This is a genomic window from Pseudoteredinibacter isoporae (genome assembly GCF_011602085.1).
Lineage (GTDB): Bacteria > Pseudomonadota > Gammaproteobacteria > Pseudomonadales > Cellvibrionaceae > Pseudoteredinibacter > Pseudoteredinibacter isoporae.
In genome coordinates this window covers 1-115,343 of sequence record NZ_JAAONY010000002.1, presented here as the reverse complement: position 1 = coordinate 115,343, position 115,343 = coordinate 1, and the positions used below count along the sequence as shown (strand labels likewise).

Sequence of the window (115,343 nt, the reverse complement as noted above, 5' to 3'; positions counted from 1 at the left end):
GGCAATCGCCAGCTGCCGGGATTTTATTGTTGAAGAATACGGTAAACGTTATCTTCCGGAAAAAGCCAGTATTTACAGCAGCAAAGAAGGGGCTCAGGAAGCCCACGAAGCTATTCGTCCCTCTGATGTGAATGTGCAGCCAACCCAGCTGAAAGGTATGGAACGCGATGCCGAGCGTTTGTATACCTTGATTTGGCGCCAGTTTGTGGCTTGCCAGATGCCACCCGCGGAATTTACCAGCACATCAATTGCGCTGGCGGCGAGTGATTTCGAGTTGCGTACTCGCGGTCGTGTGATTCGCTTTGATGGCTTTATGAAGGTTCAGCCGCCACAGTCCAAAAAAGAAGAAGATGTGGTGCTGCCAGAGCTGAAAGTTGGCGATCAGTTGGGATTACAGAAACTGGACCCGAAACAGCATTTTACCAAGCCGCCGGCTCGTTACACCGAAGCCAGCCTGGTAAAAGAATTGGAAAAGCGCGGTATTGGCCGCCCGTCAACTTACGCTTCGATTATTTCCACCATTCAGGATCGTGGTTACGTTCACACAGAGTCCCGCCGTTTCTTCGCTGAGAAGATGGGCGATATCGTGACCGAACGATTGAGCGAAAGCTTTGTGGATCTGATGGATTACAGCTTTACCGCGAATATGGAGGAATCCCTGGACAAGGTCGCCGAAGGCGAATTGCAATGGGATACCTTGCTGAATAACTTCTATGAAGATTTTAGCCAGAAGCTGGCCCAGGCCCAGGCTCAAGACGGCGGCATGCGCGCCAATCAGCCGACTGAAACTGATATTGAGTGTAGTCAGTGTGGGCGCCATATGCAGATTCGCACCGCCAGTACCGGGGTGTTCCTGGGTTGTTCCGGTTATGCCTTGCCGCCAAAGGAGCGCTGCAAGCACACAATGAATCTGGTGTCCGGTGACGAAGTTCTGAACCTTGACGAAGACGATGAAGCCGAATCCAAACAGCTGCGCAACAAGCACCGCTGCAAAATATGTGACACGGCCATGGACAGTTACCTGCTCGATGAGCAACGTAAACTACATATCTGCGGTAATAACCCGGATTGCAGTGGCTTCGAAGTAGAGAAGGGCAGCTTCAAGCTTAAGGGCTATGATGGCCCAACCCTTGAGTGTGATAAATGCGGCAGCGAAATGCAGTTGAAAACAGGACGTTTTGGTAAGTACTTCGGTTGTACCTCTGAAACCTGTAAAAACACTCGCAAGCTCTTGCGTAACGGCGAGGCCGCGCCACCGAAAATGGATCCAGTACCAATGCCTGAGTTGGCCTGTGAAAAGGTTGAGGATCACTACGTTTTGCGCGATGGTGCTTCAGGCATGTTCCTGGCGGCCAGCCAGTTCCCTAAAAATCGTGAGACTCGAGCACCACTCGTTGAAGAGCTGTTGCCACACAAGGGTGAGATCGACCCGAAATACAAATTCCTGTTCAGTGCACCTGTCGCGGACCCGGACGGTAATAAGGCGGTTATTCGCTATAGCCGAAAGACCAAAGAACAGTATGTTCAATCCGAGATCGACGGCAAGGCGACGGGCTGGAAGGCCTTCTATGAAGGTGGCAAATGGGTTGAGAGCCAAACCAAATCCCGCGCGAAAAGTAAAAAGTAATGGAGCACATGCGCCCCTTTATTGCGCAGCTGCAATTGGCGAAATCCCAGTATAAGGCGCTTTGCGCTGCAGATACGGCTGTCGCCAAACTGAGCTTTGTGCGAGGGGGCTTTTATATCCTTCAGGCCCTGCACAATAGCTGGTTGCGGAAAGAGTTGTCAGAGGGGCTGGCAGGATCAGGGCGTGATGTGGCTTCCATAGCCGCGTCTTTAGATGTGCTATCTGATACTGATAATGCCTTGCCGCAAAGCCTGCATCTGTTGCAAAACAGTGACTGGTACGCTGATTTTCGGACTTTGCTTACTGCTCTCGCTGATCCAACTGTGATGGACGGGCCAGGGGCTTCCGGATCTGCGACAGACGCTGCCAATGTCATTGCCTCAGCAAAGACAGTCTCTCTGGATGCTGATAGCCTTAGGCTTTGTCTGCTTGGGTTTGAGCGCTATTTCGATGCCTTGTTGAATCTCAACGAAGAATACTAATCTCATCCGCTCCTGAGCCTCTGGGTTCGTGCAGGACTATTCGAAACCATCCTTGAAAGCTGTTAGAATCGCGCTCATATACAAGTTCCGGAGTATTAATGGACACTGTCTTATTTGAAATCGTTGAATTAGCTAACGGCGATGTGGCCCTGCAAAGGGCAGATGACAAAGGGGAGCCTTTGTTAACCATTCATTTTTCAGAAGAATCCAACTTCTACCTGCAAGATGCGAAGATCGAGGTTGCCCGTGCCATGGTGCAGGCCGGTCTGGAAGCGGCGAGTGAAATTGCTGAGGCGAATCGTGCGGAAGAAGGTATTGAAGATATCGATGAGGCCGATCAAGGCCCGGTTCAAATTCACTAAGTGGTAGACAAAACGTAGTAGGCTTTCAAACTACTACGTTTTGTGTGTTTCAGCGCATTCTCAGCATCAAGCCCTGGCAATTTCCTATTTCAGAAGCCTGTTTCAACTGTTGGTATTCGTGGCGTCCCAGAACGCCTGGGCTGCTGATTACCATGTGACTGTTGCCGGCTGCGAGAGCTTCCCAGGTTGCCCACAGGGTATCACTCTTGTCGCGCAGGCGAATGATGCGAAGGCGACTAACATCTATGCCGTAACGAAGCAGGGTTTCCTTGCTGATATCCTCGGCGCCTACCCAGGTTAACCAGCGATCACTGTGTTGCTGGCTGAAGTGAGCAACCATAGGCAGCAGCCACTGAAGATAGTTATCCTGTTCATGAGTAACCACAAGTTCGGTTAAACCGTGCTGTACATCTTGCTCTTGCTGGCTTGTCGCGTAGTTGGCTTGATTCATTGCTTGGTTCATTGTCTGGTCCCTCTTGGCTATATCGGCTGCTATGGCGTGTTACGGGGCTAGGGTTTAGCGGCGTATAACGCCTACGCTAAGGCCTTCAATACTGAAATCCTGTTCTCGTAGATCCACTTCAATGGTCGAGAACTCTTCATTTTCGGGGTGTAGGTAAATCAGGGGCTGATTGTTGATTTTCTCGTAGCGTTTAACGGTAACTTCGTCATCGATACGGGCAACAATAATCTGGCCATTGTGAACGCGTTCTGTCTTGTGAACAGCAATTAAGTCGCCGTCTAGAATTCCAACATCGCGCATACTCTCGCCGTGAACTTTCAGCAAAAAGTCGGCACTGGGGTGGAAGAAAGAGCTGGGGATATCGCAGTAATCTTCAATGTTCTCAGCCGCCAGAATAGGGTTACCAGCTGCAACGCGGCCTACCAGAGGAATACCTTGCTGCTCAATGGGTAAGCGAATGCCGCGGGATGCGCCAGCGATCATTTCAATCACACCTTTGCGGGCCAAAGCTTTCAGATGCTCTTCAGCGGCGTTGGCAGATCGAAAGCCAAGTTCTTTTGCAATTTCTGCACGAGTAGGTGGGTAACCGGTATCATCAATATAGGACTTGATGAGATCCAATACTTGTTCCTGGCGTGCTGTAAGTTTGATCATGGCCCAAGCCTCTGGTCTGTTTATTTATACAGTACATGTGATTTTATACAGTGTTTTTTAAAAAGCAAGCATTAAAAATAATTGGCTGCTCATAAAGTGCGCGAATTATCCGGGTTGCTAGACGGCGAGGCTTGTCAATTCGACTGGGCAGCGATTTGGAGACACAAAAAAGGCCGGAGAGTATCCGGCCTTTTGGGTGAGATTGCTTGCCAGCGTTTAGATGGACAGCTTCTGCATCAGAACACCCATAGAATTGTAGATGCGGTACTCGGCCAGCTTCTGGTTGTAGCTTGCGCGAATCAGGTTGCGCTTGGCATCCACAACCTCGTTTTCAGTGTTCAGCAAGTCCAGCAGGGTGCGTCGACCAATGTTGAATTGGTTGATGTAAGCCTCTTTGGTAGCCTGAGCGGCGTCAACGTGGGCTTGCAGATATTGCAGCTGGGAAGAGATGGACTCAAATGCTGTCCAGGACAGACGCAGACCTTCTACAACCTGACGGCTGGTGTTGTTGCGAACATCCTTGGATTCTTCAAGCAAGTACTGGGTTTGCTTGCGGCGAGCTTTATCGGCACCACCGCGATACAGGTTGTAACGCATGCGCAGTGCAATGATTTGGCGCTCATCTTCACCGACTACACCACCTGTGTCTTCATTCCAGCTGGCATCCGCTTCCAAACGCAGGTCTGGCCAGAAAGGGGATTTAGCGGCTTCGGCCTGGGCTACGGTAGCGTCGATATCGGCATTAGCGGTTTTCAGGGTTGGGTGGCTTTGCAGTGCAAGTTCAATAGCGGCTTCCAGATTGGCAGGAAGATTGATGCTGTTGTTTGGCATGGCCAAGGCATCAACTTGAGGCATAACGCCTGTCACGCGGTAATAATTGGTCACAGAATCCATCAGATTTGCCTGGGCTACCACCACATTGCTTTCGGCGAGAGCCAAACGAGCGGCGATCTGATCGAGGTCGGCACGACTGCCCACACCAGATTGATTGCGCAGCGTCATCTGATCGTAGATGCTTTTGTGTTCCTGAAGAGAGGCCTCTGCAAGTTTGAGGAGATCGGCCTGGGTGAGAATGGATAAGTACACCTCAGCAGTACGCAAGGCGATGTTCTCTTCCGTGGTGCTCAGTTCGTGACGAGCACTTTCGGTACGAGCTTCCTGGCGGCGAACTTCTGAACGCGTTGCGAAACCATCAAAAACCAACTGGCGAGCGGAGATCGAGGTCTCTTTACGATCGAGATCGACTTCGCGTTGGCCAGTAGTAGGTGATTTGGTTTCTTCGCGTCCGAATCCGGCGGCGACATCAACCGTAGGCAGATATCCGGCGCGAGCGCCTTTGATTTCTTGTTCCCTGGCAAGTACTTCGTGCTTGGCAGCACTGACTTCCGGATGAGAGTTAATAGAGGTTCGAATGGCTTCCTGTAGTGTCTGGGCCTGAATTGTTGAACTCAGTGACACAACCCCCAAGCCAATCATCCCAACAAGATGCTTAACTTTCATGATCCGTAACCTTCTTCCTTTGGTATTGTTTGAGTTGAGAGTATTCTAACACCATATCTGTGATTTATGTCACAATTGAAGCGAAAAACGGTCATTTAGTACGAAAACTGGAATGGGCGGTAGCAAAGCGTCAAAAATCCCACGGATTGAGTGTTAGGCCGCTTCAAAATAGGGATTACGGTTTCTGTATTACTTTTTTATATAGTGGCTATAATGAGAATGTCCGATTTATCAAAGGATTAGAGAACAATGAACCACTTGCCAGCCGAGCCCAAGCCTCTCAGCGAAATGCCTCTGGATCAGCAGCATTTCAAAATGCTTTGCCTGGCGGTGGAAAAGGCGCATGCCTTGCATACGGGCAAGTCGGGGCGTTTACTCATGAATTTCGAACTGCGTGAGGGCAGTGACAGTGGCCACCTGCCGAGGGTAAGGCCTCTAGGCAGCCTGACGTTTATTGTCGATGAAGCTTACCTCAAAGCAAGCGACTTCTACCTCTATTACGATCCGGATAAATCCCAGGATTTACCCCTGCTCGCTGAGCTCGACAAAGATAACAATCGCTTTGTGGCAGCGACCAAAACCCTGTTGGAACACCAGAGTAGCCTGCACGGCAGTATTGCTGTGCCAGTGGCAAGATTGTCTGCATTGAGAGGACTGCACTATGTGAAGGACAGCGTTTGCCTGCAAATGTATGAGATCGATTTTGATCGCTTGTTTGATGCCGATGCGGAGCTGGCAGGGCGCTTGCGCCAGTCTTTGTTGGAAAAGTATCGTCGATTTTACGATTTTGATGCGATTGCCGAGCGATCTTCGCAGTATGAAGAAGTCGCCCGACGCTTTCTTGAAGAGGGCTGATTAACCCCGACGCGGGTCGACCAGAACCGTCAGGGCCTGCCCGGGCTGGAGATAGGCTTTGGGATTCAGGCCATTGCTCCGCACAATGGATTTGATGCTGGTACCAAACTTCCGTGCAATTCTTGCAATGGAATCACCTTTTTTCACCTTATATGAAATACGTTGCTTGCCCTGGGCGTAGCGTGCCTGCTTGGGGTAAATCAGCAGTTTTTGTCCCAGCTTGAGGGTGCCGTTAACACTGAGCTTGTTCCAGCGGGCAATGTCTTCGTAGTTCACGCCAAAACGACGACTGATGCTCCACAGGCTGTCGCCACTTCTGACTTTGTAACGCTGGGCCTGGGCTCGACCCTGGCTGCGGGCAACCCGTTCGTTCAGGCTGAAAGTGTAGTACTGACCAGGCTTGCTGGCGGTTGGAATAAACAATGCCTGGCCAAGGCGAATAGTATTACTCGAGAGCTGATTGATGCGCTTCAGTTCTTTAAGTCCCAAGTTGTGTTGGCGCGCTATCTTGCCCAGGGTGTCACCGGGCTGAACCTGATAGCGTTTCCAGCCCACTCGCTCGGATTGGTCCAGATTCTCCAATCCGCTTGCAAACAAATCCGCCTGGGATATCGGGATCAGGATATGTTGGGGGCCGTCAGGAGTTGTGGCCCAGCGGTTGTAGGCTGGGTTGAGTAAGTAGAATTCGTCCATTGGCAGCTCAGCCAGTTCTGCGGCTTGTGCGAGATCCAATTGATAATCCAGGTCAAATCGACGATAGAAAGGCTCGTCGGGAATACTGACCAGCTCGATACCGGCTTTATCCGGATCGGCGACGAGTTTGGATAGGCCCAGCAGGCGGGGAACATAGATTTGGGTTTCTTTGGGCAAGCGCAGAGACCAGAAATCGACCGGTTTGCCTTTGCGTTTGTTGCGCTTGATCGCTTTATTTACCGTGCCGCCGCCGGCATTGTAGGCGGCCAGTGCCAGTAGCCAATCGCCATTAAAGCGTTTTTGAAGCTTTTCAAGATAATCCAGAGCGGCCTGAGTGGAGGCTTCGATATCTCGTCGACCGTCATACCACCAGTTTTTGTGCAGTCCAAAGTCCTTGGCGGTTGGCGGTGTAAACTGCCACAGGCCGGATGCCCGACCGTGGGAATACGCAAAGGGGTCATAAGCGCTTTCAACGATGGGCAGCAGAGCCAACTCCATTGGCATGTCCCGGCGCTTCAATTCATTAACGATGTAATAAAGGTAAGGGCGGGCGCGCTTACTGATGCGGTTCATGTAGTTGGGGTGGCGTCCGTACCAGTTTTTCTGTGTCTCAACGCGCTTGTGATCGATATGGCTGAGGCGGTAGCCATCGCGAATGTGTTGCCAGAGATCGGCTTCGATAACTTCTTCGGCCGTTTCTGAGGGCGTTTCCGGAGTGTTGTCTACCAGCTCCAGTTGAGTCTCGGTTTTTTCGGAATCGACAGCTTCGGCGACCGTTTCAGCTTGTTCGGGTAGCGTCTCATTGTGGGCGGTGGAGCTTGGTTTTTGGACAAGCTGTCCGCAGCCAGCCAGCAATAAGAGCAAGCCGGAGAGTGAAAGCGATCTAAGCATAGGGCAGTACAACTAATGGTCAGTATTAATAGTTTTTTATTATCGAAATAGGCGCCGATTCTAGAGCGCCCATGCCCTTGGGTCAATTCGCCCAAGGTAGAAAGCAACAGCCCTGGCTTAGAAGCCTGATTTGCTAAAAATTATCCTTCCACTTACGCAATATTGCGAAGGTTTCCGCCGGATTTGAGACAATATTTTTCGCCCGTTGACTGGCGGCTTTCTGTATATCGGCCTCGCGGCAACGCATAAAGGGGTTGGTTGCTCGCTCAGTAGACAAGACAGATGGCACCGTCGCCTCGGATTTTTCACGCAGAGCTTTGGTTTCTTCCATGCGTTGGACTAAATCCTGGTTGCCAGGTTCCACGGCCAGAGCGAAATTGAGATTGCCTAAAGTGTATTCGTGGGCGCAGTAAACCAATGTTTCGCCAGGGAGTGACCCAAGTCGCTCCAGTGAGCTTTGCATCTGCTCAGGATTCCCTTCAAACATTCGCCCACAGCCACCCGCGAACAGGGTATCGCCACAGAACAGTACAGAGGGACTGAGATCATTGGAATAGAATGCAATATGGTCGAGGGTATGCCCTGGAACTTCCAGCACTTTGAAGTTTAAGCCGGGCAGAATTTCTACGTCATCGTCCTGTTGGCAATGATGCTGACTTAGGGGCTGGCTGACAGGGCCATATACGGTGCAGCCTGGAAAGGTCTCACAGAGTTCAGCAATACCGCCGGTATGATCATAATGGTGATGGGTGTTGATAATTGCGGTCAGTTCAAGTTCGCGTTCTTTTAAACGCTGGAGAACGACCTTGGCGTCACCCGGGTCGACAACTGCTGCAATCTGGCCATTATCGATCAGCCAAATATAGTTGTCATCGAAAGCGGCAATAGGGCTGATTTCGTAGGCCATGGTGCTGGGAACTCCTCTGGTCTCAGGCCTTGACGGCGAACCCTTATGCGCAGGCTCTCCATCAAGTTTGTGCTATTTTCTGTTATAGTAATTCGACGCTTTGGGGCGCCGTTAATTCCGTGGGTCTGGCTACCGACCCTCAACTTAAGCAAAGGGCTTTATTGTGAGTCTTGTACAACAATGTCGTCAATGGTTACATCAGCGTGCCAATGTGCCGCTTTCGCCAAATGCCCTTGCGGAAGATATGGCTACCTGGGCAGGCACTCCATTGGGGCAGGCGATTATTGAGGAGGAAAGGGCGAGCATTGATGAGCTTTTGCGTTATCGTTTTGGTTATCATCTTTGTTCTTTCAGCCATCTTCGCCAAAATGATTTCACCGGTGAGAGTCGAATTAACCACAAAATTCAAATGATCCAGTTGGATGCTCTGGATAATGTGGTTTCAGAAGATATGAAAGTCGATGGTTTTTCGCCATTGCCTTTTGATGGTAGTCGTCTGCCTCTGGCGACCGATTCCGTCGATGTTTTGCTGCTGCATCATTGTCTGGAATTTTCTTCAAATCCCCATGAGTTATTGCGTGAAGCTCAGCGAGTCCTAATCGATCATGGTCATTTGGTGATCACCAGTTTTAATCCATTGAGCGTATACGGCTTGATCTCCAACCTTGCTCGTTTCACTCAATCGAGTCAGCTCTGGCGCCGTCGCTTTTTGACAGCGCGTGCAAGTCGGGATTGGCTTCAGTTATTAGGTTTGGAGCCTTTACAATTGATCCCTCATTTTTATCGCTTGCCACTGTCGAATAAAACACTTCTGAATCGCAGTCGTTGGATGGAGAGCGCGGGCAAGAAGTTGGGCGCATTGAACTGGGGGGCTTCTTACACACTGCTTGCTCGTAATGATGTTTTTGCGATGAACGCGATTAAACCTCGCTGGCAAAAGCCGAAGAGTGCTGAGCAATTTGCGAGTAGCGCTATTGGTCGCCAGGCCAAAAGAAGTGGTCCGAAATTGGTCGTCACGAACCCAAAACCAACATCGCCGGCACATAAATAGCTCGCGATACTGTTGGTGCATACTTTGATAATTTTAAATTCTTAAGAGTTGTATCCTTGAATCAAGCATTAAAAACAGTAGAAATTTTTACCGATGGCGCCTGTAAAGGCAATCCTGGCCCTGGAGGTTGGGGGGCTTTACTGCGCTACGGCGACACCGAAAAAAGCATTTGCGGTGGGGAGCGAGAAACCACCAACAACCGCATGGAGTTGATGGCAGCTATCGAAGCCCTTAAAGCGCTTAAGCAATCTTGCCAGGTTGTACTGACTACGGATTCCCAATATGTACGACAGGGAATTACCCAGTGGATGTTTAACTGGAAGAAAAATGGTTGGAAAACCGCCGCCAAGCAACCGGTTAAAAATGCGGATCTTTGGAAGCAATTGGATGACGAAACCAAACGCCATAATTTGGAGTGGCGCTGGGTCAAAGGGCACAGCGGTCATCGTGAGAATGAAATTGCTGATGCATTGGCCAATCAGGGTATTCCCAAGTAAATCCCTTTCATCCCCTCCGGGTTTTCCTGGTAACCGGGGAGTGTGCCCGTCGCTATAGGTTTAAACTTGGTGATGAATTATCACCACCTGGGCCTTTGTCAGTACGGAGGCCCGATGGCTTTAAAAGCCGTTGTGCGGGCGCGTGTACTTGCTTTGAGTCTGTAGTAAAATGCGGCCTTGCATAAACATTCAACGTTTGACTTAATTTCGATACAGATCAAGCCGTCAGGAGCTTACCCGCGTGCGCCAAATCGTTTTAGATACTGAAACCACAGGTATTGACCCCAAATCAGGGCACCGCATTATTGAGATCGGTTGTGTTGAACTGATGAACCGGAAGTTGACCGGCCGTCACTATCACGAGTACATCAACCCCCAGCGTATCGTTGAAGACGAAGCGATTGAAGTTCACGGTATCACCAATGAATTTCTGGCTGATAAGCCGGTGTTCTCACATGTTGCGGACAGCTTTCTTGAATTTATTCGCGGTGCCGAGCTTGTCATTCACAACGCCCCCTTTGATGTTGGCTTTATTGATCATGAGTTTGCTTTGTTAGGGCAGGGGCATGGTCGCGTCGATGATCATTGCTCGGTTATTGATACGCTGGTGATGGCACGCGATAAGCACCCGGGACAGCGCAACTCTCTGGATGCTTTGTGTAAGCGTTACGGTGTGGACAACTCTGGCCGTGTGCTTCATGGCGCATTACTTGATTCCGAGATTCTTGCCGACGTTTATTTGATGATGACAGGTGGACAAACCATGTTGTCATTGGGTGCTGAAACGGAAGAAAATGCAGCGGGTCAAAGCTCGGCAATTCGTCGCCTGAATGCCTCTCGTCCGGCTCTTCGCGTGGTAAGCGCCAATGCTGATGAGCTGCAATTGCATGAACAAAAGTTGGACAGCCTTGGGGAAGACTGTCTCTGGCGCCGCTAGGCGGACGCTGCTTAACATTTCTCGCTGCTGCTTTTCGTCAGTATTTGTTCAATGGCAGCGAGTTTTTGCTCATTTCGAATTTCCATTCGCTTGATTTCCCGCAGCACAGCCTGACGTCCGCTTTCATTCAATAGCCACAGTTTCAGCGGCGCCATTACGATCATGCAGGCCAGGCTCAAGGTTGCCCAGAACACCATATCTTTAAGGTCGCCGGCCATAAAAAATTGATAGGCGCAGAAACACAATACTGCGCCGATCAGTGTGGCGAAAAACAGACTGTAGACAATCCAAAAGCTCATACTGCTGTGGTAGCTGTCGATAATGCGGCCAAACAGCCCCCGATCGGCGCGTAACAAATCATCAAGTTGTTCACTTTCTTTGTTCAATTGTTCACGCAATTTTTTGTCGATATCCATGTGTTGGTCCTCGTGACTATGATTCGGGTTTTACAGTGTGCTCAAGGCACTGCGCAAATGTTCTCGTCCACGGCTTAGTTGAGATTTAACAGTGCCGTCGGCAATGCCCAGTGTCAGGGCAATTTCCTTCACGCTGAATTCCTCCTGATAAAACAGGTAGACACATTGTCGCTCCTGCAAGGGCAAGGCATTCACCGCTTTCCAAAGGTTCAGCCCCTCTTCAAGTGGGTGATTGCGGTCTTCGGCAATGTGCTGTTCCTGCTCAAGTTCCAGGTGAGACTTACGCTGGTCTTCGGCCAGCCCTTTGCGTGCCAGGTCGGTAATGCGATTCCGCACGGCTCGGAAAATCCAGGCGCGAAAAGCTGCGGGGTCTTGTAACTGCTTGAGTTTGCGGCAACAGCTTTCCCAGCTGTCCTGGCAGGCATCAAATGCGAGTTCTTTATTGCTGCATTGCAGCAGGGCATAGCGTTCCAGAGCCTTTGCGAAGTGCTGATAAAGCCTGGCGATGGCTTGCTGGTCTCCAGCTTGGGCCTCAAGTACCCAGAGCTCGATCTGGGCAGGACTGCTGGTTAATTGAGGCGCTACACTATTGTTCAAAGCTTAAATCCTGATTGGCTCACTGATTCGCTGATTTGTCTTTAATAGACGGGGTAGCCCTATAACCGGTTGGCATAGGTCGCAAAAGTTCTCCATACATTTGGTGAATACCAAATATTGGTAGTATCGATTTCAATTATGTAAGTCCTCGCAATAGACTAAGCTCATAGTCGAGATGAGGGTAATTCCAGCGATACAGCCGGCCCCTTGTCAGCCCGCTTGGGCACTATAGCAATCCCAACTCTGATATTGAGGAACGATCATGTCCGCTTACGAAAATGATACCCAGGCCGCCGCCGCCACCATCGACAAAATGGGCGACTCCTGGAGTGCTATCAACCCAGAATCTGTTGCTCGCATGCGCGCACAGAACAAATTTAAAACTGGCTTGGACATCGCTAAATATACCGCTGGTATCATGCGTCGCGACATGGCTGAGTTTGATAAAGACAAAACCAAGTACACCCAGTCTTTGGGTTGCTGGCATGGTTTTGTGGGTCAGCAGAAGCTGATCTCCATCAAGAAGCACTTCGGAACTACCGAGCGTCGCTACTTGTACCTGTCGGGTTGGATGGTTGCTGCTTTACGTTCTGACTTCGGTCCTCTGCCTGACCAATCTATGCACGAGAAAACTGCAGTTGCGAGTCTGGTAGAAGAGTTGTACACCTTCTTGCGTCAGGCTGATGCACGTGAACTGGGTGGCCTGTTCCGTGAGCTGGATAAGGCTCGCGAAGCTGGCGATACCGCTAAAGCGGCTGAGATCCAGAATCAAATTGATAATCACGAAACTCACGTTGTGCCAATTGTTGCAGACATCGATGCCGGTTTCGGTAATGCTGAAGCCACATACTTGATGGCCAAACAAATGATTGAAGCGGGCGCATGCTGCTTGCAGATTGAAAACCAGGTTGCTGATGAAAAGCAATGTGGTCACCAGGACGGCAAAGTAACCGTACCTCACGCCGACTTCCATGCGAAGCTGCGTGCTCTGCGTTACGCCTTCATGGAGCTGGGTGTAGATGACGGCCTGATCGTTGCCCGTACTGACTCTGAAGGTGCTGGCCTGACCAAAGAAATCGCTGTGGTTAAAGAGCCTGGTGATCAGGGTGATGTATACAACTCTTACCTGGATGTTGAAGAAGTCGATGTTTCTGAGATGGCTGAAGGCGATGTTGTTATCAACCGTGATGGCAAATTGGTCCGTCCTAAGCGTCTTCCTTCAGGTCTGTATCAGTTCCGTCAGGGCACTGGTCATGAGCGTTGCGTATTTGACTGTATCGAAGCAATCAATGCGGGTGCTGACCTGTTGTGGATCGAAACTGCGGTTCCAACCGTTCACGAAATTAAAGGTATGATGGACGAAGTTCGCAAGGTTCACCCTGATGCGAAACTGGTTTACAACAACTCTCCATCATTCAACTGGACTCTGAACTTCCGTCAGCAAACCTACGATGCTTGGGCTGCTGAAGGTAAAGATGTATCCGCATATGATCGTGATAACCTGATGTCTGCTGAGTACGACGATTCCGAGTTGTCTGCAGCGGCCGATGCGCGTGTTAAGACCTTCCAGGCGGACACGTCTCGCGAAGCGAACGTATTCCATCATCTGATCACTCTGCCGACTTACCACACCACTGCGCTGTCTGTTGATAATCTGGCGAAAGAGTACTTCGGTGAGCAAGGTATGCTGGGTTATGTTGCTGGCGTACAGCGTAAAGAGATCCGTCAGGGTATCGCTTGTGTTAAGCACCAGAACATGGCTGGTTCCGATCTGGGCGACGATCACAAAGAGTACTACGCTGGTGAGAACGCTCTGAAAGCTGGTGGTGCTAAAAACACCTCTAACCAGTTCGGCTAATTGAACGGGTCTGGCATCGCTCCTTCAGTGGGGGCGGGCCAGAGCTTGATAAAAAGCGGCCCCTTTAAACAGGCGCCGCTTTTTTTATAGCTGTAGAAAGAGCCTTGATAAAAGAAAGCGTCTTGTTGCTGGCGAAACTAGGGTAGAATTCCTAACTGTTTAAACGATAAATGATTGAGTGACTGTGATCATGAATGATACTCCAGCCTATTTAAAAGATGCCAAAGAGACCCTGACGGAAGCGGGCTTTGCCTGCGGGGACGTTTGGTATCACGGAACCTCTTCAGCCTTACTTGGTTCTATTCAGGCCTACGGACTGAATCGTTCGGGTGATAAAGCGATGAAGCAGGCAGCCAAACAAACCATGGCAACCATTGGAAACAGCTATACAGAGTCCATCGAGCCGGTGTTTCTTACCCAGAGTAAAGAACTGGCCTATTATTGGGCAAAGCAGACAGTAAGAGATCGCAGTGTACGCGTAGAGGGCAATGAAGAAGCCGTAGTGCTGGCATTGAGTCTGCCGGACGAGCTTAAAGCCCAGGTTAAACCGGATGTGGGTGCTGCAAGTTTGCTTTTGATTCCTGAAGGTGAAGCCTATATGGCATTCGTTGCAGGCTTGTACCAAGAGCGCGATTTGCTGGCACCAGAGATTGATCTGCGAAAGGCTGATCGCTTGGAATATCTGAATAAATTGGGAATGGCCTACCTGGATCGAGATATAGCCTTTGACTACGTCACTGTGCTCTCCGAGTAATTTCTCTTAACTCAAAATACAATTTTATAATGAGCTGACTACCGTTTGGCAGCTCATTCAAAGCATTTTCCTGATAATGGCGTATACTGGCCCTCGTGCATTGAACAAGAACTCTGCACGCACTATGGAATAAGCCTTGCAAGGAATGCTTTGGGTAAAAATGCCATATTATAATAATTTATTGTCCCTCTCTTTCTGGGTCTTTGCTTCATCGTTATCATTCGTATTTGTGGGTCGGGAGTCTGTTCGTGGCCTTCTATGATGAGTCTCCCCATCGACGCTCGGTGATTCGCGCCTTAAGTCTGTTTACCGCCTGGGGCGGTGTCATTTTTACGGTTGTTAATTCCATTCGGGGCTTGTACCTGATTGCAGGCATCGAACTTGTCGCTGCGATGGCGGCGGGCTTTACCTATTATCAGCTGGCCCACACTAAAAAACTCAAGGCCTGGTGCGTCGGTTTTATCTTGTGTTTCTACAGCATCATGATGTTCATATTATTCATGCCGAACACAAGCCCGACGGTTTTCGTCTGGATTTTTCTGTTGCCATTGATTTCCTACCTGACCTTGGGCAGTTATCTTGGTTTGAGGTTTACTGCCGCGTATGTGGCTTGCACGATTGTGGTCTTCCTTTTGCGATTTGAACTGGAGATGGTCGTGTTGACCTTGAGCAGTACTTTAAATGTGGTGCTGTGTTGTGCCTTGATCTGGGTGTTTTCTCACATTTACGAAGTGAATCGTGAACGCTCCCAGGCACAATTGATGAAAATGGCAGCAGAGGACTCGCTAACGTCCTTGTACAACCGCCTGAGGCTCGCGGAGATTTTTGAGCGGGAAGTTCGCGTGGCACAGCGTAATGAAATTGCACTGAGTCTTTTGCTGATCGATGTTGATCATTTTAAGCAGGTTAACGATCGTTATGGTCATGATGTGGGTGATCGAATTCTAATCGCGGTAGCGGATTTGATCCGCGAACACAGTCGCCAGACCGACTACGGTTTTCGAGTCGGCGGGGAAGAGTTCTGTCTTATCCTATCGGGAGCCGGCTTATCTGCCGCCAGCGGAGTGGCTGAATCCCTTAGAGAGGCCATTGAAAATACTGAATTCACCGAGGGTGAAGAGCATTTGTCGGTCACTGTGAGTATCGGTGTTGCTGAATTTCTGCTTGATGCCAATGACCTCGACGGTCTTTACCGCTGTGCGGACCAGCGCCTTTACCAGGCTAAAACAGAAGGGCGGAACCGTGTCGTTGGTTCGTTTCCCGAGGCTGAGTTGAGCTGTCGTTCAGCGTGAGTTGGGCTTTCCTGTGGTATCTATATACCTAATGTGGATGGACTTTGTCATATCTTTGGTGAATAATGGCGGCCGCTGAAATAAAGTGTCGCTTATGAATATCTCTCGAATTGATCTCAATCTCCTTGTCTATTTGGATGTGCTTCTGCGGGAGCGCAATGTCACCAAAGCTGCCAGTCAGTTAGGCATCAGTCAGCCGGCCATGAGCAATGGCCTGAAGCGTTTACGCGAGCTGTTCAATGATCCACTGCTGGTTCGCACCAGCGAGGGCATGACCCCCACAGAACGTGCAACAGAGTTGGAACCCCAGGTCAGGGCGGTATTGGCGGATATTGAAAAAGCCGTACAACCCCGTGAAGACTTCGACGCGAATGGCAGTGAGCGAGTGTTTCGTATCATGGCCAGCGACTACGCGGAGTCGACCCTGTTTCCCAAGTTGCTGAAGCGTCTGCGCAATGATGCGCCAGGCGTGACCCTGGACATTATGACACCCAGTGATGTGAGTTTTCTGGATGTGGAGCAGGGTAAAGTGGATATGGTGATCAACCGTTTTGACTCCATGCCACAGTCGTTCCACCAGTTGACCGTATGGCGCGACAGTTTTTCATGCCTGATGAGTAAGAAAAACCCAGCCAGGCACGATTTTGATCTGGAGAAATATTTGCAGTCCAAGCACGTTTGGGTGAGCAAAACCGGCATGGGTGTCGGGGTCGGTGTAAACCCGAGCGATGTACAACGGTTGGGTTGGGTTGACGAGGCTCTGGCCAAAGCGGGGCACAAACGGGAAATCACCGTATTTACCCGCCATTATCAGGCTGCCATGTTGTTGGCCGAACAAAAAGATTTGGTGGTAACGATTCCGAGCAGGGCGGCGCGCTTACAGAGTAAAAACAGTCGAGTGGTCATCAAAGAGCCGCCTTTTGAAATTCCGCCACTGGAATTAAAGATGGCCTGGAGCCCCTTGCTGCAGAACAACCCGGCTCATCAATGGTTGCGTCGCCTGATTGCGGAAGTGGCGAAAACCGTCGACTGAGCATTAACAATTTTAAGGAACGCAATGAAAAAGGTATTGGGGGCGCTGACGCTGGCGACCGTAACATTCGGCTCAGCTCAGGTGCAGGCCGAAGATCGTTGGACGGCAAATCTCTATTTTGAGAACGATTTGTTTACCGGCACAGACCTCAACTATACCAATGGCGTTCGCCTTTCGTTTATTTCACCTGATGTCGATAGCTTTCTCACCAAAAGAGAAGATGCTTACCCCTGGGTAAACAGGCTGAACAAACTGCTGAAAGCCATTCACCCGAGCCCGCCGAAAAAAGGCAGCCAGCAGGTGCAGCGCAATATGATTCTTAGCACGGGGCAGTTGATGTTTACGCCGACTGATCGGGAGCGTGAAACGGTTGATCCAAACGATCGTCCCTACGCCGGCTGGCTGTATGGCGGGATCGGCTATCAGGCCCGAGTGGATGACCGTCTGCATTCAGTGGAACTGAACATTGGTGTTGTCGGCCCTTGGGCCAAAGCGAAGGAAGCGCAGGATTTTATTCACGCTGAACGTAACATTGCCTTGTTCCAAGGCTGGGATAACCAGCTCGAAAATGAACTCGGTTTACAGCTGGTGTTTGAGCGTAAACGACGTTTTCAAATTACCGATGAAGCCCTTTGGGGAGTGATTGATATGGACTTTATCAATCACTGGGGTGGCAGTATTGGTAATGTGAGTTCCTATTTTAATGCGGGTGGTGAATTCCGGATTGGCTACCGATTGCCAAACGATTTTGGTGTTTCAACGTTGCGCCCGGGTGGTGATAACAGTGCGCCGGGTCTGGGCAATCCTCTGGATCGTGATTGGCATGTCTATGGTTTTATGGCTACGGATGTTCGTCTGGTGGCCAACAATATTTTTCTGGACGGAAATACTTTCAGAGAGAGCCATTCCGTGGACAAGGAATACGTTGTTGGAGATGCGGCGTTGGGTGTGGCGGTCATCTACGAGCGTTGGAAACTATCCTATTCGCATGTCTTCCGCAGCAAAGAGTTTAAACAGCAGCAGGAAGGTCAATCTTACGGCTCGGTATCATTGAGTTACAGTTTTTAAATTGCGGCAGCTTTAAAAGCAGAGTTTAAGTCAGAAGCTGACTTCCCCAGTACATGGCGCTCGCAGCCAGCAGGGTGTAGGCGCCGATCAGAATGGGCTTCGTCGGGCGGCTCAGGCGATAAGTATTTGCGGTTGCCGGGTGAATGGCACTGAGCAAGTTACCTTTACCATTGCAGTTCACCCGGCGATGTTGCTGATAGCAAAGTAATTGTTCCAGATCGGCTGCGGCACAGGGTTCACACAGGTCCAGATCGACACTGCGTTCTTTCAATGCCATCTTTTCCTTTTCGCTGAAGCAGGCGGTGAATTCTTCAATACAGCCGTACAATTTTAATCGGCCCAGTTGTGGACTTTCACTGAACGACTTCCACCAGGTTTTTGCCCAGCTTTTATGGACACTGTAGGCGTGCCGGGAAAATTCATTCTCATTAACTTGGGGAAGTCTTAACAACAAGCGTTGTCCAAGGCACAAGGCTTCGGCAGTTTTGGTATCACAAGGCATCAATTGGTAATCAAAACGCACATCCACCAAAGCCAAACCCTCCAGGCTGAGGTAAATATTATTGAACAAGTCTTTATTAATGGCCTCGATGATATGTGAGCCTTGGTAGCTGTGAAAATGCCAGTGCAAGCTGTCACTGGGCTGGCTGCAATGCTCCTGCAGTGCGTAAAGACTCGCGGAGCGAGCGTGACGCTCAGGGCAATCGAGCTCTGCAGCCAATGAGATGCTGTGTTCTGCAGCAATAATCACATGACAGGGGAGGTTCGCGAATTCCTTGGGCAAGAGGGCTTGAAGGGGCTGGCTTTGGTTTTTATTGATACTGGATTGAGCCATGTTCAGGCAGCCGCTGGAAACGATGTTATCGTGTTCCATAACCAGCCATTCAACGGAAGACTTAATGTAGATGTATAAATTGCCCATGCCTCATGTCCTATAGCGGTGGAGCCTTTTCAGGGTTAAGCCTTGTTGTTGTAAAAAATACCATTGTTCAAGCCGACTGTGACTACGACGGATCTGTGTGTTCAGCCAATAGTACTCGGATTTCACCCGCAATTGTAATTTAAGCTGCGCGGGAATGGCCATGGCTTTCAGACTCTCCTGCTGCCAAAAGCTGTGATTGCTGTCAAAGCCCTTTGCCTGGGCGATGTCGATCAGTTCTTCAATACCACTGTCCTGCAACTGATTGAGCAGTAAGGCCTTGAGCAGTGGGACATGGGTCTTGTCAAAGCCATTAATGTTCCAGCGTGAATATCGGCTGGGCAGGTAGCAAATAAATGGCGCGAATTTCTGCCAATCCTTGTCTGACCACTGTACACGCAAGGATTCTTCCAGTGCCTGTTTGGCCTCAATTGGGTTGATGTCATTTATAGACCCAGGCAATGTTTCATTGGCTTTGAGAATGTTTTCGAGGTCGCCTAAAGGGCCTGGGCTGTTCAGGTTTTCCAACAGAGATAAAAGTTGTTGGAGTGTTGTGCTGTATTGAAGCTGCTCAACGTTCATGCCTATCAAGCTGCTCAGGTTAAAGCAAGCCGGCTGTTGCATAAGCTGAACCCTCAGGTGGCTTTCCTCGAAGGGCAGGGTAAGAGGTTGTTGCCACGCTTGTTTCGATGAGCTGATGTTACTGTTTCGAATTTGCACAGAATACTGGGATAGAGCAAAAGCCTCGAGGGCGATTTGCTCGTTCGAGATCGCTTGTTGTTGTTTCTGCATAGTTAAGCGATGTTGCAACTGGTAGGTTTTTTCGCCGGCATTGACCGCAAGCAGGCTGACAATGGCAACCAAAAACAGAACCAGGATTAATGCGACACCGGATTGCTGAACTTTATCGGGCTTGCGGGCTAGATAGAAGCTCATGGCAACATTACCGTTTGCTGGTAGCTGGACATGTCTTCAGGGTGCCAATCGATACGCAGAGCATTTACCTTGGCGTCATCGGGCAAAGCATCCGAATTGGAATCACTGGTGCTCACTGGATTCAAGACGCTTTGCCAATGTTTCTGTCGGTAAACTGAAAAGCGAACTGACTTGAGCTTGTGTTTCAACTCAATGCTTTGCCATTCATGGCTCTCTCTTGCTTGATCTCGATAAAGGTGACCGTTGTCAAAGCGGTAACGAATAAACTCGGGGCTTTCATGGATGCTTTGGAAGACTTTACTTTGCAACTTGAGTTCGAAGCATTCCGTAGAGTCTGGGCATTGGCTGCTGGGCCAGATAAGGGCTTCACTGTTTAATATGTCTCGGCTGATGAGCTGTTCCAGGGTGAACTGCGCTTGCAGGCTTTCTGATTGCGAATCGATTTTATCTTTAAGCAATGAAGCCCGCTGAAGGGCTTGTGTGGCCGCAAACGTAATCAAGGCCAGTATGGCGAGGCTGATCAGGGTTTCGATCAAGGTCAATCCGAGCTGCCTTTTGAAACAGGGGGAGCTGCCGGGAATTGCGATGCTTCTATCAAAACGTTTCATAAGCTGCTAGAACCTGAGGTGCTTTGGCGATAGACACTCTGTTCAGCAAGGAGCCTGTCTTCATGAATGACTTCAATGCGCAAGCGTTGCCAGTTATTTGCGGGTGAAGCGACGGGGATGAGTTTGACCTCCCAATCGATATCCGAAAATGTAATTGGGTAATTGGTTTCGTTGTTGGGCCAGCTGCGGGCTCCTAATTGCAAATCTGCCACGGTGTTATTGCTTAACTGTGCTGCCAAGTGTTGTTGAGTGATTTTATGCTGGCGATGGAGTTGAAATTGCAGGCTGGACAGTGCGAGCACGACGGTGCCAGAGAAAATCGCCAGTGCCACGAGCACCTCGATCATGGACAAGCCTTTTTGACCGCCGCTGCTATTCATTTTATTCACCTGACTCGAGCAGCTCAATATGGCCATGAGCATAGATTCTTAAGCCTTCCTTCGCTTGAATACTTGATTGGGTATCACGATTCGAAGCATCCAAAAGCAGCAGGCTTTTATTGGCTAGCCCGTCACGAAAGACAATTTCAAAGCGATTTGAGGAATCGGAAATCGGGCAGGGGGTACAACGGTTGTTGGCCGAGCCAAACAAACAGACGGTCGAATTCAATTTGAGTTGTTTGTCTGTATTCTGCCATTGCCAGCTGCTTGCCCCATGTCCGGGTACGGCGCTTGGCCCGCTGTCTTTCAAGCGCTGCTGCTGGATACCCTTGCTGTCGCAGCTGAGCCTGATGGTATCCTGCTGGTAAAAAGATTGATCCCGACTGCTGTGCAGCAGTTGTTCCAGCTTCAGCCATTGCTGATTTGATGTGTTGGGTGAATAGCGAAATATCATTAGGCTGCTGGCTAACGCAAGAATTGAAAGCACCAGCATAACTTCCAAAAGGCTCATGCCCACAGCGGTTCGGAGTTTGGATGCGTGTGGCTTGCGGCAACTCATGGTTCAGGCGACCAGGCTGTTGATTTGCATAAGAGGAAGCAAGATGGCCAGCACGATGATAAAAACAAAGCCGCCGACCAAGGTAATCAGCAGGGGCTCCAACAGGGCCAGTGCGAGATCAATTCCCTGATTCAATTCGGACTTTTCTTCTTTTGCCGCTTTATCCAGCATGTCAGCCAGCCGACCACTTTGCTCGCCATTGCTGATAAGCAATAGGCTGTTAGGACTGAACAACTGGCTCTGTTGTAGCAGCTCACTCAGTCGCTTTCCGCTTCTGAGTTGATCTTCCGCCTGGCTTAATATCCCGCGTAATCTTTTGCCCCGAATAAGCTCCGCCGAAGATTTTGCCGCTTCGGCGAGCGGAATGCCGGCTTTGTATAAGACGCTGAGTGTTGCCAGATACCGGCTGGAATCTCGAAGGCGCAACAGTTTGTTCAGTGCCGGAATACGTTCGGCAATGGCCAGCCGCCAGCGGGTATCGGGAAACATCCACCGCTTCACTATCATCATGCCGATTGCGGCGAGAAGAGCATACAGGCCATAGCTGCGAATAACATCACTGAACCCAATCATGAAGCTCGTCAACAACGGTAAATTTTCCTGACCTTGCAATTGCTGAATCAGCTTTGGCAATACCGTGCTGAGCAGTAAGGTAATAATAAACAGAGCCACCGCGCAGAGAATGCTTGGGTATAGGCTGGCCATTCGTATTTTGTGATTTTGTGCTTGCTGATCTTCCAAATGCAGGGCAAGGGAATCCAGCACTTCGCTCAGCTTGCCAGATTTTTCACCAGCTTTAACCTGAGCCAGATAGAGCTCATCAAAACCGCCGTTACTCAATAATAGAGCTTTGCTTAAACTTTGCCCCTCGTCCAGATGGCGAGCAATGTCACTGCAGCAGTGCTTTAGATTTTCAACGGTACTGTGTTTAATAATAGATTGAATGGACTGCTTCACCGGAATTTCAGCTTCACAAAAACTCTGCATCTGGCGGGTGAAGAGCAAAATCTCTTTGGGATTGAGCTGACGGTTCTGCAAACTGAAGCTGTTCCAGCTAAATACTTTGTGCTGTCCAGGCTCAATACTGATGATGGTCAGCCCTTGATCCTTGAGTAGGCTCTGGGCTTGGCTCTCATCTTCGGCGGAAACATTCCCCTTCAGGATTTTTCCTTGGGCATTGATCGCTTGGTAGCAGTAACTGGCCATTGCTGCTATTCGCTGCCTGTCAGATTGTGGACGCGCAGTATTTCTTCATAAGAGGTATCTCCAGCAAGCAATCGATCAATGCAATGACTATGCAGGCTGCTGTTTTGAACCGTATTGAAACGGTTGTTTTCTCCAGAATCACTGCTGTTGTTTTGCTGAATTTTATGAAGCTTTGATTGATTGTTTTTGTCCATAACAATCAATTCAAAGACCGAAACTCGGCCGCTGTAACCGGTTTCGTCGCATTCGCTGCATTGGCCTGTCTCAAAAATTTTCTGGCCAGCCAAAGTGCTGTGGCCCAATTGATGGGCCTGCTCGGGGGTGATGTGGCTTTCCACGCGGCAATGGCTGCAGAGTTTCCTTAACAGGCGTTGCGCGAGAATGGCTTTAATGGCGCTGGCCAATAAAAAGGATTCCTGTTCCAGATCCAGCAGGCGATTGATGGCTTCGTTGGCATTGTTGGTATGGAGCGTACTCAGCACGAGGTGGCCTGTCAGGCTTGCCTGTACGGCAATGTTGGCGGTTTCCGAATCGCGAATTTCCCCAACCATCAAAACATCCGGATCTTGCCTGAGAATGGCACGCAGAGCTTTGGCAAAACCCATATCAATGGCCGGGTTGACGGGTACCTGTCCAATGCCGGCCAGTTCATATTCGATAGGGTCTTCAACCGTGAGAATATTTTTTTCGCTGCTGTGAATATCTTGAAGGGCGGCATAGAGAGTACTGGTTTTTCCTGCGCCGGTTGGGCCGGTGACCAGAATCAAACCGTTGCTCTGTCGAATGGATTTTTTAAATTCTTTTAGTAGCTGTTCGGGCATCCCCAATTGAGCAATGCTCAGTTGCTGCTGGCTCTTGTCCAGAATTCGCATTACCAATCGCTCGCCATGATTAGCAGGGATGGTTGAAATGCGTAAGTCGATGGGTTTGCCTGCGAGATTTACCGTCATACGGCCATCCTGGGGCAGGCGTTGCTCGGCAATATCCAGCTTTGCCAAAACTTTGATGCGCGAACAAAGGCGAGGGGCAAGCTCGCCACTCAGGGTCTGTATTTCCTGAAGAACGCCATCTATACGGAAACGAATTGACAACTGACCTCGAAACGGTTCTACATGAATATCCGAAGCCTTGCGGCGAATTGCCTGACTGAGCATACGGTTGAAGAGTTTGGTAATCGGTGCTTCATCGCCTTCGGCAAGTAACTCAATGTCTTCTTCCCGCCAAAGTTGTTCACTTTCAAAAATACTGTCTTCGAAATCTTCACTTTGAGCCTGATAAAAGTTTTGCAGTTTTTGCTGAAACTCCGGCTCGGAAACGCTCAGCAGTTCGAGCCCATGAGGGAAGCGGCGCTGAATTTCGAGGAGGGCATCCAGAGAGGCGCCTTCGCGCATAATGACTCGGCTGTTGCTCGAATCACTGTGACTGATAAAAAGGCCTTCACGATTGGCGAACTCGAAACTCAGTTTATCCATTACTCACCTTGGCTCTGATTGAACACTGGCAACACAGGAATGATTTCATTGTCCAGCAATGGAATACCGGTTTCCTGCTTGAGCAATTGCTCGGCGCGAATATAACGGTATTTGCGCTGGCTGATATTATTCAACAATTGTTGATCGCGGATAATCGTGGGTCGCAGAAAGACCATAAGATTGCGTTTCGTCTTTTCACTGTTGTCACTGCGGAAGACGCGGCCGAGAAGAGGGATGTCACCGAGAATTGGCACTTTGGAGTTAACCAGTTGCACTCGCTCATCCATCAAACCACCGAGCACAATGGTTTCTCCATCTTCAGCCAGTACGGTGGTATTCAGAGTGCGTTTATTGGTGATCAAATCTGAAGCCTGCAAGCCCGTCAGGGATGACACTTCCTGCTTGATTTTTAATTGGATCGCATTGCCTTCATTGATCTGGGGTTTGACCTCCAGCTTGATACCGACTTCCTTACGGTTGATTGTTTGGAACGGGTTGCTGTTATTGCTGCCGGTGGTGGAGCCCGTGATAAAAGGCACTTCCTGACCGACTAAAATAGCTGCGTCTTCATTGTCAGTAACCAACAGGCTGGGTGTCGAGAGAATATTAGAATCCTTATTTTCCGCCAGAGCGTTGATAAGAACCGCAAAACTTAAACCGTTACTGCGCAACCGTCCGCCAGCCAAGTTTAGACCATTGGCCTGGGCAAGAGTGTTATTTAGCAAGGTGTTGTCGTTAGTGGCGAGTGCGCCGGCCAGGGCTGCCGCATTCAAGCTGCCAACAGTACTGCTTAAGCCACCGCCAATTTGTCCGTCTTTACCTAACAGCCACTGTACGCCAAGTTCTTTGGCGAGGGTATCCGAGAGCTCCACGATAATCGCTTCAATCAGTACCTGGGCGCGACGGATGTCCAATTGTTTAATCAAGGCCTTGGCGTCAGCAACGGCCTGTTGGGTGCCGGTTAAAATCAAGGCGTTGATTTCTTCATCGATCTCCACGTTCAGGGCTTTGTCATTGGAAGCTTCCTGTTTACCCGCAATGCCTTGTTTGGGCTGTTCAATGCCGAGCAAAATCTTTTGCAGGTTTTTGGCATTGGCGTATTGCAGATACACCACCTGGTGGCGTTCCTGTTGGGCATTGCCTTTGTCCAGTTCGCGCAAGATCTTTCTCAAGCGGAGTCTTTCGCGACTGGGGCCTCGCAATAGAACGCTGTTGCTGTTTTGATCATAGGCAATGGCGACGTTGTTACTGGCTCTCTGATCACCATTGGCTTTGAGCAGGGCGCTCAGCAATTGCGCCATGCTGGCGGCGGAACTGTTTTTCAGGGGTACGGCTTCAAGATCTTGCTGGCCTTGTTGATCGACATTTCTGGCAATCTTGAGCAGGCGTTGAATGTTGGCTGAGCGGTCGGTAATGATCAGGGTGTTGCTGGGCTCGTAAGCGTTGATAACACCGATGCGACCGTCCACCAATGGGCGTAAGGTATTCAGTAAGCTCTTGGCGGCGACATTCTCAAGATGGATAACGCGGGTAATAATCGCGTCACTGGCTTCGGTGTCTTCGCCGGTTGATACCAGGCCGCCTTCCAGTTTCGCCTGGGGTGCCAGTACCACTTTTAAAATATTATCGCCTTGCAAAACTGCCATATAACCATGGGCTTGTAACTGACTGAGGAAAATTTCATAGACCTCGTCGGCGCTCAGGGATTTGCGGCTGTTGATGTTAACTTTGCCCTTAACGCGAGGGTCTATGACAATGGTTCGCCCGGTAATTTTACCCACAGAGGTGATAAATTCTCGCATCTCCACATCGTTCATGGTGAATTCGAAGCGCTCGATGTCTGACGACTGGGCTTGGGCAAACTGACAGCCAATCAGCAAGGTCAGACCAAATATTAAACCAAGTGACGCTCGACGGGGTGACTGGCCATTTTTTATCATTGTTATTTCCATTGTCGGTATTTTTTCGCCTTGTGTGATAGAAGGCGATTAAAAAAGCAAAGTAAGTTGACGATTCAAACCGTCGCGTTTCAATTGCAGCTCCATTTTGCCTTTGCTTAACAAGCCTGGAACGGAACTCAAACCAAGGTTCGCTATAGGAATATCATTAACGTGGGTCAATTGATCTCCACGTTCCAATCCCGCTTGCTCAAACAGGGCTGTTGATGTGCTGGGCATCAGACTCAAACTTTTAAGCTCACCGTTTTCATAGTTTGCCTGGGCCTGTATATGATCAGCGATGGAATCCGTTTCGTGCAAAATAATATTGCGTAACTGTGGTAGTTTTATGACCTGGGCGGCATTCTTTTGCTCAGCAATTTCCCGGCCGTTCAAGCCGAGTTGTTTTTCTCCCCAGGGGCCCGTTAAGGTTATGCTGTCGGTATGAATCGCACTGATCAATATGTTTTTCTGCTGGGGCAGGGAATCGTGTTGAGCCAGTACCAATTGTTCATCGTGCCAGCGAACAATCGCAAAGGACTGTTTCCCATTACTGCGAATTAAACCCACCAGTTCAACATCTTCCAAATCCTGCCAGGCCTGGGCCTGTTTATCCAAAATGGTTTCTGTTTTTTGATTTACTGTGCTGCTTTGCTCGAGCTTTGCGGCGGCGCTTATTGTCGCAGGTTTGGCGGCCAGAGTAGCTTCGTTCGGTTGGGCGGTTTCCTGCTGTTGCCAGTGCCAGGCGCTTAAGCCTATTGCCAGAGTCGCCAGCACAACACTGGTCCACTCAAACATCGCACGCCGGTTAACCCCCAGTGGAAGTCTGGCGTAAAGCTGATAAAACATTGAGCGAAATGCTGCCATGCCGGTATTTGCTTTTATGCTGGTTGGTGGCTTGGAAATTCTGGCTTGATTACAAACAATCTTTGGCAATCAAGGGTTTAACAGTGTAATTGCTGCTAGCGTACCATAATATTACCTGAGATTACCGCTTGTAAGCATGGCTATTTTTGGCAATGGGAGCTGGGAATTGTTGGCGCTGAAGGGAAGGGGCCGCACTGTTGTCAGCGTCGGCCCCGGGACCAAAAGAAGTGATCAAGTTTTATTCAGCTTGTTTAAATCACACCGTAAGCAATCATGGCGTTAGCGACCTTGTTGAAACCGGCAATATTTGCGCCGCGAACGTAGTCGATGTAATCGTCACCGGGATCTTGACCAAATTCGAGACAGTTATCGTGAATCGTCTGCATGATGTTTCGAAGCTGGCGATTGAGATTGGTTTCGTCCCAGGAGATCCGTGCCGAGTTCTGGCTCATTTCCAAACCCGATACAGCAACGCCGCCGGCATTGGCTGCCTTACTCGGTGCATACATGATGCGCGCTTTCTGGAAGACTTCAACACCACCTGCGGTGGTAGGCATGTTGGCACCTTCAGAGACTGCAATACAGCCGTTTTTAACTAATGCCAGTGCATCTTCTTCATGCAGTTCATTTTGTGTTGCGCAGGGAAATGCCAAATCACAAGGCACATGCCAGGGGCGTTCGCCGGCATGAAAGCTGGCTTGGGGATACTCGCTAACGTATTCCGAAATTCTGCCGCGTTTTACATTCTTCAAATCCAGAACGTAAGCGAGTTTGTCTTCATCAATGCCCTCGGGGTCGTGAATGAATCCGGAAGAATCCGACAGGGTGACAACTTTTGCTCCCAGTTCAATCAGCTTTTTACTGGCATAGGTGGCAACGTTACCCGAACCGGATACCACGGCCGTTTTGCCTTCGATGGATTGACTGCGAACCTTGAGCATATCTTCAAGCATGTAAACCGCGCCAAAGCCCGTTGCTTCGGTACGAACCAGGCTGCCGCCGTATTCGAGACCTTTGCCCGTCAGAATACCGGTAAACTCATTGGTCAGGCGTTTATGCTGACCAAACATATAGCCAATTTCCCGGGCACCGACGCCAATGTCTCCGGCGGGTACGTCAGTGTCGGCGCCAATGTGGCGGAACAGCTGGGTCATAAAGGCCTGACAGAAACGCATCACTTCGCGATCTGATTTCCCCTTGGGGTTAAAATCGGAGCCCCCCTTACCGCCGCCCATCGGCAGACCGGTTAAGCTGTTTTTAAAAGTCTGTTCAAAGGCCAGAAACTTTAGAGTGGAGAGGGTAACGTCATGATGAAAACGCAATCCGCCTTTGTAGGGCCCGATGGCGTTGTTGCACTGCACCCGGTAGCCCCGGTTGACTCGCACATTACCGCTGTCATCTTCCCAACACACACGAAAGCTGACAATACGGTCGGGTTCTGTCATACGTTCCAGAACACGGGCTTCTTTATAAATAGGTTTGTCTTGAATGTAGGGAATAATGGTTTCGGCGACTTCATGCACCGCTTGGTGGAAATCAGATTCGCCTGGGTTTCGGCGCACCAGACCCTGCATAAAATCATCGATCTCACTTTGAACGGCACTAGAGTGTTGCGTCATAGGTGGCTCCTTAGGGTAGCTCGTTTTTACTCTTTATTTTGCCTAGCTGGAGCGATGCATTGACTAGGGCATTGCATATCATCCAGGATAGTTTGTAGTCAAAGCTCTGCTGACATTGCCAGAGTTGGCCATGCAAGAAAAGATGGGTGTTGCTTTAGGCGACAGCTTTGCCTACTCGTGACGTGCAAATGTCTCATAACGCTAATGAGACGCGTTAAGTTGGCGCCTAAATCCCTCAGTTTTCCCTGTCACAGTGCCTTATGCTATGTTTACGGCGCCGATGTGCCATACTTAAGGGTGTGCAATTGTAAGAAATTACTTTAAGTTGCATCTCTAAGGACATAATTGTTAAGGTTGACATCAAATAGGTACAGGAATTGGGTCGTAAACTTGGGCGACTCATGTCATTCGCAATGAGGCCAGCTATGGAGTTGACGCTAACCGTTCAGAAAGCCCCCCACGGGGCCGAGCATATGCTCGGCAAGTCCTTTCGATTCTGGGCGTCGGGTTGCCGCTTTGGTCGCGGTGCCAGCAACGATATCGTGCTGGTCGATCCTCAACGTTATGTTTCTTCAAATCACGCGGTGATTACCTACGAGAACGGGCAATTTACCGTTATCGATCAATCGGCCAACGGTCTGTTCATTGATGGTTCGCCAACCTCTCTGGGTGTCGGTCGTCGACACGTGATTAATAATGGTGAAATGCTGGGTGCCGGTGAGTATCTGCTTAAAGTCAGTTTAAGTGCACAGCCGAGCAGCTCCCAAGCTCAATCCAATGTTGTCAGTATTGCCAACGAGGGTATTTCCGTGCCAGCCATTCCAGGTGTGGCCGCTCAGACTCCCAATCACCCCCCTCAGGTAAGGGATTGTAATTCCAGCGAAGACCCAGTCCAATTAGCATTACAACTCGGCCTTGAAGGAATGAGCGATGAACAGCTCAATGGCATTTCAGACGAGATTTGTGATGTGGTTAAACGCTGTGTAGAAGGCGTTATGGTGATATTGGCTAATCGCAGGAATATGAAAAGCCAGCTCCATATGGAAATGACGCAAATTCAACCAGCCAATAACAATGCTTTGAAGTTTTCAGTATCGGCTGATGAAGCCTTGGAAACGATGTTTGCAAAATCCGGGGAAGGTTATATGGCCCCGGCGAACAGTATTAAAGAGGCTTTCCAGGATATCGCTGATCATCAGGTTGCAATGATGGCCGCAATGATGCAGGCTTCGCAACAAATGATGATGCGCTTTCATCCGGATCAGTTGGAAAGTGAATTCGCCCAAATGGGGAGTTCCAAAGGCTTATTCTCTGGCAAACAGAAGCCTTGGGATCTGTATAAAGAATATTATAAACAGATGGTTGGCGCACAGCGCAGTTCTGTAAATGACCAGTTTATTGAAGACTTTGCGGCCGCTTATGAACAGCAGCTTCAACTCATCAATATGGATCGCAAGCAGGGCAACACTGTGAATTAGTGCTCGTATCAGGCTAGCCGCCATCAAATTGGTCGCACATGGTGTGCACCGGGGTTAGTCGAGATACTACTGTGAGCAAAAAGAAGCAACCTCTAACGGGTGGAGACGTTCTGCCTGGCAGTGGCAAATCCCTGCGGGATGCAGGTAATGCCGAATCCGACGACAAAACCGTTATCCAATCGGTTGCGCGTCCTTCCGCGCAAAACTCTCAACAGAAACCCGAAGACGATTCTTCCGATAAGACGCAATTCGCTTCGACGTCCGCACCTCAAGCCGTTACGCCCGATGACGGCAGTGATAAAACCGTGCTGCTGGGCAGCGCGGAAATAGATGATCCCAAAGCGTCCGACAAAACTCAGTTTATTCATCCGGCCGATACCGGTGATGACCGTACTGTCATGCTCGGTGGTTCGGTAAACGCTACCGAATTATTGCACGACAGCGCCACTCAATTGCAAGGTGAAAACGTTACTGTTGCAGGCGCCTTGTCGCCGGAACAATTACAAACCGGCCAACTCGATGAAGAGGGCCGTACCGTTATTAAAGACCGGTTTGTGCTGGAATCCCTGCTGGGCTCCGGGGGCATGGGCGCGGTTTATAAAGCAAAAGATTTACGTAAGGTTGAGGCAAAAGATCGCGACCCCTGGGTAGCGGTTAAAGTTCTCAACGAGAATTTTAAAAATCACCCCTCTGCGTTTATTTCCCTACAGCGTGAAGCGCGCAAATCGCAAACGCTGGCACATCCAAATATTGTTCAGGTTTTCGATTTCGACCGCGATGGTGACATGGTCTACATGACCATGGAGTTACTGTCGGGGGCCTCTCTGGAAGAGGTCATTAAACTCAACCCGGAAGGTTTGCCGCTTGAGCAAATTTTGCCGTTGACCCGCCAGATGGGTGAAGCATTGGCACATGCACATCGCCACAGAATCACCCACGCGGATTTTAAGCCGGGTAATGTTTTTCTTTGTGATGGTGATGTTGCCAAGGTTATTGATTTTGGTATTGCCCGAGCGGTTTCGAGTGTCGAAACTGACCAGCGTGATGATAAAACCGTTTTTGATCCGAACAGTTTGGGCGCCTTAACGCCAGCCTACGCCAGTTTGGAAATGTTGCTGGGCGAAGAGCCGCTGCCGAGTTGCGATGTGTACGCACTGGGTTGCATTGTTTATGAATTGCTGAGTGGCAAACATCCATTCGGCAAAAAACCTGCTGATCAAGTTGCCATCGAGCGCATGAAGCCCAAGCGCTTGCCGCAGCTTAATCGTCGTCAGTGGAAAGCACTGCGTCGCAGCTTGGCATTAAAGCGGGTGAATCGCTTTACTACTGTTGATGAATTTCTGAATGAATTTGTCCCCATTGTTAACCCCTGGCGCAGGCCGGTTGCTTTAGCGGCTGTTGCCGCGTCTTTGTTGTTGGCGTTTGCGGGCTATCGCGCCTATCAATCCCAGGAAAAAGAAAAACAGCTGGAGATTGAAAAGCAGGCTCTGGCGGCTCGTCAGGCTGAGCAGCAACGGGAAATGGCAACCCAGAGACAAGTGCAGGAATTTGGCACAAAACTGTCCAGCGATTTCGGCACTCTTACGGAAGAAGCGGGTGAGCTTCAGGAGCTGCTGGATCAACGCAATTTAAGTTTTGACACCGGTGCCCTCTGGCAACGCCAGACAGCGGTGATTATGGATGAGTTGCTGGAGGTTTACGAAAGCGATGAATGGAAAGTGGATGCCGGAAAACATCCGTTGGCAGCCCGCGATGATTTTCAGCAGATGCTCAATGATCAGGATTTAAAACGTCAACAAGCTAAGCAGACCCTGGCCAACTGGGCTCGGACCTATAACTTCACCCTCAGTGATGCTTATCTGGCGGGTGCTATTGATGCCGCCGATGAAAACCGTTTTTCCGAAGCTCAGCGCTTGTCCCAAAGGGCACGTGAGCTAAACCCGAACTCTGTACAGCTGTCCCAAGTCGATGGCCACATTGAACGACAGATCTCTGCGTATCAGGCTGAACAAGAACGTTTGGCCCAGGCTCGGGAAGCTGCTCGCCTGGCGGCCGAGCGCCAACGTTTACGAGATGCTTTTGAAGTTGAAGTGGCAAGCCTTAGAGAAACCGTTCAACAATGCCAATCCGGTCTGTTGCGCGAAGGCCGTGGTGGTGTATTTAAATTGGACCTTGAGCGCTTGGCTGGCGAGTTTACCCGCGTGGCCAATCGTTACCCGGTGTTCCAAAACGAAATCCAGCAGTTGCAGCAGAACTCGATGTCTGACATCTCCAGCTGCATTCGCGTTTATGGTTACGGTAAAACCCAGGATGCCAAAGATAAAGCGCTCCTGGCCAGCCAACTTTTTCCGACTTCAGCAGTATTGTTTGAGTCGATGGAGATTTATCCCTGGAACAGCTGTAAAACCTCATTTGCAGGAAGAGGGCAGCGTTATAGTTGCCGCGATCGATTCTTGGAAAACGATGAATTTCGTGGGCCGGAGTTACTGGTGATACCAAACAGCCCGGGTGAGCAGGCTTACGCCATCAGCAAATACGAAATCAGCGAATCCGAATTTAATGATTTCTGTGCCCAGAGTCAGCTTTGTTCTCCGAGCAGTAATTCAGGCAATATTCCGGTAACCGGTCGTTCGATTGATCTGTTTAGAAGCTACGCCCAGTGGCTCAGTTCAGAAACCGGCTTTGAATATCAATTGCCCAGTTACAAACAATGGTACAAAGCCGCGGCGGCCAATCAGTCACCTCTCGATTCCGGTCGAAATTGCACCCTCAATTCACGGGGGATTCGTAAAGGTGACAGCCTCTTGCCGGTTGATATGGGTGCCGGTAACCGTTGGGGCATGGTGAACCATGTTGGGAATGCCCAGGAGGTGGTGCTCCATCCTGACGGCCTGAGAGCTGCTGGCGGCTCCCATGCGGTGGCAATGGAATCTTGCAATCTGGATTCTTTAAACCCGATCTCAACAGGCGGTGACGCCCGTTCCGGATTCCGGGTTGTGAAGCTGCTGCCATGAATTCGCTGACAAAAATGTGCTCTGTTTTTTCCCGCTTGTCATTGTGGAGTGTCTCCACAGTTGCTTGTTTTCTGTTGCCTGTACATTCCGCATTGGCAAAAAACATCGATGTTCAGTTGTTTGGCGAGCACTATACGCTTTTATTGCCTGAATATATGGATGATGAGGACAGCCGAAAGGAGCTGTTCAGCAAAGCCGATGCCCAGGGTAATAATCTGCTGGTGCAATTCGATGAAGCTTGGTGGCAAACCCAGGCCATGCAGCTGCAGAAAGCACTGAATGATCAGGAACAAAGTTTTCTTTCCGGCCCTCGCTATGCACCTGAAGCCTTGACTCCCTTGGCGCGTTATCTGCGCCTGTTGATGCCGGAGTTGGACATTGGCGCTCCCATCAGTATCGAAGATGTTTCTCTGAATGAAATTCAATACGGCGCTTTATTTAATTTGTTGTATGAGCTCCGTGAAAATCAGGACAACGCCAGCCCGGAAGCGTATCTGACCTCGATCAACTTTCAACCGCGTGAGTTGATCAAGAGAAATCTTTCTCGCCTGTCTGGGCGCAACTTCACGTGTCTTTATCAGATAGATGATGAGTTGCAGATCAGCTTGAGAGCCAACTGGGTAAATTGCCTCGATGAAGCACGACCTCAGTTGTTATGGGTTAACCAAGTCAATATTAATTATGACGAAGCGTCCACAGGATTTGATGTTGAGAAGAGCAATATCAGCAACTTTGTTAGTCAGCAAAGTGAAGGAAAAACCCAGTACCAGAACGACGGGCGCGAGGGTTTTGACCCATTCGATCTGGCGTTGGTCGCTATTGAGTTGAATCGTGCCTTTGTATCTTCCAGTGCCGGGCAGCGTTATACCGCTGAAGACAATCAATTGATTGCCGCATCTCTTGAGCAGTTGCGCCAGCAACATGCCATGAGTTTTTCTGACTTGCGTGATATCTCAGAGAGCCTGCAAGACTTCATTCGTGCCCAAGGTTATTTACTGGCAAAAGTATACATCCCCCAGCAGGATTTTCGTGCCGCGGATGGTGTTGTCGAGCTCGCGGTTGCCAGCGGTATTTTGTCCGAGATTCACTTCCGGAACATTGAAGAAACTGATTATAAAGAAGACGTGCTGATTCCAGCCTTCCAGAATTACCTGATGCAGCCGGTGAGCAGCGATTTGTCTTCTGCCTATTTTCGAATTAACGATATTCCAGGCTTGAGTGTGCAGGCAGGCTTTTTTGAGCCCGGGGAAGAAAACGGTCAGACTCGATTGAATCTTGGCCTTGAAGAAGAGGATTGGCAGCTACAGGTGCGCTCGGATAATTATGGCTCCGAAGCGACAGGCGAATATCGAGTACTTGCAGGACTGGATTGGTATAACCTGACCGGACACGGCGATTCAATAAATATCGGTTTATTGCAGGCTTCGTCTCCAAGCAATACCAGTTATGGTTTTGCGAAATATCGTTACCCGTTCTGGGGCTTGAAAGCCGATGTGTCTGTGTCCTATGAGCAAACACAATACGAAGCTATAGGTGGGCAGGGTGCTAATACGGCTTTGTCTCAAGGTGATTTGAGCACGGCCAGCCTCGCGTTTGACTATCGTTGGCTCAGATCCAAGGATTTGAATCTGAGCATATCCCTTGCTGCCATCAAGAAAACATCCGATACCACCGTCACTTTGCAGTTGGGTGATAAATCCGTCGTCGACGGTTTGGAAACCGAGGTAAAAGGGGCCCAGTTTGATATCCGTTTTGACTACTTGATGTCTTCTTTGCGCGCCCTGACGGATTGGCGTTTGAGCTATTTTTCGGGAAATCAGACCGATATTAATCAAGGCGTCACCGAAAAAGATTACGACAAGATCAGTTTGAACAGCGACACCCTATTTTTGCTACCCGTAAATTTGTTTGGTCAGCCCTTACGTTTGAATGCCAAGTTTCAAGCCATTCACTCTTCAGAGTTATTGCCAACCTTTGAGCGCCAGCCACTGGGTGGCCCTTATGCGGTCAAAGCCTTCAAAACGGCTGACTTTACGGGCGATAAAACCGTTTACGGCAATCTGCAGTTATTGAGCAATGTCAGTTCACTGTTTGGCAGCTTGGGGGAAGACCACGATTTGTCGGTGGCTTTGTTTGCTGAAGCTTCCTATGGCGAACTGAATGCATTGAATAATCAAACCGACAGCTGGGCACGCTTTCAAGCTTACGGTGCTGCTTTGTTTTACAGTTGGAGGGAAGATTTGCGTATTGAGCTGAGCATGAGCTTTTCTGGCAGCAAAGACAGCAGTGCCGATTTTGCCGACATTATTTCAGAACCCGAAGAATCCATTTACATCAGCATGAGCTATCGCTACTAGAGCATTGGGATTAGACAGGATGACTAATATGAATCATACAAGAAAATGTTTCAGTCGAGTCGCTGCTACCACAAAGGGGCCTCGACGCACCCTTGCGCTGGCGGTGGGCCTGGCCCAGTTTTTTATGTTGTCCAGTACGCCTCTTCAGGTGATGGCCGCACCAACAGGTGGTCGTGTTGTTCAGGGTGAAGGATTTATTACCCAAGGTCAGAATGTCACCAATGTTCATCAAAATACCGATTTAATGACGGTTCAGTGGGACAGTTTCGATCTGAATCAGCAGGAAATTGTTAACTTCTTACAGCCTGGTAGTCATGCCTGGGTATTGAACCACATTCTTCAAAATGGGCCGAGCCATATTGATGGCCGCATTAATGCCAATGGTAATGTGTTATTGATTAACCCTCGCGGCATGATTTTTGGTGACAATGCGCTCATCAATGCGGGCAGTTTTACAGCCAGTAGCTTGTGGTTGGATAAAGACGATTTCCTGAATGGCGATTTCTATTTCAAAGACATTGATTCGAGCCACGGCCGAATCGTTAATCACGGTGTAATCGCTGCCGCTACCGGTGGCTTTATTAACCTGATTGGCGAATCGGTTTCCAACGAAGGCTTGCTGAGCGCCAATATGGGTTACGTCTCTGTGGCGGCGGGTAGCGAAGTTTTTCTGAGTTTCGACGATAACAATTTCTTGGGTGTAAAAGTTCAGAAAGCAGTTGTTAACAATGATCCGGGTCTACAAGCCGCAATTGAAAACAAGGGTAAAATCGAAGCTGGCACCGGCAAGGTCATGATGAACGCTCAGTCGGCTCGGGATCTGTTCAGTCAGGCCGTCAACCACAGTGGTGTTATCGAAGCGAGCGGTTTCGGTGGGGCAGCTGTTGATATTCAGGCCAATGGTGCGGTCAACATTGAAGGTGATATTAACGCCAGCGCTGGCGAGCAGGGCGGGCGTATCAATATTGATGCGGATGCCATTGAGCTGGCCGGGAAGTTGAGTGCGAACGGTGATCGAGGCGGACAGGTTCACCTCAAAGCTGAACACATTGGTTTAGCGGCTACGGCCTCGATTGATGTCAGCGGGCGTTTCGGCGGCGGTCAGGCTTTGATTGGCGGTGCCTATCAGGGCGGCGATCCAAACTTTCGAAATGCGCAAACCTTATATATGGCCGAGGGTGCCACTATCTATGCCAATGCCATTGATAATGGCAATGGTGGAGAGGTCATTCTCTGGTCCGATGTGCATACGCACTTTTACGGCAATGTATTTGCTCGTGGTGGGCGTCTAGCCGGCAATGGTGGTTTTGTTGAAACTTCCGGTAAGAAATATATTTCTCTGGGTGGTTTTGTAAACACCCTGGCTCCGAATGGGGATGCAGGGACCTGGCTGGTCGATCCTGATGATATGACCATTGATGATTCCGGCAGTGGCCCCAACAATCTTACGGTTGCGCAGTTGCTTACCAATCTTCAGGGAGGTAATTTTCAAATCTCCACTTCAGGAGCGGGCAGTGATGCCGGAAATATTTCGATACTCAGTGCGATAGACTTCAGTGGAGAGGCAGCGACTGCTGGTAACAGCCTGACGCTGCTTGCTGACAATAATATTGTTATCGATGCATCGGTCAACTTGTTAGGTGATCTTATTCTCGACGCTCAAAGTGCGATCCAGATAAATCAAAACATCACCACGGCGGGTAATTTATCCCTGACGATGGCCTCCTACGCTCTCGATCCGGCCGCGGTGCTCAGCGTGACTTCGGGCCTGGCATTTAATTATCGCAGTGGTGATCAAAGCCTGGATTTAAGCACGTTGGCGACAGAGCTAACGAATGTTACTGCCGGAACGTATACCTTTGATCTGGGCAGTGGCGGTACTGACGTTTTAAGCGGTACCACTGGCGATGACAGCTTTACCATTAACGGTGCGAACAGTGTTCAAGCAAGCGTGGGTGGTAAATCCGTTCGCTTTGATGGTTTGGATCAGCTCGATGGCGGCACAGGAAATGACACAATTAATTTGGCGAGTTCGGGCGCGACTATCAATGCCGCTGGTTATACAAGCCAAGGAATTGCAGTAAGTAATGTGCTCGAAACGACGGCTACCGGTGTGCTAACTGCTACGGCAAATGCCGAGGTTTTCCAGGTAAACAGCGATGGCTCTATCGGACTAAACAGTACTAAGTTTTTTGGTGTCGCAACGTTAAATGGTGGAGAAGCGGTAGATAATAGCGATCAAGACCGCATCGTTGGCGATATAAACAGCTTCCAGATTACCGGTAATGAATCCACTGTCACTACCACGAGCGCAACAAGTTTCACAACTAATAATGTCGAGTTATTGGAAAGCAACAATAACACGGCGGACTTGACCGGCGAAAACGCCGTGAATGATCAGTTTGTCGTTCAAGGTGATCGACAGATCAGCGCACAGGGTATGAGTTTCTCTGGCTTGGATCAGCTGGCTGGACAGGCTGAAGATACCCTAGGTGCAGGCGGCTTCGGTGCTTCATTAACAGCAAGTGGATTTACAACGCAAAATGTTGAAGTAAATGGGGTTGCGTCTGTTGAGAATACAGGGGCGTTGACTGCAACAGCAACACCAGAAGTTTTTCAAATCAATAATAGTGATGGTTCAATTTTAGTTAATAGCATCAGTTTCGCGGGTGTCACAACGTTAGATGGTGGAGAGGCGGTAGATAATAGCGATCAAGATCGCATCGTTGGTGATATAAACAGCTTCCAGATTACTGGTAACGAATCCACTGTCGTTACCACGAGCGCAACAAGTTTCACAACTAATAATGTCGAGTTATTGGAAAGCGGCAATAACACGGCGGACCTGACCGGCGAAAACGCCGTGAATGATCAGTTTGTCGTTCAAGGTGATCGACAGATCAGCGCACAGGGTATGAGTTTCTCTGGTTTGGATCAGCTGACTGGACAGGCTGAAGATACCTTAGGTGCAGGCGGCTTCGGTGCTTCATTAACAGCAAGTGGATTTACATCGCAAAATGTTGCAGTAAATGGGGTTGCATCTGTTGAAAATACGGGGGCGCTGACTGCAACAGCAACACCAGAAGTTTTTCAAATCAATAATGATGGTTCAATTTCAGTTAGTAGCATCAGTTTTGCGGGTGTCACAACGTTAGATGGTGGAGAAGCGGTAGATAATAGTGATCAAGACCGCATCGTTGGCGATATAAACAGCTTCCAGATTACTGGTAACGAATCCACTGTCGTTACCACGAGCACAACAAGTTTCACAACTAATAATGTCGAGTTATTGGAAAGCAGCAATAACACGGCGGACTTGACCGGCGAAAACGCCGTGAATGATCAGTTGGTCGTTCAAGGTGATCGACAGATCAGCGCACAGGGTATGAGCTTCTCTGGCTTGGATCAGTTGAGCGCCCAAGCTGAAGATACATTTAGTGCAGGAAATCTTGGGGTAACTCTGCAGCCTACGGGATTTATGTCGCAAAATGTTGTTGTGAGTGGTGTAACGAGCATAAGCAGTACAGGAGCACTAATTGGTCAGAGTACAGCAGAAAACTTTACTAGTAATTCGGCTGGAAATGTCGCTGTTTCAGGACTTAACTTTTCGGGTGTTAGTTCAGTTGCTGGTGCTGGCGGAGGTGATTCGGTAAGCCTCAATAACGCAAGCGCGAATTTAAACGCTACAGGATTTAACAGTAATTCGATTGATTTTAGTGGGATTGCACGTGCACTTGATACCGGTGAGCTGACAGCAACAACAGATCCGGAAGTTTTTCAAATTAACCCCGATGGGTCTATTACCGTAAGTGGGATTAGTTTTTCGGGTGTTACGATTTTGGATGGTGGTGAAGCTGGTGATGATAGTGATGAAGATCGTATTGTCGGAAACGTGAACAGTTTTCAAATTTCTGGAAATGAATCGGCCGTCGTAACAACAGGTGCAAGCAGTTTTACCGCCAATAATGTTGAATTGTTGGAAAGCAGTAACAACGCTGCTGACTTGCTCGGGCAGAGCGGAGTTAATGATCAGTTTGTCGTTCAAGGTGATCGACAGATCAGCGCTCAGGGTATGAGCTTCTCTGGCTTGGATCAGTTGAGCGCCCAAGCTGAAGATACATTTAGTGCAGGAAATCTTGGGGTAACTCTGCAGCCTACGGGATTTATGTCGCAAAATGTTGTTGTGAGTGGTGTAACGAGCGTAAGCAGTACAGGAGCACTAGTCGGTCAGAGTACAGCAGAAAGTTTTACTAGTAATTCGGCGGGAAATGTCGCTGTTTCAGGGCTTAACTTTTCGGGTGTTAGTTCAGTTGCTGGTGCTGGCGGAGGTGATTCGGTAAGCCTCAATAACGCAAACGCGAATTTAAACGCTACAGGGTTTAATAGTAATTCGATTGATTTTAGTGGGATTGCACGTGCACTTGATACCGGTGAGCTGACAGCAACAACAGATCCGGAAGTTTTTCAAATTAACCCCGATGGATCTATTACCGTAAGTGGAATTAGTTTTTCGGGTGTTACGATTTTGGATGGTGGTGAAGCTGGTGATGATAGTGATGAGGATCGTATTGTCGGAGGCGTGAACAGTTTTCAAATTTCTGGAAATGAATCGGCCGTCGTAACAACAGGTGCAAGCAGTTTTACCGCCAATAATGTTGAATTGTTGGAAAGCAGTAACAACGCTGCTGACTTGCTCGGGCAGAGCGGAGTTAATGATCAGTTTGTCGTTCAAGGTGATCGACAAATCAGCGCTCAAAGCATGCGTTTTTCCGGCTTGGACCAGCTTACTGTACAGGCTGAGGATACAATCAATGCGGGTAACTTTGGTGTAACCCTGTCGCCAGGTGGCTTTACCTCGCAAAATGTTGCAGTGAGTGGCGCCTCGACTGTAAGCAATACTGGGGCATTAACGGGGAGTGCGTCAAATGAAAGCTTTAACGCGACTTCTGCAAACAGTGTTTCGACAGTTGGAATCGATTTTAGCAATGTTACATCCGTTACGGGTGGCGACGGCTCAGACTCTGTCGATATTTCTAACGCGGATGCCGTAATTACTGCTACAGGATTCGATAGCCGTGGCATAAGCTTCTCCGATGTAGATGCCGTAAATAATACGGACGTATTGACCGGTAGCATGTCCAATGAGACATTCAGAGCGACTGCAGACAATGAAATAACCATCGACATTGCCAGTAGTGATGTTCGTTTTGTTGGTGTGAATTCAGTATCTGGCGGCGGTGGCAATGACTCCGTCGACTTGAACAACAATAACGCATCGTTAATCAGTGGCGGTTTTAACGGCCGGTCCATTAATTTTAGTGATATCGATTCGGTTCAGAATGTTCCGATGCTGACTGGTACATCGAGTGATGAAGACTTCGACTTGTCTACGGAAAATACGGTAACCGTATCGAGCACTACCTTTTCCGGCGTCAATGCCGTAGTCGGTGGTAGTGGCAATGATACCGTTAATGGCAGCAATGGGAATGAGAGTTTTGATGCTACGGGTTCAGAGCGTGTCGTTGTGTCGGGTATCGATTTCACAGATATTGAAGCGGTAACTGGCGGCGGTGGCAATGATTCCGTCAACTTGAACAACAATAACGCATCGTTAATCAGTGGCGGTTTTAACGGCCGGTCCATTAACTTTAGTGATGTCGATTCAGTTCAGAATGTTCCGATGCTGACTGGTACGTCGAGTGATGATGACTTCGACTTGTCTACGGCAAATACGGTAACCGTATCGAGCACTACCTTTTCAGGCGTTAATACCGTGATCGGTGGTGATGGCAATGATACCGTTAACGGCAGCAATGGGAATGAGAGTTTTGATGCTGCGGATTCAGAACGTGTCGTTGTATCGGGTATCGATTTCACGGATATTGAAGCGGTAACTGGCGGCGGTGGCAATGACTCCGTCAACTTGAACAACAATAACGCATCGTTAATCAGTGGCGGTTTTAACGGCCGGTCCATTAACTTTAGTGATGTCGATTCGGTTCAGAATGTTCCGATGCTGACTGGTACATCGAGTGATGATGACTTCGGCTTATCTACGGCAAATACGGTAACCGTATCAAGCACTACCTTTTCAGGCGTCAATACCGTGGTCGGCGGTGATGGCAATGATACCGTCAATGGCAGTAATGCGGATGAGAGTTTTGATGCTACGGGTTCAGAGCGTGTCGTTGTGTCGGGTATCGATTTCACGGATATTGAAGCGGTAACTGGAGGCGGTGGCAATGACACTGTCAACTTGAACAACAATAACGCATCGTTAATCAGCGGTGGTTTTAGCGGCCGCTCCATTAACTTTAGTGATATAGATGCGGTTCAGAATGTTCCGATGCTGACTGGTACATCGAGTGATGATGACTTCGACTTGTCTACGGCAAATACGGTAACCGTATCGAGCACTACCTTTTCAGGCGTTAATACCGTGATCGGTGGTGATGGCAATGATACCGTTAACGGCAGCAATGGGAATGAGAGTTTTGATGCTGCGGATTCAGAACGTGTCGTTGTATCGGGTATCGATTTCACGGATATTGAAGCGGTAACTGGCGGCGGTGGCAATGACTCCGTCAACTTGAACAACAATAACGCATCGTTAATCAGTGGCGGTTTTAACGGCCGGTCCATTAACTTTAGTGATGTCGATTCGGTTCAGAATGTTCCGATGCTGACTGGTACATCGAGTGATGATGACTTCGGCTTATCTACGGCAAATACGGTAACCGTATCAAGCACTACCTTTTCAGGCGTCAATACCGTGGTCGGCGGTGATGGCAATGATACCGTCAATGGCAGTAATGCGGATGAGAGTTTTGATGCTACGGGTTCAGAGCGTGTCGTTGTGTCGGGTATCGATTTCACGGATATTGAAGCGGTAACTGGCGGCGGTGGCAATGACACTGTCAACTTGAACAACAATAACGCATCGTTAATCAGCGGTGGTTTTAGCGGCCGCTCCATTAACTTTAGTGATATCGATTCGGTTCAGAATGTTCCGATGCTGACTGGTACATCGAGTGATGATGACTTCGATTTGTCTACGGCAAATACGGTAACCGTATCGAGCACTACCTTTGCAGGCATCAATACCGTAGCCGGCGGTGATGGCAATGATACCGTCAATGGCAGTAATGCGGATGAGAGTTTTGATGCTACGGGTTCAGAGCGCGTTGTTGTATCGGGTATCGATTTTACGGATATTGAAGCAGTAAGCGGTGGTGGCGGAAATGATTCGGTTAACCTTAACAATGCAGGAGCCACTCTAGACAGTGGTGCTGGCTTCAACAACCAGGCGATTAATTTTACGGGTATTCAGGTTGCCTTGAATACCGGATTGCTCACAGGTACAGCCAACGATGATGAGTATGAGCTACTCAATACCGCGCCGGCTAATGAGGCAATTCGTGCACAATGGATGACCGGTGGTACAACAACCCAAGTGACGTTCAATAACGTTAGTGAGTTAATAGCCGGTGCTGGAACAGACTTGGTTGTAGCGACAGACGATGAAGACAAATTTAATCTGGTGGCTTCTGGGCCAGGATATGCTGACAATCAACTTTTGTATGAGCATGGAAATGGTGGCGGTACAGTTTTACTAAGGGATATAGAAAGGGTAGATGGCCGAGGCGACATCGACACACTGGGTGTCTTTTCAACGGGAATCGAAATCAACAACGGCAATAATATTGTTAAAGGTATGGAGTTGCTTAATTTTGAAGCCTTCTCAGATACTGGTCGTTTGGCTCTCGTAGGCAGTTCTGCTAGCGACTTCTTCTTCATTGAAGGCACCGGGCGCGTTCGCAGTGGCAATACCGGCATCATCTTCACGGGTGTGGATTCCCTTGTGGGTGATTCGAGTTTGGCGAATACAGTGAATCTTGGTGGCGGTGGCGCGAGTCTTGCCGGTTCACAGTTCTTATCTCAGGGTATTACGGTTTCCCAAATTAATACCATTGAAAATACAGGTGCTATCACCGGCAGTTCTGAAGCCTACAGCCTGCTTGGAAGCCAACAAGTTTCCGTGGGTAACTTTAACTTTTCAGGCGTCACTTCAGTAAACGGTGGCAGCAGTGCTGATCTCGGTAACTTCGCGGCGAATCTGCAAAATGGAAGCGTAGTAGCGGGCGCCGTTTCTTTCTCGGGAATATCGGTCTTCTCAAACATTTCGGATCTCCAGGGTGTGGCTGACTTTACCATCACCGATCAGCAGGCGATTAATGCATCCGGGTTCCAGTTCTCAGGGCTGACCCAGGTTCAGGCGCAAACGGGCAGCTTGTCTGGAAGAGGAGCGCAGCTGCTGGCAAACGGTCAGCTGAACAGTTCGGGCATTGTCTTCCGCGGTCTGCAATCGGTTCGTGATACTGGCAATCTCGTCGGCTCCGATGCCGATGAAAATTTCAGTTTGCTGCCTGAAAATACCTTGAGCCTTTCCGGTATTAATTTTACCGGCGTAACGGGTCTGGATGGTGCCGGTGGTAATGACAGTATTAATCTTAACCGCCTTGGTGTTGATTTGATCGAGGGTGGTTTCACCGTGGGTGATTTCCAGATTCTGAATATCGAACAGATCAGCGAAACCGGAGAGCTTCGCGGCAGCAGCGCGAACGAGAGCTTCGCCATTCAATCGGATGGCCGGGTATCCGTATCAGGCTTTAGTTTCTCGGATATTGACTTAATCTCCGGTGGTGGAGGGCAGGACAGTCTTGATCTGCGTCAGGGAGGTTTGTCTTTACTGGATGGCCTGGACTTGCTCAGTGCGGGCATTCGTATCAATGGTGTGGAAGACTTTTTCAATATCGCTGCGCTTGAATTGACGGATCAGGATGACACTCTGAGCGCTATTGATAACGACGGTTTCAGTTTGGCAAGTTATCGTTTCTTTGGCGTTCAGTCTATTGACGGCAAAGCGGGCAATGATCAGCTGTTGCTTGGAAATCGGGGCTTACAACTTGAAGATGGTTTTGCTGTTTTCAACGGTATCAACATTAATAACGTTGAGCGCTATGCCCAGGTAGGAAGCTTGCTTCTGAATGATCTCGATAATCAAATAGCGGTAAATTCTATTCAGGGCTTCACTGTTGACGGTGTTGAATTGAACGATGTGTCGTTTATTGATGCGTCGAATGGCAACGATCGCTTGGATGCCGGCGGTGCGGAGTCGCTATTGCTGGATAATGGCAACCTGCAAGTAAGTGGTGCCGAACTCAGAAGTGTTGAATTAATCGACAATAGTGCAAGCCTGACGGGCAGCGCATTGGCCGAGGAATTTACACTGTCCGATCCAGGTGTTGTGGAAGTAGGTTCTTATCGATTTACCGGCTTGAGTAGTCTGAATGGCGGGGCTGGGCAGGACCGCTTGATTCTCGTGAATCGAAACAGTGTAAGTCTGGATTTCACTGACAGCAGCAATGGCAGTGTGAACTACGATGGCCAGTCTGCATTGGCGAATTTTTCCGATATCGACCTTATTCGCCTGCCGAATTCCGGTCAATTAACATTGAACGGTAGTGCAACTTTGCAAGTGCAGGATTTCAATTTAAGCGGCTCACTGACACTTAATAACCAAATTGTGGTAAATGCCAACGGCCAGTCAAGCATTGACGGTGATCTGAATGTGAATGACAGCAGCCAGTTCAATACGGCAAACAATCTACAGGCCAGCGGCAGCTTAAATACCTCGGGCAACTCTCAAGTCGGTGTCGGTGGCAGTGTAATCCTTGGTAATGGCTTGAATGCCGGCAACTCAAGTGTAATTAACGTCGGAGCTGACCTGTCGACTCAGAACGAAGTCATTGTTCAAGATGACGCAAGGCTGGTATTAGGCGGTGACCTTGCTACAGATAATAATCTGAACTTGAACGACAATGCACAACTGCAGGTAACCGGGCGTATTGATGTAAATGGTGATTTGAGTGCATTGGGTCAGTCGAATATTAATACAGAAAGCGAGATTAATATTGTTGGCCAGGTGAATACCTCGCCGACAGCCACGATTAACGCTGACTCGATTAATTTGAATGTACCCGAAGAGCGGGTGGTGACAGTACAGCCTGAAATTAATATCAGTGCTGCGGTGTTCTCGGAAATTAAGGTATTTATTAACAGTAATTCTTCCGTGAGAAACGCCTCTGAAACCTCCGGTTTATACAGTGACGATGATTTGGTCGATGCTTTGATTGAAAGTGCAGATGAAACCGCCAGCACGAATACCGGGGTAAGCACCGACAAAGGTGCCGCAGGGAGCCCGGGACAGGAGTAGGTGAAAGCCCATTACGCATTTATGTTATGTAATTTGCGTTTAGGCGCCAGGCAGAGGCTTGTGAATCACTAAAAGTGGTGTCACAAAAATTAGCTGATCGTAATAGAATAGTATTTGGCGTGAGAGCTGATGCAAAAACAATACTTGCGATACCTGAAGCTGATCATGGAAGCCCGCAAGACTGTTTGAAAAACCTCGCACTCACTGAAAAATACTGGCAAGATCTACTGAGAGAAAGATAAAAAAGGCGACAAGCGCCAGATATTAAAAGCCGGCATCTCTAATAAGAAATCGAAGTAAAAAAGAATGACTCTCGATAAGGTGCCAATAAAAACGAAAGAATAAAAGAGGGTGGGGTTTGCGTCGCAGCGTGTCCAATATCCTCCCGATCTTGTCCCACCGTGGGGCAGGCAACTTGAATTACCGTGAACGCCAGCCGAACGGTTTGGTTGGTTTAATGACAGCATTAATCGCAGAGTTAGCACTATAGATTGCCGTAAGCATAGACGTTTTGTGCTTGTGGTTTTTGTTTATCGAGTCGCTTCGCTATTTGTTCTCGATGTACTTAAGGTGTGCTTGGCCGAATGAGAATAATAGCCATTACGCATTAGGCTGATAAGGAAAGGCTTCCATGTCTGATATTTACGAGATAGCCGTAATCGGTTCTGGGCCCGCAGGGCTTAGTGCGGCGGCAAGAGCGGCTGAATATGATCAGCAAGCTCGTAAAAACGACCCCAATCATCCCTACACTCACATCCTTTTGGAAGGTTTCAAACACGCTGCCAAAACGATTTATCGTTATCAGAAAGGCAAGCATGTAATGGACGAGCCCGGTTTTCTCGATCTGCGCAGTCCGATTGAGTTTACTTCGGGTAAGCGAGAAGAAATCCTGAACAGCTGGGACGAAGGGATTAAAGAAAAAGAAATCAACATTCGCTATCAGTCGGAAGTGACCTCTATCAGTGGTGAGGCCGGGAACTTCACCATCGGCTTCGCGGGCGGCGAGAGCATTCAGGCGAAAAATATCATTCTGGCGATTGGTATGCAGGGTAACCCTCGTAAGCTTGGGGTTAGCGGTGACGATTCGGATTTTGTTCAGTACCAGCTTGATGATCCTGATGAATACAAAGACGAAACCATTGTGGTGGTGGGCGCTGGTGACGCCGCCATTGAAAATGCCCTGGGCCTCGCGAAACAAAACAAAGTTTATATTATCAACCGGCGAGAGGAATTCAGCCGGGCGAAAGAGGGTAACTTGAATGCCGTGCTTGCGGCGATTAACGATAAAAATTTGGATTTTGACTGCTATTATCGCTCTTCGGTCGCACGCTTAGCGCTGCCGGATACCGCAGGGCAAGCCGGGGTGCTGACATTGGATACCCCAGAGGGTGAAGTGGATATCCCCTGTCACCGAATCATTGCGCGCCTTGGCGCCATTCCTCCAAGAAAGTTTATCGAATCCTGCGGTATTGAATTTCCAAGCGATAAGCCCGACGCGATTCCTGAACTGAGTGGTCGCTACGAATCCAATGTTAAAGGGATTTACGTGATTGGCGCTCTGGGTGGCTACCCGCTGATCAAACAGGCGATGAACCAGGGCTACGATGTTGTCGAATACATTCGGGGTAATGAAGTTAAGCCGGCAGATCACCCCATTCTCGATTTGCAGCTTAAAATGCTGCCTTATGTCAGTGATGTCGAGGAAATTCTAAGCCTTTATCAACAACGTATTCCTATGTTCCGTCGTATGAATACGCTCGCGTTTAGAGAGTTGGTTATTGAAAGTGATATTTTGGTATCCCAGGCGGACGAAGACATTCTTTCCCAGCTTAAACTTCAGGCTGACCAAGTAAAAGATACCCGGTTTGCCGAACTCAAAGAGAAGAAAGAACAGCGTATCGCCAAGCTGGAACAGAAGGGTAAAAAAGTCAGCAAGGCCGAACGCGAAACGCCACCGGCGAGCCCTAAAATTACCAAGCTGATTAAGGCGGGTGATTATATTTATCGTCATGGGGATTACAGCAATACCTTCCTGACCGTGGTAGAAGGTGAAGTCATACTGGAATCTGCAGACGGCCAACATCGCCAGATCATAAAACCCGGGCAGTTCTTCGGTGAGATGAGTTTATTATCTGGCCGTCCAAGAGTGGGTAATGCCATCGCGGGTGACGATACCATTCTGATTGAAACTCCGCGTCGCACCATGGTGAAGTTAATGAACTCCAATGAAGAAATTCTTGGAGGGATTGACTGGATATTCGTGGTGCGCTTCCTGCAACAGTATTTTGCACCCGATGCCGATACGGCGGATCTGCGTGATATTGCCCAGAATACCGAAACCAAAACCTTTAACGCCGGCGATTATTTGTATCAGGAAGGCGATGAAGGCGATTGCCTCTATCTCATTCGCAGCGGTACCGTCAGCCTGCAGCGCGAGCGCAGTGAGAGATCTGTCGTGATCGGTCAGGCCCAGTCAGGCCAGATGATTGGCCAGATGGCGTTGATGGGTGACAAAACACGGAGGGAATCGGCCCGGGCCACCGTGCGTGTAGAGGCGCTGCTGATCAAACAGAAGGAATTCCTCGCGTTATTGAAGCAAGATCCCGAGCGCGTTCACGATATTCAGGCGGCAACCAGCGAAAAACTCAAGATTTCAAACCAGATGGAATCATTGCCTGAGGGTGGGTCGATGATCTCCTTCCTGATGGGCGAGGGCCTGGGTGAGTCAACCAGTGCACTGATCATTGATGAAAAGCTCTGTGTTGGCTGTGATAACTGTGAAAAAGCCTGCGCAGAAACCCACGGCGGTATCAGTCGCCTGGATCGTAAATCAGGCCAGCGCTACGGACATATCAATGTTGCGATTTCCTGTCGCCATTGCGAAATGCCCCACTGTATGAAGGATTGCCCGGCCAATGCTATTCACCGTGCAGTGACTGGCGAAGTCTTTATCGATAACAGCTGCATTGGTTGCGGTAACTGTGAAACCAATTGTCCGTACGATGTCATTAAGCTGGCTTACGATGCACCGAAGAAACCTGGCTTGTTGCAATGGATGTTGTTCGGTCGCGGCAATGGCCCAGGCCAGGACCCGGCTTATCAACCTTCCAGCGAAGCGCTGGATAAAGGCAAAAAAGCCGTCAAATGCGATGCCTGTGTTGGTCAGAAAGGCGGGCCTGCTTGCGTGCGTTCTTGTCCGGTGGGTGCGGTTGAGCGCCTCAACCCTGAACAGTTTGTTGAATTGATCGCTCCTTAATATGAGCAATCAAACTGGTAATAAGAAGAACTAAGAAACAGCTATGTATAACAATATATTAGAGTATAAAGGCGGGCGCTATTTTTGGTTGGCGCTGTTTTTATTGATTAGTTCGACAGCGATCTATTTCAGTCAGGAAGGCTGGCGCCCACCTAATGGTGGAACCTGGCAGGGTTATGTACTGGGCACGGTAGGTGCCTTGCTGATTGTATGGCTGGCATACCTCGGTGTGCGCAAACGTCGTTACTCTTCGACAATGGGTACCGTTCAGGGTTGGACCTCGGCGCATATTTATCTGGGCACCAGTCTTTTGATTATCGCCACTCTGCACTGTGCCTTTCAGTTTGGTTGGAATGTGCACACGCTGGCCTATGTGCTGATGTGCATTGTCATTTTCAGCGGCTTCTATGGTTTGTACGCCTATTTGCGTTTCCCGGACAAACTTTCCCAAAATCGCAGTAACCAGAGCCTCGATCAACGCTTTGCCGAGTTGGATGATCTCGATCAGCAGGGCAAGGACATTGCCTCACGCTGTAACACCGACATTCAAACCCTGATCAACAGTGCAATCGCCCGTACCAGTCTTGGTGGTGGTCTGTGGAGTCAACTGAAGGGGCAGGACAATTCAAAAGTTGAGCTGAGCGCATCAGAAGACAATCAGAGTCGCACCACTGTGGTGGACAACCACAATCAACAGGCGGCGATTGACTATATTGCCAAGCGTATTCCCAATGTCAGTAAAAAACAGGAGGCCCAGGATCTGCAGGACATCCTGTACATTTTCGGCCGCCGCCGTGAGCTGTTGAACCGCATCAGACGGGAAATCAGTTTGCAGGCCAGATTGAAAGTCTGGTTGCTGTTTCATATTCCAACAACAATTATTTTAATTGTGGCCCTGATCATCCACATTGTGACCGTTTTTTTATACTGGTAAGCCATGCTTTATTTAATACGACAAACAAGAAAGACCGGGAACAAGGTTATCGATCAAAACGATAGCCAGCTCGAGTCGTCGGCGATACAGATTGGCTCCGGCGAGGGCCAACTGGTACAGCTGGCCGGTGAAGATGTCGCAGCTAAACATCTTGTGATAACTGCGATCGATAACCAGTCCGCAAAATTTGAGTGTGCTAAAAACTGCCGTGTTGAACTGGACGGTCAACCGCTGAGTAAGGGCGTCCTGAAAATAGGGCAGAAGCTTACAATCGGTCGGCACAGTGTAGAGTTGGTTTCACCACCTGCCGGTTTTGCCTGTGCACTCGAATTTGAAATCGATGCCGAAGTAAAACACTCCACCAAGCAACGTTTTAAAACCGATTTAAAGGGCCTGGGCTACAATCGCAGCCTGGCTTATATCGTGTCGGCGTTGGTGCTGGTGTTTGCCCTGGGTTTTCCTTTGTGGTCGATGTATGACAGCGACGCTCGAAAGACTCTGGCCAAAGTTGGCATTCCAACAGATAAACATTGGTCGAGTGGTCCCTTGATACCGGCCCATCGCATTCCGGCCATTGGTGACGATTGCACCAGTTGCCACGCGAAACCCTTTGAAATGGTTCAGGATCAGGCTTGCTTGTCTTGTCACAGCAACACTGAACAACATGTTCACTCAAAACATCCCGCAATCCCAGCCTTCGAAGAATACCGTTGCGGCAGCTGTCACAAGGAACATAACGAGCCGGCAACCATTATCATTAAAGATCAATCTCTTTGTGTAGATTGCCACGGTAATATTGCCAATCTCGGCAATGTAAACGCGGAAGATTCGGTTGCGAATGTGTCGGGCTTCAATGAAAAAACACACCCTGAATTTCGTTTGGGCTTGTTGGGCTTTGATGGCTTCAAGTGGGAGCTGTCGCGTATTCCATACAGCTCGGAGTTGAAAGAAAACTCCCAATTGAAGTTTCCCCACGATTTGCATTTGGACGTGGACAAAGTTCAAAGCCAAGAGAGCGGCGAAGCTTTGGAATGTAAGTCTTGTCATGTCTTGAGTGCCGATAAAGAACACTTTGAACCCATTACCATGGAAGGCATGTGCCGAGACTGTCACGGTTTGGGTTTTGACGATGCAGAACCCACTCGCCAATTGCCCCATGGTTCTCCATTGTTAGTAAAACAAACGCTGGAAGAATATTACATTCGTATGTTTGCGGATCCGGATTCCGGCGTAGAAGGCATTGATCATGTGCGCCGCGTACCCGGCAAACGTCGTGATCTGGAACGTTGCCAAAAAGGCGCTTTGGATTGCGGACGCGAGCGCGCGGCACTGGAGCTGGAAAATCAGTTCACCAAGATCGGTTGTATTACTTGCCACGAAGTTGAGAAAACCGAGGCCCGACAGATCGATGGGAAGCCTTCGGCAGATAGCTTCTGGACGGTCAAACCCGTCAAACTCAATAACGATTGGTATTCCCAGGGCCGCTTTAACCATGCAACGCATTTGTTGTTGCGTGATGCGCCGGTGGATGAAATCTGTCAGGACTGCCATAAGGCGGGGGAGTCTGCAGAAAGCCATGACATTCTTATTCCAGGTCGCGAGAACTGTTTGCAATGTCACGACGATCAAGCCGAGCACGCTGCGCCACTTGATTGTGTGGCCTGCCACAATTACCACATACCAGGAAACCAGGCGATTTGGGTAAAACAAATGCCTGCTGTGTTGGAGCAAAAAACACCATGAGATTAAGCCGTAAAGGATTCAGTCTTAAACAATGGCTCTTGGCCGCTGCCTCTCTCAGCTTGTTAAGCTGTGGCGGTGGCGGCGGGGGATCCGGTACCGCGCCCAATCAGGGAACCCCAACGCCACCACCCCCTCCGCCACCGGTTGTGTGCGAGGGTGGCTGTGCTACGGCTGACTCGTTCCTGCGCAGTGCTGAAGTCGAAGTTGTTGTCCAGCAGGCTGTTGCAGAAGCCAAAGCATTGGGCGTTGCGGCTACTATTGCGGTTGTAGATCGAGTCGGCAATGTGCTCGCGGTGTACCGCACGGCGGACATCGATACCAGTAAATCGCTGCTGATCTCCACGAATAATACTGGACCAAGTGATATTGACGGCGGCCTGGAAAACATTGAGCTGCCCCTTGCTGTAGGTGCTGATGCACTCGCTGCTATTTCAAAAGCGATTACCGGAGCTTATCTGTCAACCGAAGGCAATGCTTTCAGCAGCCGCGTAGCGAACCAGATTGTTCAGGAACACTTTAACCCGGGCGAACGAGTCCAACCGGCCGGCCCATTATTTGGTGTACAGTTCAGTCAGTTTGCCTGCTCGGATTTTACGCTCGATAACTCGGTTCCAGGCATTGGCCCCAAGCAATCTCCATTGGGTTTGTCTGCCGACCCCGGTGGTTTTCCCCTGTACAAAGATAATGTACCGGTCGGTGGCGTAGGCGTAATTGCGGGTGATTTTATTTACACCATTGATAAAGTCATCACTGATTCCGATATGGATCAGGATGAACTCATCGCGCTGGCCGCGACGGTGGGTTTTGAAGCGCCTGTTGATCGTCGCGGAGATCGAATCACCGTTGATGGCAAGGTGTTGCGCTACAGCGATGTGGAATACAGTCAACTGACGGCGACCCCAGGTGGTGCGGCAGCATTAACCGCGAGTGATGGTCAATACATCACTGTACCGGATTATCTCGATGTCCCATTGCGTGATGGCCGAGCTTTTGGCCAGGCCGATTCCGGGATTCGTGCGGATACCACAACGTATCCCGGTCGTGACGCGTTTGTGTTTGTGGATGCCGCCGGGCAAGACCGGTTTCCTCCAACCGCAGGCACCGAGTTAAGTGCCGAAGAAGTACAGGCCATTATCGATGAAGCCCTGGGCGTAGCCAATCAAGCGCGGGCACAGATTCGCCGCCCACTGAGTACCCAGGCGAGGGTAACTATTTCAGTGGTGGATGCCAATGGCGATGTGCTCGGTATGGCGCGGACACGCGATGCGCCTATTTTCGGTGCCGATGTGTCTTTACAGAAAGCCCGTACAGCGGCGTTCTTTTCTTCTACCGGTGCGGCGGATTTCCTACAAAACCTTCCGCTGACCCAATATTTGAATCCGGATTTGAGTCCCAAACGTGAAATCGATATTGCCAACTATGTGCAAGCGCTGGCGGATTTTCTGGAAGACAGTTCAGCGTTGCGTAATGGCATCGCGTTTTCAGACCGGGCTGGCGGTAACCTGTCCAGACCGTTTTATCCAGACGGTATTGATAATGCGCCTCCAGGGCCACTGAGTAAGCCGGCAGGCGAGTGGAGCCCGTTTTCAACCGGACTGCAACTGGATTTGGCAATGAATGCCGTGGTCAGCCATTTATTACACGTCGCCGGATTGCAAGCAGAAGATGTTGGTCCGAATTGTGTCGGTGTTCCGTTTGGTGGAACGGCAAGTAGTGCCGGAAACAATGTTGCCAACGGCATTCAGATTTTCCCGGGCAGTGTGCCTATTTATAAAGGCAATACTCTGGTCGGCGGTATTGGAATTTCCGGTGATGGTGTAGATCAGGATGACATGATTGCTTTCCTGGGTGTCCATCGTGCGGCTGAGAAAATGAACGGCAGTTTTAACAATGCACCACCGGAAATCCGGGCCGATACACTGACGCCGAAAGGCACACGTCTGCGCTACATCAGTTGTCCTCAAACGCCATTTATTGGCAGTGATGAACAAAATGTTTGCGCAGGAAAGTAGGGGATAGAGACGATGGCAAGGAACCGAACGCGCAATCTTGGTTTTGCTATAGCTCAGACAGCGGTTTGCTCGCTGGTTGTATCAACGGTATTGCAGTTACCGTTTGCCAGCACGAGCCATGCACAGGCACAGCAAACCCGACAGGAATGCGAAGCTGCGCAGGCGGCCAATAAGGCGAAACGTCGCCGCCGTCCGGGCGGACAGGTGGACTGCAGTCAATTACCGGATGCAGACGATAAAATTGTTGAAACGGTGGTTGATGGAAAGCCAAGACGCCGCGCACCCGGTGCTGTTAATGACGCTCGATTAAAAGAAGAGCAAACCTTCACCGTATTGCGTGAAGATGTTGAAGAATCGCCGGTTCCACGCCCACGTGTCAGTGACTTTGAAGACAGTATCGTTTTTCCCGATCGTTGGCGCATCGTGGAGGCTATTGGTTACACCGATAACTGGTGGGACCCTTACAACCGAAACACCTTAAAGGGCGACGTGCCCCTGCATGATGATTGGTTTTTCAATCTGGGCATTATTTCCGACACGATATACGAAGGCCGCAAGGTTGTAACCCCTGTGGGGCTGCAAACGACTGCCGATACTGGTGATATTGATTTGTTGGGCAACACCGAACAGCATTCGGTTATCCAGCAGGTGGCAATGGAATTCGTGTATTACAAAGGCGACACCGTCTTCCGTCCACCCGATTATGAGTTCCGTTTTATTCCTGTGTTCAACTTTAACCACACGGTGGTGAATGAACTCGCAGCCATTAACGCCAACCCTGAGCGCGGGGTCCGACGGGACGACAGCTTTGTCGGTATCCAGGGTGCCTTTATTGATGTGCATTTGCGCAATGTGTCAGATAACTACGACTTTGACAGTATTCGCGTTGGTATTCAGCCCTTCAATAATGATTTCCGGGGCTTCCTGTTTCAGGATAACCAACTGGGTGTTCGCCTGTTTGGTATTCGGGACAATAACCGAATTCAATACAATCTGGCCTGGTTCCGTCGTTTGGAAAAAGACACCAACAGCGGCTTGAATGATATTGGTAAAGCACCGCGTGAAGACGATGTTTTTATTGCCAATGTCATCTGGCAGGATCTGATTGCCCTGGGTCACTTCTCCCAATTTTCCATCGTGCACAATCGCAATCGGGAAGACGAATTTTTCTACGATGTGAATGACATTATCCAGCGTCCGGCCTCTTTGGGCTTTGAGCGTTTCCGTAATTACGACGTGACCTATCTGGGCTTCAGCTCGGACGGCCACTTTGGGCGTATCAATTTGACCCACTCTTTGTACGCCGCATTGGGTGAGCAGAATCGTGGTCCTTTTGTTAGTCAGCGAACCGATATTCGTTCCTTTTTTGCCGCTGCTGAAGTGGGTGCGGACTTTGACTGGATTCGCCTGAGGGGTTCATTTTTATGGGCTTCTGGCGACGATAACCCCTTCGATGACGAAGAAAACGGTTTTGATGCGATTTTTGAAAATCCGCAGTTTGCCGGTGCTGATACCAGCTATTGGTTGAGGCAGGGCGTACCGTTGGTTGCTGGCGGTAAGGTAACGTTATCGACGCGTAATGGTTTATTGAATAATCTGCGAGCGTCCAAAGAACACGGCCAGTCGAACTTCACCAATCCCGGGGTTCGTTTAATTGGTGCCGGTGCAGACTTTGACATACTGCCGGAGCTGCGCGCTTCGGTGAATGTGAATCAGTTGTGGTTTGATCAAACGGAAGTTTTGGAAGTTGCAAGGCAGCAGGCAAATGTCGATGAGTCGATCGGGACCGATGTGTCGCTGTCCCTTATCTATCGCCCGTTTATGAGTCAAAACATTGTTGCACGCCTTTCCTACGCAGCGCTGCTGCCCGGCAAAGGTTTTGAGCAACTGTTTGGTGATGAAACCCAACATTCATTATTGTTCAACCTGGTGTTGACCTATTAATTCAACGCTCCGTATAGAGAGCCAAGCAAGCCGAAAGTTGCTTGTGAACAGCAAGGAAAAAGTGATTAAGTGATGGGAATGGATAAAGCCATGTGCGCAAAAACTGTTTTCAACCCGGATAATTCGGTCAAGAGGCGCCTGACCAAGTGCCTTCTGGCTTTCAGTTTGCTGTTGCTTCCCTCTATCGTTTGGGCGGTTGGCGGTCCCAAACCGGTTGAGCGTGATTATGTTACGGCGGCGAATGCGCCCGCCTCACAAAGCCCGGAACTGGTTACACAGAAAAACGAAGGCTGTGTCAGTTGCCATACCGAGTCTGACAGTAAAAACATGCACAATAATCCGGCTATTCAGTTGGCTTGCGTAGATTGTCATGGTGGTGATTCCAGTATCGTGCGTCAGCAGGAAAGTCCGGGTGATGAAGCCTATGCGCGTCTGCGCGAACAAGCCCATGTTTTGCCTCGCTACCCGGATCTGTGGAACTACCCAAGCTCCGCGAACCCGGAGCGCACCTATACCTTGCTGAATAAAGAAGCCCCGGAATTTATTCGTTTTATTAACCCGGGTGATTTGCGCGTGGCTCGCGAGTCCTGCGGCGCCTGTCACATGAACATTATTTTGGCGTCCGAACGCAGCTTGCACGCAACCGGCGCCATGCTGTGGGGTGGGGCTTCCTATAACAACGGTATTTTGCCTTTTAAGCAATATCTCTTGGGTGAGTCCTACAGCCGTGAAGGCGAAGCAACCGGCTTGAAAGGGCCTACAGAAGTCACTCCTGAAATGGCGGCCAAAGGTATTGTTGCTGCACTGTATCCACTACCGAATTGGGAAACGGTTCAACCTGGCGATATTTTCCGTGTGTTTGAACGTGGTGGTCGAAACATTACTAACCTGTTTCCAGAAACGGGTATCCCGAATAGCCTGGGATTAATTCAGCGATTGGAAGAGCCGGGGCGCCCGGATTTCCGTCAGTCAAACCGAGGCCCGGGCACCGGTGCGCGTATTTCTGTGCCTCTGATTAATATCCACAAAACCCGATTGAATGACCCGTTCCTGTGGTTTATGGGCACAAATGATCAGCCGGGTGATTATCGTCATTCGGGCTGTACTTCCTGTCACGTGGTCTATGCCAACGACCGTGATCCGAAACACTCCGGCCCTTATGCGAAGTTTGGTCACACGGGTAAGACCCAAACGGTCGATCCGACGATTCCGAAAGATGAGTCTGGCCATCCGCTCACACACCAGTTCAGCCGAGCTGTACCGAGCAGCCAATGCATGATTTGCCACATGCACCAGCCGAATATGTTTATGAATACCTATCTCGGTTACACCATGTGGGATTATGAATCGGATGCGCCGGCCATGTGGCCAGAGGAACAGCAATACCCATCCGAGGCCATGAAGCGCAAAGTTCTGGATCGCAACCCGGAAGGTGCGGCGCCTCGCGGAAAGTGGGCGGACGTAGAATTCCTGAAAGAAGTGTCGTCCCTGAATTCCGAATTGAACGATACCCAGTTTGCTGACTATCACGGTCACGGCTGGAACTTCCGTGCCATCTTCAAGCGCGACCGCAAAGGTAATTTACTGGATGCAGAAAACAATATTGTTTCTGACGAAGATCCGGACAAGTTTAAGAAAGCCGTTCATATGTCGTCCATCCACGCGGACGTCGGTATGCATTGTTCCGACTGCCACTTTTCTCAGGATAACCACGGCAACGGACACATTTATGGTGAGGTTGCGGCCGCTGTTGAGATCGCTTGTATCGACTGTCACGGCAGTGCAGACCGTTATCCGAACTTGTTAACCTCTGGCCCGGCAAAACTGGGTAAGGGTGCAGACCTGTCTGTGTTGCGTAACCCGGACGGGCAACTTCGCTTCGAGTGGATGGATGGCAAGTTGATTCAACGTTCACTGGTGACGCCAGGCTTGGAATGGGAATTGAGTCTGGTTAAAGACAGTGTGAGCAAGGGGCATCCTGGCTATAACGAAAAAGCCGCTCGTGCGAAGTTGATGTCGAAAGATACGACGAAGCAAAACTGGGGCGAAGATGTGCCGGAAGATCAACGTGCACATACCTATGAAAATATGGAGTGCTATACCTGTCACACGGCCTGGACAACAAGTTGTGGTGGTTGTCACTTGCCGATTGAGGCGAACGCCAAAACTGATCGCCATCATTATGAAGGCGGCGAAACGCGAAACTACGCGACTTATAATCCACAGGTTTCCCGTGACCAGATCTTTATGATTGGTAAACGTGAACAGCATAAGGGTGGCAAGTACGCACCGATTCGTTCGACCTCGGCGTTGGTGTTGTCTTCAACCAATTCAAACCGCGAACGCATTTATATTCAGCAGCCCCCTGTGTCGTCCAGTGGCTTCAGCTCACAGGCGATTAATCCGCATTTCCCGCATACGGTGCGTAAAACAGAAACCAAAACCTGCAGTGATTGCCACTTGGCGAACACCGAAGATAATAACGCGATCTTCACCCAGACCTTGGGCGTAGGCACCAAGTTTATTGATTTCGTCGGCCGCTTTGCCTGGGTAGGTGGCGACGGTGAAGTGGTGGGCGTTGAAGTTACCGAGTGGGATGAACCTCAGGCGGTTCGCGGCAGTTATCTGCACAAATACGCCTATCCGGATTGGTATAAAGCCCATCAGGATGCGGGCCAGAAATTGGCGAACGGTTACAAGCACAGTTCCGGTCGCAGTGCCTGTTTGCAAATGCGTGGAGAATACCTCTTTACCGCTGCGGGTAAACAGGGGATGCGCGTGTTTGATATTGCGTCGATCGACAACAAAGGAGTATCGCAGCGAATCATTTCTGCACCATTCAGTCCGCTGGGTCATAATCCGAACGTTCCAAGTAAAAACGCGACTTGTATTTTGATGCCAACCACTCAGCCGGTGGCACCTGCGCGTAATGTGGGTGAGCTGATGCGCGTCACCAATATGGAACAACCCATGCATCCGCTGTATCACTATCTGTTTGTGACTGATTCGGAAGAAGGTTTGATTCTGGTGAACGTCGATACCCTGGCAGACGGCGAGCCACGCAACAACTTTCTGGAACGTGCTTTGACCTGGAATGAGAAAGGCATTCTCAAAGGTGCACGCCATATCAGTATCGGTGGCCATTACCTCTACATCATGGCGGATGCCGGATTAGTTATCGTAGATATCGATCAGCCAATGAGCCCGAAATTGGTTTCGGTTACGCCACTGAACGATGGTCGTGCATCCGCAGTGCAGTTCCGTTATCTGTTTGTTACAGATGCCGACGGCCTAAAAGTCATTGATATTACCGACCCTGAAAAAGCCAGTGTGGTCGCCAATAACACGATTCCGTTGGCCGATGCTCAGAAAGTCTTTATTGCACGTACCTATGCATACGTAGCGGCAGGGCGTGAAGGCTTGGCGATCATCGATATCGAAAAACCCAAAGCGATGAAAGTTGAGCAAATGTTTAATGCGGGTGGCAAGCTGGTGGATTCCCAGGATGTTGTGGTTGCCAGCACCAACGCTTCTTTGTTTGCCTATATTGCCGATGGTGCCGGTGGTATGAAGGTTCTCCAGCTGACTTCTCCGGAGATTCAGCCGAAATTTTATGGTTTTAGTCCGAAACCGAATCCGCACTTGATTGCCCATTATCAAACGGATAAACCTGCATTGGGCTTGTCCCGCGCACTGGAACGTGATCGTGCAGTGGATGAAAGCGGTGGTCAGGTGGCGGTGTTCGGTCGTCGTGGTTCAAGACCATTGAATAAAGAAGAAATCAACAAGCTGTATAAAGACAAATCCGGCAAAGTCTGGACGGTAAAAGACAAAGAAGATTAAGCATGAAAATAAGTATGTTAAGACTGCCCGTATATCTCTTTGGCCTTCTGGTCCTTGGAAGCAGTAGCTCGGTAATGGCTGAGAAAAATACCATTACCGGGCCCCATAAACACATGGGGGTTGCGACCTGCGCTTCCAGTGTTTGCCACGGCAAACCGGCACCGGATGCCAACTCCTATGCCTTGCTTAATGAATATCGCACCTGGAGTCGCGAAGACTTGCACTCCAAGGCCTATAAGATTCTGTTTAATGCCGAATCAAAGCGCATGGCCAAAAACCTTGGTTTGGCCTCGGCGCATACTGCGGATATTTGTCTGGACTGTCATGCGGACAATGTGCCCCAAAGCCAACGCGGCCCCAAGTTTGTTATCCGTGATGGGGTTGGTTGTGAGGCTTGCCACGGCGGCAGTGAAAACTGGTTGGACAGCCATTATAAAAAAGGCGTAACCCATGCCGAGAATTTAAAAGCTGGGATGTACCCCACGGAGTCTCCCAAGCCCAGAGCTGAAATGTGTTTGTCCTGTCATCTTGGTACCAAAGATAAATTTGCCACCCATCGCATCATGGGTGCGGGGCACCCAAGGTTGGCGTTTGAACTGGAAACCTTTACCGCCAACCAACCTGCACACTACGTGGTTGATAAAGATTATCTTGAACGCAAGGGGCAGATTGAATCCGTTACCATGTGGGTTGCTGGCGTTTACTATACCGCGAAACAAACCCTTGAGTTGTACAACAGCCATTTACTGACAGCGAATGGTTTAATTCCGGAACTGTCTTTTTATGACTGTCACGCCTGCCACCATCCAATGGATAAGAAAAACTGGCGGCAGACCAGCATCGAAGTGGGTTTGAAGCCCGGTGACTTGCGCTTGAATGATTCGGCCCTGCAAATGCTGATTGGTATTAGCTTTATTCGCGATCAGGAAGCGGCCCAGGGTTTATTGCAGCTGTCTCGGGGTTTGCATGTGGCTTCACGCAAAGATATTGCAACATTGCGCAATGCGTCCAAGCAATTATTGAATCAACTCGCTGGCATGGAAGATATGCTGCTTAGAAATTACAATCGCAATGAAATCAGCGAATTGCGTAAGCGCATTTTGACCAAAAGTGCAGCTGGACAGTATCGAGATTACACCAGTGCTGAACAGGCTTTCCTTGCTGTGGAAACCTTGACACTCGCCTTGGATCAAAGTGAGCGATACGCGAACTTAATGGACAGCTTTTATGGTTCTTTAGCCAGTGAGTCAGCCTTCCAGCAAACCCGCTTTGCCAGTTTGGCCCAGCGTTTACTCTCAACCATGTACCCTTAGTGAGGTGAGCCAGTGCTTAAAATTGTAGGATGCACCCATACTGGACGGCGGGAGTTAAACGAGGATTCGTTTCTGGCGGATGACGAACTCGGTTTGGCAGCGGTTGCCGATGGCATGGGCGGTTATTCTTCAGGTGAGGTGGCCAGCGCGATTGTGGTATCGACGCTCTGGAATGATCTAAAGGAAGGCAAATCCAATCTTGAGCAGGCCGTTGCGAATGCTCACCTGGAAGTTAAAAAAGGCGTGCTGGAAGGCCGTGGTGGCGCGGGAATGGGTTCCACAGTCGTGGCCGCCAAGTTCGATGGTGCTCGTTTTGACCTGTCCTGGGTGGGAGACAGCCGCGCTTATATCTGGGATGGACACGAGTTAAAGCAGATCAGCCGCGATCATTCCTATGTAGAATCCCTGCTGTCACGGGGAATCATCAGTGCCGAAGACGCAAAAACCCGAAACGACCGAAACCTGGTCACCCAGGCATTGGGAGCTGAGGCGCTGGTTGAATTGGATATTGGCAGCTGTGAAGGGGATCTGTATCAGGGCGAATTGCTGTTGCTTTGCAGTGATGGTCTGAATGATGAATTAGGCGGCTTTGAGATCGCACGCCTGCTGCACGATCATGCTGCAGAAGGTCTGGAAAGCTGCTGTGAGAAGCTGGTGCAGGCCTCTTACGATGCGGGCGGTAAAGACAATATTACCGTCATGCTGGTTGCCAACGACATGCCGGTTCCCGACGCTGCACGTGTTGAATGCCGAATCGTGGAAACCCACAACCTCTCTGGCCACAGTGAATATTTCCCCTTGGACGTACCGAATGATGGCGCGCATATTACCAGCAGTGAAAGCGTTACTGAGGAATTTACCACCACACAAGTCTATGCTGTCAAACCGAAAAGTCAGTTAGACTACGATGCCCTGGAAGATCATGTCGGTAGTGGCACACCGGGATGGCTTATTGGCCTGATTGTCGTGATTTTGTTGCTGGGAGCGGTTGGGCTATTAGTTTATTTGGGTATAATTAGCTTCTGATTAAATAGCCAGAACTGATACCCAGCAAGCTACTCGATGATCGATATCGACGAGTTAACTGGGTGATGTCGCGCAACGTGAAAGCCGCAAAACGCTGAAAAATAAAAAGAGTGATAAGGCGCGACAGGCTGTAGTGTGTAAATGTACGCATTAATGAAGTCTTCATAATGACATCGTAGATTACACGGTTTGTATTGGATGTAAGAGAATAAGTAAAGGTCGAATACGATGGTTGAGTGCACAAGCGACAACTGTAAATTGAAAAACCCTCAAACTGGCGAGCTTCTGTCTCTGGGAGTATCCACCATTCTCGGTCGCAGCGAAGATTGTGACATCGTTCTCAAAAGTGATATTGCCTCCCGCCGGCACGCCTCTATCGAGCTGAAAGCCGGTGATTTGATTCTAAACGATGAAGGCTCCAGCAATGGCACCTTCCTGAATGGCGAAAAATTAAGCGCTCCAACCAGCCTGTTCGATGGTGACATTATCGTTATCGATACCGATACCTTCAGTGTCATTTCACCGAACAAGCGTGAAGCCGAAGCGGATATTCCCTCCGTTTGGTCAGAAGGGGAAGGGTTGGAAAGCGCTTCTCAAACTCAAATCGTTTTTGACGTCGAGCGCTCAGCAGCGGTTTCAGACTACATGGCAGGGCGTATCGAGATTCCACCGCTGGGCGAGGTTCCTCGCCTCGTCGGTTTATCCGATGCCGTGCGCGGTCGTATTTATGAGTTACAAGGTGATCAGAGCACCAATATCTGGCATCTGGGTCGCTCCGAGGAAGTGGATATTGTTATCGATGATGGTAGCGTTTCCGGTAAACATGCCCAATTGGTTAACGACGGTGTGTTGTGGAAAATCGTGAATTGGATGTCCACTAATGGCACCTTTGTGAACGATAAAAAAGGCTTGTCTACCTTTCTGAAATCCGGAGACATTATTCGCCTGGGTTCTGTTGAATTTGCTTTTGAAGCTCGCCTGTCAGGGGGTGCTGCAACCGCGAAACAAGCCCCTCCGGTTTCTTCTGGCGAGTCTTCCTCAAAGACTGGACTGATTATTGGTGTGCTTGCTGTGCTGCTTATTGCAGGTGCTGCTGCCGCCTTCCTGCTCTAAAATGTCTAAAATAGAGCAACAAAAAAGGCCGCATTTGCGGCCTTTTTTGTTGCTCATTGAAATGCTCTGATCAATACGCCAGGTTCGGGCGAATCCACTTTTCCATTTCGTCCTGAGTGATGCCTTTTCGTTCAGCCAGCGACTGCACTTGATCTTCCTGAATTTTGCCTACGTTAAAGTATTTACTTTGCGGGTGGGCAAAATACCAACCTGATACGGAAGCTGCCGGTGTCATGGCAAAGTGGCTGCTCAGTTCCACGCCGATATTTTCCTTGGCTTGCAGTAAGTCGAAGAGGAAAGCTTTTTCACTGTGATCGGGGCAGGCGGGGTAGCCTGGGGCAGGGCGTATGCCCTGATAACGCTCTTTAATCAGCTCTTCATTGCTGAGTTCTTCATCGGCCTGGTAACCCCAGAAATCCTTGCGCACGCGTTGATGCATATGTTCTGCAAAGGCTTCTGCCAGACGATCAGCCAAAGCCTTTACCATAATGGCCGAATAGTCATCACCTTTGGCTTCATATTCCTGAGCAAGTTCTTCAGCGCCAATACCGGCGGTTACACAGAAGCCACCGATATAATCCTGCTTTCCACTGCTCTTGGGTGCAATAAAATCGGCCAGGCTGGTCAGTGGAGGTTCGGCCACATCACGCGTCGCTTTAATGGTCTGCTGGCGTAAAGGATGAATGCAGCCAAGTATTTCACCCTCACCATTACTGAACTCGATGTCTTCATTATTGATCTGGTTTGCGGGCCACAGGCCTATGACGCCTTTTGCTGTCAGGCGCTTATTCTCAACCAGATCTTTCAGCATAGCCTGTGCATCGCTGAATAATGAGCGGGCCGCTTCGCCAACAATTTTATCATCCAGAATAGCGGGGTATTTGCCCGCCAGATCCCAGGAAATAAAGAAAGGGGTCCAATCGATCGTGTCCAGTAATTCTTCCAATGGATAGTCATCAAACACCTGGCTGCCGATAAATTTCGGCTTAACCGGTGTGAAAGAATCCCAATCCAATTCCATTCCGCGGCTTTTACTTTCCTCATAGCTAACGACTTTACCCTGAGGTTTGCGATTTGCCGTACGCTCGCGAACTTTTTCGTACTCGGCCTGAATGTCTTCGATATAGGGAGCCTTGTCTTTTTTGGATAAAAGCTTACTGGCTACGCCAACGGCGCGGGAGGCGTCGGCGACATAAATAACTTGGTCCAGATCAAATTCAGGATCAATTTTAACCGCCGTGTGCGCTTTAGAGGTGGTTGCCCCGCCAATTAACAGAGGCTTTTGAATATTCTGGCGCTGCATTTCTTTGGCCACAGTGACCATTTCATCCAGGGATGGAGTAATCAATCCAGACAAACCGATGATGTCGCAGTTTTCTTCAACTGCCGTTTTCAAAATGTCTTCACAGGGCACCATAACCCCGAGATCGATAACCTCGAAGTTATTGCATTGCAATACAACGCCGACGATATTTTTTCCAATATCGTGCACATCGCCTTTAACGGTGGCCATCAAAATTCGACCGTTACTTTGAGCGCCTTCATCTTTTTCGGCCTCAATATAAGGCTGCAAATAAGCCACCGACTGCTTCATAACCCGGGCGGATTTAACAACTTGAGGCAGAAACATCTTACCCTGGCCAAACAAATCACCGACCACGTTCATGCCATCCATCAAAGGGCCTTCAATCACATCGAGTGGACGGCTGCTTGCCTGGCGAGCTTCTTCGGTGTCTTCTTCAATAAAGTTATTTATGCCTTTAACCAGCGCATGTTCCAAACGCTTTGAAACAGGCCAGTCACGCCATTCGAGGTTTTCTGTCTTGGTACTGGAACTTCCGTCCCCGCGATATTTGTCGGCAATATCCAGCAGGGCCTCGGTGGCGTCTTCATTGCGATTCAGGATGACGTCTTCAACCCGGTCTTTCAATTCAGCAGGAAGATCATCGTAAACCGCAAGCTGACCGGCGTTTACAATGCCCATGTTTAAACCGGCTTTGATCGCGTAGTACAGAAAGACAGAGTGAATGGCTTCTCGTACCGGATTGTTGCCCCGGAAGGAGAAGGACACGTTACTGACGCCGCCTGACACACCGGCGTGCGGAAGGTTTTGGCGAATCCACTGCGCGGCTTCAATAAAATCTACGGCATAGTTGTTGTGTTCTTCGATACCGGTCGCAACCGCAAAAATGTTCGGGTCGAAAATGATGTCTTCGGGTGGGAACCCCACTTTATCAACCAGTACACGATAACTGCGTTCACAGATCTCAATTTTTCTGGCCAGATTGTCAGCCTGACCTTCGGTATCAAAGGCCATGACCACAACTGCAGCGCCGTAACGCATACAGAGTTTTGCCTTGGCAATAAAATCTTCTTCGCCTTCTTTCAAACTGATGGAGTTAACCACCGCTTTACCTTGAATGCATTTCAAACCGGCTTCGATCACTTCCCATTTGGAAGAGTCAACCATGATAGGCACGCGGGCAATGTCAGGCTCACTGGCAATCAGGTTCAAGAACTTCACCATGGCCGCTTCAGCATCGAGCATGCCTTCGTCCATGTTGATGTCAATAATTTGTGCGCCGTTTTCGACCTGCTCCTGAGCCACTTCCAGTGCGGTATCGTAATCTTCTTCAATGATCAGGCGCTTGAATCGAGCCGAGCCGGTGACGTTACAGCGCTCACCAACGTTTACAAACAGTGAATTCTTTTCGATATTGAACGGCTCAAGCCCTGCGAGTCGACAAGCAACATCAAGTTCGGGAATTTTGCGGGCAGGATGCTTGGATACCGCTTCTTCAATGGCTCGAATATGGGCCGGTGTGGTACCACAGCAGCCACCGATGATGTTGACAAAACCACTGGCCGCAAATTCTTCGACGACCTCGGCCATTTCTTCCGGAGTTTCATCGTACTCACCAAATTCATTTGGCAATCCGGCGTTGGGGTGCGCAGATACATAACAGTTGGCCACGCGCGACAGTTCTTTCAGATAGGGACGCAATTCATCCGCACCCAGTGCGCAGTTCAAACCGATAGAGATCGGTTTGGCATGAGCAAGGGAATTGTAAAACGCTTCAGTGGTTTGACCGGACAGGGTTCGGCCAGAGGCATCGGTGATGGTGCCGGAAATCATGATGGGCAGTGACTGGCCAACATCATCAAAATACTCCTGAACCGCAAAAACCGCCGCTTTAGCGTTCAGGGTGTCAAAAATGGTTTCGATCAGAATCAGGTCAACGCCACCGGCCATCAATGCGGAAACGGATTCGCGATAGTTTTCCACCAACTGGTCAAAGGTCACATTCCGTGCGGACGGATCGTTAACATCGGGTGAGATAGAGCAGGTGCGGCTGGTCGGACCAATAACGCCGGCAACATAAAGGGGTCGCTCGGGATTCCGTGCGGTGACGGCGTCGGCGGCTTCGCGAGCCACTTTGGCGGACGCAAGGTTGATCTCGTAAGCCAATTCCTCCATTTGGTAGTCCGCCATGGAGATCTGGGTGGCGTTAAAGGTATTGGTTTCAATGATATCCGCGCCGGCCTCAAGGTAAGCGATGTGGATGTCGCGGATAATGTCCGGCTGCGTTATCGATAAGAGGTCGTTATTACCGGCAATGTCCATATGATAGTCAGCAAAGCGCTCGCCGCGATAATCGGCTTCCTGCAGCTTATAGCCCTGAATCATGGTTCCCATGCCGCCATCGAGCATAAGAATCCTCTGTTCGAGGGCACGGCGTATATCTGGGCGTTGGGTCTGACTCATCTTGCGTTTCCTTAAGACTGCTTATTGGGGCTCTCAGGGCCTTCGCAGCGTATTGTATTACTGTGGCTATGCTATGGCTCATTGACAGAATTCAGGCAAGCCAATGGCGATATTAATATAGTGCGGCATTATACCTATATCAAAATATTTCGATATAGATTTTCGCTTCTAAGCTTATATCGCTTATATCGCTCATTTCATCCTTTGAATCCAGCAAACACAGGTGCAGCCAATGGTTTTTATATTAGCCATCATGATTTAGAATAACCGACCGTGATATTAAGGTATTAGAGCAAGAGCCTGGATTTATGAGTGATACACCCGTAGTAGATGTGGACTTTACACCATCTGCGCAAAGCTATTTAGCCGAACTATTGTCAAAACAGGATTGTGAGGGCATTGGCATTCGCATGTTTGTCTCCAATCCGGGAACTCCCCAGGCTGAAACCTGCATTGCCTATTGTCGCCCTGGTGAAGAGCAGGAGGGCGATATCCCAGTACCTCTTGAGGGTTTCACCGCACATTTTGAAGGGCGTTCAATTCCCTTCCTGGCGGAAGCGAAGGTTGATTACTCGGCGGATAAGATGGGTGGCCAGCTGACTATTCGCGCGCCGAACTCCAAGATGCCGAACGTCAGCGATGACAGCCCTCTGGAAGACAAGATCAACTACATTTTGTACAACGACATCAATCCGGGTCTGGCATCCCATGGTGGCGAGGTGAGTCTGGTTGAGCTGACTGAAGATAAATACGCTGTGCTGCGCTTTGGCGGTGGCTGTCAGGGTTGTGCGTCAGTCGATATGACTCTGAAAGATGGTGTTGAAGCCACGTTGAAAGACAAGCTTCCAGAATTGGCAGGTGTGCGAGACATTACCGACCACAGCGATCGTTCTCAAGCTTATTACTAAGTTATTTCATTGGATCAGTATTAAGTCCATTCAAGAGTCGGGCCTGCGCTTTAAATTTATGCAGGCTCCATCCATTCCCTAGCTCTCTTTTTTCTTCGAGCTTGCTCAGTTGGCCGGCACTAAAAACAGCCAGGATTCACCGCTGTCCATATCGTGCATAACATTGTCGACCACAAAATGTTCGCCTTCGATGATCAATTTTTCACCAATCGTTACCGGGTTGCGAAAAAGCTGGTCTTCATAGCTGTAGCTGTCTTCTTTATTCACGTGAAGATGGTAGATATACACTTAAGACTCCTTGCGGCTTATTGCTTTTGTTGGGGCCAGATATCCGTCTTTTTCGATGATAAGGTGAGCATCCGGGCTCTGCAAATATTGCCAAAAGGCCTTGGCGGCGTCATTGTTTTTTGCCCTGTTGAGTAGCACGGCATCTTGAAGGATGGCAGGGTGCATATGGCGGGGAATTTCCCAGGCGGATTGACGTTGAGCTTCCGGGAGCTGAAGCCATTGAGATTTGGCAATAAACCCGGCATCAACCTGCCCGATGCGAGTGAACTGAAACGCCTGAGCTATGTTTTCGCCCTGGACCAATTGTCGTTGATGAATATCACCAAGAACCGCAAAGGCGGCTCGACCGTAAGGCGCCAGTTTTGGATTGGCTATTGCAAGCCTGAGATGCTGGTTTTCTTTTTTTTGTTGCTCTAGAAAGCGAGCATCGATGCTGGAATATTTTTTTTTCGCAGACCAAAGAACAAGGGCACCTTCCGCATAGCTGAAACGGCTATTGTCTACCGCCAGTTGTTCTTCCATCAATTGAATTGGACGCTCTTGATCAGCTGAGAGAAATAGATCGAAGGGGGCGCCATGACGAATTTGTGCGGCAATTTTTCCACTGGATCCCAATACAAAACGCAACTCATAACCGCTTTTCTTTTTAAATTCCGCGCCAAGTGTTCTAGCAGTCTGGGCGAAATTTGATGCCACAGCAATAGTTGCATCAGGCCCGGAAAAGGCCGGAAAACCAAGCAAAACAAGTAAACTCAAACAGACAACTCGGAGGAAGATCATGGGAAATGGCTAACGCTTTCTGGCAATACAAGCGTCATAAGGTAACAAATACTAACTTTGTTCGCAGCAAAGAAAGGGAGGAATCGTAAAAGTGTGTTGGAAAAAGTGGCTCAAAAAACGAGCAGCTTTAGGAGGCTTTTGAGACAAAACCTTGAGACCAAAAAAAGCCGCCTTTAATTCTGGCGGCGCAAGGGTCTTAGGGTGTTCACAATTAATAAATAACTTAGGCCAAATACTGGAGATATGCAAAAGTCGTTGATGAATCAAACGACTTTTTTGGTTTGGTTTTTACACAACGGCGCTAGCTGTTGTTCAATAATGTCCGTAAGTTAATGGCTCTATCAATAGTGATTGTCTCGTAGCAATCGCGCCTGAGCTTATTGTTTGGACAGCAATTGATCAATGTCTTCTCGGCCTGCCGCTAAGATGGCATCCTGGCTGCCTTTGGAGCCGCTGGCGTCAATGTGATGAATGTCTTTCACGCCAATGAAGCGACAAACCTGTTCCAAATAGCCGCTGCAAAAATCATAAGGGCTGCCAACCGGGGTGCCACCGGTGGCGGTGATGATGTAAGCGGTTTTAATTCCACTCAGACCTTCGGGGCCTTCAGAGGTGTAGCGGAAGGTTTCACCTGCACGGCAAATGGCATCAATCCACAGCTTCAGGTACGCCGGCACACTGAAGTTGTACATACCCGCGCCAATGACCAAAACATCGGCGGCTTTAAGTTCGAGGATGAATTCCTCGGATTGTTGATAGTAAGCCTCCAGACTGTCGCGTGGCGCTGTCTTCCCATCCTTGAAGTCCATCAGATCTTCTGCGCTCGGCACTAGCGGTGGCTTCTGTGCCAAATCACGGTGTACGGCCGTCTGAGCCAGCTTTTGAACCAGGTATTGGCCCAACTGGCGGCTGTTGGAGTTATCGAGCTGTGCGCTGCTGTCGATATGTAAAATCGTCATTGTCTGTTTACCCTTGTTTAAGTATCAAAATAGTTGGATTAATAAATCTTTTATTTATTGGCCTGTTTTAGGCTATTTCCGGCTGTTGATGAGTATTCTACGGCTTGCTGGCTTGTGAAAAAGGCCTGTATTCTGTATAAAAAGTTCAAAAATACTGAACGGTTGATCACTATGAAGCCAATATTGAATCTCGAGGTGCTGGAAGTTCTGGATGCCATTGAGCGACGGGGCAGTTTTGCAAAAGCCGCCGAAGAACTTGATCGGGTGACTTCCGCGGTTTCCTACACGATCCAGAAGCTCGAAGAACAGCTCGATATCGTGATCTACCGCCGCGAGGGTCGCCGCTCGGTCCTTACGCCAGCAGGGCGTCTGCTACTTGAAGAGGGGAGGCATTTGTTGACGGCCGGGAATGACCTCGTGAACAGGGCAAAAGAAGTCGCTACGGGCTGGGAGCCGCGTTTGCGTATCGCTGTAGAGGCGTTGCAGGTCTACCCAGAGTTCTTCCGTATTGTGGCGGAGTTCCTCGCTGAGCACCCCAGCATGGAAATTGATATCCGGGAATCAGTATTGAATGGTGGCTGGGACGCTTTGATCCAGGGGCAGGTCGATTTGCTGGTTGCGGGGCCAGGTCCAATCCCTGTAAATCAGGGTCTTCGCGCTGAGCCTTTGGGAACAGATTCACTGCTAGAGGTTATTGCCGAGTGCCACCCCTGTTCCCATTTGGCCGGTGATCCTGAAGCATTGAAATTGCAGCAATCCGAGCTGCGAAGAGTTGTTTTACACGACACATCAGTTGTCGATGTCGCCCGTTCGGCAGGGCTTGGCAATGAAGGGCGACGTTTCTATGTGCAAACCATTGAGCAAAAAGTGGAAGCCATTTTGGCCGGCATCGGCATAGGTTTTGTGCCGTTGCACAGAGCGGCACAGCACTTGGAAAGCGGACGTTTATTGACGTTGTCGAATGAGCCATTACAGACACAACATTATCTGGCCTGGAAGATCAGCAACCGGGGGAAAGGTTTGCAGGAGTTGTGTCGGCGTTTGTTGCAGAATAAATGATTTTTTCGAGCAGAAATCTTTACTTGTTCTTGTTGAGAGTCAGGCATCCTTAATCAAAGGCACAGCAAATTAAAATACACGCAGCTTATCTGTTTTAACCTTGCAATCTGTTTTCTGATTGATTCTCAAAATCATATTTCTTTCAGTAGCGTTTCAGTCTTTATTTACCGACATCAACGGTCAGTGTGCCTTCTGTGCAAAAGAGCATTGCCGTTTATTGCGACGTCAAATTTTCTGTTTGAGATAAACACGTTTGTAATATATTCGTCACAAGGAACGCTGGAATACGCTTACGGTTTTAATGGATTTTTAATCGCCTCACAGAAAACACATAAAAAAAACCCGATGTCTGGGGGAGAGCATCGGGCCAAGACCATTAGGAGTAAACACGTCGTTGAACATAGCTTTGAAGAAAGATAACAGTGCTCTGTTCGATCTGTAAGATGAAGACTGGCTGCTGTCATTTACCTTGCTGGCAGTAATAAGTATTAATCAAATTAGAAAAAAAGCCAGTGAAATATTTCCTTTGCTTAAATGTTTTTTTCATGTCTCGTTCCTTCCTAAATGCTCAAACCTTATATCCACGTTGGCTCTGGGCTGCGAGGTGATTAATCGCTAATCGTTATTAATTTTAGGTACTAATAAAAGCTTTGCTATATAACTTTATGTGACAAAAAAGTTTTTCTGCCGTCCAGTGTCTAGCTTTTGGCCCTAATTTTGCTGTTTCTCTTGCGGAGAATTAATAGCCGATAAAACGCCGGAAATAAGTCGTCAATGTTCGACAAATTTAAGAATTAGTGACGGCCAAGGGCGAAATTTTTCCCCCAGTACGTATTCTGGTGGCAGTTGCTTGCCGCTCAGGACATCGGTTTCTCCTCAGTTTGAAAATCTGGCCTTAAAAGATAAACGCCGGAAGCTAAAAGAGGGTTTGAATATGCAATCAAGTTTGGCAAGCGCAATGCTGTTTCTGGCTGTGTTGTTATGCTCGGCATGCACACCGCAATATACGCAAAATGTCGTTCAGGAGATCCCTGACTATTTGCAGTTGCGAGACAAGGTTTATATCGAGCGCCAGCAGCAATGGCGCCTGAGTTCGCATACGCCGCTGTATATCGCCATGGCAAAGAATGATTTGGTGCCCCGTACCGAGCTGACCATCACGGAAAGCCTTTACGACGCCTTACTGGAGCAGTTTCCTCTGAGTCGGGCCTCTTCCAATCCGGCGACTTTGGGTGAAGCGCTCGCCAGTGCGCGCCTGATGCGTATGCCGATTACGGTGTACCACCAGTTGTCCCTGATGGACGACCAGCTCAGTAGTTGGCGGGAGTACGATCAGGACATGGATTCCGGAAAGTCTTTAGGGCGTGACCGTCTGAGACTCCAAATCCAGCTCTACGACAGCTACAGCGGCAAGCTGCTGGATTCGGCGATCTTGAATTCCGTCAGTCGCCGGATCGCCTGGTCTGAAATTACGCCCGTAGAGCTGCTCAGGCAGGCATCGGCGCAATATGCACAGCAATTAGCCATGGTGTCGCCGCAATAGTCCGTATCCGGCTTTTGAGACAGAGGGTTCTTGCATTGGAGGAAGAGTGTCGGCAGACTGGAGCGCCCAGATGCTGGGAAGACCAAAATCCTCCGTTGTATGGCCATAATAACTGGCTAGTGAGATCCAAGAAGAGAGGGTGATATGCCAAGCAGGAATTATCAATTAAGACCGATGCTAGACCCGGAACAACTCAGCCAAGCCATCCAGCAGGCCGCCGAACCAGGAAAGCGCCCACCCGTGCATCTCTGGAACCCGGATTTCAGTGGTGATATCGATATTCGCATCGCCGCAGACGGCATGTGGTATCACGAAGGCGATCCGATTAAACGGCTTCCTCTGAGAGCCTTGTTTGCGTCTATTCTCAAGCGAGAAGGGGACGATTACTTTCTGGTAACACCCGTTGAGAAGTGGAGAATTACCGTAGAGCGGCAGGTCTTTTCGCTGAACCAAATGATGGAACTCGAAGACGATGGCGTCTATTACCTGGAATTTCGCAACGAAATCGGTGAATTTGTTCGTTTGGACGCTGAGCATCCCATTTGGTTTGAAGAATATGGCAATCAGAGCGTGCCGTGCATCGAAGTGCGTGATGGCTTGAGCGCAAGCCTGTCCCGTTCCGTATTTTACGAGTTGGTGAACTTGGCTCAGGATTGCGAGGGCGAAATGAAAGTGTTCAGCGGTGGGGTCGGTTGCTCACTTGGGAAGGTTTACTAAGGGCTTTATGTCTTTAAAGATGCAGAAATAGCAAGCACAAAAAAGGGCCTTAAAAGGCCCTTTTTTGTGCTCTCGAAAAATCCGTCACATATTTGGATAGTTCGGGCCACCAGCACCTTCCGGACATACCCAGGTTATATTCTGACTGGGGTCCTTAATGTCACAGGTTTTACAGTGAACACAGTTCTGGCCATTGATTTGAAACTTCTTGCTGCCGTCTTCTTGCTCAACGATCTCGTAAACACCTGCCGGGCAGTAGCGTTGAGCCGGTTCATCCCATTTGACGTAGTTTACGTCCATTGGAATGCTGTCATCTTTCAAAGTCAGGTGACAAGGTTGATCTTCTTCATGGTTGGTATTCGACAGGAATACGGAAGAGGGCTTGTCAAAGCTCAATTTACCATCAGGCTTGGGGTAATCGATCTTTTTGGACTCTGAGGCCAGCTGCATACCTTCGTGATCCGGCGTGGGATCCGAAAGGGTCCAGGGCAGGGAACCATTAAAGATATTGATATCGATAAAGGCATATGCAGAACCGATAATGTTACCCCATTTGTGCTGAGCAGGGCCGAAGTTGCGCTGGGTGTGCAGCTCCTTCCAAGCCCATGAAGCTTTGTAGGCATCGGCGAATTCCACAAGATCCTGACTTGCGCGATCTTCAGCAATGGCTTTTACAACAACTTCTGCGCCCAACATGCCGGATTTCATGGCCGTGTGGCTACCCTTGATCTTGGCGAAGTTCAGTGTGCCGGCGTTGTCGCCAAGCAGTAAGCCGCCCGGGAAGGTCATTTTCGGCTGGGACTGCAAACCACCTTTGGCGATAGCGCGGGCACCATAGGCCAGGCGTTCACCGCCTTCCAGATACTGCTTGGCAACAGGGTGGTGCTTGTAACGTTGGAACTCGTCGAATGGGCTCACATGAGGGTTGCTGTAGGACAGATCTGTAATCAAACCCACAACCACCTGATTGTCTTCAATATGATAAAGGAAGGTGCCGCCTGCAGAGCCGGACTCGCTCAGAGGCCAGCCAGCGGTGTGCACAACCAGGCCTTGCTGGTGCTGTTCAGCAGGAACTTTCCAGATTTCCTTGATGCCGATGCCGTAGTGCTGGGGCTCAACGCCTTTATCCAGCTCAAACTTGGCAATCAGCTGCTTGCCTAATTGGCCTCGGCAGCCTTCGGTGAACAAGGTGTATTTACCGTGCAACTCCATGCCCGGCATGTAGCTGTCTTTTTGCTGACCATCCAGACCGATGCCCATATCACCGGTGGCAATACCTTTTACACTGCCATCTTCATGATAAACCACCTCAGCGGCGGCAAAGCCTGGGAAAATTTCCACACCCATAGCTTCAGCTTGTTCAGATAACCAGCGGCACAGATTACCCAGGCTGATAATGTAGTTGCCTTCATTGTGCATGGTTTTCGGGGTGAAGAAGTTCGGAATCTTGATGCCGCTGTCGCCATTGCGAAGCATGTATATGTCATCGCCGGTCACTTCGGTATTCAGCGGGGCTCCGCGCTCTTTCCAGTCGGGGAATAATTCGTTTAGGGCGGTGGGTTCAAATACCGCACCGGAAAGGATATGGGCGCCAACCTCAGATCCTTTTTCTACTACGCAGACAGAGATTTCTTCGTTGAGTTGTTTGATACGACAGGCTGCTGATAGTCCGGCAGGGCCGGCACCAACGATGACCACATCGTATTCCATATATTCTCTTTCCACAGCTTCACTCCTGGCTTTTCTAGCTAAATACGGTTCCAGCGACAACAGGTACAGCTTGTTGCAGCGGTTTGGCTGGCTTTGTTGTGTTCACCTGGCAGGGTACTTCACCGGATGAGGCCAGCTTTAAGGCAGTAGATTATCCCGGCTTTGGGCAAATTTTCTCATTCATTCAGTGGATATTCGCTATCACCCGAATGGATGCCTCAGAAAAGTCTGGCAAAGCGCTAAGATAAGTTTAAGTAATGCCCGAATACTCTTGTATTGGCGTGGATTATAGCCGTCGAGGCCGCATTAGACCAATGGTAAAAAGGCGCAAAGCTATGACCGAATGTTCCACAGCCAAAGAGGGACATATAAATGATGGACGTGAAGTGCCTAAATTCTGCGCGCATAAAGAGGCAACTTTGTAGATAAAATGACTAAATTCAGCGACTTTGAGCAATCTTGCCATTCTCCCTGAGCACAACAGGTATTGATTTTAAGGGGCTGCTGCTTCAACATACTCGCCGCTCGATGTGGCTCACATTAGACTATTCTTTTGTTGGCTTGAGCACTGCGGGAATGTGGTACCACTCTTAAAACAACAAGGGCGTAAAGCCAGAGGGTGCTGCCGCGTTTATCCTTCAACGATAAGCGAATGGGAAACCGATGAAGATTCTTGTTGCTGTTAAACGCGTTGTGGACTACAACGTCAAAGTACGTCCAAAGTCAGACGGTACTGACGTTGATATTGCCAACGCTAAAATGTCTATTAACCCTTTCTGCGAGATTGCTGTTGAAGAAGCAGTTCGCCTAAAAGAGAAGGGTGTAGCGACCGAAGTTGTCGCTGTATCACTGGGAACCAAGCAATCCCAGGAACAAATTCGTACTGCGATGGCACTGGGTGCTGATCGCGGCATTCTGGTGGAAACCGACGCTGAGCTGCAGCCACTGGGTGTAGCCAAGTGCTTGAACGCCATCATCGCGAAAGAGTCTCCCGATCTGGTTATCATGGGTAAGCAGTCCATCGACGGCGACAACAACCAAACCGGTCAGATGCTGGGTGCGCTGAGCAATCTGCCACAAGGTACCTTCGCTTCTGAAGTTGCGGTAGAAGACGGCACTGTAAACGTTACTCGTGAAATCGATGGCGGCTTGCAGACCGTTAAGTTGAACCTGCCTGCAATCGTTACCACCGACTTGCGTTTGAACGAGCCTCGTTACGCGTCTCTGCCTAACATTATGAAGGCCAAGAAAAAGCCTCTGGATACCACCACTCCAGATGAGCTGGGCGTAGACATTGCTCCACGCGTACAGACCTTGAAAGTCGAGCCGCCTGCCGAGCGCAGCGCTGGTATCAAGGTGGCTGACGTAGCAGAGCTGGTTGATAAACTGAAAAATGAGGCGAAGGTGATCTAAGATGAGTATTTTAGTAATTGCAGAACACGATAATGCCAGCCTCAAGGGTGCAACCCTGAACACTGTGGCTGCAGCGAAAGCCATTGGTGGCGACATTCATGTACTGGTTGCCGGTGCTGGTTGTGGCGCTGTTGCTGAAGCGGCAGCCCAGGCTGACGGCGTCGCCAAAGTACTGCTTGCCGATAACGCCGCTTATGAAAACCAGTTGGCTGAAAACGTAGCCGCTTTGGTTGCTGATCTGGGTAAGGAATACACCCACGTACTGGCGTCCGCGACCAGTAACGGCAAAAACATCATGCCACGTGCTGCAGCACTGCTGGATGTACAGGCGATTTCTGACATCATCTCAGTAGAAAGCAGCGACACGTTCAAGCGCCCGATTTACGCAGGTAACGTAATCGCTACCGTTCAGAGCTCTGATGCCATCAAAGTGATTACCGTTCGTGGTACAGCTTTTGATGCTGTTGCAGCGGAAGGTGGTTCTGCGGCTGTTGAATCTATCGACAATGCCCAGGACGCTGGCGTTTCTTCTTTCGTTGGCGAAGAGCTGGCGAAGAGCGATCGCCCAGAGCTGACAGCTGCCAAGATCGTGATCTCCGGTGGTCGCGGTATGCAGAATGGCGAAAACTTTGAAATGCTGTACAAGGTTGCTGACAAACTGGGTGCTGCTGTGGGTGCATCCCGTGCTGCGGTAGATGCAGGCTTTGTTCCTAACGATATGCAGGTTGGCCAAACCGGTAAGATCGTAGCTCCTGAGTTGTACATCGCTGTGGGTATTTCCGGTGCTATCCAGCACTTGGCTGGTATGAAAGACTCCAAAGTGATCGTTGCGATCAACAAAGACGAAGAAGCGCCTATCTTCCAGGTTGCGGATTACGGTCTGGTTGCTGATCTGTTTGAAGCTGTACCTGAGTTGGAATCTTCCATCTAAGTACGCGTTTTGATGGGGCTTGCGAAGCACAGCAAGCTTTACGTTTGAAAGGTGGGCAAAGCTCACCGTTTTAATCAAAACCATCAGACACAAAAAAAGCCGCAAATGCGGCTTTTTTTGTGTCTGAGAAAAGTGAAATTATTCGCTTTTCAGCTTGTCCAGAGCGCCTTCGGCTTTCTCTTTCAGCTCTTTCATTTTCTCTTCGTCTTTGGTGGCTTCTTCCAGCTTGTTCATGGCGTCGCCAGCCGCTTCTTCAACCTTGTCGCTTACCGCGCCAACGGCGTCTTTTGCACCTTCACCCAGATCGCTGGCCGCTTCTTTAACGCTGTCGCTGGCATCGGCCATCGCTTCAGACGCTTGATCCTTCAGGTTGGAAGCTGCATCTTGAGTCGCCTGGGCAGCCTGATCCAGCATGTTGCCAGATTCTTCAGCTGCTGATTCAACAGCCGCTTTAGCTTCTTCAACAGCGGCAGCAGCCTTGCTTTCTTCGTTTGCTTCCTGAGAACAGCCAGCCAAAGCCAGAACGGAAGCCGCAGTGAAAGCCAACAGACCATTGCGCAGCAATTTAGTGTTAATTTTCATTCTATATCCCCTTTGTCTTCACTTATAATAAACCTAATGCAGGTATTAGGTACGGCACTAAGGCCCCATGTCCTTGGCAGCACCTTTGTACTTTTATGCGCCTCTCTTAAGAGCGACTCAAGCAGTGTATCTGGCTTATCCTGAATAGAAAAGTAACCGATACCACATTTTTAGTAAGACCTTGGAGTAATCAGTGGATATTGAAGCATTTGAAACCTGGTCCTTATACCTCGGGATTGGTGGTTTGATTGCCTTTATGGCTTTTATTGTTTGGGACTTGGCCAAGAAGTCCGACGCCGGGCGTTTCGGTACCATGATTCTGTTTACCGCACTGGGTCTGGGGGTACTGGGCTTCATTATTAAAACCGTCATTGTTCAAATGATGGAGCAGTAATTCTGCGAGTGCAGAGCAAAAGCGAGAACAAGCCCTATGTTTAAGCTCTTTATACCGGAATCCAAGGTTCACCGTGATCGCCGCCTGATGCGAGAAACGGACAGCCGAATGGCCAAATACAGCCGCCGCGGTATTTTGATCAATTTTTGTGTTTATTTGTTTTGCGTCTGGATGGGGGATCTCTATCTGAAGGCGCCAACCGTAACGTCAGTGATGACCATCGGTTTGCTCCTCCTGACCGGAATGCGAAGCTATTACCTGTTCCGTTTTGACTCTCTCTACCCAAGAGCGCCATCACGCTGGCGTAACCAGTATTTTCTGGCTTCACTGCTCGGTGCGATTTGGTGGAGTGTGATTCTGGTTGCATTCACGCTGATTAAAGGACTCGACGACGTCACTACAATTCTGTGGTTTTATACGATCGTTTTTTTCTCCTCCACCGCCAATGCGCTTGCGCCATACAACCGTTATATGAGCTGGTATCAGTTTTTAGGTTTGATTCCAGGTGCACTGGCGATGGTGTCATTGGGCACCATTAACGGTTATCTGTACGGCATTATTATTTTGCTGTTTTTCTTGTTGATGATTCATCAGGGCCGAATCGTTGCAGAAAGTTACTGGAAGAGTTTGGAAACCAATCAGGCGCTAACCCGTAAAACCATCGAGCTGGAAGCCGAGAAGCGGGATATGGAAGCGGCTGATCAATTCAGCACTGAGTTTCTGCAAAACCTAGGCAGTGAGGTGCGAGTCAACCTGAACGATTTATTGGGCAGTTTGTCGTTGCTCGATCGTGATCAATTAAATTCCCATCAATCCGAACTGGTGGATATGGCCCACCGCACAGCGATGCACCAGTTGGAATTGATTAATAATGTCGGTGATTATCTCACCACGGTAGGGCGTCAGTACGAACGTGATGTCAGCGTGTTTAATTTACGTCGCTTGCTGGAAAACGTACTGGAAGACTTGTTTGAAGACGCAGCCCATCAGCATACAGAACTGAATTATCTGCTGAACTCGACCATTCCACTGCGTGTTCGCGGTGATGCTGTTCGAGTCCAGCAAATTTTACATCAGCTGATTTACCATGTGATGTATTCCACCCAGTCAGAAGAAATTACCATCGTTGGAAACTACAAACTGGATAATCAACGCGATGGCAATCTCACATTGAAAATTCGTTTGATCGGTTCTGGCGATGATAAATATTCGGCCTGGGAAACCAGTGGCGATTCCGAAGAGAGCGCAAGTACCTTGGTCAACAGCTGGGAAAACAGTACATCATTTGTGGTGTGCAAGGCGCTGGCCGAATCGTTATCCGGCTTTGTGGAGGTCAGCCCTTCGCGTCACCAGGTTATCGTCAGCTTGCCTCTGGAAATTTCCGGTAGTTTGACCCAGGAAGTTTCCGTAAACGCTCGCCTGAAAGGCAAACGCGCTTTACTGGTCGATGTGTCCAAAGAAGTTCGCAAACCCATGATGCGGGAGTTCAAAGATTGGGGGCTGACTGTTAAGCATGAAAAAGACCTCAATGCGGTCGTTCAGCTGATGTGGGATGCGCGCAATGACGATGAAGCCTTCGATTTGGTTCTGTTTTATACCCGTCATGGTAATCGTGAGTGGATGGAGATCTCCCAACAGATTCTCGACAATGAGCAGCTGCGTGATGTGGCCCAATTAATTGTGGGTAACAAACGCGACCTGGAAAGCGAAGAAGTAACCCATTACGCCATCGACAAAATGCAGGTCGCACGCTTGAATAAACCTCTGTCGCCCCATGCTGCTCACAACGCGCTTGAGTATCTGTTGCTAAAAGGGGATTACGCCAAGCCGGATTGTTTGACGCACACCAAAGATCACGTGCTCTGCTTTGAAGGCCACACCGTTTTGCTGGTCGACGATCATCGAGCCAATCAATTGGTAACCCAGCGCCTGCTGGAAAAACTCAAACTCCAAGTAACGGTTGCGATTAACGGCAAAGAAGCACTGGATAAAATGCAGCAGCAGAAATTCGATATTGTGCTGATGGATTGTAATATGCCGGTTATGGATGGCTTCGAGGCCACCCAGATTATTCGCGAACGGGAAATTGAAGCCGAAATCAAAAGTGCCGAAGTCGGCGAACAGGTATCTGAACATATTCCAATCGTGGGGATGTCTTCCCATCTCTTTAATGGTGAAAAATCCCGAAGCTTTGCGGCGGGTATGGACGAATATCTGGCAAAACCGATTGAATTTTACAAACTGCAACGTCTGCTGCAACGTTGGTTGAATAGCTAAGTCTGGAATTTTATGTCTTCAATACCGCAAAACAAGGATGAGTTGCTGAATGCCATTGAGGACAGCTACACCAAAATTCTAGGCGATTACCAACGAGTTCCTCCGTCACTGACGCGAACAATGGGGGTCGAGGGGAATATTAAGGGCACGGTCATTAGCGTCAGCGATACACTGGCCTATTTAATCGGCTGGGGAAAACTGGTGATTAAGTGGGTCGAAGCGAAGCAGTCTGGCCGTGCGGTCGATATTCCTGAAACCGGTTACAAGTGGAACCAGCTGGGCCCATTGGCTGAAAAATTTCACAAGGATTACGCAACATGGGATTATCAAGCGCTGCTTGAGGAATACAGCGTTGTCATTCATCGAGTCTTGGAAATCATTCAAAGCTGCAACAATGAAGATTTATACGTTCACACTTGGTATGAAAAGTGGACATTGGGCCGAATGATACAATTCAACACGTCCTCGCCCATGAAAAATATGCGGACCAAAATCAGGCGCTTTCTGAAATCCCGGGGCGTACGCTGATCCTATAGATCGGATTTCTCTTCCTCACTTAATAGAAATTCACGGGTAGTCATGCCGCTCCATTGCTTAAAGCGTCTGAAAAAGGATCTTGGTTCAGTGAAACCCAAATGTTGGCAGATGCTGTGGCTGTCTACCTTGTCTCGTAAAAGTTGTTTGGCCAGCTCAAAGCGAATCTGACTCAGAGATTCCTGATAGCTGCTCCCGGCCTGTTCGAAGCGTCGTTGCAATGTGCGTGAACTCATATTGAGTGAGGCCGCCAAACCGCTTTTACTGAGACTGCCCTGGGGCAACAGCTGTCGCATAGTGCGATGAATATCATTGAGATCCCGTTGGCGTTTTTGAGGGCTTAGACGCTCGAGAAGTTGATCCGCGTGGGCAATCAACGATTCCTGCAACGCCGGATTCGCCTGGGGAAGAGGCCGGTCCATGGCGTCTTTGGGAAGGTGCAGTGCGTTATGCGTTTGAGAGAAACGGGGTTCGCAGGAAAACACCGCCTGGTATTCAGACAGTTCAGTGGCGGGAGCGTCATGTTGAAAACTCAGTCCGCAAAGATCGCCTTCCAGACCCAGCATGTTTTTGCCATAGAGAAACCAGGAGGCCAACACCGCTTCGCTGATATGTCGTCTGGCCAGCGGATTTTCCAACTGACAATGCCAGACCTGGGCCATCCAATCGGGTTCCTCCTGCAATTCGGTGTACCCCATATCGCCAACCAGGGTTTCATAGGTTGGCACGATTTCGATACAGGCACGCAGGCTGGCAGCGCTGATGGAAATCAGACCGAGACTGGCGTACATCGAAGGATTAATGTGATTGCTGGCATAGAGGCCGAAATAGGGGTGGCCGCTGGCTTCAAGCAGCGCAATAAATATAGTTTCAAAGCGAGCCAGGCTGATCCGGGCGCTGTTGTCTTCCAGCTGGCGTTCATCGATATTGTGCTGAGCCAATACGGGTCGAATATCGACACCAAGGGCTTCGGCAGCCGTCAGGTATTGTTTAAGGGCGGGGATGGAAGCGCTTAAATTGCTCAAATGAAGGCCTTGTTCGAGTGGTTATTCTACTGATGTCAGTGAGCTGAATGGGCAGTTTGGCTCGTTTGGTGATTCTAACGGCTTCTACAGGCATCGAAAAGAGCCACAGGCCAACATAGTATTAAATCCTGACAGTACCGAATAACGAGAAGTACCGAATAACGAGAAGTACCGAATAACGAGAAGTACCGAATAACGAACAACAGGGCCCTCATCAGAGTGAGCGGCGTAGCGAAAACACAGCGGGGGAATGTATGGAAAGGCGTTGGAATGGTTGGGGCATGCTCAATGGTGAATATCAGCACAGTCCCAGCCCACAGGCGGTGACAATGGCGGAAGAGCGCCTGGGGGCTGCAGAAGCCTTGACGGTTGCCGAGCTTGATGAGGTGTTGGCCAAGTTACCTGCCAGCCGCCTGGAGTCGCATCCGCTGCTGTCCTTTGATAGCGAAATCCGTGTACGTCATAGCCGTGGGCAGAGTTTGCCCGACCTTTTCGCACTGCGATCAGGTGAATTGGGTGCGGTACCGGATGCCGTAGCGTTCCCGGAAACTGAAGAACAGATTCAAGACATTCTGACGCTGGCTCAATCCTGCAACGCCATTGTTATTCCTTACGGCGGGGGCACTTCAGTCGTTGGGCACATTAACCCTCCCAAGTCTGACAAGCCCGTCATTACCTTGAGTCTGGCGAAATTTAAGGAACTCTATCACCTCGATCGCGAAAGTCAGATTGCAACATTGGGCGCGGGTTTGGCTGGGCCAGAGCTGGAAAAGTTATTGAATGCCGAAGGTTACACCTTAGGGCATTTTCCACAGTCCTGGGAATTGTCTACCGTCGGTGGCTGGGTCGCGAGTCGCTCCAGTGGGCAGCAATCCCTGCGATATGGACGCATTGAAAAAATGTTCGCCGGCGGCACCATGGTTACGCCTAAAGGAACTCTCGATATCCCGACATTTCCGGGTACCTCTGCCGGAACAGATCTGCGCGAAGTGGTTCTGGGCTCCGAAGGAAGAATGGGCGTCATCAGCAAAGTGAAAATGCACGTTACGCCACTGGCTGAAGTCGAAAATTTTTACGGTGTTTTTTTTCCGAGCTGGGAGCAGGGTAAGGCCCTGAGTAAAACGCTTGCCCAGCAAATGCTGCCTTTGTCCATGATGCGTTTAAGTAATGCTGAAGAAACCGCATCCCATTTAAAATTGGGAGGGGACCCCAAGGCCATTGCCTACCTTGAAAAATATCTGGGCTGGCGTGGTGTGGCCGAAGGCAAAGTGATGTTTACCTTCGGTACCACGGGCGATAAAAAGAGTTGCCGTTTTGCATTGAAACAAGTGAAGCGATTGAGTCGTGAATTTGGTGGCGTTTACATTGGTAAGCTGATTGGCAAGGCCTGGGAACACAGCCGTTTTCGCAGCCCGTATTTACGTGACGGGTTTATGGATCTGGGTTATGCCATCGATACGATGGAAACTGCGGTCGACTGGAGTAAAACGGATGAGGCCATGGAAGCTATTGAAAGCAGTATTCGTACGGCAGCAGAATCCTTCGGTGAAAAAGTCCACGTCTTTACCCATCTCTCACATTTTTACCCCCAGGGCAGCAGTGTTTACACTACGTACATGTATCGTGCGGGTAGTGATTATGATGAAGCTTATCAACGTTGGTTGGCGCTGAAGCAGGCAGGAGCCAAAGCGATTGTATCTGTGGCGGGCACCATCAGTCATCAGCATGGCGTCGGTGAAGATCATAAAGAATACCTGCCAGCGGAAAAAGGGGAATTGGGCATAGCCACCATTCAAAGTCTCTGCGAGCACTTTGATCCGGAAAAAATTATGAACCCAGGTAAGTTGGTCGATTAGTCAGCACGGTTTCGGGAAATTTGATAATGAGCAAGGCAAAACGCAGAACCCGCATTGAAAGTGCACGAAGAAAACACTGGGACATGATTGTTGTGGGTGGCGGAATTACCGGCGCCGGCGTCGCTCGCGAAGCCGCGAGGCGAGGATTGAGCGTTTTGGTACTGGAACAAAAAGACTTCGCCTGGGGAACCTCAAGTCGCTCTTCCAAAATGGTGCATGGTGGCTTGCGCTATTTGGCTATGGGCGATAGAAAGTTAACCAGAGAGTCCTTATTGGAACGCGAGCGCTTGCTGAAGGAAGCCCCGGGTCTTGTCGAGCGCATGGGGTACTATTTCCTCTTACCCAAAAGCTGGAAGCCCTGGCGTTTAGTGATGAAATTACTGCTGGCCAGTTACGATCGCATAGCAGGCATTAAAAATCACAAAATTTGTAACAATTCCGAACTTGGTGAGGCATTTTCAAAGCTTGATCAAAACGGTATAACCGGCGCTGCTTTCTATACCGATGCTGTCACCGACGATAGCCGGCTGGTGTATCGAGTTTTGCAGGAAGCGGAAGCCGATGGTGCCAGCTTACTGAATTATTGCGCGGTGAAGTCCAGTCAGAAAGCGGATACCGAACATCAAAGTGTCGAAATCCAGGATGCGATATCGGGCGAGGTATTTCAATGCAAGGCAAGCGTCATCGTAAACAGCACCGGTGCCTGGGCGGATCGACTGCGTCAAGCTCGCATTGATGAACAACGGGTACGCCCTTTAAAAGGTAGTCATATCGTATTGCGAAAAGGTGTCTTGCCTATTGAACATGCAATCAGCTGCCAGCATCCGGACGATAAACGCAGTGTTTTTGTATTTCCCTGGGAAGGGCACAGCGTAATTGGCACCACAGATCTCGATTACGAGGGTAGCCTTGATCAGGAAGCAAATATTTCCAAGGAAGAACTGGAATATCTTTTGGCAATTGTAAGGCACCACTTCCCAAGTGAAAGCATTGATAGAAAGGATATCGTATCCACCTGGTCTGGCGTTCGTCCGGTCATTGCCGGAGACAAGCAATTTGCTCGCGCGCAAAAGGCTGAACAGGGCTCTGCCGATAAAACTCGCAAGAAGCCATCAAAAGAACGACGCGACCATGCCGTGTGGGACGATGACGGCTTAATCAGTGCCGCGGGCGGCAAGCTTACAACATTCCGGGTGATGGCTTTGGATGTTCTTGAAAAGGCCGCTCCCTATTTAAAGGGGTGGCAGTTTGAACGTGATGAAGCCGCTGTGTTTAGGCCCGGCGGAGCAAAGAAAAATGCCCAGGCCAATCTCAACGAAGATCAACTCGATCGTTTAGAAGCTTGTTACGGTTTTCGCACCAGTGATTTTCTGGCCACTGCAAAAAATGAAGAACTAAAGCCTCTCTTCGATCAAAAAACGTGTGCCGCTCAACTGCGTTGGGCTCTACGTGAGGAATGGGTCGAGCACCTCGATGATTTATTGTTACGCAGAACCCGCTTGGGTCTGTTATTACCCAATGGTGCCTCGCAACTTTTTGAACTTTGCAAAACGTTGTGCCAGGAAGAGTTGGAGTGGTCAGAACAGCGTTGGGCCGAAGAACTCGAACGCTATCAGGACATTTGGCACCGAGCCTACAGTCTTCCGGCCTAGCGAAAAGATCTTACGCAAAACTGCACTCATTACTATAACTCGACAAAGAATAAATGAACCATGAACGATAAGCCTTATGTACTGAGCATTGACAATGGCACCCAGAGCATTCGTGCACTGGCCTATGATCGTCATGGCGAGCAGATCGATAAAGCCTATATTCCAATTGAGGCCTATACCAGCCCGGAACCTGCCTGGGCGGAACAGTCGGCTGAGTATTTTTGGCAAAAGCTTTGTGAGGCCTGTCAGTGTTTATGGCAACAGGGCAAGGTTAAACCCGAACAAATCGCAGCGCTTAGTGTTACGACTCAACGCGGCACGGTGATTAATCTCGACAAGAACGGCGAACCCTTACGCCCGGCAATTATTTGGTTGGATCAACGAGAAGCGCCCGAATCAGTGTCTTTGGGTTGGATGGATTGGCCTCTGAAATTGCTAGGCTTGAAATCCAATATTGATTATTTCACGAAACAGGCCGAGGCGAATTGGATTCATCAGGTACAACCGGAGTTATGGCAGAAAACCCATAAGTTCTTGTTGTTGTCCGGCTATCACCATTATCGGTTCAGCGGTAAATACATCGATAGCGTGGCAAGTCAGGTCGCCTACATTCCTTTCGACTACAAACAGCAACAATGGGCCAAAGACAGCAGCTGGCATTGGCGTGCACTGCCATTAAAAGCCGATATGTTGCCTGAACTGGTTCCAGCAGGCGAAGTGATGGCCGAGGTTAACGAGCAAGCCGCAGGAGAAACCGGTTTACCCGCAGGCCTGCCGATTGTGGCATCGGGCTCGGATAAAGCCTGTGAGCTGCTGGGTGCCGGTGCCGTGGAAGAGCATATTGGTTGTTTAAGTTATGGCACAACGGCAACGTACAACGGAAATTTTTCTCGCTATATAGAATCAGCGCCGATGATTCCACCTTATCCGGCAGCAACACCCGGGCGCTACAATACAGAAGCGATGGTTTATCGCGGTTACTGGATGGTCAGCTGGTTTAAAGAACAGATGGCCATGGAAGAGAAGTTGCAGGCAAAGGAACAAGGTGTTGCTGTTGAAACGCTTTTTGATGAATTACTCAAAAAAGTCCCTGCGGGCTCGATGGGTTTAACCCTTCAACCGTATTGGAGCCCGGGCATTAAAAACCCGGGGCCCGGAGCAAAAGGCGCCATTATTGGCTTTGGTGATGTCCATACCAAGGCTCATATTTACCGCGCGATTATCGAAGGCCTTTGTTTCGCTTTACGCGAAGGCAAGGAACGTGTCGAAAAACGCAGTGGCCAGAAGATAAGTCGCTTACGAATTTCAGGTGGCGGCTCCCAAAGTGATCAGATCATGCAGATCTCTGCCGACATTTTTGGAATGGCAGTTGAAAGGCCCGCAACCTACGAAACTTCTGGCCTCGGGGCAGCCATTAACAGTGCGGTTGCGATGAACTGGTATCCTGACCACAAAGCCGCTGCTCAAAATATGAGCCGCGTCGGACAGACATTTGAACCGATTGAGGCGAATGTTGACGTTTATGAGCAAATGTACCGACAGGTGTATTTGAAGATGTATTCGGCTTTAAGCCCCTTGTATCAATCCATTCGCAAGATTGTAAACTATCCCTCCTTGTAGCCAACTGCATGTCGTTCTGGCATGTGTTGGTGAGCCGCCTATTTAAGTCTATACTTTGATGTTGGGGCAGGCCGGAAAAGGCATTCGCTGGCGGTCTGTCTGATGTCATGGATGCAACCGTTTTAAACACCTACACCGTATACGTTTATTGCGTGAGTCGTTGGGCATTCATGTACAGATTGTTGTTTATCTATTTATTTCTTTCATTCAGTAACTTGGCTTTCTGTGAGCCTTTGCGTCTGCTTAATTGGGAGGACTACATCGCTCCCGATATAGTGGCCGAATGGGAAGCGAAAAACGGCAAACTGGAACAGGTCTACTTCGACAGTGATCAGGATCGAGATGCGATTCTTATAAACTCCCAGCGTCATCATATCGATGTGGCGGTGGTTGATGAAGTGATTGCCAGCCGTTTTGGTCGCGAAGGTATGTTGCTCAAACTCACGGAAGAACGCTTACCGAGTTTAAAAAACATCGAACCATTTTGGCGTAAGCGATGCGGCGACTATGCCATACCCTATTTATGGGGCACCCTGGGTATCGCTTACCGAAAAGACAAGCTAAAAAAAGCCCCCGAAAAGTGGGCAGACCTGCTTTCTCCGAGCCCCGATTTGTACGGCCATATCAGTATGATTAATGATTATACGGATATTCTTGCGCCTGCACTTTTTCATTTGGGGTTTGAAGTAAATACCGATGACCGAGGCAAGCTCAAACAGGCTTTTGATTTACTCAAAGATCAAACCGGGGCTGTATTGACTTATGAATATCCTATCAGCTATCTGGGTTATTCAGATAAAGCTGAGGACTTGCACATGGCAATGGTCTACAGCGGTGATCAATACAGTTTAAATGAGCTGGCGGAGGCAGAAGATCGTTGGGGCTATGTGGTTCCGGAAGAGGGTACCGTTTTGTGGGTGGACTGCCTGGCAATTAGCAAGAGCGGAAAAAACCTCGAGCGGGCGTTAAACTTCGTTAATTTTATTTCACAGCCTGCACAAGCTGCCAGAATCGCATCGTACGGTGCGATTGCCACACCGAACAGCGCCGCAAAAGCCATGATCCCCCTTGAGCAATTGAACGACCGAAGTATTTACCCCGGCGAAGAACAACTGAGCAATATTTATCTCTATCAGGAACTCAGCAAATCCAATATTGAAGTTCGTTTAAAAATAACCAATGCGATATTGAATATCCATGAATCTAAGAACACGAACTAGCATACTGCTATTGCCCGTTATTGCGCTGAGTTACGCTTTATCAGCCTGGTGGATTTATCAGGAGGAAAGGGCAACGCTTATTCAGCTTGAACGGGCACAGCTCGAACAAAAGATTACGGCTCTGCACTCCAGCATTTCAAACTACAAGAGTTTTCAAGATGCCTATTTAATGTCCCTGGTGGACGGCGATTTGCTCGCGCAATTTCTGATGGACACGAATAACATCTATCGCAGCAATATCCTTCAGCGACACATGGAATCCTCTCTGGGCCGATTCGATGCTTCTAAAGAGCCATTTTTGTCTCTGCTGGTATTGGACGGCAAAGATGAGGCCATTTTGTATTTGGAAAACAGCCAGGACCCCTTTTCGGAAATCAGCCCGAGACAGTTGGCTACCGCGTTGAAACTCAGAGCCCAAAAATCAGTCAGTAGCACGGATATACACCTCGATAGCAATGATGATTTAACCTTGTATAAATCCATAGCGATTGACCTGAGAACCTTACAAACGCCCATTCTTTCCCAAATTGAAAATGCTGGCCTGATGGTGGTTGCGATCGAAGCGAGATCCGTATCCGATAGTTTGCGAAACCTGCAAAAGGAGTACAAGGCGGAAATCTACTTTCACCAAGAGAGTCAATCACAAGAAGGCAATGCCGGCCCAGGCTCGGATATGACTTTTGTTATTCCGCTGGGCGGCCCACAGGCCGTGAAACTCAGAGTGCCGGTGGATTATTTCGATGCCCTGTTGCAAGAGCTGCGTGGGCGATTGATGCTCTTAAGTATCATTTCCTGTCTGGCCACGTTTTTATTGCTGCAATATCTCGTTGCAAAGTTTATTACCGCTCCGATCGCCACCCTGGATCGGCAGTTGGATGAATTACTGACTGAGAGACGATCAAACATCAGTTATTCTTCCAGCAACAATGAAGTAGGGCGCCTGGCAAGAAAGTTTCAGAGTCTGTACACCCGTTTACTGGCTTCCTTTAATGAAAACTACCAGAAAGCCAGATTAGATACCCTCACAGGCTTACCGAATCGAATGGCCTTTAACGAACAAGCCAAGGAACTGTTCGATCAATTTGATCGCAGCCGAACCATAAGCGTGTGTTACATCGATGTTGATAATTTCAAATACATCAATGATAAATACGGTCATGAAGTAGGTGATCGGGTTTTAGCCCAGGTGGCCAGAGGGTTAAATGATTCGGTCGACCGCTATTTTTCAGATCGGGCCCAGCATGGCGGTGCTTACCGACTGTCAGGTGATGAGTTTGTGGTGCTTGCCATGGATGTTGCGGAAGACGATATCAAAGCCTGTGCCCAATCTATCCTGTCTCTTTTTGAGAGCGGTCTTTCAGTTGCCGGGGCTTCCTATCCCGTTACCGTAAGCCTGGGTGTGGCCAGCACTCAAAGTGAAAACTGCACGTTGTCCGAGCTGATGTCGAATGTTGACCTAGCGATGTACCAAGCCAAAAAAAGCGGGAAAAACCGCGTAGCCAAGTACTCAGAAACTCTGGCTCGGCAGCATCGCAGAATGCAAAATATTGAACTGGCGATTAAATCTCCCGGCTTTGAAGAAGAACTGAGCTTGCGATATATGCCCATAGTGGATCGGAGCAGGAAGCTTCGTTCAATAGAAGTTTTGCTGCGATGGGAATCAAAAACCATGGGCAATGTTCCTCCCGATGAGTTTATTCCGTTGGCGGAATCTATCGGTGCATTCTCCAAAATTGATCTCTGGGTTATTGAACAGGTGTTCAAAGGGGGCGCGGCGCTTCGCGAAAGGTACCCGATGGTGAAGTATGTCTCCATCAATATTTCTTCAGCTGAACTCAACTCAATGACATTTGTTGATGAGCTGGCAAGTTTGGCAGAGCGCTACAGGGTCGACAAAGGCTTCTTCGTTCTGGAGGTTACGGAAACCTTTGCAACGGGCAATCAGGAACAAGTGCATGAAAACCTGAGCCGTATACGGGGTCTTGGCTTCAGAATTGCCATTGACGATTTTGGTACCGGATACACCAGTGTTATGCAAATGCTGAACTATCCTGCCGATGCCATTAAATTTGATCGTTCACTGATCAAACGAATCAGCCAGCAGAAAAACATTGCTACGGCCAGAGCCCTGGTAGAATTGTGCAAATTACAGGGCTTGCTGGTTGTTGCAGAAGGTATTGAAAGCGCAGAGCAACGTAACTTATTCAATGAATTGGGTTGCAGCTATCAGCAAGGCTATTTTCATGGACTGCCCCTGAGTTTTGCCGAGCTTGATGATTGGGTTCAGGAGCACGAGAACCTGAGTGAAGCCGGCAATCTTGTAGAGTAGTGAGATGCACTCAAAAAGCAGCCTCAAGCGTAACCGTTGGTGAGCGAACAGGACATATCCTGCCCAAGAGCGGGAAAGGCACAGCTGCTTCTCTCTATTACCTTCAAAACTTCCTTAACATACCTCCAACGCCAAGCGGCATACTCGCAGAGAGTGAGCAAAAACCATTAGCGAAATATGGTCTTTATTCACGAAATCCTGGCAAAATCTCATCACAATTTCGTTAATCAGAGTGATAATCATCTAAGATTTAGTCTATTAAGTAGTATCCTTATGACAAAATACAATAAGAATAATACTCATTTACCATTCCATTCTGAATCCAACTCCACGATACTTGCGCACACTGAGAAATAGGGCTGCTAAGACCCTGAAAATTAGACGGTTTCTAAAGCCGCAAAGGTAAAAGAACACATAAAAACCTACAGAAACTTTATGGAGTGGAGAATTATGAACAAGATGCCTTTGGCCGTAGCATTGATTGCTGCAAATCAGGCGTTGATTTCCGGTGCCGTTCAGGCCCAGGAAAACATCGAAGAAATCATCGTAGAAGGTAAGTACCTGTCGATCGACAAGATCAATTCGGTAAAAACCCCAACCCCGATTCTGAACGTTCCCCAGAGTCTGTCTATCGTTTCCAGCGCTCAAATTGAAGAACAAGCCTTTCGCAATATTGGTGATGTTCTGCGCTACACGCCGGGCCTGTCCATCAGCCAGGGTGAAGGCCACCGAGACGCCATTATCATTCGTGGTATTCAAACCACCGCTGATTTCTTTATTGACGGCCTGCGTGACGATGTTCAGTACTATCGTCCGCTGTACAATGTTGAGCAGGTTGAAGTGCTACGCGGCTCCAATGCTCTGTTGTTTGGCCGTGGTGGCGGTGGCGGTGTGATCAACCGTGTTGCCAAGAAAGCCAAGATCGGTGAAGACTTCACGACCTTGAACGTCGGCGTTGACACGCTCGGTGCATACTCTGTTGCCGGCGACAGCAACTTTAATTTGAGTGATGCGGCAGCGCTGCGTCTGAATGGTTATTACCAGTCTCTGGAAAGCCATCGTGACTTCTACGAAGGCGACAGCTATGCCTTCAACCCGACACTGACCGTTAAATTCAGCGAGCAAACCAGCGGTGAGTTCTCTTACGAATACGTCGATGACGATCGCACGGTTGATCGTGGTGTGCCGTCAATGAACGTCGATGGTGGTCCGGATAAACCGCTGGAAGGTTATGAAGATACTTTCTTTGGCTCTCCTGATCAGAACCGCACAACCCTGGAAGCCCACATCTGGCGCGCTAACATCAAGCACGAATTCTCTGAGAACCTGCGCGGTAATATCGTTGCTCAATATGCGGATTACGACAAGTTCTATCAAAACCTTTACGCCAGTGAAGAAGTTGTTGTCACCAACGGCCGTTTTACCGAAGTGGAATTGGACGGCTACCGAGACACCACCGAACGTGAAAACACCATTTTCCAGGCTAACCTGGTGGGTGAGTTTGAGACCGGTTCCCTGAAACACACGGTTCTGTTTGGCGCTGAGTTCGGTAAGCAGGACACCAAAAACGCCCGTTTCGACAATGTGTTTGCGGACAACAACGATGACCAGATGTTTATTCCGTTCACAGCCCCACTGAACATTCCAGCGTTTTCATTTTCCAAAGAAGCACGTAACCGTCAATCCGAAGTCGAATTCGCCTCGGTTTATCTGCAAGATCAAATTGACTTGACCGAGCAGTTTAAATTGATCGCCGGTTTGCGCTTTGACAAGTTCGATATCGATGTAAACGATATTCGCAACAACGGTCAGTTCAATCGAGTGGATGAAGAAGTAACGCCTCGTTTGGGCTTTATCTATAAGCCTGCGGAAAATGTTTCTATCTACGCCAGCTACAGCGAAACCTTCCTGCCACGTTCCGGTGATCAGTTCCTGACCCTGAACCTGGATTCCGAAAGCACACGTCCACAGTTCTTCGAGAACCGTGAAGTGGGCCTGAAGTGGGACCTGAACGACAATCTAAGTCTGACAACCGCTGTGTTTGAACTGGAACGCGAGAGCTATACCTCAGTTGATCCAGAAGATCCTTCTCAAGTTATCGTTATTGAAGGTTCTGAAACCAAAGGGTTTGAAATCCAGTTGAGCGGCGCCTTGACTGAAAACTGGGCCATCACTACCGGTTATGCCTATCTGGACGGTGAAGTAAAACGCGCCGATGGCAGTGGTAACAGCGGCAATAAAACTCGCCAGACTCCGGAAAACATGTTCTCTATCTGGAACAGCTTCCGTGTAAACGATCAATTGCGTTTTGGTCTAGGCGCGACTTATCAGGACAGCTTCTTCGTACGTGAAGATAACTCGGTTGAAGTACCGGATTATATCCGTGTTGATGCGGCAGCGTACTACGACATCAGCGAGAACACGACCCTTCAGCTGAACATCGAAAACCTGTTTGATGAAGAGTACTTCCCGGATGCGCACAGCAATGACAACATTTCTACCGGAAAACCTGTAAATGCTCGTCTGTCCATCACAACAAAATTCTAAACTTGTTTAGAATCCTTTGTTGAGAAAAAGCCCCGTTCTGTTTCAGATCGGGGCTTTTTTATGGGTTCTTAATACCCAATCAGGGCAATTAAAAGCTCAAGCGGAAGAGTGCGCCTCCGGAAGGCCCATCGTGAACGCTGATCTTGCCGCCATGCGCAACCATCGTCTGCCTTGCCATGGCCAGACCGATTCCACTGCCATCGTTTTTGCTCGTATAAAAGGGCAGAAAGATGCGCTTTTGGTGCTCGGCTTTAATCCCGGGGCCATTATCCAGTACTTCGACATGGCAGCGATTACGTCGATCCAGGTACGCAGAAACCGAAATCCGGTGGCCTGACGAAGCTTGATTGGATTGCTCAGCCATGGCCTGGGCCGAATTTTTCATCAAATTAATCAGCAACTGCTCCAGTAGCTCCCGATCCGCATTGAGTTGAAGGCTCGCGGGCTCGGTTTCAAATTGCAGTTCGATGTTGTGAAAGCTACTATCAGCCAACAATAACGTGTTGAGTTCTTTAAATAGCTCAGCAAGCGTGAAAATCTGGGGTTTAATTTCGGCCGTATTCTGTAATTGTCGGTAGTTGCTAACAAAATCCATTAAGCCCTTTGCGCGTCGCGCCAGTACCTGACTGGCTTCATAAGCATCATCCAGTGCTTCGGATGCCCGCGGTGTTCCAATTGAGCCATCGCTCATGATGCCTTTGCGACAGTCTTCCAGAAGTGTTTGACTGGTTTCCGCCAGCGATGCCACCGGGGTAATACTGTTCAGGAGTTCATGACTCAACACAGAAGCCATTTCACGCCAGGCCTGAAGTTGATTACGATCCAGTTCCGCTTCGATATCCATTAAGCTGATCAGTATTTCCTGTCCTTTATTGCTTTTGTACAGACTGGTTTGAACACTGAGCTGTCGAGTCTGGCGGCCATCATAGAAATTCAGCAGTTGTTGCTGACCGGGTTTTAAATGACAAAGCGCGTAATAAAAATCTTCACCAAATCGGCGTAAATCACCCGCCTTACAAAAATCACCCAGTTCAAAGAAACGTCTTGCGGACTGATTGTGGAAATGAACCGTATCCTCGCCTTGAATGGAGATCAAAGGAATTGGCATATGTTCGATCATTGCCTGGCAGTGTTTCAGCTCCAGAGCCTGGCGTTGCAGCTGTTCCTGCCAGCTGTACAGAAGCTTTTCCAATTGTTGATTCAGCTCCGGGAAACTGCAATCGATCGGTGCAGGGGGAAGCCGATTATCAAAATCCAGATGATTCGCGGCTTGCAATAAACGCGTGTATTGCCGATTGTGTTTTGTTACCAGGCGTTGCAGCGCCCAGCAAGCCGCCATACTCATCAAAGCCATGAGCATACTCACGGCATAGTAGCCCGGGGTCAGAATGAAATACACCAAACCCAACAAGCAGAAAAATAAAATCAATAGTTGAACATACAGAGCGTGGGAAAAACGTTTAAAGATCATATTTTTCCATCCGGCGATATAAAGAGGCACGTGTAATGCCGAGGGCTTTTGCGGCCTGACTGATATTAAAATTGTGGCGATGCAATGCTGTGCTGACCAGTTCACGCTCAGCTTTTTCCAAATCCAGGTCTTGATGATCGTTGCTCGATGCTGCACCTAACATAAAATCTGTCTCAGGGTTTGTTTCAGAAAAGGTGGCGCTCGTGGGTATCTGCATATCTGTTGATTCAACAAAGGGGCCATCCGATAAAATCACCGCGCGCTCAACCGCATGGCGTAATGCACGAACATTCCCCGGCCACTCATAGCGGCTTATCTCTCTCAAGGCCGTCGCGGAAAACTCAAGCTCGGCTTTGTGGTATTTGCGTTTATGCATGTGCAAATAGTGTTGGGCAATCAAAGCAATATCACCAGCGCGTTCCCGCAGAGCAGGCAGTTTTATTTCCACGGTGTTCAGCCGATACAGCAAATCCTGGCGAAACAAGCGCTCGTCACTGAGTTGCTCACGATCAACATTGGTTGCGGCTACCAGTCGAATATCCAAGGCCTGGCTTTTATTGCTACCGAGCGGCGTAACTTGCCGCTGTTCCAAAACTGTCAGAAGTTTGGCTTGCAGATGAAGGGGAATATTTCCGATCTCATCGAGGAATAGTGTTCCGCCATTGGCGGCCAGCAGGCGACCAACGCGAGCTTTATCGGCACCGGTAAATGCGCCTTTGGCGTGACCGAATAATTCTGACTCAAACAGATTTTCTGAAACCGCACCGAGATCAACGGCGACAAAGGCCTTGTCCCTGCGGTGACTTTGTTGATGTAAATCCCGGGCAACCAGTTCCTTGCCCGTGCCGTTTTCACCGAGAATCAAGACATTGGCATCAGTCGGCGCGGCACGTTCAATAACGCGCTTCACCTGTTGCATATGAGTCGATTCACCAATCATTTCACTGTGAGGCTGATTCACTTCAATCAAAGCTTCATTGCTCTGCCGCAGCATACTGGCTTCGCGTCGGCTGTGTCGCAGTTTGATTGCAGCTGACAATGTGGCGAGCACTTTTTCATTTTGCCAGGGCTTGGCAATAAAATCCGTGGCGCCGTATTTCATGGTTTCAACCGCAAGTTCCACAGCGCTGTGTGCGGTTATCATCACCACAACCGCATCCGGGTCCATCTCAAGTACTTGTTGCAACCAGTACAGGCCTTCTTTGCTACTGCTTTCTCCAGGGGAGAAATTCATATCCAGCAGGATCGCATCGTACTGACCCGCAGCCATTAATTTGGGCAGCTGTTCCGGGCGATTGCAGATATCGACCGCTGCAAAATGGCGCTTCAGTAACAGCTTGGCTGCAAGCAGGATGTCCTGATCATCATCGATAACCAGTATTTTGTGGTCTTCTAGCAAAAATTTTCTCCTCAATAGTGTTCGATATCGTACAGGCTGTGTTCGTTTGCGAACAGGGCTCCCTGAACGAGATCGGACAGTTCTCTAAAGCAAATCATCCAAAATCCTTTAAATACAAGGACTTACAATTTGGCACTGGCTTTGCAATCCTCCTTGTCAATCGTATTCATCATGGCCATAAACGCTTTGCTTCCAAATAAAGCGAAAAACGGGCCAGCATATTTAGAGGTTGTATATGAACGACATGGGAACCCAGCACAAAAGCAAATTGCACAGCGATCATCCCATGGATCGCCGTATTCGAAGCAGTAAACCCTATAAGCGTTGGCTGCTCCTGGCTCTGCTGATTCTCGCTGGGGTTGTAGCCTTTGTTCTGTTCTATGAGCAGGGGAAATCCCTGCATATGGCTCGGGATCGTCTGGTCACGGGTACCGCTCAGCAAGGTGTGTTTGATGATTTTATTCCGCTACGAGCAAGAGTAGAGCCCAGAAAAACCGTATTTCTCGATGCCATACAGGGTGGGCGAGTCGATCATCTTTTGGTCGAAGATGGCGCTGATGTTCGTGCAGGGCAAACCATTGCTCGTCTTTCTAACTCGGATTTACAACTCAGTGTAATGAGCACCGAATCCCGCGTGATTGAGCAGCTTAATGTGATGCGTGAGCAGGAATTGCGCCTGGAGCAAAATCGACTCAACCACAAAACCCAATTGGCGAGTCTGTCCTATCACCTTGAACGACTGACGCGTCAGAACACACGTTTTCAAGCCCTGTTGACGTCTGGTCATATCTCTCAGGAAACCGTCGACAAAACCCAGGATGAGCTTCGTCACTATCAAAGACTCTATCAACTGAGCCTGGAAGCCCAGGCCTCGGATGAGCGATTGATGGCCAAGCAATTGGAGTTTTACCAAACCAAAGCAACGGTGATGGAAGAGAATCTGGCCTTTGCCCGTGAGAGTTTGGAAGCGCTGCATATCCGGGCGCCATTTGACGGGCGTTTGTCTGGATTTGATCTGGTTGAAGGGCAGAGCATTCAGCGCGGCGATCGTATCGGCCAAATCAGCCAACCCAGGTCATTCAAATTAAAAGCCGGCGTTGATGAATACTATCTCGGTCGAATTGTGGTTGGCCAAAGCGCACGGATTGAGCTGCAGGGTAAGCCCTATGAACTGAGCGTCAGCAAAGTTTACCCCGATGTACGCGGCGGGCAATTTCAGGTGGATATGACCTTTGAACAAGACATGCCAGACAAGCTGCGTCTCGGGCAGAGTGTGCAAAGCCGCCTGCAGCTAGGCGCCAGTGAACCCGCATTGCTGATTCCCAATGGCCCGTATTTCCAGGATACCGGCGGCCGATGGCTGTATGTGCTCAGCCAAGACGGTCGTGAAGCCAAGCGCCGACAGGTGCGCCTGGGACGCCGTAACAATGACTTTATCGAGGTGATATCCGGGCTGAATGCCGGGGAAGAAATTATTACCTCAGCCTATGCTGCGTTTAAAGACGCAGATCGCTTAAAATTATCCCAAGACTCTTAGGAGAGAACAGTGATTAAACTTCAACAGTTGTGCAAGAGCTATCGCGGTGACGAGATTGAAACCATTGCACTCAATCAAGTCGATCTGGAAATGGAAGAGGGCGAGTTTGTTGCCATTATGGGCCCCTCGGGCTGTGGCAAATCAACCTTGCTGAACATTCTGGGCATGTTGGATCAGCCGACTTCTGGTCAGTATTTTTTCAACGGCGAAGAGATCAGTGGCTACAGTGAAAGTCAGCTGGGCCAGCTGAGAAAAGAAAATATCGGTTTTATCTTCCAGAATTTCAATCTTATTGATGAACTCAGTGTGCGCGAAAACATTGAACTGGCACTGCAATACCACAATATTCCTGGCAAACAACGCCGCAAGCAAGTAGCGGAGGTCATGGATCGAGTCGGGATTGCCCATCGCGCAGATCACCGCCCCGGGCAACTTTCCGGTGGTCAGCAACAGCGGGTAGCTGTTGCTCGCGCTGTGGTGGCCAAGCCCAGCTTGATCCTCGCTGATGAACCCACAGGAAACCTGGACAGCAATCATGGTCAGGAAGTCATGAAAATGTTGCAAGCTCTTAATCGTGAAGGAACCGGCATTATAATGGTGACTCACTCCTCGGCCCATGCGGACTATGCGCGACGTTGCATCAATCTGTTTGATGGCCAAATTCTCGCTGAAAACCTGCGTGCGGTTTCCTAGGAGTCAATCATGATTTTCAGCTACATCACCATCGCGGTACGAAACCTTCTGAAAAACAAGTTGTTTGCACTGATCAATATTGTCGGTTTAACACTGGGTTTATTGATTTTTATGTTTTCGGTTTTGCTCACCGCCTATGAAGAAAACCACGATCACATGTTTGACAAGCGCGAACGGATTTACACCCTGGCCAGTAAATTCGCGCCCACCTCGGGAGAATCTATTGGTCTGTACCCGGATTCTTCTACAGCCTATGGCCCGCTGATCAGAAATCGTCTGCCTGAATTGGAAGCCGTTGCCCGCGCGGTGCATCGAATCAAGCAATTTACGGTTGAGAATGAAAACTACTATTTAGGTGCGCGTTTTGTTGATACCGATTTTACGCGCATTTTCAATTTTCAATATATCCATGGTGATGAAACAGCACTCGACCGTCCCGATGGTTTGATTGTGACGCGCAGCACCGCCGAGATGTTATTCGGCCGTGTTGATGTGCTGGGCCGACAGATCAAAGTTGAACAGTCGCTTCCTTTGCAGATCAGCGCGGTTATTGAAGATGTAGCCGCCGACAGTCATCTTAATTCAGATTTGCGCCCTAAATACGCACTGAGTTTGATTGCCACGTATCGCGCACTGACTCAAATCAGCAAGTTCACTGAAGAAGGGGAGATGGGGAACAACTCGGCGGCGATCTATGTGCTTCTACCGGAGAACCGTGACGCCAATTGGCTGCAACAGGAAGCGGATGCCATGTTTGACGCGCACACTCCCGATGAAGCCAGAGAGTATACAGAGGCACTGAGAGTCCGCCCCTTAATCATCGCCAATACCATGGTTTGGGATGCAATGGGTTTTCCGGTTTTGATTGCTGCTCAAGTTTTGGGCTTGATGGTCTTAATAATTGCCGCCTTGAACTACACCAATCTGGCCGCTGCCCAAAGTCTGGGGCGCATTCGCGAGGTGGGTTTGCGTAAGGCACTTGGCGCGAGCCGAAGACAACTCCTGCAACAGTTTTTAATTGAAAGTCTGACAATCGCCAGCTTTGCCATGTTACTGGCCCTTGCGGCGATAGAATGGTTGGTGCCTTTGTATAACTCCGGCATGGGTAAAGCCGTCGAACTGAGTTATGGCCGTATTCTTCCTTATGCCATCGGCGTCACATTATTGGTTGGCTTGGGGGCTGGCGCTTATCCTGCTTATCAAATCTCACGTCACCACCCGATAGACTGCTTACGAGGTTCTACAGACGGCGCCGGTGGTACACAGTGGTTTCGAAACGTCTTGATCGCCGCCCAGTTTTCCCTGTCGATCTTTATGTTAGCAATGGTCATGGTGGTATATTTTCAAAATTTGAAAATGCAGGATCTCAGCGCGAGCTTCAATAAAAATGACACTCTGGTTCTGGAACGCTTGGATATCGATGAAATTGTGTCGAAACGGGAAGCTCTAAAACAACAGCTCCTGAATCAAGATGGTGTGGCGGCCGTGAGTCTATCGAGTGCTGTGCCGTTTCATTCCGCAGGTCACTACCGTGATGTCAGCAAGCAGGCTGGCGATGAAGCGGGGCGTTTCGATGTCGCGTTTGTGTCGGTGGATTACGATTACTTGCAAAACTATCGCCAGCGCTTGATAGCCGGACGAAGTTTTGAAGAGCAACGTTCACAAGATATCTTTGACGACGATCGTGCTACCGTTAATGTGATAGTGAATGAACGGCTGATTAAAAAGCTGGGAATCAGCTCGGCGGAAGCGGCTATCGGGGTTACATTCTACAAGATATTTGATGAGAAATTCCCGAGTGAGCGACAGTATCAAATTATTGGCGTGGTCGCAGACAGTTACTTCTTTGGCGTTCATCAAGCCATCCCGCCAACGGGGTTTATGGTGCGGCCGCAAAGCTATAAGTATCTGTCTGTTCACTTGATCGCAGAACAGCGACAGCAGGGCGTACTCAACACTGAACAGACCTGGAAGACTCTGATCCCGAATTATCCCATTCAGAGCAAGTTTCTGGATTATTACTTCCGCCTGTTTTATCGCATTGCGGAAGGTATCAATGCCGTCATTACGGGTTTTGCGGGCGTCGCCTTGATGCTGTCACTCATTGGTTTGTTTGGCTTGGCAGCGTTTATGGCTCGCCGACGTACACGAGAGATCGGTATACGCAAAGTGCTTGGCGCCAATCTGGGGCAGGTGATCGGCTTATTGGTTTGGCAAATTTCACAGCCGGTTCTATGGTCAGTCTTGTTGGCTGTTCCCTTGAGCTATCTTGCCGCAGGCCTGTACATTGATTTCTTCCCGGAATCCATTAGCTCAATTCTGCCTTTTGTCATGATAGCAGTTGGGGTTGCCATTCTGATGGCCTGGAGCATTGTATCCATTCATGCCTGGCGGGTGGCGCGTCAGCGTCCAGTGCAATCATTAAGATACGAATAACTCTATACCAATAATAAACGCTTAAGCACCATAAAAAATGCTCCCCGTTACGGGGAGCTAACTTAACTTAGACGATTTAAAGATCTAAGACTACTAATGCTCTCCTGTTCCGCCAGGGTGGATGCCGAACAGGGAGAGTACTACTCTGGGCTTAAAGTTCGTGACGCATATCAAAACGATCCAGTTGCATGACCTTGGCCCAGGCTTTTACGAAATCCTCCGCAAACTTTTTCTTGGAGTTGTCGTAGGCATACACCTCGGCAATGGCACGCAGTTCAGAGTTGGAACCGAAGATCAAATCAACCGTTGTAGCGCTGTACTTCTTCTTGCCGGTTTTGCGATCCAGGCCGTCATACAAACCATCGGTTTTTGACTTCTTCCATTGAGTAGACATATCCAGCAGATTCACGAAGAAATCGTTACTCAATACGCCAGGCTTGTCGGTAAACACACCGTGTTTGGAACCATTTGAGTTGGCACCCAGTACACGCAGGCCACCAATCAACGCTGTCATTTCTGGAACGCTCAGATTGAGCTGCTCGGCACGATCAACCAACATCTCAGCCGGGCTACGATAAGCGCTCTTGGCGTTGAAGTAGTTACGGAAAGCATCCGCTTTGGGCTCCAACAAGGCAAAGGATTTCACATCAGTTTGCGCCTGAGTGGCGTCGCCACGACCAGGGCTGAAAGGAACCGTCACAGTCACACCGGCATCTTTTGCAGCTTTTTCAATGGCAGCGGCACCACCCAGAACAATGACGTCCGCCAGGGAAACCTGCTTACCTTTTGCCGCGTTCTTATTGAACTGCTTTTGAACCTTTTCCAGTTTCGACAGCGCTTTGGCCAGTTCCTTCGGATTATTCACTGCCCAGTCTTTCTGCGGAGCCAACGCAATGCGTGCACCATTGGCACCACCGCGTTTATCGGAAGCGCGGAAGCTCGCCGCAGAAGCCCAAGCCGTACGCACAAGTTCAGAAGTGCTTAAACCGCTTTTCAGGATACTGCTCTTCAGCCGCTTGATGTCGCCGCTGTCAATCAGGGCGTGTTGAACTGAGGGTACGGGATCTTGCCAGATCAAGGCTTCGGCAGGCACATTGTTACCCAGGTAACGGGCACGCGGTCCCATATCGCGGTGGGTGAGTTTGAACCATGCCTTGGCGAAGGCCAGACGATACTCTTCAGGGTTAGCAAGAAAACGCTCCGCAATTTTCTTGTAAGCTGGATCGTATTTCAGAGCCAAATCCGCCGTTGTCATCACGGGAGGATTAAACTTACCTTTTACGTGCGCATCCGGCACAGTTTTGTGCAAGGACTCATCGGTAGGAACCCATTGAATCGCGCCGGCGGGGCTGCGAGTTTGTTTCCAATCGAAGTTCAACAGATTTTGCAGATACAGCGTTGTCCACTTAGTGGGCGCTTGTGTCCAGGCACCTTCAAGGCCACTGGTTACGGTATCTTCAGAATGACCTTTACCGCATTTGTTTTTCCAGCCCAGGCCTTGCTCTTCAACACCGGCAGCACCTGGATCGGCACCAACGCATTTACCTGCTTTGTGAGCACCGTGCATCTTACCGAAGGTGTGACCACCGGCAACCAACGCGACGGTTTCTTCATCGTTCATGGCCATGCGGCCAAAGGCGATGCGAATGTTACGCGCCGAACCTTTCGGATCCGGTTTGCCACGAGGGCCTTCCGGGTTTACGTAAATCAAACCCATATGAGTGGCGCCGAGAGGGCGTTTTAGCTTGCCATTTTTTTCATGACGATCGCTGGCCAGCATTTCCACTTCCGGTCCCCAGTACACCAGGTCGGGTTCCCAGTCATCTGAACGGCCACCGGCAAAACCGTAGGTTTTAAAGCCCATGTTCTCAAGGGCAACGGTACCAGACAGTACCATCAAATCGCCCCAGGAAATGCTTTGACCGTATTTCTGCTTAATAGGCCACAACAGGCGTTTGGCTTTATCCAGATTACCATTATCCGGCCAGCTATTGAGGGGATTGAAACGCATTTGGCCGCCATCGCCGCCGCCGCGACCATCCAGTGTGCGATAGGTACCAGCACTGTGCCAGGACAAGCGAATAAACAAGGGACCATAATGCCCCCAATCAGCAGGCCACCAGTCCTGGGAAGTGGTCATCATGTCATTCAGGTCTTTTTTCAGTGCGGCCATATCCAGATTCTGGAAGGCTCGAGCGTAACTGAAGTCTTCACCATAGGGGTTGGAGCGGCCATCGTGATCGCGCAATGGCGCTAAATTCAATTGATCAGGCCACCAAAATTGATTGGTCTTGGCCTGGCCTGCAGCAAACTTCCCGGAACCCGCAGCACCTTTCGGCTTACTGATTTCCTTGGACTCTGCAAAGGCCGCACCGGAGGAAACAAGCAGAGCGATAACACTCGCCAAGGATGACCGTTTTATAACAGATCGCAGCTTCATACCTTTCACCTTTTTTTAGCATTACATGTGGTTGGTTTGTCTCACGCTTCAACTTGGCATCCCTGTTTTTATCTCTTTAATCGAGTGCTTTGTGATACAGCAGTTGGGTAAGTCGAAGTCTTTTCAGTATATGAAGGGCGAATTTATTGCGGTAATTAATTAGTGCAATAGCAGCTATTGAATAAAATTATCAAGGGCCATTAGTTTTCACTAAGTCCTCATTTAGCCTTTAAAAACAGGATACTTAGCTATGAGTTGCCGCTTAAAACTCTGAGTGAAAGGTATGAAACTTACCAGAGTGGCACACAAAACTGGCTCATAGGCATCCGACTTTTCGTGTAGAAACCCGCACAAAGAAGCGCCCGAAATCGGGAAGGGTGCTCATCGCTCACTTGCCGAAACCCCAAAAGTGTGATGTTGATTCACAATAAGCAGCCGAAAATCGGAGAATACACAAACAAACGTACACAGGCAGAAACACCCGGAAAGGGAAAAGGCAGAAGAGAAATATACGTGAAACTCAGAGGCTTAAGTAAGAAACCTTGCAAGCCTTTAATGGCCAATTAATCTGAAAAAGTCGATCCAGTACACGGCTTCCAAAAAGCCGGCCAAAGAGAACATACCCGCGGATTCCAATTCATAACCATGCAAATAGAGATACGCCACAGCGATGAGCGCCAAGCCGACTAGAACACATCCTAATTCCTGTAGGGATTCACGCACGTACAAATTCCGAAGGTTAATAGATCATTTTCAATACGGCAGAATACCCAAGGTGTCGCGGCAATAGAATAGGTCGTTTGGCTCAAAATTAGACGACATTACGTCATTAGTTTGATTGGTGGCGATATACAAGCGGTGCTTCTTAACAAGGGATGAGAGCCTGGCCTTTCAGCGCAGACAAGGGGTTGGCAAACGTCCCAGCCTTCTATGGCTGGGACAGATTCCTTACTCCGGCCGAAGGGTTTCGATGATCTTCGCGTCCACCCACATTATCTCGAAATTGGGCGGGGTACAGCGGCGGCAATAGAGGAGGTATTTACCGTCAGGCGTCACGTATCCTCCACCGTCTTCACCATCGGTGTTGATCTTCTCTCCAAAGTTGATCGCTGCGCCCCAGGAACCATCAGCCTGTCGAAAACTGATGTACATATCGCTGTCTCCGTATCCACCGTCGCGTTCGCTGTCCCAAATCACATAGGACTCATCCGGGGCGATAAAGGGGTGGGCGGTCCATTTCCCGGTATTAATTTGCTTTCCAAAGGCTTTCGGCGCTTCGCGCTTGCCATTAATCAGCCGGGAATATCGAAGAATTCCGTCGCCATCATTGCCAACCTCATCAAACACATAAGTGCCTTTCTTTGAGGTCGTCAAACGCATAATACGGTAGTCGTCAAAGGGACCGCCAAGATTTTTCAAATCCGACCAACCGTTATCAATACGCGTTCGATAGTATTTCCCAATATGCATCGTCTTGCCGTCCGGTGAAATCGAACCATTGCGGCCAGAAGGCCAGGCAACAGATTCCTGCCACTGATCATTCTCGGATTTAATCACCATGATTGTTGATTTGCCGGTTTCATGGTTTCGCCGGGCAAAGTAGTACTCTTTCATATCCGGCGTGAAGCTGCCGCCCCAATCACGATACTCCGTTGACGGGATTCCGGGTGTAAACAGTTTGGGGGTTAATCCGGGAGGTTCCTGCCCGATATAAGGGCCTTTAAGTTCTGACGATGTCTCTCCGCCAAAGCCATTACTGCTCACAGCAAACAGCGAAACCAGCAGAGGAATTGAGATGCCGATATGCTTCATAAAATTTCCTATTGTCAATGTTATTAATATAAAGCTGAGGTGTTGGGTGCTAAACCTTGTCTTACTCCATGAGGGAAGAGCGTTAACGGTAGCGAATTGAGAACTAAAAGCTTGATGTTGCGCTGATTTTTCCCTGAATTTTAGCTGACAACACAGATGCATTGGCGATCAGAGGGTATGAAATGAGAGTAGCAGGGAAACTTGAGAGCAAATGAATAAATACGGTCGCTAAAAGAACAGAAAGATTCCGAAGGTCAGACTTGAGCGCCACCGAATTCGCAGCCCTCAAGTTGATGAACCCTAGTGGCGTTCAAATTCGTGTAGGCCACCTTGTAGGAAACTGGTTCCCACAAAACTGCCCGGTGTAAATAAATCGCCTTCTTCCCAGGCGAGACTCGAAAGCTGGGTTAAACCGGTAAGAATCTTTCGGGGAAAACCAAAGCCTCGGCGTTTGATCAAGACGATTTTATTAAACCCCAAACCATTGATTAAACCAAACTCAGCGACGGCAATTGCGTTCGGCAAAATAACCAAATCATCCATCAGCTTGGTCACCCCATGGGTGTGGTATGTCAAAATGGGAAAGCCGGCGCTGCCATCCCCACGAATCTTGATTTTCCAAAGATTATGGCCACCCACAAAATACACCGTATCGCCATCTATCTGAAGCCCATTGGGAAGTGAATAGAGTGGTGAGGCGGGTAACCAGGGCTCGGTCACAAAATCCAGAGTCGTTTCATCGGTAAACGTCAGCTTCACAATGGCGGTTTTTTTCAAAATACCCAGACTGGCATTGGTATCGCTTAGATACAAACTGCCATCCATTCCAACCGCCATTCCATTCGGCACAAGAACATCATCGAAGTCCCGAGTTATCAGCTCGTCAACGCCATCGGTTCCCGGCAAAACCCGGAAGAGTGCCGAACGAGTCGCAGGAAAGAGGGTATTGTTCTTGGGATGAACCGCACAGGACGCATACAAGTAAGTGCCATCGGTCGTCATACCACGGAAAATACAGGATTCATTCTCCAGTGCAGGCGCCACCAATGGGCAGACATACAGATCGCTATTGAAATCCTGGGCGCAGTTCGCAGCGGGCTCATCCCGAATTTCATGAATGCCATCGCTGCCCGCAACAAAATAGCGACCATCATCAGTAAAAACGGCATTCTCAGTTGCCGTCAGTAAATCTGGAGACACCACTTCGCGTGCCTGTAGCGACACGCTGAGTACGCAGCTGAGTAGTGTGACAGATACAGTTTTTATGGACATTTTCCCTATCCTTTTTCGTTATTGTTTATCAAATGGGTCCGAAAGTTTGCAGACAAAGACAAGCGGATTCCTTGATGAATACAGCTGAGTGAGAGTGACAGGGCTCACGTATTTCAAAGGAGTCTTACACTGCAAGCGTAGCAAGCTTACCTGAAGTCCTGCGTGAGGATGAATAGAACTTTTGGCTCAAAATCTATGCTTGATCCTGGGCAGGCAACACGTCGAAGCACTCTGGAAGCCAGGGTTCTGGAAATCGAGGCTCTGGTGAAAACAATATTGATTGACGGGGAAAAGTTGAACGCTCTTGATTACACTAATCTTATAGCGGCTAATGCCTGGGTAATTGATCTGCGCGACCACAGCGGAGGCAAGCTATATGCTTTCCTGGATATGATCTATCCCTTGCTGCCGCATGGTCGTTTGTCTGGCGTTAGAGATAACCAAGGCCTGGAACTTTTCAACTGGGTTACCCCAGAGGGCATTGGTATCGGCAGCAAAGATCATGTGCAAAAACTGAGAGCCGTGCAGGGTGCGGCAATCAGTAGTTCAATACCAATAAATACTCCGGTTGCGGTATTGCTCAATAAAAATACAGCCAGAACCGGAGAGTTTCTTACCTTATTACTCAAGGAAAGGCCTAACACTCAGATCATTGGCGAGCCAAGCAACGGACTCTTGAGTGCAAACGCGCCGCAAACTCTATCCAACGGCGACATCCTCGTACTACCAACTGCGCGGGCCATCGATAACTGATACAAGCCATTAGGTTTTTCTTTCACAAAACCACATAGATTATAGAACTATCGGGTTCTATTCGATAAAATCCTGCGCCTGTAAGCAAATGCTATAAATTAACATGGAATAGGGTATGAAGATTTTTGCGTTGGAAACGTACATCAAATATAGCTACATCGTAGCTTTAGCCGCTATTGTGATATCTATTCTCGCGTGGGTAAGTGAACTGTCCGGAATGGTTTATGTGTGCCCATATTGCAGAGTACAGCGGACAGTTATCGGTATATTGGGAATAATATTGATTTCACCTTTCTCATATCACTGGATAGCCAGATTTATGTCTATGGTGATTGGCACCTTCGGTGTCGTCGTTGCAGCAAATCAGCATTTCATGGGTTGGAAGAAAATATCAGCCGGAACTTTTCAATTTAATGACAACATTGTTATTGATCCGTTCTTGTTATCAGGCCTGGCGCTTGCCGGAATTATCGGCCTTATTTACTTGATTCTGTTCTCTGACAAGCGACAGGAATTGGATTGACAAACAACCCATGAAAGCCCTGTAATAGTGGAATAGTGACATAGCCAAGCATTCAGTTTATGACCTCCATTACTGCTTACAAGCTTGAAAGTAGGGCGGCCATCATACGCTGATCGTATGATGTGCCGGTTAAATGACTATATCAATTGTCCATATTATGGACTGACGACACGGACAGGCTAACAGCTGGTATATCGGAGCCATTGCCTAGCTTTGTTTGTAGATATGCAACCCAAGATAAAACCTGTAATTCTGGGCTTTAACTCTAGACCAAGCCTTCATCAGCTACTTCGAAAGCAAGTTCTTGGGGGCTGAGCGGGCGAAGCTGAGCTTTACTCACCTTAAGCCTTTTAAGGTTATTGGCTACTTGCACCGTTATTTCGCTTTCTCCGGCGGCAAACTGGTACAAGAGAACAACAGTACCTTCGGCTTGATCTTCAACTTTTTCCCTGAGTTCGAGTGCATCACCAAGCTGATAAAGTTTTCCCTCGACATTCAAACCAAGGCCATTGTCGCTATGTTTGACTTTGAGTGTTTCGTTCTCTTTTTCTAATTTAACAACTTTCTCCTGGGTCATTGCCAGAATACTTTCGGGCTTTTGTGCCACCAATGCGTCGGAAAACTTTCGCACAGCCATCAAGAATATTTCTGAAGAGTAGCCTGCCGCAAAACCGAGTAGGATATTCGAGGCCATATTTTCAGGCCGTATATAGGCATAGGCCACCACGGCGATTGGCAAGGTGGTTACCACCTGCAGCATTTGAAAAATAACATATTCCGATACCTGGGACTGGTGTATCGGGGGGCGCTGATCGTAGGTGTGGAACCTCTTCTCGCTATAATCCTCAGTATATTCTTTATTGCTACGGGCTTGAAACTCAGGGAGCTTTCGCGCCATGGAAACCAAACCGCCAGCCATGGCCAGAATGAAAAAGTATACTGGTATTACAATACCACCTACGACAAGTCTACTGTCGGGAAAATTATGCTTCTGAATGACAGCTTTCTTGATTTTTTCTCTATGTGATTTTAGCTCGTGTTCAGCCGATTTTAATGAAGAAACTGCAGCAAATAGTTTTGATTCTTTTTCAAAAACGATATTTCTTAGTTGTTCAATGTTGGAAGCATTGTCAAGCTCCGCTCTTTGGAGAATTTCTTTGGCCTGATTATAGGAGTTAAAGGCCTGCTCCTTCTCCTTTTGAGCCAACTTTTTTATGTCTTCATAATCATCTTGCTCATTAACATCATCGGAGGATTGAGATTTCCTATTTTTTAACTGCCACGGGCATTGGCCATTGACATAGCAATCTAACACCAAGCCCCCTATGGATACAGACCATTGTGGGGGTAATCTGCCACAATATTTTGCTGAACTGGGAATGTCGGCTCTTTCATCTCGATTCAAGCCTTGTTTGTCACCCTTTTCATTCAACTCAATAAAGGATTGGGAGAAATCACATCCAGGGAGGAGCTGAAGAAGGCTTTTGTTATATTCTCTTCCGCTGCTATCGGAGACTTCATTCTGCTTTGAAAGTCCGTTTATGGCGAGGTAGCCGATTACTATAAAAGTTCCCAAAACAAATAAATATCCAACGATAAGTGATATTGCTCTCCGATTGCTTTTTTTATAAAAAGCTATGTGTAGAGCAATGTACCCCAGAGTAATAATCCATACGATGGAATAATCTTCTGCTGTAGTGAAAAGTTTTAAAAAAATTGTAGCGCCAATGAGTATAATAACTGGACCTATAAAAAATTCGGCATAGGAACTTATCATACTTATAATAGTTGGACTCTTTAGAAGGAAATAAATAATGGTGAAGGTAAACGCAATTATCCAGGTTAGGGATTGGCCTTTGGAAAGCTGGAAATATTCTACAAGTGGATCAGTATAGAAAAATACTGCAATCAATCCTAACCATAGAAAACAGTTCTCTACAAATATAGTTTTTATCAATGGACAGATTGTAGAGATAAAAAACTTTTTTTCCGAATTTGAATTTTTATCTAAAGGAGTATCTGGATCACTCATCGTCATTCTCCTTAATCAGTAACAAAGGCTTATAAGCTTTGAGCACTGATTCGAGCCGAAGTCGTATCGGTTTTAAGTCTTTTGCATCACCTTCCTCAATCTGTGATAACCGTTCCTTTAAGAAACGTAGTTGCGCAGCTAAAGTCTTGAGCGCTGTTCGTCGCTGGGCTCTTTGGGCCTCCAGGCTCGCTAAGCTCGTGGCTTCTAAAGTTGGGGGTTGCTCATCTGGCTCCGGCTCGCCTTGCTCGGCGGTAGCGTTCTGCTTGCTTGCATTACTAGGTAAACCGCTGATTCCCGCAAACAGGTCAATGGATGAATTCAATAGAACTTTGCTGATTAAAAGTTGGTTGTTAATTAAGGTTGCCGGGTTGTTACTGGCCTTTACCACTCGGTAGTGCATGGGATCATCTCGTACAACTACTACTGAGGCGTCGCCCTCAGCGTAAAATGCCGTTTTAACTCCTTGTTTCTGCCAGTGCCGTTCATTCGCTGGATCGGTAACGGTACGCCAGATGGGGTCACCGGCATCCCTTAGTCGATCAAGTTGTTCTGTAAAACGGGCCGTTCCCGTGACCAGATTGTGTAAGGCCGTTTGAGAGCTGGAAGAAACTGGAAGATCATTGCGCAGGGCTTCCAGTTCATTGGCCAGGGCCAGGCTTGAGCCTAAGGCCGTGCTGGGGGCTGTGGCGGTATGCCTAAGTCTGGAGGGAACCGATAAGCCGGAAGCCGCCAACTGCTGCTTGATAGCTTCTAAGGACTGGTTGATGCGCTTGCCGAGTTGTTTCATTAACGCCTGCATGCCTGGATTCCCAGCACCCACGCTCGCTAGAGCGTGGCGTCGATTAATTTCATATTCGATACCGATCCAGTCTATTGAGAATTTTTCCGAATTGTCACCAATGTCTGAAAAGCCATGGATAGCCTTGGAGGTAGAGGTTAGCACCTCAGATTCGGCATGTAGTAAATTACACTTATTTTCTTGGCAATCTGCGCTTGTTATATTGCATGAACTTTCTCCAACGCCCCGGGCCATGGCCTCAAGAATACATTGATTTCTATTTTCAACAGGTTTATATAGTTTTGAGGGATGGTCTGAAGTTATCAGTTTCTCTAACCAGTTCTTTTTAATCAGACAGGCTTTTAGCTTAGGCCTAGATTTCTCTAATTTATATAAATCCTTATAGAAATCATTATAAGTCTTCTCATAGCAGCTCACATATTCATTTAGTTGTTTAATTGTTTGCTCTAGAGTCTTTTTATATTTCCGTTTTGCTTTGTTTAAGTTGGTTTTGTACCTTGCCATTCGCATCAAGTGTTGATCGGCTTTATGCAACCTCTGGTCAGATAATTCTCTCGAAGCCCAATTTGGGCGCTCTTCTATAGACCAATCTATTGATTCCTTTGGGTTTAACACTTGCCAGGCAGACAGATAAGTATCCAGGCTTTGCCTGGCTAATGAAATTCGCTTGTTTTGGACCTTTTCGGCTTCATTTTTCAAGATGGCCAGGTTGTTTGCTAGCTCATGGGCCTTTCTGGGAGTCATTAGGAGATGAACACTGGGGTCTCTGTCATAGAGGTCGACGCTGATCTCTAGCTTTGCGCTGGCACAGGACTGAAGCACTAAGGCGATGGCTAGAATAAGGTTTTTTTTCATTGGCTTGTCTCCACAACCAATAGCAATGCCTCAATCTCTGCTAGTAAATCATCGCGCTCGAGTTTAGTGTCCTCGCCCAAATTGCTTAATATTCCATCCATTTGCTTGGCTATGGCGGCATCGAGTTTTTTATCGACCGATAGACGGGCGCCAAACTCCTCTTCGCGTTGTTTTTCTCTCGACTTAATCGCGTCAAACAAGCGTGAAAGTTGCACCCCGGTCTGCATAGTACCGGCTGCAGTTTGGATTTTATTGGTTACCTCATTGGGGTTGGCGCTAAGTGTGAAAATCCGCTTTTGCCCGGCATGACGCAGAACCAGATTTCGCGACGGATCGTATTCAAATTCAACCGCTCCCTTGGGCAAGGGGGTATCTGCGCCGGCTGAAGCTCTTACCCGCCGTTGAGCCAGTAAGTGTTTCTCGACCTCTTCTTCACTTTTTGAAGGATCTTTAGCGACGTCCAGGTATTTTTTATGGGATTCTTTGATAGCTAAATTGAGCTGGTCTTGTAGCTCCTGTTCGGTTTTCAGATGCTTAATATCCGTCTCAACATTGGAGAAGCCATAAAGACTATCGACTGCATAGGCGGGAAACCAGGCTGAACTGTATTTGGCATCACTGAGCTGGGTAGAAGCTCGGACAGTAATACGATAATAATTGCTATTTTCTCCGCTGGGAACGGCCAGATAAGTTCGTTCAAAAACCTTTAATGGCCCGTTGGTGCAGGCCGTGAGACAGGTCGACAGAAAAAGTAGGAAACCAGATTTAGCCCCGAGAATGTCCTTTACAATAGAGCAGAGCAACATAAGCCATCCCTGTATGCTATATAATGTATCGGTTGGTGCTTAAAAACTTTTTAGAACGTTTGCGCTTATTGATTTTATAGGCGACCGTGTATTTATACGGCTTCTTGCGCTTGAGTACAAGAATAATGAATATTTAGGCGCCGCCAAAATTCCCACTCGTAACTTACTATTTAAAAGTAATGTTTCCACATATTTAGTGATAAGCAGAAAACACTTTGCTTAAGGGCTTTTATATGACGCAGGAGTCCATTAGAGTATTCCGTCAGGCCAAATTGGGGATAACCTCTCAGATTACCTAGGACTATTTCCCTGAAGTGAAAATTCGTGGCGAACGCCAATGTCCGAGACACATGCGTCCGCCTTACGAAACTCATTTCTTGTGCAGTGCTGGCCGTGAACTGGTTGCTCTATGGTATTGATACATTAACCAATTATTCCACAAAATTCAGCAAACCTGCTTTGTGTTTAATATTGAGATTGTTAGCATGGATCATAAGAGAACTTTTTGATTTGACATTTTTGTTAAAGCGGCAACTCCCTTTTTCATGATGGTGTGTCAGGTTTTGTCGGAACTTCTACACGCTATGGATGCAGTATTTGAATTTCTTGCTGTTTAAGTAATTCAATAAACTTTTTAATCTTCGGCATGTGAAATAAATCTCTGTGCACCAACATCCAGATGGATATTTCCCAATGCTCGTCCACCACAACTTCAGTTAAGGCCTTATTCTGTTGTATCAACGATTTTGGCATCGCACCAATCCCCGTTCCTGATAAAAGTGCTTGATTCAAAACCTGTATGGAAGAGCTTGTTAAAATTATGCTCGTTGTTGGAATGTTATTGTGCACCCAATCATTCCATGGCAAATGATCGTGGCGCTCATTCAGTGCGATAAATTTATGCTGATGCAGATTGTCTTTCGTGGGTTGGCCGTACTTTTGGATGTAGCTTTCATGGGCACAAAACGATATTTCGGTGTTCGAAAGGGGTATTACTACATTGTCAGGAGTTTCTGGTTTCGGGCCAAGACGAATAGCTATATCGGCTTCGCCATATTTAAGGTTAAAGCTACGCAGATTGCAGGAGATGTTAATACGCATACCTGGATAAAGTGACTGATAGCGATTGATGATTGGTAACAGGGAACCGATCACTTCATTAACCGTGGTAATATTCAGATTGCCTTCCAGTGGCTTATCTTTATTTTGCAGATCATCCATAAGGTTAGCGAACTGATAGTCCGTCACTTCACCTAGGCGCATGATCTCCAGTCCCGCTTCCGTTGGCAGATATCCCTTATCATTACGCTGGAATAGCACGACCCCAAGGCTTTCTTCCAAGGCATCGATATGACGCATGACCGTCGATCGGTGTACGCCTATATCCTTTGCAGTTGCGCTCAAGGTGCCTAGTTTAGCGAGCTTGAAAGCCGTTCTTAGTTCTGTCCATGTCCATAGGGTCACCTTAGTAGTGTGCGAATATGCACGCTACTGTCTCGTAATCGCTCATTTACCGCATAAATGCTATCGCTTAGTGTAATCGTTGTCGAGTAAGGGTTCTTAGGCTGATGTCCATATACGTCGATTAACACCCAGGTATTCGGTGTTGGTGGCAGCTTTCCGGGGGTATCAATTGGAGAAGCAGGGGATAGACACCTTACTTTTGATTGGCATGAAGCTGAAGGGCTTGTTCTTAATACAGTCTACAAGGGCTTCGAAACCTGACTCCATTCTCTATAACCCTTTGAGCCTAACCCATTAAAAATTCAGACAATGCCTACAGTACGGCCGATGTAGACATTAAGTGATATTCGCCAATGTCACTGACATTCAATGAAAGGTATTAACAAGATGGAAACGATAAGAACACCCGATGCTCACTTTGAAGGATTAGCCGGTTACGATTTCGAACCGCATTATATGACGATTGATGATGGCATGGGTGGAACGATACGGATGCATTATCTTGACCAGGGGCCAAGGGACGGGGAGGTGATACTTTGTCTTCATGGCAATCCGAGTTGGTCATATCTTTATAAAGATATGATACCCGTGTTTGTCAACGAAGGCTTTCGTGTTATTGCGCCTGACTTAATTGGATTCGGCCGCTCAGACAAACCAACCCGGCTTGAGGATCATACATACGATAATCATGTGCGCTGGCTGAGCCAGTGGTTCAAAACACTTAACGTTAATTGCAATTTATTTTGCCAAGACTGGGGTGGCTTACTTGGGTTAAGACTTGTGGCAGAAAAACCGGATCAATTTTTACGAGTAGTCGCTGGCAACACCAGTTTACCTGACGGGTACGGTCGATCAGCAGACAAAGCGCAGCCGATGCGTGAGCTGTATGAAACAATTCCGGTTGTTAACACGAGTGAGTTATTTAAAAAGTTTGCCGAAAAATCAGAAGCACCAGGGTATTGGTATTGGCGCAAGTTCTGTGCTGAATCTCCTGAGTTTAGGCTTTCTGTCATTCTTTCCGTAGATCCAGCGCCTTATTCAAAGGAAGAGCTTGCGGCAAACGAGGCACCGTACCCCGATGAGTCTTACCTGTGTGGCCCCAGAGGCTTTCCGGGCATGGCCCCCATATTTCCTGATGATCCACAGCTGGAATTAAACCGACAAGCCTGGAAACGTCTTGAAAGTTTTGATCGACCATTTCAAACCGCCTTCAGCGACGACGATTATGTTGCCAGCCCTGGCGATGAAAGCTCATTCCAAAACCGTATTGCAGGGGCGCAAGATGTCCAGCACATTCAGCATCATCGTATGGGTCACTTTCTGCGAAAGCCAGAAGTCGCCCAGGCGGTTATAGATTTCATTCGTGCGAATCCGGTTTAAGTAGGGAGCTGTCAGCTTATGATGGAAGAATGTATCTCCAATTCTGAAGAACTCAAATACGTGCATATCTCGGAATGTCGCGTTTCAGATGAGCATGCTTCGTCTCTTACCGAAAGATTGTCACCACCAATGATATCCGACGCTCTTAAGCACGGCTTTATTATGAGAAGTGAAATGGATAGACAGGTTTTCGGTGGATTGGAGGTATCGTCACTCGAAGCAACATCCAAACTCCATGAAATGATTTTGGAAGGTGGAGAAAAGGCCGAGCTTTTCTGTGATCGGCTCAGTCATTCCTAGAACGCCCGTGCGCATATCAGCTACAACTTATATAAGGCTCATTGCGGCGGAAGGTAAAGCGGAGGACCTGGAGAATTTATTATCGATTGGCGCCAGGCGAGTAATTGCCACGGAACCTGAAACTTATCAATGATACGCACTTAAAGATCTTAGGCGACCCAATCATTACGCTTTACTGGATCTGTATTCGGATGAACAAGGACTCGCCAAGCACCTTAAGGGAGAAGTTGCTGCGACGCTCAAAGCGAATGCCGGTGAGCTGGTATCAGGCGGCTGGAAAGCGGTTGTATCACAAGCGACAAATTTCTCTGTTCTTACGCAAGTGTGATACGGGATATTAGATCTGGATATCGTGCCTGAGAATCCCTTTTTGTGCCTGTCATTCTATATAATTGCGCATAATGAATCGCAGCGATTATGTATCTAAGCCGTCAGGTAGCCTCTCAGAGCGCCTGACGGCTTTTTTACATCAATCGCAATTATGCGCACTATCCTCAATCAGTCCCAAAATC

81 protein-coding genes (1 of these 81 running past the window's edge) are annotated in these 115,343 nt (G+C 48.9%); 47 read left to right on the top strand and 34 right to left on the bottom strand.

The window, feature by feature from the left end; translation table 11 throughout:
• From topA to G8768_RS09185, 3 genes are all read left to right on the top strand, one after another.
• Positions 1 to 1,627, top strand: partial view of a type I DNA topoisomerase gene (topA, locus tag G8768_RS09195; RefSeq protein WP_166844347.1) — the 3' portion only. 1,025 nt of this gene lie to the left of the window's left edge; 1,627 of the gene's 2,652 nt are visible here — the last part of the coding sequence; its start codon lies off the left edge, out of view; its stop codon occupies positions 1,625 to 1,627.
• Positions 1,627 to 2,109, top strand: coding sequence for a hypothetical protein (locus G8768_RS09190; protein ID WP_166844345.1), 483 nt, complete (start codon positions 1,627 to 1,629; stop codon positions 2,107 to 2,109). The genes topA and G8768_RS09190 overlap by 1 nt, the downstream gene beginning before the upstream one ends.
• Positions 2,110 to 2,207: 98 nt before the next feature.
• The gene (locus G8768_RS09185) at positions 2,208 to 2,471 is read left to right on the top strand and encodes a hypothetical protein (protein ID WP_166844343.1); all 264 of its coding nucleotides are present in this window, start codon (positions 2,208 to 2,210) and stop codon (positions 2,469 to 2,471) included.
• A 49-nt stretch (positions 2,472 to 2,520) separates the two neighbouring features.
• Here G8768_RS09185 and G8768_RS09180 read toward each other — a convergent pair whose 3' ends face one another.
• From G8768_RS09180 to G8768_RS09170, 3 genes are all read right to left on the bottom strand, one after another.
• Positions 2,521 to 2,934: a SulA-like leucine-rich domain-containing protein gene (locus tag G8768_RS09180; protein ID WP_243749470.1), complete on the bottom strand. Its 414-nt coding sequence runs from the start codon at positions 2,932 to 2,934 to the stop codon at positions 2,521 to 2,523.
• 54 nt (positions 2,935 to 2,988) lie between these two features.
• Positions 2,989 to 3,588 (bottom strand): transcriptional repressor LexA, encoded by a 600-nt coding sequence (gene lexA, locus G8768_RS09175; RefSeq protein ID WP_166844342.1) that lies wholly within the window; start codon positions 3,586 to 3,588, stop codon positions 2,989 to 2,991.
• Positions 3,589 to 3,804: 216 nt separating this feature from the next.
• Entirely contained in the window at positions 3,805 to 5,088 is a 1,284-nt protein-coding gene (locus G8768_RS09170) for a TolC family outer membrane protein (RefSeq protein WP_166844340.1), read from the bottom strand.
• 249 nt (positions 5,089 to 5,337) lie between these two features.
• On the opposite strand from G8768_RS09170, the gene G8768_RS09165 reads away from it, so the two are divergent.
• Positions 5,338 to 5,943: a hypothetical protein gene (locus tag G8768_RS09165; protein ID WP_166844337.1), complete on the top strand. Its 606-nt coding sequence runs from the start codon at positions 5,338 to 5,340 to the stop codon at positions 5,941 to 5,943.
• Here G8768_RS09165 and G8768_RS09160 read toward each other — a convergent pair whose 3' ends face one another.
• Together G8768_RS09160 and gloB are read right to left on the bottom strand one after the other, a co-directional pair.
• A complete protein-coding gene (locus G8768_RS09160; protein ID WP_166844335.1) occupies positions 5,944 to 7,527 on the bottom strand; it encodes a lytic transglycosylase in 1,584 nt (527 codons plus the stop codon).
• A 133-nt stretch (positions 7,528 to 7,660) separates the two neighbouring features.
• Positions 7,661 to 8,434, bottom strand: coding sequence for a hydroxyacylglutathione hydrolase (gene gloB / locus G8768_RS09155; RefSeq protein ID WP_166844333.1), 774 nt, complete (start codon positions 8,432 to 8,434; stop codon positions 7,661 to 7,663).
• A gap of 163 nt (positions 8,435 to 8,597) precedes the next feature.
• On the opposite strand from gloB, the gene G8768_RS09150 reads away from it, so the two are divergent.
• From G8768_RS09150 to dnaQ, 3 genes are all read left to right on the top strand, one after another.
• A complete protein-coding gene (locus G8768_RS09150; RefSeq protein WP_166844331.1) occupies positions 8,598 to 9,485 on the top strand; it encodes a methyltransferase domain-containing protein in 888 nt (295 codons plus the stop codon).
• A 56-nt stretch (positions 9,486 to 9,541) separates the two neighbouring features.
• On the top strand, positions 9,542 to 9,982 hold the full coding sequence (gene rnhA, locus G8768_RS09145; protein ID WP_166844329.1) for a ribonuclease HI: 441 nt from the start codon (positions 9,542 to 9,544) through the stop codon (positions 9,980 to 9,982).
• Between the two features lie 241 nt (positions 9,983 to 10,223).
• Positions 10,224 to 10,919, top strand: a complete 696-nt coding sequence (gene dnaQ / locus G8768_RS09140; protein WP_166844327.1) for a DNA polymerase III subunit epsilon — start codon at positions 10,224 to 10,226, stop codon at positions 10,917 to 10,919.
• 11 nt (positions 10,920 to 10,930) lie between these two features.
• Here the strand turns inward: dnaQ and G8768_RS09135 are convergent, their stop codons facing one another.
• Positions 10,931 to 11,335 carry a DUF6768 family protein gene (locus G8768_RS09135; protein WP_166844325.1) on the bottom strand — a complete coding sequence of 135 codons (405 nt, stop codon included), beginning with the start codon at positions 11,333 to 11,335 and terminating at the stop codon, positions 10,931 to 10,933.
• A gap of 30 nt (positions 11,336 to 11,365) precedes the next feature.
• Positions 11,366 to 11,932 carry an RNA polymerase sigma factor gene (locus tag G8768_RS09130; protein ID WP_166844323.1) on the bottom strand — a complete coding sequence of 189 codons (567 nt, stop codon included), beginning with the start codon at positions 11,930 to 11,932 and terminating at the stop codon, positions 11,366 to 11,368.
• A 262-nt stretch (positions 11,933 to 12,194) separates the two neighbouring features.
• Here G8768_RS09130 and G8768_RS09125 point away from each other — a divergent pair, with 262 nt between their 5' ends.
• From G8768_RS09125 to G8768_RS09105, 5 genes are all read left to right on the top strand, one after another.
• On the top strand, positions 12,195 to 13,790 hold the full coding sequence (locus tag G8768_RS09125) for an isocitrate lyase (protein WP_166844321.1): 1,596 nt from the start codon (positions 12,195 to 12,197) through the stop codon (positions 13,788 to 13,790).
• 190 nt (positions 13,791 to 13,980) lie between these two features.
• Positions 13,981 to 14,544, top strand: a complete 564-nt coding sequence (locus G8768_RS09120) for a hypothetical protein (RefSeq protein ID WP_166844319.1) — start codon at positions 13,981 to 13,983, stop codon at positions 14,542 to 14,544.
• Between the two features lie 248 nt (positions 14,545 to 14,792).
• Positions 14,793 to 15,836, top strand: coding sequence for a diguanylate cyclase (locus G8768_RS21280; protein WP_166844317.1), 1,044 nt, complete (start codon positions 14,793 to 14,795; stop codon positions 15,834 to 15,836).
• Positions 15,837 to 15,930: 94 nt separating this feature from the next.
• Positions 15,931 to 16,869, top strand: coding sequence for a LysR family transcriptional regulator (locus G8768_RS09110; RefSeq protein ID WP_166844315.1), 939 nt, complete (start codon positions 15,931 to 15,933; stop codon positions 16,867 to 16,869).
• A gap of 24 nt (positions 16,870 to 16,893) precedes the next feature.
• The gene (locus tag G8768_RS09105) at positions 16,894 to 17,937 is read left to right on the top strand and encodes a lipid A deacylase LpxR family protein (protein WP_166844313.1); all 1,044 of its coding nucleotides are present in this window, start codon (positions 16,894 to 16,896) and stop codon (positions 17,935 to 17,937) included.
• Between the two features lie 25 nt (positions 17,938 to 17,962).
• On the opposite strand, the gene G8768_RS09100 is transcribed toward G8768_RS09105, so the two are convergent.
• The 10 genes from G8768_RS09100 to gdhA all read right to left on the bottom strand — a co-directional run bounded on the left by G8768_RS09100 (position 17,963) and on the right by gdhA (position 28,440).
• Positions 17,963 to 18,859, bottom strand: a complete 897-nt coding sequence (locus tag G8768_RS09100) for a hypothetical protein (RefSeq protein WP_166844311.1) — start codon at positions 18,857 to 18,859, stop codon at positions 17,963 to 17,965.
• Between the two features lie 3 nt (positions 18,860 to 18,862).
• Positions 18,863 to 19,792: a type II secretion system protein GspK gene (locus G8768_RS09095; RefSeq protein WP_166844308.1), complete on the bottom strand. Its 930-nt coding sequence runs from the start codon at positions 19,790 to 19,792 to the stop codon at positions 18,863 to 18,865.
• Entirely contained in the window at positions 19,789 to 20,400 is a 612-nt protein-coding gene (locus G8768_RS09090; RefSeq protein WP_166844306.1) for a PulJ/GspJ family protein, read from the bottom strand. The genes G8768_RS09095 and G8768_RS09090 overlap by 4 nt, the downstream gene beginning before the upstream one ends.
• Positions 20,397 to 20,780, bottom strand: a complete 384-nt coding sequence (locus G8768_RS09085; protein WP_166844304.1) for a type IV pilus modification PilV family protein — start codon at positions 20,778 to 20,780, stop codon at positions 20,397 to 20,399. Before G8768_RS09085 ends, G8768_RS09090 begins: the two co-directional genes overlap by 4 nt.
• A gap of 1 nt (position 20,781) precedes the next feature.
• Entirely contained in the window at positions 20,782 to 21,339 is a 558-nt protein-coding gene (locus G8768_RS09080) for a type II secretion system protein (RefSeq protein ID WP_166844303.1), read from the bottom strand.
• 3 nt (positions 21,340 to 21,342) lie between these two features.
• Positions 21,343 to 22,545 (bottom strand): type II secretion system F family protein, encoded by a 1,203-nt coding sequence (locus G8768_RS09075; protein ID WP_166844302.1) that lies wholly within the window; start codon positions 22,543 to 22,545, stop codon positions 21,343 to 21,345.
• A gap of 5 nt (positions 22,546 to 22,550) precedes the next feature.
• The gene (locus G8768_RS09070; RefSeq protein ID WP_166844301.1) at positions 22,551 to 24,017 is read right to left on the bottom strand and encodes a GspE/PulE family protein; all 1,467 of its coding nucleotides are present in this window, start codon (positions 24,015 to 24,017) and stop codon (positions 22,551 to 22,553) included.
• Complete coding sequence (gene gspD / locus G8768_RS09065) at positions 24,017 to 25,957, bottom strand: type II secretion system secretin GspD (protein WP_166844300.1); 1,941 nt, start codon at positions 25,955 to 25,957, stop codon at positions 24,017 to 24,019. Before gspD ends, G8768_RS09070 begins: the two co-directional genes overlap by 1 nt.
• 48 nt (positions 25,958 to 26,005) lie before the next feature.
• Positions 26,006 to 26,821 carry a hypothetical protein gene (locus G8768_RS09060; protein WP_166844299.1) on the bottom strand — a complete coding sequence of 272 codons (816 nt, stop codon included), beginning with the start codon at positions 26,819 to 26,821 and terminating at the stop codon, positions 26,006 to 26,008.
• 251 nt (positions 26,822 to 27,072) lie between these two features.
• Positions 27,073 to 28,440: an NADP-specific glutamate dehydrogenase gene (gene gdhA / locus G8768_RS09055; RefSeq protein WP_166844298.1), complete on the bottom strand. Its 1,368-nt coding sequence runs from the start codon at positions 28,438 to 28,440 to the stop codon at positions 27,073 to 27,075.
• A gap of 425 nt (positions 28,441 to 28,865) precedes the next feature.
• On the opposite strand from gdhA, the gene tagH reads away from it, so the two are divergent.
• From tagH to G8768_RS08990, 13 genes are all read left to right on the top strand, one after another.
• Positions 28,866 to 29,918, top strand: a complete 1,053-nt coding sequence (gene tagH, locus G8768_RS09050; protein WP_166844297.1) for a type VI secretion system-associated FHA domain protein TagH — start codon at positions 28,866 to 28,868, stop codon at positions 29,916 to 29,918.
• Between the two features lie 71 nt (positions 29,919 to 29,989).
• Positions 29,990 to 32,932 carry a protein kinase domain-containing protein gene (locus tag G8768_RS09045; RefSeq protein ID WP_166844296.1) on the top strand — a complete coding sequence of 981 codons (2,943 nt, stop codon included), beginning with the start codon at positions 29,990 to 29,992 and terminating at the stop codon, positions 32,930 to 32,932.
• Positions 32,929 to 35,289 carry a ShlB/FhaC/HecB family hemolysin secretion/activation protein gene (locus G8768_RS09040; protein ID WP_166844295.1) on the top strand — a complete coding sequence of 787 codons (2,361 nt, stop codon included), beginning with the start codon at positions 32,929 to 32,931 and terminating at the stop codon, positions 35,287 to 35,289. The genes G8768_RS09045 and G8768_RS09040 overlap by 4 nt, the downstream gene beginning before the upstream one ends.
• A 28-nt stretch (positions 35,290 to 35,317) precedes the next feature.
• Positions 35,318 to 45,565, top strand: a complete 10,248-nt coding sequence (locus G8768_RS09035) for a filamentous hemagglutinin N-terminal domain-containing protein (RefSeq protein ID WP_167202755.1) — start codon at positions 35,318 to 35,320, stop codon at positions 45,563 to 45,565.
• A gap of 631 nt (positions 45,566 to 46,196) precedes the next feature.
• Positions 46,197 to 48,821 carry a cyclic nucleotide-binding domain-containing protein gene (locus G8768_RS09030; RefSeq protein ID WP_166844133.1) on the top strand — a complete coding sequence of 875 codons (2,625 nt, stop codon included), beginning with the start codon at positions 46,197 to 46,199 and terminating at the stop codon, positions 48,819 to 48,821.
• Between the two features lie 43 nt (positions 48,822 to 48,864).
• Positions 48,865 to 49,755 carry a hypothetical protein gene (locus tag G8768_RS09025; protein ID WP_166844131.1) on the top strand — a complete coding sequence of 297 codons (891 nt, stop codon included), beginning with the start codon at positions 48,865 to 48,867 and terminating at the stop codon, positions 49,753 to 49,755.
• Positions 49,756 to 49,758: 3 nt separating this feature from the next.
• On the top strand, positions 49,759 to 51,498 hold the full coding sequence (locus G8768_RS09020) for a cytochrome c3 family protein (RefSeq protein WP_166844129.1): 1,740 nt from the start codon (positions 49,759 to 49,761) through the stop codon (positions 51,496 to 51,498).
• Positions 51,495 to 53,510: a heme-binding protein gene (locus G8768_RS09015; protein ID WP_166844127.1), complete on the top strand. Its 2,016-nt coding sequence runs from the start codon at positions 51,495 to 51,497 to the stop codon at positions 53,508 to 53,510. Before G8768_RS09020 ends, G8768_RS09015 begins: the two co-directional genes overlap by 4 nt.
• Positions 53,511 to 53,522: 12 nt before the next feature.
• Entirely contained in the window at positions 53,523 to 55,454 is a 1,932-nt protein-coding gene (locus tag G8768_RS09010; protein WP_166844125.1) for a hypothetical protein, read from the top strand.
• Positions 55,455 to 55,532: 78 nt separating this feature from the next.
• Positions 55,533 to 59,297 carry an LVIVD repeat-containing protein gene (locus G8768_RS09005; RefSeq protein WP_243749469.1) on the top strand — a complete coding sequence of 1,255 codons (3,765 nt, stop codon included), beginning with the start codon at positions 55,533 to 55,535 and terminating at the stop codon, positions 59,295 to 59,297.
• 2 nt (positions 59,298 to 59,299) lie between these two features.
• Complete coding sequence (locus G8768_RS09000; RefSeq protein ID WP_166844122.1) at positions 59,300 to 60,610, top strand: multiheme c-type cytochrome; 1,311 nt, start codon at positions 59,300 to 59,302, stop codon at positions 60,608 to 60,610.
• A gap of 12 nt (positions 60,611 to 60,622) precedes the next feature.
• A complete protein-coding gene (locus G8768_RS08995) occupies positions 60,623 to 61,636 on the top strand; it encodes a protein phosphatase 2C domain-containing protein (RefSeq protein WP_166844119.1) in 1,014 nt (337 codons plus the stop codon).
• 228 nt (positions 61,637 to 61,864) lie between these two features.
• On the top strand, positions 61,865 to 62,749 hold the full coding sequence (locus G8768_RS08990; RefSeq protein ID WP_166844117.1) for an FHA domain-containing protein: 885 nt from the start codon (positions 61,865 to 61,867) through the stop codon (positions 62,747 to 62,749).
• Positions 62,750 to 62,819: 70 nt separating this feature from the next.
• Here the strand turns inward: G8768_RS08990 and metH are convergent, their stop codons facing one another.
• Positions 62,820 to 66,515 carry a methionine synthase gene (gene metH / locus G8768_RS08985; protein ID WP_166844115.1) on the bottom strand — a complete coding sequence of 1,232 codons (3,696 nt, stop codon included), beginning with the start codon at positions 66,513 to 66,515 and terminating at the stop codon, positions 62,820 to 62,822.
• Positions 66,516 to 66,823: 308 nt separating this feature from the next.
• On the opposite strand from metH, the gene nfuA reads away from it, so the two are divergent.
• Entirely contained in the window at positions 66,824 to 67,423 is a 600-nt protein-coding gene (gene nfuA / locus G8768_RS08980) for a Fe-S biogenesis protein NfuA (RefSeq protein ID WP_166844113.1), read from the top strand.
• A gap of 105 nt (positions 67,424 to 67,528) precedes the next feature.
• Here nfuA and G8768_RS08975 read toward each other — a convergent pair whose 3' ends face one another.
• The 3 genes from G8768_RS08975 to G8768_RS08965 all read right to left on the bottom strand — a co-directional run bounded on the left by G8768_RS08975 (position 67,529) and on the right by G8768_RS08965 (position 69,450).
• A complete protein-coding gene (locus G8768_RS08975; RefSeq protein WP_166844111.1) occupies positions 67,529 to 67,711 on the bottom strand; it encodes a hypothetical protein in 183 nt (60 codons plus the stop codon).
• Entirely contained in the window at positions 67,712 to 68,467 is a 756-nt protein-coding gene (modA, locus tag G8768_RS08970; RefSeq protein ID WP_166844109.1) for a molybdate ABC transporter substrate-binding protein, read from the bottom strand.
• Between the two features lie 401 nt (positions 68,468 to 68,868).
• Positions 68,869 to 69,450, bottom strand: coding sequence for an FMN-dependent NADH-azoreductase (locus G8768_RS08965; protein WP_166844107.1), 582 nt, complete (start codon positions 69,448 to 69,450; stop codon positions 68,869 to 68,871).
• 171 nt (positions 69,451 to 69,621) lie between these two features.
• Here G8768_RS08965 and G8768_RS08960 point away from each other — a divergent pair, with 171 nt between their 5' ends.
• The 3 genes from G8768_RS08960 to G8768_RS08950 all read left to right on the top strand — a co-directional run bounded on the left by G8768_RS08960 (position 69,622) and on the right by G8768_RS08950 (position 72,769).
• Positions 69,622 to 70,509: a LysR substrate-binding domain-containing protein gene (locus G8768_RS08960; RefSeq protein ID WP_184679370.1), complete on the top strand. Its 888-nt coding sequence runs from the start codon at positions 69,622 to 69,624 to the stop codon at positions 70,507 to 70,509.
• 934 nt (positions 70,510 to 71,443) lie between these two features.
• Positions 71,444 to 72,052: a DUF4823 domain-containing protein gene (locus tag G8768_RS08955; protein ID WP_166844105.1), complete on the top strand. Its 609-nt coding sequence runs from the start codon at positions 71,444 to 71,446 to the stop codon at positions 72,050 to 72,052.
• 144 nt (positions 72,053 to 72,196) lie between these two features.
• Positions 72,197 to 72,769, top strand: a complete 573-nt coding sequence (locus G8768_RS08950) for a DUF1285 domain-containing protein (RefSeq protein ID WP_166844103.1) — start codon at positions 72,197 to 72,199, stop codon at positions 72,767 to 72,769.
• Between the two features lie 84 nt (positions 72,770 to 72,853).
• Here G8768_RS08950 and G8768_RS08945 read toward each other — a convergent pair whose 3' ends face one another.
• Entirely contained in the window at positions 72,854 to 74,479 is a 1,626-nt protein-coding gene (locus tag G8768_RS08945) for an electron transfer flavoprotein-ubiquinone oxidoreductase (RefSeq protein ID WP_208020197.1), read from the bottom strand.
• Between the two features lie 663 nt (positions 74,480 to 75,142).
• Between G8768_RS08945 and G8768_RS08940 the strand changes: the two genes are divergently transcribed.
• Both G8768_RS08940 and G8768_RS08935 read left to right on the top strand, forming a co-directional pair.
• Positions 75,143 to 75,892: an electron transfer flavoprotein subunit beta/FixA family protein gene (locus tag G8768_RS08940; protein WP_166844099.1), complete on the top strand. Its 750-nt coding sequence runs from the start codon at positions 75,143 to 75,145 to the stop codon at positions 75,890 to 75,892.
• Position 75,893: 1 nt separating this feature from the next.
• Positions 75,894 to 76,823, top strand: coding sequence for an electron transfer flavoprotein subunit alpha/FixB family protein (locus tag G8768_RS08935; RefSeq protein ID WP_166844098.1), 930 nt, complete (start codon positions 75,894 to 75,896; stop codon positions 76,821 to 76,823).
• A 138-nt stretch (positions 76,824 to 76,961) separates the two neighbouring features.
• On the opposite strand, the gene G8768_RS08930 is transcribed toward G8768_RS08935, so the two are convergent.
• On the bottom strand, positions 76,962 to 77,405 hold the full coding sequence (locus G8768_RS08930; RefSeq protein ID WP_166844096.1) for a hypothetical protein: 444 nt from the start codon (positions 77,403 to 77,405) through the stop codon (positions 76,962 to 76,964).
• Between the two features lie 193 nt (positions 77,406 to 77,598).
• Here G8768_RS08930 and G8768_RS08925 point away from each other — a divergent pair, with 193 nt between their 5' ends.
• From G8768_RS08925 to G8768_RS08915, 3 genes are read left to right on the top strand one after another with little or no spacing between them, the layout of a single operon-like run.
• Entirely contained in the window at positions 77,599 to 77,799 is a 201-nt protein-coding gene (locus tag G8768_RS08925; protein ID WP_166844094.1) for a DUF2788 domain-containing protein, read from the top strand.
• 36 nt (positions 77,800 to 77,835) lie between these two features.
• Positions 77,836 to 80,076 (top strand): response regulator, encoded by a 2,241-nt coding sequence (locus G8768_RS08920; protein WP_166844092.1) that lies wholly within the window; start codon positions 77,836 to 77,838, stop codon positions 80,074 to 80,076.
• 12 nt (positions 80,077 to 80,088) lie between these two features.
• Positions 80,089 to 80,604: a ClbS/DfsB family four-helix bundle protein gene (locus G8768_RS08915; RefSeq protein ID WP_166844090.1), complete on the top strand. Its 516-nt coding sequence runs from the start codon at positions 80,089 to 80,091 to the stop codon at positions 80,602 to 80,604.
• Positions 80,605 to 80,606: 2 nt separating this feature from the next.
• On the opposite strand, the gene G8768_RS08910 is transcribed toward G8768_RS08915, so the two are convergent.
• Complete coding sequence (locus G8768_RS08910) at positions 80,607 to 81,635, bottom strand: AraC family transcriptional regulator (protein WP_166844088.1); 1,029 nt, start codon at positions 81,633 to 81,635, stop codon at positions 80,607 to 80,609.
• Between the two features lie 254 nt (positions 81,636 to 81,889).
• On the opposite strand from G8768_RS08910, the gene G8768_RS08905 reads away from it, so the two are divergent.
• From G8768_RS08905 to G8768_RS08880, 6 genes are all read left to right on the top strand, one after another.
• On the top strand, positions 81,890 to 83,491 hold the full coding sequence (locus G8768_RS08905; RefSeq protein ID WP_166844085.1) for an FAD-binding oxidoreductase: 1,602 nt from the start codon (positions 81,890 to 81,892) through the stop codon (positions 83,489 to 83,491).
• A gap of 26 nt (positions 83,492 to 83,517) precedes the next feature.
• Positions 83,518 to 85,143 (top strand): glycerol-3-phosphate dehydrogenase/oxidase, encoded by a 1,626-nt coding sequence (locus G8768_RS08900; protein ID WP_166844083.1) that lies wholly within the window; start codon positions 83,518 to 83,520, stop codon positions 85,141 to 85,143.
• A gap of 60 nt (positions 85,144 to 85,203) precedes the next feature.
• Positions 85,204 to 86,763, top strand: a complete 1,560-nt coding sequence (locus G8768_RS08895; RefSeq protein WP_166844081.1) for an FGGY-family carbohydrate kinase — start codon at positions 85,204 to 85,206, stop codon at positions 86,761 to 86,763.
• 107 nt (positions 86,764 to 86,870) lie between these two features.
• A complete protein-coding gene (locus G8768_RS08890; RefSeq protein ID WP_166844079.1) occupies positions 86,871 to 87,983 on the top strand; it encodes a polyamine ABC transporter substrate-binding protein in 1,113 nt (370 codons plus the stop codon).
• Positions 87,961 to 90,312, top strand: coding sequence for a putative bifunctional diguanylate cyclase/phosphodiesterase (locus G8768_RS08885; RefSeq protein ID WP_166844077.1), 2,352 nt, complete (start codon positions 87,961 to 87,963; stop codon positions 90,310 to 90,312). The genes G8768_RS08890 and G8768_RS08885 overlap by 23 nt, the downstream gene beginning before the upstream one ends.
• Before the next feature lie 450 nt (positions 90,313 to 90,762).
• Positions 90,763 to 92,859, top strand: a complete 2,097-nt coding sequence (locus G8768_RS08880; protein WP_208020148.1) for a TonB-dependent receptor — start codon at positions 90,763 to 90,765, stop codon at positions 92,857 to 92,859.
• A gap of 88 nt (positions 92,860 to 92,947) precedes the next feature.
• On the opposite strand, the gene G8768_RS08875 is transcribed toward G8768_RS08880, so the two are convergent.
• Both G8768_RS08875 and G8768_RS08870 read right to left on the bottom strand, forming a co-directional pair.
• Positions 92,948 to 94,330 carry a sensor histidine kinase gene (locus G8768_RS08875; protein WP_166844073.1) on the bottom strand — a complete coding sequence of 461 codons (1,383 nt, stop codon included), beginning with the start codon at positions 94,328 to 94,330 and terminating at the stop codon, positions 92,948 to 92,950.
• Entirely contained in the window at positions 94,320 to 95,729 is a 1,410-nt protein-coding gene (locus G8768_RS08870) for a sigma-54-dependent transcriptional regulator (protein WP_166844071.1), read from the bottom strand. The genes G8768_RS08875 and G8768_RS08870 overlap by 11 nt, the downstream gene beginning before the upstream one ends.
• Before the next feature lie 235 nt (positions 95,730 to 95,964).
• Here G8768_RS08870 and G8768_RS08865 point away from each other — a divergent pair, with 235 nt between their 5' ends.
• From G8768_RS08865 to G8768_RS08855, 3 genes are read left to right on the top strand one after another with little or no spacing between them, the layout of a single operon-like run.
• Positions 95,965 to 97,266 (top strand): efflux RND transporter periplasmic adaptor subunit, encoded by a 1,302-nt coding sequence (locus tag G8768_RS08865; protein WP_166844069.1) that lies wholly within the window; start codon positions 95,965 to 95,967, stop codon positions 97,264 to 97,266.
• A gap of 9 nt (positions 97,267 to 97,275) precedes the next feature.
• Complete coding sequence (locus G8768_RS08860; protein WP_166844067.1) at positions 97,276 to 97,959, top strand: ATP-binding cassette domain-containing protein; 684 nt, start codon at positions 97,276 to 97,278, stop codon at positions 97,957 to 97,959.
• Between the two features lie 9 nt (positions 97,960 to 97,968).
• Positions 97,969 to 100,395, top strand: a complete 2,427-nt coding sequence (locus tag G8768_RS08855) for an ABC transporter permease (RefSeq protein WP_166844065.1) — start codon at positions 97,969 to 97,971, stop codon at positions 100,393 to 100,395.
• 151 nt (positions 100,396 to 100,546) lie between these two features.
• Here the strand turns inward: G8768_RS08855 and katG are convergent, their stop codons facing one another.
• The 4 genes from katG to G8768_RS08835 all read right to left on the bottom strand — a co-directional run bounded on the left by katG (position 100,547) and on the right by G8768_RS08835 (position 105,919).
• Positions 100,547 to 102,835 (bottom strand): catalase/peroxidase HPI, encoded by a 2,289-nt coding sequence (katG, locus tag G8768_RS08850; protein ID WP_166844063.1) that lies wholly within the window; start codon positions 102,833 to 102,835, stop codon positions 100,547 to 100,549.
• Positions 102,836 to 103,387: 552 nt separating this feature from the next.
• A complete protein-coding gene (locus G8768_RS08845) occupies positions 103,388 to 103,558 on the bottom strand; it encodes a hypothetical protein (RefSeq protein ID WP_166844061.1) in 171 nt (56 codons plus the stop codon).
• A 225-nt stretch (positions 103,559 to 103,783) separates the two neighbouring features.
• The gene (locus G8768_RS08840) at positions 103,784 to 104,647 is read right to left on the bottom strand and encodes a TolB-like translocation protein (RefSeq protein ID WP_166844059.1); all 864 of its coding nucleotides are present in this window, start codon (positions 104,645 to 104,647) and stop codon (positions 103,784 to 103,786) included.
• 300 nt (positions 104,648 to 104,947) lie between these two features.
• Complete coding sequence (locus tag G8768_RS08835) at positions 104,948 to 105,919, bottom strand: SMP-30/gluconolactonase/LRE family protein (RefSeq protein ID WP_166844057.1); 972 nt, start codon at positions 105,917 to 105,919, stop codon at positions 104,948 to 104,950.
• Positions 105,920 to 106,114: 195 nt separating this feature from the next.
• Between G8768_RS08835 and G8768_RS08830 the strand changes: the two genes are divergently transcribed.
• On the top strand, positions 106,115 to 106,672 hold the full coding sequence (locus G8768_RS08830) for a S41 family peptidase (RefSeq protein WP_166844055.1): 558 nt from the start codon (positions 106,115 to 106,117) through the stop codon (positions 106,670 to 106,672).
• Positions 106,673 to 106,787: 115 nt separating this feature from the next.
• Entirely contained in the window at positions 106,788 to 107,195 is a 408-nt protein-coding gene (locus G8768_RS08825; RefSeq protein WP_166844053.1) for a disulfide bond formation protein B, read from the top strand.
• Positions 107,196 to 107,460: 265 nt separating this feature from the next.
• Here the strand turns inward: G8768_RS08825 and G8768_RS08820 are convergent, their stop codons facing one another.
• The 4 genes from G8768_RS08820 to G8768_RS08805 all read right to left on the bottom strand — a co-directional run bounded on the left by G8768_RS08820 (position 107,461) and on the right by G8768_RS08805 (position 113,151).
• On the bottom strand, positions 107,461 to 109,227 hold the full coding sequence (locus G8768_RS08820) for a hypothetical protein (RefSeq protein WP_166844050.1): 1,767 nt from the start codon (positions 109,225 to 109,227) through the stop codon (positions 107,461 to 107,463).
• Complete coding sequence (locus G8768_RS08815; RefSeq protein WP_166844048.1) at positions 109,220 to 110,881, bottom strand: hypothetical protein; 1,662 nt, start codon at positions 110,879 to 110,881, stop codon at positions 109,220 to 109,222. The genes G8768_RS08820 and G8768_RS08815 overlap by 8 nt, the downstream gene beginning before the upstream one ends.
• Positions 110,878 to 111,687, bottom strand: a complete 810-nt coding sequence (locus G8768_RS08810) for a hypothetical protein (RefSeq protein ID WP_166844046.1) — start codon at positions 111,685 to 111,687, stop codon at positions 110,878 to 110,880. The genes G8768_RS08815 and G8768_RS08810 overlap by 4 nt, the downstream gene beginning before the upstream one ends.
• Before the next feature lie 582 nt (positions 111,688 to 112,269).
• Entirely contained in the window at positions 112,270 to 113,151 is an 882-nt protein-coding gene (locus tag G8768_RS08805) for a LysR family transcriptional regulator (protein ID WP_341800994.1), read from the bottom strand.
• 369 nt (positions 113,152 to 113,520) lie between these two features.
• Between G8768_RS08805 and G8768_RS08800 the strand changes: the two genes are divergently transcribed.
• Entirely contained in the window at positions 113,521 to 114,531 is a 1,011-nt protein-coding gene (locus G8768_RS08800; RefSeq protein ID WP_208020147.1) for a haloalkane dehalogenase, read from the top strand.
• 18 nt (positions 114,532 to 114,549) lie between these two features.
• Positions 114,550 to 114,831: a hypothetical protein gene (locus G8768_RS08795; protein WP_166844042.1), complete on the top strand. Its 282-nt coding sequence runs from the start codon at positions 114,550 to 114,552 to the stop codon at positions 114,829 to 114,831.
• The last annotated feature ends 512 nt before the right edge of the window (positions 114,832 to 115,343 follow it).

Coding starts and splice junctions, on each gene's coding strand:
- G8768_RS09190 (WP_166844345.1), top strand. CDS start 1,627: ATGGAGCACATGCGCCCCTTTATTGCGCAGCTGCAATTGGCGAAATCC.
- G8768_RS09185 (WP_166844343.1), top strand. CDS start 2,208: ATGGACACTGTCTTATTTGAAATCGTTGAATTAGCTAACGGCGATGTG.
- G8768_RS09180 (WP_243749470.1), bottom strand. CDS start 2,934: ATGAACCAAGCAATGAATCAAGCCAACTACGCGACAAGCCAGCAAGAG.
- lexA (WP_166844342.1), bottom strand. CDS start 3,588: ATGATCAAACTTACAGCACGCCAGGAACAAGTATTGGATCTCATCAAG.
- G8768_RS09170 (WP_166844340.1), bottom strand. CDS start 5,088: ATGAAAGTTAAGCATCTTGTTGGGATGATTGGCTTGGGGGTTGTGTCA.
- G8768_RS09165 (WP_166844337.1), top strand. CDS start 5,338: ATGAACCACTTGCCAGCCGAGCCCAAGCCTCTCAGCGAAATGCCTCTG.
- G8768_RS09160 (WP_166844335.1), bottom strand. CDS start 7,527: ATGCTTAGATCGCTTTCACTCTCCGGCTTGCTCTTATTGCTGGCTGGC.
- gloB (WP_166844333.1), bottom strand. CDS start 8,434: ATGGCCTACGAAATCAGCCCTATTGCCGCTTTCGATGACAACTATATT.
- G8768_RS09135 (WP_166844325.1), bottom strand. CDS start 11,335: ATGGATATCGACAAAAAATTGCGTGAACAATTGAACAAAGAAAGTGAA.
- G8768_RS09125 (WP_166844321.1), top strand. CDS start 12,195: ATGTCCGCTTACGAAAATGATACCCAGGCCGCCGCCGCCACCATCGAC.
- G8768_RS09120 (WP_166844319.1), top strand. CDS start 13,981: ATGAATGATACTCCAGCCTATTTAAAAGATGCCAAAGAGACCCTGACG.
- G8768_RS09110 (WP_166844315.1), top strand. CDS start 15,931: ATGAATATCTCTCGAATTGATCTCAATCTCCTTGTCTATTTGGATGTG.
- G8768_RS09105 (WP_166844313.1), top strand. CDS start 16,894: ATGAAAAAGGTATTGGGGGCGCTGACGCTGGCGACCGTAACATTCGGC.
- G8768_RS09100 (WP_166844311.1), bottom strand. CDS start 18,859: ATGGGCAATTTATACATCTACATTAAGTCTTCCGTTGAATGGCTGGTT.
- G8768_RS09095 (WP_166844308.1), bottom strand. CDS start 19,792: ATGAGCTTCTATCTAGCCCGCAAGCCCGATAAAGTTCAGCAATCCGGT.
- G8768_RS09090 (WP_166844306.1), bottom strand. CDS start 20,400: ATGAAACGTTTTGATAGAAGCATCGCAATTCCCGGCAGCTCCCCCTGT.
- G8768_RS09085 (WP_166844304.1), bottom strand. CDS start 20,780: ATGAATAGCAGCGGCGGTCAAAAAGGCTTGTCCATGATCGAGGTGCTC.
- G8768_RS09080 (WP_166844303.1), bottom strand. CDS start 21,339: ATGAGTTGCCGCAAGCCACACGCATCCAAACTCCGAACCGCTGTGGGC.
- G8768_RS09075 (WP_166844302.1), bottom strand. CDS start 22,545: ATGGCCAGTTACTGCTACCAAGCGATCAATGCCCAAGGAAAAATCCTG.
- G8768_RS09070 (WP_166844301.1), bottom strand. CDS start 24,017: ATGGATAAACTGAGTTTCGAGTTCGCCAATCGTGAAGGCCTTTTTATC.
- gspD (WP_166844300.1), bottom strand. CDS start 25,957: ATGATAAAAAATGGCCAGTCACCCCGTCGAGCGTCACTTGGTTTAATA.
- G8768_RS09060 (WP_166844299.1), bottom strand. CDS start 26,821: ATGGCAGCATTTCGCTCAATGTTTTATCAGCTTTACGCCAGACTTCCA.
- gdhA (WP_166844298.1), bottom strand. CDS start 28,440: ATGACGCAACACTCTAGTGCCGTTCAAAGTGAGATCGATGATTTTATG.
- tagH (WP_166844297.1), top strand. CDS start 28,866: ATGGAGTTGACGCTAACCGTTCAGAAAGCCCCCCACGGGGCCGAGCAT.
- G8768_RS09040 (WP_166844295.1), top strand. CDS start 32,929: ATGAATTCGCTGACAAAAATGTGCTCTGTTTTTTCCCGCTTGTCATTG.
- G8768_RS09035 (WP_167202755.1), top strand. CDS start 35,318: ATGAATCATACAAGAAAATGTTTCAGTCGAGTCGCTGCTACCACAAAG.
- G8768_RS09030 (WP_166844133.1), top strand. CDS start 46,197: ATGTCTGATATTTACGAGATAGCCGTAATCGGTTCTGGGCCCGCAGGG.
- G8768_RS09025 (WP_166844131.1), top strand. CDS start 48,865: ATGTATAACAATATATTAGAGTATAAAGGCGGGCGCTATTTTTGGTTG.
- G8768_RS09020 (WP_166844129.1), top strand. CDS start 49,759: ATGCTTTATTTAATACGACAAACAAGAAAGACCGGGAACAAGGTTATC.
- G8768_RS09015 (WP_166844127.1), top strand. CDS start 51,495: ATGAGATTAAGCCGTAAAGGATTCAGTCTTAAACAATGGCTCTTGGCC.
- G8768_RS09010 (WP_166844125.1), top strand. CDS start 53,523: ATGGCAAGGAACCGAACGCGCAATCTTGGTTTTGCTATAGCTCAGACA.
- G8768_RS09005 (WP_243749469.1), top strand. CDS start 55,533: ATGGATAAAGCCATGTGCGCAAAAACTGTTTTCAACCCGGATAATTCG.
- G8768_RS09000 (WP_166844122.1), top strand. CDS start 59,300: ATGAAAATAAGTATGTTAAGACTGCCCGTATATCTCTTTGGCCTTCTG.
- G8768_RS08990 (WP_166844117.1), top strand. CDS start 61,865: ATGGTTGAGTGCACAAGCGACAACTGTAAATTGAAAAACCCTCAAACT.
- metH (WP_166844115.1), bottom strand. CDS start 66,515: ATGAGTCAGACCCAACGCCCAGATATACGCCGTGCCCTCGAACAGAGG.
- nfuA (WP_166844113.1), top strand. CDS start 66,824: ATGAGTGATACACCCGTAGTAGATGTGGACTTTACACCATCTGCGCAA.
- G8768_RS08965 (WP_166844107.1), bottom strand. CDS start 69,450: ATGACGATTTTACATATCGACAGCAGCGCACAGCTCGATAACTCCAAC.
- G8768_RS08960 (WP_184679370.1), top strand. CDS start 69,622: ATGAAGCCAATATTGAATCTCGAGGTGCTGGAAGTTCTGGATGCCATT.
- G8768_RS08955 (WP_166844105.1), top strand. CDS start 71,444: ATGCAATCAAGTTTGGCAAGCGCAATGCTGTTTCTGGCTGTGTTGTTA.
- G8768_RS08950 (WP_166844103.1), top strand. CDS start 72,197: ATGCCAAGCAGGAATTATCAATTAAGACCGATGCTAGACCCGGAACAA.
- G8768_RS08945 (WP_208020197.1), bottom strand. CDS start 74,479: ATGGAATACGATGTGGTCATCGTTGGTGCCGGCCCTGCCGGACTATCA.
- G8768_RS08940 (WP_166844099.1), top strand. CDS start 75,143: ATGAAGATTCTTGTTGCTGTTAAACGCGTTGTGGACTACAACGTCAAA.
- G8768_RS08935 (WP_166844098.1), top strand. CDS start 75,894: ATGAGTATTTTAGTAATTGCAGAACACGATAATGCCAGCCTCAAGGGT.
- G8768_RS08930 (WP_166844096.1), bottom strand. CDS start 77,405: ATGAAAATTAACACTAAATTGCTGCGCAATGGTCTGTTGGCTTTCACT.
- G8768_RS08920 (WP_166844092.1), top strand. CDS start 77,836: ATGTTTAAGCTCTTTATACCGGAATCCAAGGTTCACCGTGATCGCCGC.
- G8768_RS08915 (WP_166844090.1), top strand. CDS start 80,089: ATGTCTTCAATACCGCAAAACAAGGATGAGTTGCTGAATGCCATTGAG.
- G8768_RS08905 (WP_166844085.1), top strand. CDS start 81,890: ATGGAAAGGCGTTGGAATGGTTGGGGCATGCTCAATGGTGAATATCAG.
- G8768_RS08900 (WP_166844083.1), top strand. CDS start 83,518: ATGAGCAAGGCAAAACGCAGAACCCGCATTGAAAGTGCACGAAGAAAA.
- G8768_RS08895 (WP_166844081.1), top strand. CDS start 85,204: ATGAACGATAAGCCTTATGTACTGAGCATTGACAATGGCACCCAGAGC.
- G8768_RS08890 (WP_166844079.1), top strand. CDS start 86,871: ATGGATGCAACCGTTTTAAACACCTACACCGTATACGTTTATTGCGTG.
- G8768_RS08885 (WP_166844077.1), top strand. CDS start 87,961: ATGAATCTAAGAACACGAACTAGCATACTGCTATTGCCCGTTATTGCG.
- G8768_RS08880 (WP_208020148.1), top strand. CDS start 90,763: ATGAACAAGATGCCTTTGGCCGTAGCATTGATTGCTGCAAATCAGGCG.
- G8768_RS08875 (WP_166844073.1), bottom strand. CDS start 94,330: ATGATCTTTAAACGTTTTTCCCACGCTCTGTATGTTCAACTATTGATT.
- G8768_RS08865 (WP_166844069.1), top strand. CDS start 95,965: ATGAACGACATGGGAACCCAGCACAAAAGCAAATTGCACAGCGATCAT.
- G8768_RS08855 (WP_166844065.1), top strand. CDS start 97,969: ATGATTTTCAGCTACATCACCATCGCGGTACGAAACCTTCTGAAAAAC.
- katG (WP_166844063.1), bottom strand. CDS start 102,835: ATGAAGCTGCGATCTGTTATAAAACGGTCATCCTTGGCGAGTGTTATC.
- G8768_RS08840 (WP_166844059.1), bottom strand. CDS start 104,647: ATGAAGCATATCGGCATCTCAATTCCTCTGCTGGTTTCGCTGTTTGCT.
- G8768_RS08835 (WP_166844057.1), bottom strand. CDS start 105,919: ATGTCCATAAAAACTGTATCTGTCACACTACTCAGCTGCGTACTCAGC.
- G8768_RS08830 (WP_166844055.1), top strand. CDS start 106,115: ATGCTTGATCCTGGGCAGGCAACACGTCGAAGCACTCTGGAAGCCAGG.
- G8768_RS08825 (WP_166844053.1), top strand. CDS start 106,788: ATGAAGATTTTTGCGTTGGAAACGTACATCAAATATAGCTACATCGTA.
- G8768_RS08820 (WP_166844050.1), bottom strand. CDS start 109,227: ATGAGTGATCCAGATACTCCTTTAGATAAAAATTCAAATTCGGAAAAA.
- G8768_RS08815 (WP_166844048.1), bottom strand. CDS start 110,881: ATGAAAAAAAACCTTATTCTAGCCATCGCCTTAGTGCTTCAGTCCTGT.
- G8768_RS08810 (WP_166844046.1), bottom strand. CDS start 111,687: ATGTTGCTCTGCTCTATTGTAAAGGACATTCTCGGGGCTAAATCTGGT.
- G8768_RS08800 (WP_208020147.1), top strand. CDS start 113,521: ATGAAAGGTATTAACAAGATGGAAACGATAAGAACACCCGATGCTCAC.
- G8768_RS08795 (WP_166844042.1), top strand. CDS start 114,550: ATGATGGAAGAATGTATCTCCAATTCTGAAGAACTCAAATACGTGCAT.